Consider the following 115,343-nt stretch of genomic DNA (forward strand, 5'->3'; position numbering starts at 1 on the left):
AAGGGCTTAGAGCGCAGTCGCTAGATGGACTTGTGGTCTCCACCTTGTCGCGTGATGAAGACCGCTTGCACAGGTTGCAGAGCGCATACGCTAAGATATTGCTGAGCGGCGCTTTAAAGAATTTCTCGCAATCTTTCCCTGTGGCTGGCCGCTGTGTTGACTTGCCAAATTATCCTTGGCAGCGCGATCGTTTTTGGCACCCAGTAACCAGTGAGTCAATGGGGTTGCTCTATCGACATTACGAGCATCCACTTTTGGGCTATCGTCTAAAGCATCATCCCATGTCTTGGGAGTCCGAATTGGATACCCAGCGTCAGCCTTGGCTGGCAGACCATAAGGTTGGTGATGGTGTGCTCTTTCCTGGTGCTGGTTTTGTTGATCTGGCGTTGGCAGCGGCCTTGTCCGCTCAGGCGCGTGATGTGCTCGAAGTTGAGGAATTAGAGATTTTGTCACCGCTGCTGTTGAGTGAGCAGCACAGTAAAATGGTGCGTTTGCATCTACTGTCAGATTCGGGTCAGTTGCGGGTTGAATCGCGTGAGCGTGGCTCAGATGAAGATTGGAACGCACACCTACGCGGGCGAGTGATCTCTCAATCACGTGGTTTATCATTGGCGATTGCACCGCCTGTGCTGCCTTCGCGCGTGCCTGATTTCACGCGAGAAGCCCACCTCCAAGCCGCCAGTTCAATTGGCCTTGATTACGGTCCGGCCTTTCAGGCGGTGCAGTCCGGTTGGGTCGATCAGGATCAGGTGATTGGTCGCTTTGAGCTTTCGCCAGAGGTCAAGGCCAGTTTGCCTGACTTTGTATTGCATCCAGGCGTGCTCGACAGTGCGTTTCAGCTCTTTATTCCATTGCTTAAACAGCATGCTCAGGATTACGATGGCTTGGCCTTTGTGCCGACGCAAGTGGGTCGCATTCAGGTCGCTGTTGAGCATCAAGGCAGCTGCCCGGCGCTGACGCGTGTTCGTTTATTAAAGCGCTCGCCCCACTCGTTATTGGCCAGTGTCGAAATCTTCAACGAGCAGGGCAAAGCTTTAGCTGTCTTGCAAGATGTGCGTTTTAAAGCCGTCCCTTTACGTAAAAGCCAGCAGCAGGCCGTTAGTTGGTTAAATTATTACCTTACGCCAGCCCCCTTGCCGCACATGCGTCAACCTTTGTCATTATTGACCGAAGATGTGTTGAATCAATTCAAACAGGGGTGTGAAAAAGCCTTTAGTAAGGATGTTTATGCCACCGATATTGAACCGCTTCTTGATAGCATGGCCGATGCCATTCTGTGTCAGATTTTTGAGAGCTACGCGGATGAAAACGGGCAGATTAACGACTGGCCAGATACGCCTTTAGCCCTGCGTCTGCGTCAACTGGCAGAAAAACAAATGTTGCTGGAGGTCAATGAGCATGGCTGGGAGTTGGTCGCCCCACCTGAAGTTGGCGCAGATGAGATCTGGAATGCGCTGGTGCAAGAGTACCCAGCCTATTTCTCGATGACGCACTTAATGGGGCGTTTGAGTTTAGGGTTAAATGCTTACCTATCAGGTGAGGCCGACAGCGCCGAACTGGAATTGACACAAGAACGTTACTCCGAGCTGCTCAAGCAAATGCCAGGCTCAGACGCCGTTGATTTGCTGACCACAGAAATTTCGAACTGGTTGGCGGCGCAAACGCCCAGCCTTCCTGAAGGTGAGCGCTTATCCATCATAGAGATGAGCTCAGGATCGCCGTTGTTTGGTGAAAAAATATCTAAAATTCTCGACTTTAACGTTGCAGACTATGTATTTGCATCCTTTGAATCGGATGCCATCAATCAAGCAAACCTTATTCTCGAATCCTATCCGCTCACAGATGTTGTGCAGCTACAAGATGGTCAGTCTCGTTTAAGCCTATCGCAGGGACCGCAGCTTGCCATAGTGCATTTGGACTCCATGAGTCTTCATGAAGGTCAAGCGCAGCTCAAACTCTTAAGTGAGTCCTTGATGCCCGGCGCTGAACTGTTGGTCATACATCATCATCCAGCCTTGTGGTTAGACTTTATTTATGGGCTGCAAGATCAATGGTGGATCGACAGTCATCAATCGCAACAAGCCAGTGCTGAACAGTGGTCTAGCATCTTAGCGGAAATGGGCTGGGTTGTAGACGGTCGTGTTGACCTTCAACCTATGTCAAGCGGCTGGCTGATGACTCTGTGTCGTTTGTCTGTGGTGCATCCACAGGGTCAGCTTGAAGTGATTGAGTCGAGTCTATCTGATGATGCAGAGACGAAGCGCCAGTGGTTCTTTATCGAAGACGCCTGTACCGAAGAGCACACAGCGCTCGGTTCGGCCTTGGTTGGAGTAATGGAAGCGCACCAGCAATCAGCCGAGTCATTTACCGATATCGAGTGCCTTACCCAGCGTGTCACTGAATGTTCTGGAGAGGGCGTGTTACACTGGGTTCTCATTGCCGAACCGCACCAGCATGCAGTTAACTGCAGCGTAGCGCGTTGCAGTCAGCTGCTGGATTTATTGCGTTTGTCAGAATCCTTAAGCCTGCCTGTATCGATATGGGTAGTGACCAGTGGAGTGGGCGCGACGCTCCCAGTGGATCAGCCGCTCAGCAAGCAAGCTTTTGCCGCATCCGATACCTCGTTGGCAAGCGCTATGGTGTGGGGTTTTGTCCGTACCTTAATGAACGAAGTGGGTCAAACACAGCTCCGACTCATCGATGTGCCCAGTATTTCACCCAGTCGTCATATTTTAACGGCCTTGGTCGAATCCTTACTTTATCCAGATGCCGAAAATGAAATTGTCATCAGTCCCTCGGGCGCGCGCTTGGCCCCACGCCTGCGTATTGAGCCTCAGACATATGGCTTAACGTCTGCTCAGTCCAACACGCGAGAGCTTGGCGAAGCCTTGACGCTGGGCTTTAAACTGCCAGGGCAGTTGCGAAATCTGGCGTGGCAAACCAAACCCTTAAAGGCGATGGGGCCTAGAGACTTGACTGTTAAAGTTAAGGCAACAGGGCTTAACTTCCGTGACGTGATGTATGCTTTGGGGCTCTTGTCAGACGAAGCAATCGAAAATGGCTTCTCAGGTCCAAGTCTGGGTCTTGAGTTTTCGGGCTACGTGCTGGATGTGGGCGATGAGGTCACAGAGTTTTCTAGGGGTGACCGTGTGGTTGGTTTTGGGCCATCCAGCTTTAGCACCAGCATTGTCACATCGGCCGACACACTTTCCCTCATGCCAGAAGGCTTGGGCTACGAAGCGGCAGCCACCATTCCAACCACTTTCTTCACGGTTTACTATGCTCTCAAGCACTTAGCTCGAATGGAGCCGGGTGAGCGCATTCTAATACATGGGGCTGCGGGTGGTGTCGGCGTGGCGGCCATTCAAATTGCACAATGGTTAGGAGCCGAGATTTATGCCACCGTTGGCTCGCAAGAAAAACGTGATTTCTTAACGCTGATGGGCGTCGATAAAATCTATGATTCGCGTTCACTGACCTTTGCTGAAGAAATTCTTGCCGATACCCCAGATGGGAAAGGCGTTGATGTTGTGTTGAACTCGTTGGCAGGGGAAGCCATTAATCAAAACCTGCGTGTGCTCAAGCCCTTTGGGCGCTTTATGGAGTTGGGTAAGCGTGATTTTTATGAGAATACGGCCATAGGGTTGCGTCCCTTCCGCAACAATATTAGCTATTTCGGTATTGATTCCGATCAGCTCATGAAAGAAAAACCCGCACTCACGCAGCGCCTGTTCAGAGAAATGATGGCGCTGTTTGAAGAGGGGCAATTTTTTGCCTTGCCTTACAGCCTTTTTAGTGCGGATCAGGTTGTCGAAGCCTTCCGCTACATGCAGCAAGCCAAACAGATAGGAAAAGTTGTCATTAACTATCCTCAGCAGCCCAAGAGCAGCAAACAAGCGCCCAGTCAGACCCTGTCGCCACTGCGTTTAAATGCAGATGCGACGTATCTCGTCACGGGTGGTTTAGGTGGCTTTGGCTTGCGAACTGCGCAATGGCTGGTTGAAAAGGGCGCTCGCCATCTTGTGCTCGTCAATCGCTCCGGTATCGCTCAAGAAGATGCCTGTGCAAGGCTAAAGGAACTAGAAGCGCAGGGCGTGCAAGTGGTGCGTCGTGCCTGCGATGTTACCCAAAAATCTGCCATCGAAACTCTCTTGTCAGAAATCGAGGCACATCTGCCGCCGCTTAGAGGGGTGGTGCATGCTGCAACGGTGTTTGAAGATGGCCTGGCGCTCAATCTGACCGAAGCTCAAATACGTCACGTCTTTGAGCCGAAGATGCAAGGTGCACTTTATTTGCACGAATTGACACATGCATTAGATCTGGATTTGTTTGTATTGTTTTCATCCGCCACAACCTTGTTCGGTAATCCAGGACAAAGCAATTATGTTGCAGCCAATCTAGGTCTAGAAGCCTTAGCTAGCCTTCGTGAACAGCAGGGCCTTGCTGCCACCTGCGTGCGTTGGGGAGCTATAGACGATGTGGGTTTCTTAGCCCGAAATGAAAAAATCAAAGAATCCTTGCAAAGTCGCATGGGTGGAGATGCACTGAAGTCAGATGTGGCGCTATCGATTCTAGAAGTACAGTTGCAGCGCAAGATCACCTTGTTAGGTGTTATGGAGCTGGATTGGAGTGCTTTAAATCGCTTTTTGCCAACGGCAGACTCGCCCAAGTTTAAAGAGGTGGCCGCATTTGCAGGGGATCTTGATCAGGATGCGGAAGGGCGTGCGTATATAGAACATTTAATGCACACTCTGCCGCCAGAGGAATTTAAAAGGACCCTTATGGATATGTTAAAAACGGAGTTGAGTAAAATTTTGTTAATCTCGGAAGATAAAATCGACACGGAACGTTCGGTATATGATATGGGATTTGATTCCCTCATGGGCGTAGAACTCATGACCGCAATTGACAATCGATTCGGATTGCAATTGCCCGTCATGGCCTTAAGCGAAGCCTCTTCACTCTCGAAGCTAAGCCAAATGTTGATCGATAAGTTGCAGGCGACGGACGAAGGAAGCGACGATGTCACTGTCGAGCAAATGGCACGTAGCCACGGAGTCAGTATTGAAGGGGCCTTGTCTGAATGAAACGCAAGAACTTATCCGAACAGCTTAAACAAAAGTTGATCGAAAGGTCGGTGCAGCGCAAGTTAGAAAGTGCTCAGGATGAAAGCCAAGGATTGCTTGAAAAGTTGACACTCTCGGGAAGTCAGCGACGCTCTCGATTTGTCGACTTTACGCGTCATCCTGCGCATCAGCAAATCTCGATTATGCGAGAAGGCGCTCAGCGCTTAGGCGTGAAAGACCCCTTTTTTCGCGTGCATGAAGGTTGCGCAGGTGCCACAACACGCATTGACGGACGAGAGTGCATTAATTTTGCAAGTTACAACTATCTAGGCTTATCGGGCGATCCACGTGTCAATCAAGCGGCGATTGAAGCAGTGGAGCGCTATGGAACCTCGGTCTCTGCCAGCCGTATGGTGGCAGGCGAACGTCCTATTCATCAAGCCTTAGAGAGAGAAATAGCGGACACCTATGGCGTCGATGATGCTGTTGCCTTTGTCAGTGGTCATGCGACCAACGTATCCAGCATTGGCTTTTTAATGGGTCCTAAAGACCTTATTGTGCATGATGAGTACATTCACAACAGCAGCGTGGTGGGTGCCCAGCTTGCCGGATCAAAGCGTATTGCCTTTAGGCACAATGATATGCGCTCACTTGCAGACATCCTAGAAGCGCAGCGTCCGCACTTCGAGCGAGTGTTAATCATCGTTGAAGGTCTGTACAGCATGGATGGGGATTTCCCAGATCTGCCGGAGTTGGTGAGTTTAAAGAATCGCTATGATGCTTGGCTCATGGTGGATGAAGCTCACTCGTTTGGTGTGATGGGCTCTACTGGAATGGGACTGCGAGAGCATTTTGGTTTACCAGGGCATGTAGTGGATATCTGGATGGGAACGTTTAGCAAAAGCCTTTCAGGTTGTGGTGGCTATATTGCCGGTTGCCAAGCCTTGATTGATATGCTGAAAACTTTATCACCTGGTTTTTTATACAGTGTTGGTTTGCCGGCTCAAGTAGCGGCTCCCGTCTTGACCAGTTTGCAAATCCTTCGGCAAGAGCCGGAGCGAATTGTTAAGCTGAAGCTAGTGTCGGACTATTTTTTAGACAAAGCCAAGTCTAAGGGGTTTGATACGGGTCATAGCTTGGGATGGGCCGTGGTGCCGATTTTGACGGGCAGCTCGTTAAAAGCAGGGCAGCTCTCGGTTGAGTTGTTTGATCGCGGTATCAATGTGCAGCCTATTTTGTATCCGGCCGTCCCTGAAAAGAGCGCACGTTTACGTTTCTTTTTAAGTTCACAGCATAGCTACGAACAAATTGACTATACATTAAACAATTTATCTAAGATTTGGCAGTAATTAAACGATTGACTCAATTTTTACTAGCCGCAAAGTCTGAATAGGGTTACCATTTCGTTGCAGTTTTGCTGAGAGAGAATAAGAAAAGTCTTATTTAGCGAAGGTAACCCCTAAGGAATCTACGGGAGACAAGGTCATAATGGTTTCAATCTCTTCAGCTCATACCAAGGCATTGGTCTTGGGCTCACTCATCCTTTTATTGGGTGCATGCGCTCAGTTCCCGCAAAACCCCCAACACGACTCTAATCAAAGAGCCAGCACGGTTTTGTCGCCCTCTGCTTACCCGCCTTTGCCCGCTGATATCAGCCAGTATTTTTCAGACAGCCTTCAGGCATCGTTGATCGCTTTGCCCACGTCACCTTGGGGAAACAACGTCGAAATAGAACTGCAAGATGCTTATTTTTCAGCGAATGGTCGCTTATGTCGTGCCTTCTTCGTTCGAGATATATCAGGTCAAGCATCAGAGCATTTGGCCTGCCAAACATCGGCTCAACAGTGGCAAGAAGTACGGCCTGTTACTCGAATATTAAATACGTCAAGCCATGGATAACCTATAGCCATCGTGCCTAGAGAAACGGATTATGTTGCGTAAAACTTTACATCGTGTTGTTCTGATCAGTAGTGTATTCATGAGTGCTTGGGCCGGAGCCCAAAGCTTAACCGACTCCGGCATTTTACCTACGGGTGACCGTGCCATCGCCGTGCCCGAGCGGGTAGAGGAACAAACGCGTAGCCAGTGGAGTACTGGCACCTATGGCCCAGTTCCTGCGGCAGCCATCACTGGCGACATTCGCCCCTTTGGCTCGCATTTGTTTACGGGCGGCTTTAGTGGGTTGCGTTCCGATGGCTTAAATGATGACTACATGATTGCACCGGGCGATCAAGTCACGTTGCGTGTATGGGGTGCTATCGAACTAGAGCGTGTATTGCCCGTTGATGCACAAGGCAATATTTTTATCCCATCCATTGGTCCCATTAGTGTTAAGGGGCTTAGCAACAGCCAGTTAAACGGACGGGTTAAGTCGGCTATCCTGAGTGTTTACCCCGAGAATGTTAATGTCTACACGAACTTGCAGGGCGTACAGCCTGTCGCGGTGTTTGTTGCAGGTTATGTAACTCACCCCGGGCGTTATGCGGGCACTCCAAATGACTCCCTGCTGTATTTCTTAGATCAAGCCGGTGGAATTGACGATCAATTGGGCAGTTACCGACGTGTGAAGGTGCTGCGCCAGAATAAAGTCATCGCTGAAGCGGATCTGTACGACTTTTTAATTGAAGGCAAGCTGGTCCGGCCACAGTTTAAAGATGGCGATACCATCTTGATTGAGGAACGTGGCCCGAGCGTGACTGTGACTGGCGATGTCCAGCGTGAATACCATTATGAACTAACTCCCTCCGATTTATCCGGTGAAGCCTTGTTGCGCCTTGCACGCCTTAAATCAGGCGTGTCGCATGTACTGCTAAGAGGTGGGCGTACACAAGGGCCCATCTCGGTGTACTACGATATTGGCGAATTTCCGCAGCAGAGTTTACAAAGTGGGGATGAGCTACTCTTTAGTGCAGACCAGCGTGACGAAACGATTGTGGTACAGCTAGAAGGCAGCTTTTACGGCCCTTCACGTTATGCCTTGCCAAAAGACGCACGCTTGCATGAACTGCTGAGCGCCGTCGCCGTGCCACAAACCCTAACCGATGTGAACAGCGTTTCGTTGCGTCGTGTGAGTGTGGCAGAGCGGCAAAAACAATCCTTGCTTGATAGCCTCAACCGCTTAGAAGCCACCTATTTAGGTGCCTCTTCATCGACAGCACAAGAGGCGCAGATTCGGGTCACTGAGTCAGAGTTGATATCACGTTTTGTGCAAAAAGCATCGCAGGTTGAGCCCACAGGGCGCTTAGTCGTCGCGCGCAATGATCAAATCAGCGATATACGCCTGCAAGATGGCGACATCATCACACTGCCAGAATACAGCGATGCTGTCTTAATCAGCGGCGAAGTGCGCGTGCCTCAATCTGTTGTATTTACACCTGGTTTAACCGCCTATGAGTACATTGATGGTGCGGGTGGCTTTACTCAACACGCAGATATTAATCAGGTGTTGGTGATCCGCCAAAATGGCGAAGTCGTGGAAGCTCGGAACATTGTTTTGCGTGCAGGCGACGAGATTCTTGTACTGCCAAAAGTGCCTGTTAAGAATCTGCAGTTGGCCTCAGTTATCAGCCAAATTGTGTTTAATATGGCTGCGGTTGCAAAAGTGGTGTTGGACCTGTAAACCCATCGGAATTTGAAGGCGTCAGTGCTGGCTGACGTCTTCGTAGTAAAAGGGAGCCAGTTGTGAAGAAACGTACGCCTTGGCAAGTGACGAGAGCGGTTTGGTACGCAATGTTTATGCGCGAGGCTGTTGCGCGGACCATGGCTGACCGTATGGCGTGGTTTTGGATGTTGGCTGAGCCGATTATGTTTGTAACAGCTATGATTTTTGTTCGAACAGTCATCCTAGGCCGGACTCGTATGCTTTATAACGCTGACTTTGTGCCTTGGCTAATTGTCGGTCTTCTTGGATTCTTTCTGTTCCGAGAAAATATGATGCGTTCTTTAGGAGCGGTTGAAGCAAATAGTGGTCTATTCGCGTATCGTCAAGTTAAGCCTGTGGATTCGGTGCTGGTGCGTTGCTTTTTAGAGGGGATTCTAAAAAGCTTCATTCTGGTGCTGTTTATCTTGGGTGGTTATCTCTTAGATTTAAAGCTCATTCCCGATCTAGCCTTAGAGGCCATGTTTGCTTGGGTTTCCTTATGGTTGCTGGGGCTCGGCATAGGTTTAGTGGTGTCTGCTCTTGCAGGCCTTGTTGCTGAAGTTGGAATTGTCGTTAAACTATTGTCTTTCCCTCTTATGATTTTATCGGGGGTTATACTACCCGTGACAATGCTTCCGTATTTTCTTCAGCCGTATGTGTTAATGAATCCAATTGCTCATGGTATAGAACTTCTTCGTCTTGGTTTTTTTGAGCATTACGTTACCTTGCCAGGAATTAACCTTTTGTATCTATGGTACTGGATAATTGGCACTGTCACACTGGGTTTAATGCTGCACATTCGTTTTGAAATGAGGTTGAAAGCGCAATGATTAAGATCCATAAAATGTGGAAGCGCTACCACCATCATATTGCTAATGATTGGATTCTTAAAGATATAAACCTCATCATTCCTCCTAAAGTTAGCGTTGGCCTTATTGGTCATAATGGTGCAGGTAAATCCACCTTGCTTCGACTTATTGCGGGTATGGACTCACCAACGCGCGGGAATATTTGGCGTAAATGCAGTGTGTCTTGGCCTATAGGATTATCCGGTGGTTTTAAGCCATCTATGACAGGCCGTCAGAATGTCAAATTTGTAGCAAGAGTCATGGGTGGTGGTGATGAAGAAATTCAACGTGTTATTGCCTTCGTGCAAGATTTTGCGGAGATAGGAAAATCCTTTGATGAGCCAGTTCAAACCTATTCGTCGGGTATGCAAGCGCGCTTACGCTTTGGTTTATCATTGGCGTTTGACTTTGACGTGTATCTATCTGACGAAGCAACCGCAGTGGGCGATAAAGCTTTTAAAGCTAAAGCAACTAAAGCCTTTAAAAAACGGGTGGGTAAGTCCAGCTTGATCATCGTCTCGCACAGTGAAGGCATTATCAAAGATTTGTGTAAAGCGGGCGTTTGGGTGCACGATGGTAAAGCACGTTGGTATGAAGACGTCAACGAGGCACTAAGTGATTACACCGATAGTTTAAAAAATCGAACAATTAAGGTTCCAACATCATCATGAGTGATTCATCAGTTTACAAGGGCGGTCGACTGGCAAGCCAACAGCATGGAAAGATCAACCCGGTTACGTTGCAGGTTATAAAACGCTACCCACATTGGTTTCTAGCCATCGTCTTTTCAATTATAGCGGGTCTGTATTGGAACCTGATTGCAACCAATCGATTTGTGTCTGAGGCCAATGTTGTTCTGGAAAGCCCGCAGATTGCTGCGCCTACACTAACTTTTCAATCCCTGATTAGTGGCGGCGGTGCTCAAGGGCGTGGTGATATGCTCCTCCTTAGAGATCATTTACTCTCAGTGGATATGTTAAATAAGTTACAAGCACAGTTGGATGTTCGGGCTCATTATTCAGGCCAAAGCGGGCATTCGATTGATTGGTTAAGTCGCATGAGCCGACCCGATCTACCCATGGAAGACTTTCATAAGTACTTTAAAAAGCGAGTTTCAGTTGAATTAGACGATTACGCGCAGGTTTTGCGTGTTAGGGTTGAGGCTTTTGATGCGGAAACAGCACAATCAATCGCTCAACTCTTGTTAGTCGAAGGCGAGCAGCACATGAATAATATGGGCCAACGCCTTGCTCAAGAGCAAATTCGGTTTTTAGAAATACAAGTTAACGAGTTGAGTGAACGGTTCGATGAGGCCTTAGGTATCTTAATCGAATATCAAAACCAAAGTGGTTTAGTGTCTCCACAGGGAACTGTTGAAAGCATTAATGCTGTGGTAGCAGGGCTAGAGTCTCAGTTAGCAAACCTACAAGCGCGTCGCAGCGCTCTCTTGAGCTTTCAAAGTGCAAGGTCACCAGAAGTGGTCCGGGTGGACAGTGAAATACAAGCACTTAACCAGCAAATCAATCAAGAGCGTGCACGTATGGCGCAGGCTTCTGGTGGGGCGCTCAATACAATTTCTTCTGAATACCAACTGCTGGAGCTAAAAACACAGTTCGCAAAAGAGAGCTATTCTGGGGCATTAGCGGCGTTAGAAAACACCCGTATAGATGCAGCACGAAAGCTTAAGCAAATCTCAGTATTGCAAAGTCCAAGCTTAGCCGAGTATGCGGTAGAGCCAAGACGTGTGTATAACACAGCTGTCTTTGTAATTATTGCGTTGTTCTTAGCCATTATTACGCAAATGCTAGTGTTGATCATTAAAGATCATTTGGATTAACCCGTTTAACCTTGGCTGTCTGTCGCAGCCTGTTTGACATCGACAGATCCTTTCCCGAGGTTGTTACTGACGTGTCAGTACCGCGACCGGGCGGTAGCGTACCAAATCGATACAGAACTTTTGTCAAAGTGCTCAAAATGGAAATCCTATGCAAAATATAAAACTAGATCAGTCAATAAAAACGGTTGTTCATCTAGGAGCAGGGTACTGCTCTGAGCTTGCCTTTTATCAGGATTCAAAAATTGAGCGAATCATTTTGGTTGAAGGGGATGCTGAGATTGCTCAAGAGTTAAGAGAAAGCTATCAAACTAACCCATCCGTTCAAGTGGTAGAAGCTGTTGTTGATGTAGAAGCTAATACAAAACCTTTCTTTGTCTTTTCATTAAGTGAGTTGAACAGCGTAAGGAGAGCGACAAGCCTTACTGAGTTTTTTCCAAGTGTACGACAGCTCAGCAGCGTGGAAAAAAACGTTCAGGACATTAATACTTTAGTTCAAAACCTTAAAATAAGTGAAGGTGCTTTGTTAGTTGTCGATTTGCCTGGTATTAGTTTAGACGTTCTTACACATCTTGAGGTACACGATCAATTATCCGTCTTTACTCAAGTTTGTGTACATGCGAATAGATCCGCTCTGTATGAGAGTGAGTCTACGGCTGATGAGGTCAAGAGTTGGATGGAAGAGCAAGGGTTTGTTATTGAGGCTAAGGATGAAAACACAGATTTTGATCGACCTGTGTTTGTTTTTCAACGTAGCGCTTTGTTTATTAAGAATAAAGAGTTGCAGGAAGTAAATACTAATTTGATAAAGAAAGTCGCTGAGCAGTCTGATCTTCTATGTACTGAACACCAAGAAAAAGTAGATTTGTCTAATAAGCTTAATGAAGAACAAGAAAAATTTTCTACGTTACTTGCAGATCATTCAGCGTTGTCAAAGCGGAAAGAAAGTTTGGATGATGCCGTTAGTCAGCTTACAGGACAGCTAAGTCAACTGAAAAGTGAGTTAGATGCGACGATACTTAAGAAGAATGAAGACATTGATCAATTAAAGAAAAAGATCGTAGATTTAGAGTCTATTCATTCGTCAGTCTCATCTGCACTCGATGATTTAAAAGTAGAACATGGTGCTCAGGCTGATCTTTTGTCTACTGAGCGCGAACAAAAAGCAGACTTGGCTAATCTACTTAAGGAGGAGCAATCTAAGCTCGCTGCGTTACTCGCAGATAATTCTGTTTTATCAAAACAGAACGAAAGTTTAGATGATGCTGTTAGTCAGCTTACAGAACAGCTCAGCCAAGTAAAAAATGAGTTAGAAAAGTCTGCACTTAAAAATAATGAAGACGTAAAACAATTAAAAATCCAGATTGAAAATAATCAAACTCAAAACAATACTGAAGTTGAAGGGTTGAAAAAACAGATATCAGAGCTACTTGTTGACCTAGATACAAAAAAAATAGCTATAGTTGGGCTTGAAAAAAATATTAGTGATCAAGTCCTAGTGTTACAAAGTGAAAAAAAATCGAAAGTCGAATTACAAGAAACCTTAAAGAAAATACAAGCTGACTCTGAAAAAAAACTATCAGATCAAGAAGAAGCTTATACTAAAATTAAAGATGAGTTGGATAAGACAAAAGCAAAGCTTGATGAAACGCACCAGTACTTTATTAATCGTCGAAAACAGGCCGAAGAAGGGGAAGTTAAAATTAAAGAGCTTTCTGTTATAAATGCATCTCTACAGAAAGAGCTTGATCATGCAAAGACCTTAATAGAGAACGAAGCCACCGCGAAAAAACACTTGGATTTGTTGGAGTCTAAACTTGTAGATCTGCTAACCAAGCAAAGTGAGCAAATTAATCAAAATACCAATGCGCTTGGACAACATGTCACCCGAATGGTCACGAATTCATCAAAGCAGATTGAGTCATTTGTGGGTTTGCAGAGTTACTTTGCAAATGATGGTCAGCCTTTAGTACTTCAAAATACAGGGCTGTCCTCGGATTTGGCTTTGTATCTAACTGAAAAAATACATTCAACGAATTCTGATTGTATTTTGCAATTTGGTACAGGTGCAACCACCCTGTTACTTGCCAAGGCGCTTCGTAAACAGCAATTCCAAAAAACTGAAAATCATAAGCTAGTTGTTCACGATCAGTTAGATATGGAAAAGTTAGATACTTTGCCAAGGCATATCATCTGTTTTGAACATGATAAAAAACAGACATCACAGCTTCAGACTGATCTAAATAACAGCTCATTTCATAATCTAGTAGACCTTAATTTTAGTCCACTGGTTGATTATAGACATAAAGGTGAAGATTTCTTGTTTTACGATTGTAAAGCAAAGTTGCAACATCTTGCCCATGTTTTTAGCCAGCGAACTGCAAAGTTTCTTGTGTTAGTTGAAGGGCCAAACACGCTTGATGGCTGTCTATCACGCTACCCCGTTTTAACGCACTTACTCAAATACCTGTCTGCCCATCAGTTGCAAATACTAATTGTTGATAAAGACAATAGTTTCAATGCAGAAACTGAAAAGCGTTGGGACGAGTTGCTGGAAAAAAGAGAGTTGGTGTTTAGTAAAAAGAGGCTAGCGCTTACTACGAATACTCTCTTACTAAATATAAATGTTTAATATGGAAAAAATCATGGGGACTTTGATTAAATTAGCAGTTGAGAACTTCAAACAAGGAAACTATCAACAGGCAAAAGAGTATTACCAAAAAGCCAGTGATGCCTATGGTGAAGAGCTCTTTAAAGAAAATATTACTATATGCGAGCGCTATTTATCATTAGATACGCCTTCTGCTTTATCTACCGATCAAGAATCTGTCACACTTTCTGAAAAAACACAGTTAATTCAGACACAAGCATTACTCGAGTACTATTATACGCAGTCTCAGGAACTTCAACACAAACTTATGGATGTTAAGTGAAATGCAAACGCCTAAAAAAATACTGACTGTTTTTGGTACACGACCAGAAGCGATTAAAATGGCCCCCTTAGCTTTGCAATTAGCGGCTGATGAGCGTTTTGATGCCAAAGTCTGTGTAACTGCACAGCATAGAGAAATGCTGGATCAGGTTTTAGAACTGTTTGAATTAACACCTGATTTTGATCTTAATTTAATGAAGCCCGGTCAGGATTTAACGGATATTACAACGGGTATTCTACAAGGGCTTAAACAGGTTTTTTTAGATTTTAAACCTGATGTTGTTCTTGTTCATGGTGACACTGCCACGACCTTCGCCACCACTTTAGCAGCTTACTATCAGCAAATTACAGTTGGTCACGTGGAAGCGGGGTTAAGAACTGGCAATATTTATTCGCCCTGGCCTGAAGAAGGTAATCGCAAACTAACGGGTGCACTTGCTAATATTCATTTTGCTCCTACGTCAACGTCAAAGCAAAACTTGCTCAATGAAGGTGTCAGTCTCGAGTGTGTTCACGTAACCGGCAATACGGTGATTGATGCGCTTTTCGAAGTTATTGAAAAGCTTAAGAGCAATCAGACCCTTTCCAGTCAGTTCAATACTCAATTTGAATTTTTAGACTCTTCAAAAAAATTGATATTGGTTACAGGCCATCGTCGAGAAAGTTTCGGAGGTGGATTTGAGCGGATCTGTCAGGCACTTGCTAACACGGCGTTAAGTCATCCTGATGTTGAAATCGTTTACCCAGTTCACTTAAATCCAAATGTACAAGAGCCCGTCAATCGTTTATTGGCAGGTATTGATAACATTCATTTGATCGACCCTTTAGATTATTTACCCTTTGTGTATTTAATGAACCAAGCTCACATCATTCTCACTGACTCAGGTGGAATTCAGGAAGAGGCGCCGTCTTTAGGAAAGCCTGTGTTGGTCATGCGAGATACCACTGAAAGGCCTGAGGCGGTTGAAGCGGGCACTGTTAAATTGGTGGGAACAGATTCTAATGTGATTACTCAGGAACTGACTCGTCTTTTACGTGATCAAGATGCATACAATACCATGAGTTTTGCTCACAATCCGTATGGTGATGGTCAAGCATGTCTTCGTATACGCGATTATCTTGCAAGTCTTTAATATTTTACTTTACAAAAGGAATTCTAAATGAGTTTTAAAACAATTTCAGTTGTGGGTCTTGGATATATCGGTTTACCTACAGCGGCTGTGTTTGCATCTAGAAAACAACCTGTTATAGGGGTCGATGTTAATCAACATGCTGTTGACACAATCAACAAAGGTGAAATACACATCGTTGAACCTGAGTTGGATATAGTTGTCCGTGCAGCTGTATCACAAGGATTTTTAAAAGCTGTTACAAAACCTGAACCTGCTGATGCTTTTATGTTGGCAGTGCCTACACCTTTTATTCACGACACTGAAGGTGATAGCCATAAAGCCGATTTGAGTTATATCGAAGCCGCAAGTAAGGCGATCGCACCCGTATTAAAATCAGGCGATCTTGTTGTTTTAGAGTCAACCAGTCCCGTTGGTGCAACGGAGCAAATGGCCGCATGGCTAGCGGAGGCTCGTCCTGATCTAACTTTTCCACAAACACATGGTGAGTCATCGGATATCCGAATTGCGCATTGTCCAGAGCGTGTTTTGCCGGGACATGTGATACGTGAACTCGTTGAAAATGATCGAGTGATCGGTGGCTTGACGTCCAAGTGTTCACAGCGCGCAGTTGAACTGTATAAAATTATCGTTGAAGGTGAATGTGTCGTTACTAACGCTCGCACTGCTGAAATGGCAAAGTTAACGGAAAATAGTTTCCGAGATGTCAATATTGCATTTGCGAATGAGCTTTCAACTATCTGTCATGAACTTAATATTAATGTTTGGGAGCTTATCGCTCTCGCTAATCGTCATCCTCGTGTGAGTATTCTGCAGCCGGGTGCAGGTGTTGGTGGGCACTGTATAGCCGTAGATCCATGGTTCATTGTTGACTCATGCCCAGAGCATGCTCGTCTGATTAAGACTGCCAGAATAGTCAACGATGATAAGCCTAAGTGGGTACTAGAGCAGATTAAACAGCAACTCGATCAAATACATCAAAATAAACCCAATGTATCGAGAGCCTCAATCAAGGTTGCCTGTTTGGGCATTGCGTTTAAGCCGGATATCGACGACCTGCGTGAGAGCCCTGCTATGGGCATTGCAGAGCAAGTGTCCGCCTTAGGCTGCCAGCTGATGATCGTTGAGCCGAACATACATCAATTACCTAAAACACTCGCTCAATCAGCTTCTTTAGTTTCCCTTGATGAAGCGCTAGTCCAAGCTGATGTTGTTGCCGTTCTTGTTAAACATAAACTCTTTATTGAAAACACGGCAAAACTGATCAATTTAGCTCATATAATTGATGCTGTTGGTTTACTTAACATAAAATAAATAATGATCCGCAGGCATCGGTTAGATGCCTGCACTAAGGAATACCCTGAGGTCTTTTGTAATATGGATGCGCTTCTTCAGCTTGCTCAGCAGTGTGCTCAGCAGTCAGCAGTAAATTTTCTTCCAATTCACAACCGTATTGCATACGTTGTCAGTCACGGTCAAAGCTACGCAAGCAATGGCTATGCAATCAGAACTCAAGCCTTGGCTAAGGCCCTTAACGAACATGGGTTTGAGGTGCTATGTTTTGTTAAGCCTGGTCGCCCGTGGGAGTTGAATAAAGATATTACAAAAGACATCGCACCAGAAGTGATAGTTGATGGTGTGCGCTACATCCACAGTCGCTTGTGGGAAAAAGCACATAATGCACAAAAACAGTTTGAAAAGAGTGTTGAAAAGTTCATTGAACTTTTTCAAGTGTATCGTCCTAGCGTTGTCTTAGCGGCTTCAAATTGGATAGTAGGACTGCCTGCTTGGGTTGCAGCAAAGCGTCTTGGTATTCCATTTCACAACGAGGTGCGTGGTTTTTGGGAACTTTCGCGTGATGCACGTGAGCCCGGATATGCAGATACAGAAGAGTATCTAATTGAAAAGGAGCGAGATACGTTTGTTTCGATGCAGGCAGAATCTGTGTTTACGCTCAATAATGCTATGAAGCATGAACTTATTGGTCGTGGAGTGGATGCTGAAAAAATTCATTTAGTGCCAAATGGCGTGAGTGAGTTACCTGAGATTAAGAGTATAGATCAGGCACTGATAAAACAGTTAGGGATAGAAGAGCACGAAAAGGTTGTTGGCTATATCGGAAGTTTTAGTACTTACGAAGGTCTTGAGACATTACTGGATGCATGTGCTAAATTGATTGAACAGGGAGAGAAACTCAAACTTTTACTTGTCGGCGATGATCAACCCTTAACTGTCAAGTTGGCAGATACCGGCAAACCAAAAACACTATCTGATCAGCCTTGGGTGATTCAAGTGGGGCGCGTGCCTCATGAACAAGTGGGTGATTACTACGCTTTAGTTGATGCGATAGTCATACCACGTAAGAAGTTAAAAGTGTGTAATATTGTCCCTCCGATGAAAGTCGTTGAGGTCCTTACATATGGAAAGCCTTTACTTGTATCTGATGTTGAAGCGCTGATGGAATATGCTGATAAATATCATCATATTCATTCATTTAAGGTTGAAAACAGTGAAAGCTTATCAATAGAGCTTAAAAAACTATTGAATATGGCTGCGCCAAAACCTGTATCTTTACGGATGTCATCTAATCTAGAAACTCTCATTGCTAAGTTAGCAGGGAAAACGCTGTTGGGTGCAACTACCAATCAACGACTTGGAAAATCCGCCACGATCGATCTAAACACGGCCACCTACAAAACTGCAACTGAACTCTTCTACAAACAGGGTAACCTAAACGAAACTCTTGAGATCCTCGATCATCTTGTTGCCAATAAAGTGAAGCTGGATAAGACGCAGCGTGACTTTCATGAATTTGTGAAAGGCTTGGCAAGACTTCAGCAGGGGTGGAAATTACCTCCAAGACAACCTAATGCGGGTCTAATGACACGACGTAAGCATTTGCTTTATTGTTTACATCAATCTGTACCTCATGCAACTAACGGTTATTCAACGCGGTCTCATGGTATTGCTGTCGGGTTAAAAGAATCGGGTTGGAAAGTCAACGCAACAACTCGTACAGGCTTTCCTTGGGATGCGAATATCAACGTTGCAGGCAAAGGCTACCACCTTGAAGAGGTTGATGGCATTACCTATACCGCCTGTGCGGGGTGGAGCCTCGCTAAAACACCATTGGACCGTTATTTAGCAGAAACTGCAGACCACTTCTTGAGGGAAGCGCAAACCTCGGGTGCAGAGGTAATAGTCGCTGCATCGAACCATATTACTGCACTTCCTGCACTTATGGCTGCTAGGCGTTTAGGGCTCCCGTTTGTTTATGAAGTCAGAGGCCTTTGGGAGGTTACTCAAGCCTCGACACAACCAGAGTGGATGGATTCAGATCGCTATCATTTGATGAAATCATTGGAATCACTGGCATCACGTGAAGCTGATTTAGTCATTACGCTTACAGAAGAGTTAGCCGATGAACTGGTTGCTCGTGGAACATCAAGGGATCGTATCCAAGTCGTCCCTAATGCCGTAGATGCAGATAGATTTAAACCCAAAGCGGCTGATCCTAAATTACTTAAGCAGCTAAATATAAAACCAAATATTCCTGTTATAGGTTACGCAGGTAGTGCCGTAGCTTACGAGGGTTTAGAATTACTGCTAGAAGCCTTAGCAGAGCTTAAGAAAGCGGAGATTGAGTTCCGTTTTGTGTTAGTAGGTGATGGCAAAGTTATCGATCTTGTTAAGGCTAAGGCAAAAGCGCTTAAAATCGAAAATGAATGCCGCTTTACGGGCAGAATCCCATTTGATCAAGTGCCTAACTATTTGGCGTGCATGGATATTATGCCTATTCCTAGACTCTCGTCTGCGGTCACTGAAATGGTATCCCCACTTAAGCCCCTAGAAGCCATGGCGATGGCGAAGGCAGTGGTGCTTTCAAATGTATCGCCGCATAAAGTATTTGCAGGCAACAATGAACGCGGTCGGTTGTTCCAGAAAGATAGCGTTGCATCCTTAACTGAAACCTTAAAAGAGTTAATCGCAAATCCGAATGAGCGTGAGCGGTTAGGTCAAGCCGCCCGTCAATGGATAGAAAAAGAGCGTACCTGGAATCAAGTCACTAGTCATTACAGCTCTTTCATTAATAGGTTGTTGCATCAACAAGCTAAGTCAAGATCACAACGAAAAACTCAATGTAAAACCCTAGATCAGATCACCATAGGTTTGATTGCAGATCAATTCACGACTGATACTTTAGCCAGTGCCGTTAAAGTGGTTAGACTATCACCAGATAACTGGCAACAAGAGCTTTCACAGCAACCGATTGATGCCATGTTCGTTGAATCTGCATGGAAGGGTAATGATTGGGAATGGCATAAAAAAGTTGGATACTACAGCGATGAAGAGTTTGCACCTCTAGCAGCTTTGTTAACCTATTGTCGCAAGCAAGGTATCCCTTCACTGTTTTGGAACAAAGAAGACCCAGTTCATTTCGATCGTTTCCGTAAAGCTGCTAGTATGTGTGATCATGTATTTACCACGGATAGCCGTCGTATTATTCCTTATTTGGGGACACCGAATGCCATCACGCAAACAGCAAGCAGCTGTCCTTTCTATGCATCACCGAAAATTCATAACTTGCTACCATCTACAAGGCCATGGCAGCAAACGGCCGCATATGGTGGCACTTACTACGGTAAACGCTACCCAGAGCGCACCGAGTACATGGATAAAATCATGAGTGCGGCAGCGCCTCTAGGATTGACAATTTATGATCGACAACATGATGATCCTGAATCTCCTTACAAATATCCGGGCGGCTTAGGGGGGTATGTTGCTGGAAGCTTATCTTATGAAGAGATGATTCAAGCCTATAAATCGCATCCTGTTCAAATTAATGTTAACTCGGTACTTGATTCACCAACCATGTTCTCGCGCAGAGTGGTGGAAACAGCAGCCTGTGGTTCACCTATGATCTCAGGCCCAGCATTGGGCATGAATCGTTATTTAGAAAATGCAGGCCATGTTATACAAACTGAAAGCGAAGCAGCTCAGGCATTAGAGAACCTAATGCAGCACCCTGCCTATCGTTGGCGTGTTGCACTGAAAGGTGCTAGGGCTATTATGCGTGCGCACACCACTGAGCTTCGTTTGACACAGATGCTTAGAACAGCGGGTATGGTGATTGATGCACCGCAACCTCCAAATGTAAACCTAGTATCTGATGAAATAACACAAACGGCTGTCAAGTGCATATTACAACAAACGCTACGACCATTTGCTGTGTTTGCACATCAATGGTTAGATGGCACAAAAGTTGAGTTACAAGCAGCGGGTATTCAATGTGGCGATATAAGCGATACCTCGACTCCCCCTAACAGTCTTTGGCTTTACGCAAATCCTAAAGCCTTAGAAGACTTAGAAGAAGAGGATTTAGAAGATCTCGCATGGCCAACAACCTACACCCAACATGCTCGTTTAGGATTTATAAGAGACACAAGCCTTAAAGATCAACAATGGCCTGGTGTTGCCTTAGAAGAAAACGAGATAGATAGAGGCTTACAGTTATTGCAACTGCAATCATCTGTTGAGCTGGAAAACATAGCCGCTTGGGCAGAAAAACAATCAACCCTAGCCATTAGAAAACCAACACGCTTGCATGAAACTGCACCTAATGTAACACCCAAGAAAACGGTTGTGATTGCAGGTCATGACCTTAAATTTATCAAACCCTTCTATCCTCATTTTACAAATGCAGGTTTTAGGGTGTTGTTAGATTTCTGGACAGGTCATAACCAACATAATGAAGACGCGAGTAAACGACTCATCAAACAAGCAGATACCGTCTTTTGCGAATGGACTTTAGGTAATGCTATTTGGTATGGCAAACATAAGTTGCCGGGGCAGAAGTTAGTCGGTCGATTGCATGCACAAGAGTTGCGCAGCGCACTCTTTGAAAATGTGCCATTTGAAAGGTTTGAAAGGGTTATCTTTGTTGGACCACACATGTTAAGACATGCCCAAAAGCGCAATCCTGTTCTTAAAAAAAATGGTGTTGTTATATACAACGGTGTGGATGTAGATGCACTTCAGTCAGTACCAAGAAAGCTGACCAATACGAAAGTACTTGGGTTTGTCGGCATTGTTCCTCAAAGTAAACGCCTAGATTTGGCGTTAGATATATTGCGTGAACTTCGTCAAGATGATGAAGAATACATTATTAGAATAAAAGGTAAACGACCCGAAGAGTTCGCTTGGATGGCAAATCGCCCAGATGAATTGGCGTGGTATGAAGCTCAATATCAAAGACTTGAAAATGATCCTCTTCTTAAAGGTGCGGTGATCTTTGATCCCCATGGAAATGATATGCCAGAGTGGTACGCTGGAATTGATTTTGTTCTATCGACAAGTGACTTTGAAAGTTTCCATTTCACCATTGCTGATGGGGCTGCAGCAGGCTGCACACCAATCATTCTGCCGTGGGAAGGAGCAGATGAGATTTACCCAAAGAAGTGGGTGTACACGGATGTTAAGGCTGCGGCTGATGGCATAAAAGCAAGCTCGGGAGATCAGGCCAGATTTAAGAGTATTGCAAAAGCAAATTTCAGCATTATCTCAATTTCACATGAGATAATTAAGTTGTTAAATTAAAATACATATTAGGTTTTTTATGGGTTTGCCAATAAAAGTTTATATCTTAGGCAGTTGTGTTTCTAGAGATCCGTTTGAGATGGCGGATAAAAATGATTTTGAGGTTGTCGGTTACTATGCACGTTCAAGCTTTGCATCTCTGGGTGCTACTCCCTTTGTCGATGAAAAGATCTTGTCGGATATAGAGTCTAATTGGCAGCGGAAAATGGTGCATGCCGATATGAGCAAAGCTATATTTTCATCTCTGCAAGACAGTAACGCTGACATATTTCTTATTGATCTTGTAGATGAAAGATTTAGTGTTTCTATTAATGGGAAATCTATTCATACAGTATCATCAGAGTACAAAAAAGCTCTTTATAGACCAAATGAATATAAGTTGATAAAGCCTTTTGATAGCCAGAGGCGTTCTCTATGGCTTAAAGGCCTTGAAAAATTAAGTCAGTACCTTATTGACAGTGGTCTAGGACATAAAGTTGTCATAAATCAAGTTTACTGGACACTTGATTGCGATGATAAAAGCAGCATGCAACACAGCTTATACAGCGAAGAGTATGTTAATAATTCCAACATAGAGTTAGATTTTATGTACTCTGAAATAAGTAAGTATCTACCTAATGCGAGATTCATTAGGTACACAGAAAATATGCTGAATATTGACAAAAGTCATAAGTGGGGTTTTGAGCCCTTTCATTTCAGTAAAAACGTACAGTTTGAGCAGTTGCGGCAGCTGAAGAAAATTTTTCTTGATATGGAACTTGACCAGTATGGACTTGATTATATCAAGGACTATCAAGGACGCCGAATGTATTATAGATATAAACCAGCAAAAGATGAAAACCACAAGCCGTTATTAGTGATTTTACATGGTCATACTTATAATTCTAAACCGTCAATGTATGAAAATGGAAAAGTTAATATATTAGTGCCAATAGATAATTATGGGGTTAATAATTGTGGCTCTTGGTGGTTAGGTGAAAATGGTGACTTTTTTGTGAAAGATCTATTACAAAAATTAATTCGCCTAAAGTTAAATAAAACCAATGGAAGCTTGTTCATGTGGGGGTCTTCTATGGGGGGGTATGGGGCACTTCATCATGGCATTAGTCTTGGTGCTAAGGCTGTATATGCTAATATACCGCAAATTAGATTGTTAGGGTCAACTTACTCAGATAAAGGAATGAAAAAGTTTTTTGAACCTATATTCGGTCAGTGTATAAGAGAAGATTATAATGATATAGGTTTGTACATTGATGAAACCAAGAAAAATAATGGAGACAATAATTTTCCAATGTTTTTCATAGCTCAGTCTAGATTTGATTATGAAAAGTATTTGGAAGAACAATCTCTTTATTTTTTTAATAAATGTCTTGAGAATGAGTTGAATATAAGTTATGAGGTTTTCCCAAAAAAGGGTCATTCTCTGATGATGCCAGTCAATGTGTCTGTGGATAAAATGCTTGGATACTTTGAAGATGAAGCTGCAACAGTTAAACTGGAAAAGAATAGAATAGATACTGTTATATATGGGTTGATGAACTTTTCAGTGCTTTATGCGTCAACTAAAGCATATAAGTCAGCTCGAAAGGAATATGAAGAATATAAGCAGTGCATTCTTGATTTAGGAAGACTAAAGATAAGAGAGAAAATTCTTTTTGACTATACACTACCTATTTTTTTAGAGAAGCATAATGAGCTGATTAAAAAAAATATCCTTCTCAAGTTAAATATAGCAATTTCAGATCAACTTCCAGTAAATTTATTGTCAAGATTTGACAGTTTGGTAGAGGAAAATAAAGAAGCTTTTAACATAATAAAAGTATGTGAAACGAAGCCCCATGACTGGCAAGAAATCCTAGAGGGTGAGTTGGCCTTAATTAACAAGAATTACGTCTTTGATGATGAAATTCTATTTTGTAATTTCAGGCTTGACGATGATGATGTTTTATCACCAGCTTTTTATGATAACATCCCAAGTTATGTTTCAGATATATATGAAGGTTTTTATTTGACATTTCCTAAAGGTTTTGTTGGGACTTATGGTGATAGTTATGATAGTTTTTATTCTATAAATAAACCATATTTAGCAATTGGTTTATCAAAAATTTGTCGATATAGCTTTACTAAATCAAGAATAATTACTGATTCACCCATAGTAAGTAGTGTAGCTCATACATTAATTGTAAATCATTCAAAAACACTGTTGGACTCAACGTTTCCAGCATATATTTGGACAATGCATAATTACTCAGATACAAGGAGTAATGATGTAAATGAAAAGCAATCGGCTAAAAAAATAAAATCTTTCATTGAGGATAATAATCTTTCGCTTGCTTTAAAAAATGAAGTAGGAGAGTTTTTTGGATTTATTGAATCTTGATTGGTAGAGTTTCTAAGATTGGAAAGTAGAGCATTCTCTTTCTGGTATTTTATTACTGACCGATTGCTAGTACTTAAGACTTGGAAGAAATCGCAGATTTGACGAAGCTCATCTTATTAGCTGAAGTGCTACTGATATTTCGAGAATGAGGTTCCGAGTCTCAATAGAATTGCCCGTGTCAAAGCTAGATTTAATCCAAGTCAGATGCAAACGTGTTTTTCGAAATTGATGAAAAGCTGTCATATCTTAACGGAATGCACCATTAAAGCGATTGATGTAAAGACGCTCCGTAGCTATAACGACAGGTTGTCGGCGCTATGCAATCCATATAATTACTGCATTTTGTGTTCAATATAGTGTGGCGATTGGGCAGCTCAAAGCAGAGGAAAAAAGCAATTAGATAACGGCAATTCCAGAGTTGTTAAAATTGTTAGAAATCCGTGGATGCCTTGTGACACTTAATGCGATGGTCAGCGTGCAATTGCTAAGGCAATCATTGATAAAGAAGCCGATTACTTGTTGGCTGTAAAAGGCTATTAACCTCATCTGGAAAAAGCGTTCAAAGAGCACTTTCCGATGAGTCGTTTACTCCAGTATGAAAGTGATTGTGTTAGTACAACTGAATCGAGTTATAGTCGCAAAGAAACCCGATTATATGCTGTCAGTGATGTGTTTGATGAGTTCGTAAACTTGTCATCTGATTGGCCAAGAATGAAGGGTGTCGGAGTGGCTATTTCATTCCGACAAGAAGGTGACACCATCCCTGATCATGTGCAAGTTCGCTATTATATTTCGTCTGAAATTTTAACCGCGGAGCGATTTTCACAAGCTGTTCGCCAGCACTTGTTTATTGAGAATAAATTGCATTGGTCATTTGATGTTGCTTTTAAAGAAGATGCTTGTCGGATACGTCGTTAAGATGCCGCGGAGAGCCTCGCAGGAATTCGGCATATAGTGATGAACTTCTTGAAAAGTGAAAAAACCTTTCAAGCAGGCATTCAAAAGAAGCGAAAGAAGGCTGCGATGAGTCGAGAGTATTTTTTGCAAGTCCTAGAGACATACGGAGCTCCATGATTTTTCCTTGAGTTGAGACCTGATCCAACACAAAAATACTTTTAACATGAACACATTAAATATGCGGCTTAAGTATATATAAATTAAATAAAAGTTATTAATAAGGTGAACTATTTGCTTACAAAAAAAGAGTTAGGATCAATCTCCCTGAAGTGCGGTGCATCCCTTTTGCTTAAGTTTTGCGTCCAGGAAAAGCTTCTGCTGCTCTCAACTAATTCGAGTAACAAGTTACTTGGTGAGAAACTATTTTCTAAAAACTGTCTTGAGCTGGCTCCTTTCAAGTCAGTCCAGTTTTTTGAGTGGGGTGATTGGGAGCAGAATCCTCTAAAAAACCGCAGCTGGCAGTGGCGGCTGAATTGGCTGTCGTTTCTACCTTATCTTATAGCCTACCATCGAGCATCTGGTGATGAGGCGGTACTGGATTCGGCACTGGAAGCGATTCAGTCTTGGCTTAAAACCTACTTGGAAACAGATAATAGCTATCCTTTCGAGTTTATCTGGCACGACCATGCTACAGCCTTACGTGCTGAGCAACTGGTTTTCTTTACTTATTACTGCCATGAGTTTGCACCCGCTTGGGCGAAAAAGCACTCTGACTTCCTGACCTATCTTGAGCAGGCATTGATGGTCCATGGCCAGTGGTTGGCTGAGGATAGTTTTTACTCTCACCATACCAATCATGGGCTTGAGCAGGCGCGGGTACTTCTTTTGCTCGGCACTGTATTTGAAGGTGAGCAGAGTCAGAAGTGGCTGCAGATAGCCATTAAAAGGATTAGTAGCGAATTGGAATTTGCGTTTACCGAAGAAGGTGTCCACGTTGAGAACAGTCCTGCCTATCATATATTCGTGTTTAAGGTATTTCTTGGAATAATTAAAGATTATCCTGAAGAAGTCTTAGGTGACCTTGCTCAACAGTTTAATCAGTTTTCAGCGAAAGCACTGAGTTTTGTAACCAATATACTGCGTCCAGATGGAAGGCTTCCACCAATAGGTGATACAGAACAGCTACCAACATCTGATGGATATAAAGAGATGTTTGGGCATCGTTTAGAGTATCAGTATTTTCTTTATTCACATACACAAGGCAAACAAGGCGTTAAACCGCCAATACTGAACAAAGTTTATCCAAAGTCTGGTTACGCGATCTTTCGTAATGAATGGCCTGCTAAAGAGCACTATCAAAAAGCCTTTCATCTAATTGTGAAAGTCGGTTGTTCAAGCCGTTATCATCATCAGCAAGATGAAGGTCACATTAGTTTGTATGCCGGTGGTGAAGATTGGTTGATCGACTCGGGTTTATATAACTACATTAATAACGATCCAGTTCGTAAGTATATGCGTGGTCGTCCTGGTCATAATGTTCCAATCATATCTCATGCAAGCTATTCGAAGGAGTTTGAGCATCGTTTATCTGCTTGGAAGGTGTCTGAGTTTTCGGAGTCAGATACCAAACCACATATAAAAATGCAGCTTGATGTGCTCGCACCTGTTTCTCATGAACGAACTGTTACCTTTGATTCACAAACAAAAATTGTTGAAGTTCAAGACAAAATTTCAGCTGACGATAAGCAATCTAGGAACATCACTCTGCAATGGCATTTCCCAAAAGACAAAACTTTGTCGATTAATAACAATCAAGTACTAGTTACCAGCGATTCAGGTAATCAGTTAGCTATCGAGTTTGAAGGTGATACACCGGATGACCTTTCTGTAGTGTCCGGCCGTAAGGAAGATCGTGTATTTAGCTGTATCTCTTATAAAGCCAATCAAGTTGAACCTAGTCAACTCCTTAGAGTGGTTTTTAGGGTGCGAAATCAGCTAAATGTAACTACACGTTTCCAGTTCAAGAAAATATCATGAAAGCCCTTACTATCAGTGGCTTTAATCGAAATACGTAGACAAAAGATTAGCTTAAAACCAATAAGATGGTCTGATGCAAAGATTCTATTCTCATCAGGTATCTTCATGAACCCACAAGAGCTGCTAAGCCATTTCTCAATCCTTAAAGACTATCGCCAAGATTGGAAGGTAAAACATTCGCTTTCTGACATTTTATTACTGACCGTTTGCGGTTTGATTGCAGGAGCTGAAGGTGAGAAGAAATTGCAGTTTTTGGTGAAGAGCATCTTGACTTGTTGGAGTGCTTCGGCGATTTTGAAAATGGAACATCCGAGTCAGACGTAAAAGTGTTTTTCTGAGTGAATGAAAAGCTGGTGTACATTAACAGAAAGCAGCATTTTTCCGTGGTACATATTATTGACATCAATAGATTCAAAGAATCAACATGGTATTTTGACATGCCTGCAAAATTGTGGGATTAACGTGCTTCAGCTCGACAGGAAAAAGTATAATGCCTTATTTTGTGCCATTGGCCATCATCGACTATGAGTGCGCAACCGCCCTTGGCTTGACTTTGCAGGATACTTGGCAGGCCGCCAGTACAGGAAAGTCGGGTATTGTGCCCTTAACACGTTATGACCCTGATCTGTCATTGCTTCCTAGTGCTGATTCAGTCCGGTTTGCCGGACAAATACCAGCTAGCTTCGAAACTTTAGCTGGGTCCAGTGCAGTTTTAGAACGTACTCCGGATCCGACTGCTCAAGTTTTAAGAAGTGTATGCCATCGTTTATTGCAGCGAATTAATCCTTTAGGTTCAGTATTAAATCCTACTCGTGTTGCAGTGATTGGTGGAACAGCCTTGACATCGACTATAACGCATGAAGCAATGTGTGGTCGTCAGCAACCCTTAATGACTGGGCTTCTCTCCCGTTGCCAGAATGTACCTTTGGCTATGGTGGCAGCTGATTGGGGTTTTACAGGTCCTCAGTTCAACGTGGGAGGTGCCTGTGCCTCTAGTGGTCAGGCGCTACTTATCGCAGGACAGCTTTTGCAAGCAGGGATTATTGATGCAGCACTGGTATGTGGTTTTGAGCTCCCTTTGCAGGCATCAAATGCTGCTGGCTTTGCTTGGCTAAAAGCAGCAGCAGTGCCACCGCAAAAAGCGGAGGCTATTGATCCTGCTACCTTGTCCCGGCCGTTGTCAGCTGATCGCTGTGGTCTGGTTATGGCGGAAGGGGTAAGTGCGCTTTGGTTAACCACGGCAGCACTAGCAAAAAACAATGCTTGGACGATTAAGGGCTGGTTGCAGGGTGGAGCGATGAATTCCAGTGCGAGGAGTCAGACTGCTCTAGATGAAATGCAGGTTGCAGCTTGTATGCGTGATGCACTGATTCATTCCAGCTACAGTACTCATGATATAGGTATTATCAGTACACATGCGACTGGAACTTGGCAGGGTGATCAGGTGGAAATTAAAGCGCTTGAGACAGTTTTCGGTGAGCACCTTAAATCATCCCCAATCACTGCAAATAAGTCACAGCTAGGCCACTCAATGGGGGCCGCAGCGCTGATTAGCACGATTTTGGCACTAGAAGGAATGCGACATAGCCTCGTACTGCCAACACTTAATTTTAATCAAGATAAGGCGTTACCCATTATATTGGCTAGTCAACAGCCCCTGAATTACGTGCATAATACTGTGCTTGTGAATGCGTTTGGTTTTGGAGGTACTCACGTTAGCCTCGTTGTTAGCAGAGGTGAGTAATCAAATGAGTGTATCGGATGGGGCTTTGCATGCCCTAGGAGTGTAGTGCATGAGTACACAAATGAAAGTGCTAAATACCCTGATTTTATTATTGGAGCAGAAAGCTGTATTAGGTACAGATCGCACCAGGGCGGATATCATCGGGAATCCATGTTTTATGCTCAGTGATATTCTGGATAGCGTAGATAAGGTTGAGTTTTTTCTGCTTCTAGAGAATGCTTTTAATATTAATGTACCGGATCAAGATCAAGATTTATTAGAGACTTTTGCTCAAGTGGTAGAATACGTGGATAAAGTATTATGTCCATAGTGTTTCAGCTTGAGGACGCATACCTTCGCGCTAATCTGAACGATGCTGAGGTCTTATGGCAAAATTTTGCGTCAACTTCCTGTTCTCAGGATACTCAGTTAGTTGTCAACATAATACGGCAACGCTTGATCGCTCAGGATTACATCGGTGCTTTGCATGCAGCTCGCCAAGCTACCCTGTACTGGGCTGAAGACCAGAGTCTGTACCTTCGTTATAAAGAATTGGATTATCTGTACGGGTCTGATTTAGAGCAGCAGGTTGTGCCAGTCACCGATCAGATGCTAATGGCAGGGGATGCCTGTACAGAGGCTTTGCTGCTGGATTTAAAGTTATATTCTCATCATATTACCAATACAGAAGTTGTTAAACTTTTGAAAGTATTTGTAAAGCGTTGGCCAGAGCATCGTCCTGGAATACGCTTGCTGCTTAATAAACTTCAACTTGAGGGTGAATTTGAAGACATTGTAATTCTCTGTCGACAGCGTTACATCAAACGACGTAAGCATGAAAGTTTTATGCTACAGGTTTGGGTGCATGCATTGGTTGAGCTCCAGTGCCTGAATGAGGCGTTAAGATTGGCGTTTGAGGCACACAACCAAGGTGAATTGAACAAAGAAATTGTCGAGTTTTTGTTAGTACACAGTATTGGGCTGGGTATAGCAAGTGATCAAGGTTTAAAATCCTCTCTCGATACCCTGTGTCAAGCGTGTAAACTGGAGGGATTGGAGGAGGCAATAAGGTTTGAGCTTGCACTTAAGGCCCCTTTGAGACCGCTGACCCCTGTTTTTTCTCCGACACAGGCGCTAACCAGTTCCCCGCGAGCATCAGCAGATTGTCTAGTTGTTATTTTTTCTGGAGTGGCACGCCGTTTTGCGGTGTCTTTAACCCTGCTGGATCGGTTCTTTGCTGGTTATGGTGTAGCAGTTGTGCATTTGGTTGATAAAGAAGACTCTTATTATCTCAATGGTATTTCAGGACAGGGAGGTAGTTTTGAATCCTCGGTTGAAAAGCTCAGAGAGATTGCAAAAGGCTACGGTGCAAAACGAATTATTACGTTTGGTCACTCGGCAGGGGGAACTGCTGCATTGCACTATGGTATAGCTCTTGATGCTAGCAATATATTGGCTTATACCCCTGTAGGAAATCTAAGCATCGATTTTTTTGATCGCCATGCAGATTACCGTAATCGTCCACAGATTCGTAAAGTCAATCAGGTCGTTTCTGCTAATCGGCTTGATATTAAACCGCACCTTGAGCGTAGCAACTTTAAAGGTCAGATTGATCTTTACGCTGGTGAATACTGTGTCAAAGATTTAGTCCACGTGGATTACCTCTCGGGCATGTCTCAAGTCGCTATCCATTCTGTTAAGGATGTTGCTATTCATGCGGTCATAGCCCCCGCCGTACTAAATGGCAGTTTCTTGCAGACATTGCTGGGAATTGTAAGTAATGACAGTACAGAGTGTTCATGTTCATAAGTGTGAACGACTGTGTTAAAGCTAGTGCTTTTTAGTTGGAGTTATTATGGAGTGCTTTTTGTGGACGGATGCGTCCAAGGCAAGAAACCAGCTTAGTGAGAAATATGAGCCTTTGCAGCCTTTTCTTTTTTTGAGCTTTTTGGAGTTTTCTGGCGCTGAGATTGTACTTGATGTAGGGGCTAACGTGGGTCTTTACAGCCTAGTTGCTACACTGGCTGTTAAAGTGAGCAGTGTCTACTCCTTTGAACCTGATGAAGCAGCCTACCAAGAGCTTAATCAAAACTTGACGCTCAACTGTGTTGAAAAGCTCTGTAAACCTTTCCAGTTAGCTATTTCAGATAGTACCGGTAGTGTGCATTTTGGCAGACACTCCCCTATGTCGGGCGTTAATGGAGTTGTTAATACCTCGATTCACGATGCGTCTATTTTCTCAGAGACCTATGATGTTGAAGCTGTAACTCTGGATCAGCTGGACGACATGCAGGGAAAAGTGCTAGGCATCAAAATTGATGTGGAGGGGCATGAACTTCAGGTAATTGATGGCGCATCCAAACTTCTAAGTCAAAGTCCAGCCTTTATTCAAATTGAGCATTATACGGGTAGTGGAATTGATGAAAAGCTCAAAAATCTTGGCTATTTTTGTTTTTTTACAGCAGGGCACGATCACTATTTTACTAATGTTTCCAATTTTAGAAACCCGCTGTTTGTCAAGCGCGCAATTGAGCATGCATCTACATGGTTCATTGAAACACATGCTGGACGATGGCCTGATGTCAATACGATCAAGAACAGTTTATCGGTGACGTATGATCTTTCTGCAGATAAGGCTAATATCGAGTGTGTGTTGAGAGATGGTTTTTTCTCAGAACCAGAGTATGCTTTTTATCTGATGGTGAATAATGAGAAGCTCCATCAACAATGGTACCAGATAGAGCCAAAAGCCACCTTTATACTTCCAGAAATAGCAGACTCTATCGAAATTAAATGCTTCGTTCGTGAAAAGCAATTCCCTGAGAAAAAGGTGATGGAATCTTGCTTCATCAAGCACAAAACTTCAGGATACCGTGCAGAGTCAGCAGTAGGTGAGTCAATTGGTATGCCGAGCCAATATGCAGTTGTTAGTCGACTGTTTGGCAGACCTTGTGTTGATGATTTTGACATTAATCTTTCGCCATTGTTACACGCCATTAACATACAGAATATTGAAAATATTATCCAGTTGGGTGCTGGTATAACTGCACTGGCTCTTGCCCGTAAATTTAAACAGATGAATGCTGGCTGTTTGAGTGTTCTCTGTACTGAGGAAGGGGCATTGGCTCTCAAACAGGGTCATTACTTTAAAGACGAAGTTTTTAATGACTACTCACAACGGATAAGTCTACACAGAGTTTCTAATGTCCATAATTTTGAAAAAACGCTAGCATCGTTGGTTCAGCGCATAGACTCAGTATCCCACGTGATACTTAGGGGACAGTTTCTTGCAGATATTGGCATAAGTGTAGTGGAGCTTATGCGGTTGTTAGCTCATTTTCCCAAGGGTTGCAAACTTTACACAGAAGGTCTTGTCAACGCATCATATCGACGTGAACTAACTGATCTTGCAGCGAAGCATGATATTACCGTTGAATGGCTTTATCCCCGTTCAACGATAATACCAATTGAAGAGCTAAGTTTAGAGGATTGTCAATACGCTACCAATAACATTTCAGTAGTTAAAGATATGTCACATGCGACAGTTGTCGACCTTTCTTTTTCTGTTCCCAATAGCCCCTCATTTGAACGCGCTTTAGGTCTAGATTTTTCTTTATTTGAAGATAGGGGTTGAGAAAGTTGCAGGAGTTTGGCTATTCATGCCGCAAACAGTTATTAAAAGTAAACAAAATGCATCTACATTTTTTGCGAGTTAAAGAAATATTTGAAGTTTGATAATTTTCTAGTGCAAATCACTGCACACTCTATTTTTTCATTAAAACCCTATTTCTTAAAGGAAGAACCATGCAGTATTTTGGCACCGACGGTATCCGTGGCTTTGTAGGCCAATTCCCCATGACACCTGACTTTATCATGAAACTTGGATGGGCTGCGGGCAAAGTTTTAGGGGCAGAGGGTACACAAGAAATTCTAATTGGCAAAGATACGCGCGCCAGTGGCTATATGATCGAATCTGCTTTGGAGTCGGGTTTGTCTGCTGCTGGGGTGAATATCGCTCTAGCAGGCCCTTTACCCACACCAGCAGTGGCCTATTTGACGTCAACCTTCCGTGCAGATGCTGGTGTGGTAATTAGTGCGTCACACAATCCTTATTACGACAACGGTATAAAGTTTTTCTCTAACGAGGGTTCAAAGTTATCGGATGCTCAGCAACAAGCTATTGAGAAGATGCTGCAGCATGCGCTTGAGCATGGCATAGAGTGTGTGGCCTCGGAACACCTAGGCAAAGCACGCCGTATTGAGGATGCCGCTGGACGATATATCGAATACTGTAAGCGCAGCTTTCCGAGTCATTTACAACTGACGGGCTTAAAAATCGTTGTCGATAGTGCCAACGGAGCTGCTTATAAGATTGCAGCTAAGGTCTACCGTGAACTGGGTGCCGAGGTCATCAGTATTCATGATCAACCAAACGGTATCAATATCAATGCGCAGTGCGGCGCAACCTCATTATCAAGTCTTGTTGAGGCGGTGAAGCATCATCAAGCGGATATCGGCCTTGCTGTTGACGGTGATGCAGACCGTATTATGCTAATCGACCATACTGGAGCTGTTGTGGACGGTGATGAGATTCTCTGGATACTGGCTCGGGATGCCCAAAGAAAGGGGTATGAGGGGGGAGTTGTGGGCACACTGATGGCAAATTTTGGTTTAGAGTTGGCATTGCAATCACTTAAAATTCCGTTTGTGCGTGCCAATGTAGGTGATCGTTACGTGATGGAGCAGCTAAGTAAAACAGGCTGGCGTATCGGAGGCGAGGGGTCTGGTCATATTCTTTTGCTAGATTATGCTCAAACAGGTGATGCAATAGTGGCATCGCTGCGTGTATTGGCATTAATGGTTGAGCAACAAGCCTCTTTAGCGGTTTTGAAGCAAGGTATGCAAAAACTTCCTCAAGTATTAATTAACGTAAAATACCAAGACACCGGTATTAATCCTCTCGACACACACCCTATGCGTGAACGGTTAGTGAGTATTGAGAATCGTTTAGGTCAAAATGGGCGAGTGCTATTAAGAAAGTCAGGTACAGAGCCTCTGATTCGAGTAATGGTCGAGGCAACCTGCAGAGAAACAGCACAAGACTGCGCTGAAGCGTTGGTTGAAATGTTAGTGTAATGTAAAGCTGTTTAATTTTTATACTTGATGTGTTTTCTAAAGGAATTTAAACATGTGTGGAATTGTTGCGGCCAATGCATCGGTCGACAGTATTGATTTTTTAATCAGTGGATTGAAACAACTAGAGTATCGTGGATATGACTCAGCGGGTTTAGCGGTACTAGGTGAAAGAGAACCTCAGCGGTTTAGAGCGCTGGGGCGTGTTGCAGAATTAGAAGCATTAACCCAAGCACAAAAAGCTCAGGGGGCTTTAGGTATAGCCCATACGCGCTGGGCAACTCACGGCGTACCTGCTGAACGAAATGCTCATCCGCATGTGTCTGGAAAACTCGCTTTAGTCCATAACGGCATCATTGAAAACTATGCTCAGCTAAAAACTCAATTACAAGCCTTGGGTTATGTTTTTACCTCCGATACCGATACCGAAACTGTTGCACATTTAATTCAGCATCAACTCAAATCATCTTCTGATCTCTTGATGGCCGTGCAAGTGGCGTTGACTCAGGTGAAGGGTGCTTATGCCTTGGCCATTATTCATCAAGATTTTCCCGATCAGCTTATTGTGGCACGTGAGGGTTCACCCTTAATGCTCGGAATTGCCGATAATGGTATCTATGCCGCGTCGGATGCGTCTGCTTTGATCAGTGTGACACGTCGTTTAGTCTATCTGGAGAATGGTGACATTGTACGTATTCAGCAAAACAAGCTAGAGATCTATGATGCGCAGGGCAAAACCGTAGAGCGCCCAGAAACCTTGTCACAGCTTTCGGCCAGTGCTGTGGAGTTGGGGCCATATCAACACTTTATGCAAAAAGAGATGTTCGAGCAGCCACAAGCGTTAGGCAATACCTTAGAAATGCTAAGTGGTATGGCGCAACTAGATCCGGGTTTGTTTGGCGCTCAGGCGGCTGATATGTTTGTCCAGGTTGATTCTGTGTTAATTATTGCCTGTGGAACATCAAGCTATGCAGGTATGACTGCTAAATACTGGATTGAGGACTTAGTCGGCATTCCTTGTAGTGTTGAAATTGCCAGCGAGTACCGTTACCGAAAGACCGTAGCGAATCCTAATCAGTTAGTGGTTGTGATCTCACAGTCCGGTGAAACGGCTGATACGTTAGCAGCTTTACAAGAGGCTAAAGCGCTTGGTCATAAATTTACCTTAGCAATCTGTAACGTTCCTGAATCTGCTATTGTGCGTGAAACGGCGTTACGCTTCATCACCCGAGCGGGTCCAGAAATAGGCGTTGCTTCTACTAAAGCTTTTACTACACAATTGGCGACGCTGTTTGTATTAACCTTAGTTTTAGCAAAGCAACATGGGCGTTTGTGCGCTGACTCAGAACAACAATACTTACAAGAGTTGCTACACTTGCCTCTAGCCGTTGAAAAAGTATTGGCATTAGAGCCAGAAATTAGAAACTGGTCCGGGCATTTTGCCGATAAGCAGCACGCATTATTTTTAGGACGTGGGTATCACTATCCGATTGCATTAGAAGGAGCATTAAAGCTAAAAGAAATTTCATACATTCATGCTGAGGCCTATCCAGCAGGTGAGTTGAAACATGGGCCTTTAGCACTTGTAGATGCCAATATGCCTGTTGTAATCGTTGCACCAAACGATAGTTTGCTTGATAAACTGAAAGCCAACATGCAAGAGGTGAGTGCCCGTGGCGGTGTTCTCTATGTGTTTGCAGATGCAGATACGGCAATAGACTCCAGTGAAGGGATAGAGGTTTTAAAAATGCCAGAGCACTATGGGCTTTTGTCGCCTGTATTGCATGTTGTGGCTCTTCAGCTCTTGGCTTATCATGTCGCTTTGGTAAAAGGAACAGATGTCGACAAACCTCGTAATTTAGCTAAAAGCGTCACAGTCGAGTGAGTCAAAGCCTTCAGGGAATTTAATATGTCATTAGAAGTGATTATTTTAGCGGCGGGTAAAGGCAGTCGTATGCAATCAGTCTTGCCGAAAGTGCTTCATCCTCTCAAGAGTAAACCTTTAATTCAGTGGGTAGTCGATACCGCCCAGCAACTCGCTCCGAGTCGAGTTCATCTTGTTGTTGGCTATGGTGCTGATCAAGTACAAGCCTCAGTGAAAGGTGAAGGCTTGTTCTTTGCATTACAGTCTGAGCAACTCGGAACTGGTCATGCTGTTGCTCAGGCCATGCCACAAGTTGATGATGAGAGTCAGGTTTTAGTACTGTATGGAGATGTCCCACTAATCACGGAAAGTACACTTACGCAATTACTTGCCTGTGCTGTTGTGCCAAGTGTAGGATTATTAACCGTCATTTTGGAGAATCCGAAAGGGTACGGTCGTATAGTACGAAATAGCAAAGGAGATGTGGTTGCAATTGTGGAGGAAAAGGATGCCAATGACGAACAGAAATTGATTCGAGAAGTGAATACAGGAATTATGACGCTGCCTGCGAATTTACTCATGTCATGGTTACCGATGCTTTCAGCAAATAATGCACAGGGTGAATATTACTTAACAGATATCATCGCAATTGCAAAGGAACAGGGAATTGCAATTCATGCTCAGCAGGCTTCTTCCGCGGAAGAGGTTGAAGGAGTAAATACGCTTGAGCAACTGACAAATCTTGAGCAGCGATTTGTTGAATAACCATTAAGTTGTTTGCAGTACCTTGTAATTAAATAAATTTAGAGTTTAAAATGACAAAATGTAGCTTTTCTGAAGGGAATTTATATTATAGACAGGGTGAGTTTAGTAAAGCACTGAACTGCTACTCACAATCCGTCATTGAGCTTCCTTCTTTCAAGTACTCATATACCAATTTCTTACTTTCAGCTATGAAGTGTGATCTTCGTGCAGAAGATATTCATCTGTATTTACGGAGAATCTATCCTTTTCCAAAAGAGCTCGAAAGTGACTACGATCTTGTTAAAAAATCAAAGCTAGTGAATGGAAAGTGGTATAAAGAGGAGTACAGTGCCTTCTTACCAAAAGGGATTGATCCCGTCTTACATTACATGGCTATTGGTTGGCGGCTTGGGTTTAACCCGTGTAAACGTTTTGATTCGGATTTTTATTCAGAAAGTTATAAGTTAAGCTTAAATGAGAATCCATTGGTTCATTACCTAAAAGAAGGTAAACGGAAAGGGAATAAAATTAAGGGTTCAGTATCAAATACTACCAATAACTTGTCTGTTCAACTATGGAATGGACATTCCATTTCTGCCTTAAAAGAACTTGAAGTAGTATATAACGATGTTGCTACAAAAGAAGAATCACGATGGTGGGCTATGTGGCACACTGCTCGCTGGTTATATTTTTGCGGTGAAATTGAAAAAGCACTGGAGTTTTCGCATAAAATGCGAGAGCTCGTTGCAGCCACAAAATCTCGCAAAGAAACGGTATATCTTAGCTTCTTTTGCCTCATGACTTTAGAGCGTCGTCAAGAAGCTTATCAAGTACTTAAGTCATTTGTAGATCAGCACCCGAAAGATGCTGATGCTCATTTTGCATTGTCAAATGCCTTAGATAACGATGCTGCACGAATTGAAATGATTAATCATGCATTTTCTATTCATGGTTTTAGTAAAATACGTATTAAGGACACAGCTAAGCCACTATCTATTGCAAATGTTGAAGGTGAGCCGCTTCCTAAAGTTAAAGGAAGTAAAAAAGTCTCGATAATTATGCCTATATATAGTGCGGGTGAACAAGTTCGCATTGCGATTGAGTCTTTACTTGAGCAGTCGTATGAGAATATTGAAATTATTGCAGTTGATGATTGCTCCCCGGATAATACTTTTGAAATTTTAAAGTCTTTAGAGAAAGAAGATCCACGCATTAAAGCGATTCAACCGCCGGTGAATGGTGGAGCGTACGCTGCGCGTAATTTTGGTCTAACTTTTGCTACGGGTGAATTACTAACGACTCATGATAGTGACGATTGGTCGCATCCTCAAAAAATAGCAACACAAGTGGCTTTTCTTGAAAAGCATCCTGAAGTTAAAGGTTGCTCTGCGCATTGGATACGTGCTCTGCAAAACCTTTCTTTTACTCAAAATTGGCGCCCTAATAACTGTTTAACGCATTGGAGCCAGTCTTCATTTATGTTTCATAGAGAAGTACTAGACACAATCGGTGAGTGGGATCATGTCCGTATAGGTGGTGATACTGAATATATTTGGAGAATGCAAGCTCACTACGGTAAAAAAGCCTTCGCTAAAATCTTTGCTGACACTCCTCTTGCGTTTGCACTAGATGAAGAGTCCTCTTTAACACGCACTAAAGCCACACATGTTAGGACTGTATATTTTGGACTTAGGCATATTTATCGCGAAATATGTGCTTGGTGGCATGCATCACAGGAAAAGTTGAATATTAGTGATGCTAAAACTAATCGAGTATTTCCAGCTCCACGCAGTATGTTTGAGAGATCAGATGAGCCATTAAAATTTGATATTGTGATTGCAGGTGACTTCTCACGTATAGCTGATTGTAAAAAAATAGCTACGTATATTGCCAATAATCCTAAACAAAAAGTTGCTCTTTTCCACTGGCCAAGCTTTCATAAAGCTCCAGAGTCATTGTGTACACTTTATTTTGAGCAACTTGAGCAGGGTAAAATAGAGCCTATTGTAATGGGGCAGACTATTGAAACTAACGAATATAAAACTACAGACAAAGCATTGATTGATTATCCACTTGATGGGTATCCTGAATTCATTGGATTCAAAATGTGGGGTGTTATTTGAGCAAAAATCGGATTGATGAGCTTTTATCCGCACTAGCACGAGCTGATGAAAAGCTAAAGATTGAGAAAGAAAAGAAAAACATCATATCGAATCAAATTGCTACTGCTGTTCAGCATCTATCTAGTGATGTACGTAGGTCTGTATTACAAGAAATGGTTGCTTTACTAAGTATTGATGAGCTAACTGAGAAAAATACAAGGCTATTAAGTCAAAATAAAATTCCCTTAAAAAATGCATCGTCATTTCAACAACTACTTGTCCAAGCAACTCGCAGAAGACAATTATTTGACTTTCAGCCAGAATGGAAGCTGAATAATAAGCGATATGCTTATGATTTTATTGACAAGCTAGGAGTGAAAAGACCAAAGACTTATGCATACAATCAACCGATCAATAAAATAGTACCAATTAATGGCTCAGTTTTAAAACCAGAAAATGGCTCATCTAGTCATGGAGTTTTTATTTTTGATGAATTAGGTGGTGTTTTTGAAGTGAGAACAGGAGAAGTTTTTTCTTCGGCTCAGAATGCTTTAGATAAAGCTACTGATTTAATGAAAAGTGGTATTATTAAAAAAGATTCTTGGTTGTTAGAAGAGTTCATTGGTGATTTTGATGAAGGCGTATTAGTACCACCTGTGGATTTGAAATTTTACTGTTTTTACGGTGAAGTGGGGTTCGTTCTAGAAGTTGAAAGGGCTAATGAAACTCGATATTGCGAGTGGATGCCGGATGGTAGCTTAGCGAGCACAGGTCGTTATAAAGATAGATCTTTTATTGGTGGTGGTTTTAGTACCAGGCATTTAGAAACGGCGAGGCATATCAGTAAAGAAATTCTGACACCATTTATGCGAATTGATTTTATAAAGAGTAGAAAAGATTTTGCTTTTGGTGAATTTACTCCAAGACCTGGTCAGTTTTCATCTTTTAATCAGGAATTTGATAGATACTTAGGAGAGTGTTACTTGTCTGCTGAAGCAAGACTTTTTTCACACTTCTATAAAAACAGTAAAGTTAAGAGCTGAAAATGGAAAACGACAGTTTTGTGCTGATAGAAGAAGAGCTTTCTAAAATCCGAAACTCTTTTAAGGATATTGATTCTCATATAAAAAAAATGGCCAAGTCAGGTGATTATGATAGCCTTAATAGCCTTAGGAAAAGGATTGAAACGCTAAGCATAGTACCTCCGGTTTCACATTCGTTTACTGTTGTATTGAATGATTTGTTCTCTAAGTCTTTTAAATTCCAAAGAATAGTTAATAGTAGTCTTATGGCCTCAATGGTCAGTAGTAGAAATAGAATTAATAGCAAAGCTGGTGGTAAAGAATTCTGTGCTGAGCTGGGGTGCCGCTTACCAAAAACATATCTTACAAATGCTTCATACAGTGACGTCAAAAAAATTGATTTTTCTGTCATTAAGAATGGTTTTGTACTTAAGCCAGTTTTTGGAGCACAATCAAAAAATGTGCATGGCCTTTTGCAAAATAAAAATGGCGTCGTTAAAGATGTTTTTTCGGGAAAGACTTTTAACTCAATTGATCATGCATTGACTAGTATTTCTCAAAGTTCACCTTCTGGTCTTAAGTGGGAAGTTGAAGAGCTGATTTTAAATAGCGAAGGCGACTGTTCTTATGATGTTAAGTTTTATACTTTTTATGGGAAAGTTGTTTTGGTGCTCCAAGTAAATCGTTGGGGAAAAAGAAGAGAGGACGTGTTCTTCGATAGAAGTGGCAATTTGGTGCAGGCTAAAATATCTCGTTATTATAGACCAGATGGGAAAATAGTTAATCCACTTTTCAATGAGAGAGATATAGAACTAGTTGAAAAACTAAGTACAGAGATTCCATTTCCTTTTTGTAGGATTGATTTTTTAGCAGGTAGAGAAGGTCTTTATTTTGGTGAGCTTACCTTCAATGCAGGGGGGGCAGGTGGTTTTTACGATGAGTGGGATAAAGTCTTAGGTGAAGAGTTTGTGTTAGCTAAAAATAGATTGATTTTAGATTTACTAAATAACAAAGAATTTAAGACCTACAAAAAAATTTCTAAGTAAGGCTCGGAGATGCTGGATGTGAATATTCTTTTTATTGGTGGTAGTAATCTAGTTATACGAGATGGCTTGTCAGAAATGATACCCAAGTCTTTAATGTCATCTGGTGTTGATGTTAAGAATGTATATAACATCGCTGTTGGCGCTACTACTTGTCTATTTGGTCTTGAGAATACACATCTCTTTGGGAAAAAGAATATCGATGTCATCTTTATAGAGTATGGTATTAATGATCTTCCTCTTTTTTCTAATGATAAAAAATTATGGGAGTACTCATTTTCCGCGTTGCTAGAATGTGTACGCAATAAATACCCAAAGGCTCTGGTTGTAACAATTTTGCTTGGTCGTCGCAAAGAACGATTCTGGAAGAACCAATCGCTTATGCATGATAAAATGAAGTTTTTAACGTCAAAGTATGGTGGTTTATCTGTCGATGTTGATAGCATGCTTAAAAGTAAGGCTGGTGTTGTAGCCGAGTTCGATCATTTTTATCTGGATGATAGTCATTATAGTAGTCCATCTGTTACTAGCTATATATCACAACAAGTAGTATCTGAAATGTTGTTGGCACAATCAGTGAACTTTTTTTCAGATTCAAATAATGTTCCTATTGTTCCACTTCCACGTCTTGATATCAGTAGTATTTCTGGGGAGATTAAATGCTTCGAAAACACAAGGTTTATGCAGAAAACCTCAATTCTAAATAAGAATGATAGTACAGTTGTGCGTGTTAGAGGTATACCAGTAGGAATTTCCTTCATTTCTGAGTATGAGTCTTGCTCGCTTTTAATAGAGGTTGAGGGCTATAAGAAAATAATAAATACTAAAAGAAAAAAATCCTCTTTGGGCCGCTTTAGTTTTATTCTTAAACACACACCTCTGTATGATTTTTTATCAAAAGATCTTGAAATTAATCAATGCTATGAAGTCAAGCTGTCAGCTGTTGATATAAATAGCCCTGATTGGGATGATTCAATAATACAAAGCACTTATGGTATGGAGCCTGCTGACCATTCCACAAGTGGAAAGCTTTTCTTATCACATATTATTTCATGCTCTGGTGCTAGGATTAATAAATGAATTGGGTAATAAAGAGTATTAAAGATGAGAGATCATTTCAAAAATGGGGTGTTCCATCTGAGTTTTCTTCATTAAATAGTTTCGAAGATACTGGCTGTATTACAACGGGTGTCTATTCTATATATGAGCGTGGAGCATTAATTGACATTAATCTTGATGTTCAGAGTGAAAAGCCATTGTTGGTGTTTTTCAATGGCGCCCAAAAAAGAGATGTTGGTTTAAAGCTTCCTATCTTTTCAGGTTTAGGTGTTGCACCAAAGGGGTTAGTTACAAGGCTTTCAATTAATGATCCTTGCTTATATATGTCTGATGATATGAATATGGCTTGGTATGTAGGAAGTAAACATTATTCATTACAAAATGATATAATTCCACGTATCATTGATAAAATTATCACAGTTACTAATGCATCTAGTGTGATTTTTGTAGGCGGATCCGCTGGAGGTGCAGCAAGTCTTTTTTACGCGAGGGCTTATCCAAATTCTTTTTGTATAACATCAAATCCGCAAACAAATATTCTTGACTATCATCGACCACACGTTAATAGGTTCTTAAAGAACTGTTTTGGTGTGGATAACGTTTCTATGGTTAAAAATAACCCCCGATTGATTGGTAGTCATGTTCTAAATATTAGAAAACATTACGGTGGTAGTGTCGTAAATCCTACTATTTACCTTCAGAATCTTCTCGATGAGCATCATGTAGAAAGGCACTTTAAGCCATTCATGAAATCTCTTAAAGTAAATATTCCTGATTCAGTTGGCACTTATCAATTAAATAATAATCTTTTAGTCCATGTCGGTGACTGGGGTAAAGGACACAAAAGTGCTCCCCGTGATTTCTGGGCTGATATGATCCTGAAGGTAGTTGAGAATCAGGGTGAATGGTTTGATATGTTTAAAAGCGGTCGGGCACCTGAATTTTTATAGATTTTTTGTTTGGAATTTTTATTTGCTCATTTATTGAGTTGGTTTTAAGAAGATTATTTCTCAATAATTGATTTTGCTTTTTTGTTTTATATTTTAAAGTAATTAAGAAATGAATAATATTAATATTGCCATTGCTGGCACTGGTTATGTAGGTTTATCAAATGCAATGTTGCTTTCACAACATAATAATGTTGTAGCAATTGATATAATCCCTGAAAAGGTTGAAATGCTGAATAACAAGATTTCTCCCATTGAAGATACAGAGATCTCTGACTTTTTTGCAAATCGCCCTTTAAATTTTATAGCTACTCTTGATAAAGAGTTGGCGTATAAAAATGCCAATTATGTTATAATTGCAACCCCAACAGATTATGACGCTGAAACTAATTATTTTAATACAAAAAGCGTTGAATCTGTCATTCAAGACGTGATGATAATTAATCCAAATGCCGTAATGGTTATCAAATCGACTGTTCCGGTTGGTTATACTGTACACGCGCGTGAAAAATTTAATTGTCCAAATTTGATATTTTCTCCTGAGTTTCTGCGGGAAGGGAAAGCGCTTTACGATAACCTATATCCATCACGTATTATTGTCGGTGAGCAGTCAGAGCGTGCGAATGTTTTTGCTAGCCTACTTCAAGAGGGCGCTGTTAAGAAAGATGCACCAGTTTTGTTTACCGACAGTACTGAAGCTGAGGCCATCAAGCTATTCTCCAATACCTATTTGGCAATGCGTGTATCCTACTTTAATGAGCTTGACACTTATGCAGCTGAACACGGCTTGGACTCGCGTCAAATTATTGAAGGCGTTGGTTTAGATCCAAGGATAGGTGGACACTACAACAATCCAAGCTTTGGTTATGGTGGTTACTGTCTACCTAAGGATACTAAGCAACTGCTAGCTAACTATAAAGATGTGCCTAATAACTTGATAGAGGCGATCGTTGAGGCTAACCGTACCCGTAAAGATTATATCGCTACTTCAGTATTGAAGCGCAGTCCAAGGGTTGTCGGTATTTATCGTTTAGTCATGAAGTCTGGATCAGACAATTTTCGTGCTTCTGCCATTCAAGGCATTATGAAGCGAATCAAGGCTAAAGGTGTTGAAGTAGTGATTTATGAACCAGAGCTTAGAGAGGATGATTTCTTCCATTCAAAAGTAGTTCGTGATTTAGCCGCCTTTAAGAAAATGTCTGATGTAATTATTGCTAATCGTATGTCAGAAACTTTGTCTGATGTGATCGATAAAGTTTACACTCGCGATTTGTTTGGTAGCGATTAATTTCGTTTCTTTGCCATGTCGTCCCTAGTACAATCAGTATGATACACTGTGTGCTTGTTCGGAGTGCTAGGGATACCTCCAGCATAAGTCGACAATAAAGGAATAATAGGATAGCGTTGATGAAGACCTTTTTAGTAACAGGTGGAGCTGGATTTATTGGTTCGGCGGTGGTTCGTGAATTAATAAAAAACACTGATTTTCAGGTTGTTAATGTTGATAAGCTTACATATGCAGGCAATCTTGAGTCCTTGGCTGAGGTGTCAAGTCATGACCGCTACACCTTTGTACATTCAGATATAGTCGACGCGGCTGCCATGACTGAGGTGTTCGATACTTACCAACCAGACGTCGTTATGCATCTCGCGGCTGAGAGTCATGTAGATCGTTCAATTGATGGGCCTGCTGTGTTTATTCAAACCAATATTGTTGGTACTTACACACTGCTAGAAGCTGCACGAACTTATTGGATGGGTTTAAGTCTATCTAAACCTGAAAAAGCGACAGCCTTCAGATTTCATCATATTTCAACCGATGAAGTGTTCGGTGATTTGCATGGGACCGATGACCTTTTTATCGAAACTACACCTTATGCACCTAGCTCTCCTTATTCAGCAAGCAAAGCAAGTTCCGATCATTTAGTGCGTGCTTGGCAACGAACCTTTGGTTTGCCGACAATAGTGACTAACTGCTCGAATAACTATGGTCCATACCATTTTCCTGAAAAACTCATTCCTTTAATGATTTTAAATGCGTTGGCTGGCAAACCTTTGCCAGTGTATGGCGATGGCAAGCAAATCCGTGATTGGCTATATGTTGAAGACCATGCGAGGGCTTTAATTAGAGTCGCTCAAGTGGGCGAAGTAGGCGAGACCTACAATATTGGTGGTCATAACGAAAAGCAAAACATTGAAGTGGTTAACTTACTGTGTGAACTGTTGGATGAGTTGCGCCCCAAGAGCCAACCTTACGCCAAACAAATTACCTTTGTACAGGATCGGCCCGGTCATGATGTGCGCTATGCGATAGATGCGAGTAAAATAGCACGTGAACTTGGATGGACTCCAAAGGAAACGTTTGAAACGGGCTTACGTAAAACAGTTGAGTGGTATCTCAACAACACTGTGTGGTGGCAACGTGTACTTGATGGGCGTTATCAAGGAGAGCGTTTGGGTATTTCAGGGCATTAATCATGGCGACCAATCGTATTTTAGTGTTAGGCGGATCAGGTCAAGTAGGTTTTGAGTTGATTCGTGTGTTTTCATTGCAAGGCAACGTTCAAGCGCCCTTGCGTAAAGAATTAGATTTAACGTCTGAGTCTGCTGTTACAAGTTATTTAGACGAATTTCAACCAAGTTTAATTCTGAATGCGGCAGCCTATACAGCTGTTGATAAGGCCGAATCAGAACCAGTACTTGCCGATAGACTTAACCATTTATTGCCCGCTCAGCTTTCAGTTTGGGCCGCAAGGCATTCAGCGATGTTGGTGCACTACTCGTCGGACTATGTGTACCCAGGTAATGGAACTCTATCTTGGATGGAAACGGACCCAGCAGGACCTTGTAATGAGTATGGGCGAAGCAAGCTAAAAGGCGATCAAGCAATACAATCCTCTGGTTGTCAGTATCATATATTCAGAACCAGTTGGGTGTATTCGGCCCGTGGTCATAATTTCATGAAAACGATGCTCGCTTTGGGTAAAGATCGAAGCGCCCTCAAGGTGGTCAGTGATCAAGTGGGCGCACCCACACCTGCACGTTTAATTGCGTTGGTGACGCTACAAGCCTTTTTAAAATTAGTTCCATCAGGCATTTATCACTTGGCCCCACGAGGCGAAGTGAGTTGGCATGGTTTTGCCCAAGCAATCTTTACATTTGCCGCAGCCAAGGGCATGAAATTAACAATTGTTCCTGAGGCCGTCGAGGCTATCCCGTCGTCTGATTATCCAACACCGGCTCAACGCCCTCAGAATTCGCGTTTAAATATTACCCAGCTAGAATTAACCATGAACTGCGAATTGCCCAGTTGGGAGTCACAGTTGCAACTAACAATCGAGGAGTATTTATCATGACTCAACAGCACAAAACAAAAGGTATTGTGCTTGCCGGTGGGTCGGGTACTCGATTACATCCGATCACTCTAGGTATATCCAAGCAGTTATTGCCTATTTACGATAAGCCAATGATTTACTATCCGATATCCGTTTTAATGCTATCGGGTATTCGAGAGATATTGATTATATCAACGCCGGATGATCTGCCCCAGTATCAAAAGCTATTGGGGTCGGGTGAGCAGTTCGGAGTTCACTTTGAGTATGCTGTTCAGCCAAGCCCAGATGGTTTAGCACAGGCATTTATTATCGGGGAAGAGTTTATTGGATCTGATTCAGTGTGCTTGGTGTTAGGAGATAATATTTTTCATGGTCAGCGGTTTTCCGAGCAACTCAAGCGCGCTGTTTCCAGTGAATCGGGGGCAACGGTGTTTGGTTATTTGGTGCAAGATCCTGAACGTTTTGGGGTGGTTGCCTTTGATGAAGAGGGCAACGCTTTGTCGATTGAAGAAAAACCCGCGCAGCCAAAATCAAATTATGCCGTTACAGGCCTATATTTTTACGATAATGATGTGGTTGAAATTGCTAAAGCTGTTAAGCCTTCGGATCGCGGTGAGGTTGAAATAACCAGCGTCAATAATGCTTACTTAGAGCGTGGCGATCTACGTGTTGAGCGTTTGGGCCGTGGCTTTGCTTGGTTAGATACCGGAACGCACGATAGCCTGATCGAAGCGAGTACTTATGTTCAAACTATAGAACATCGTCAAGGTTTGAAGATTGCCTGCTTGCAAGAAATTGGTTGGAATCAAGGCTGGATCAGTGATGATCAGTTAAAAGTTCAAGGACAATCACTGAATAAAACACAGTACGGGCAGTATTTGTTAAACTTGCTTAAAACTGCCGTTTGATTTGTATATTTTAAAGAATAAAAGACACTGCTGGAGTTGTGTATGCCGGAGTTGGTAGGTTCCATGTCGTTTGGGCAGTCCAAAGTCACCACAGAATTGCTAAAAATGATAGGCTGCAAAAATGATGGGGAGAGCGTTTCAGATTCATTTGTCGAAAAAGTGACTAAGTGTCAATCGACAGTAATTCTGTTATACCGTCCACTAAGCGCAAGTTTACAATTTGCTTTGAATCAGTCAAAAGATCTTGAATCCGAACTGACGGCTTGGACGGATCAAGCTCTATGCATTTTAAAGCTTGCAAAGTCGTATCGAAAGCACGTTTTGTTGTTTCAGGAAAAGTTGGTTTCTGAGAATCCCAAAGCATTCATCAGCCAATGCCAAGCAAAGGGTATTATAGATCAGCCGTTTGATTTCGAGTCTAGCTCTACCTCATTGAAAGTGTCGTATGTCTACGACTTGGTTGCAGCTGAAATTAAGCGCCGTCATCCGAGTATTTCTCGACTGGAAAGTCAATTAGAAGCTCTATCTATACCGCTTACCGAAGATGTTGATCAAAGTGCTTATAATCCGTTAGATGTGTTGGCTGAGCATAAGCAGCTGAGGTCTAGACGTGACCAGTTGAAGAGAGAACTTGTTCAAACCCATGAAAAGATAAGTTCATTATCGGATAAGAACTCGTTATTGAGTAATAAACTTAAGCAAGCAGAGCTTAGTGCCCAAAATGCTAAATCTGATCTATTGGCCTCAAGTTCACTCGTCGAAATGAATAATAATTTGATTTCTCAATTGAATAATAGAGTTGGGATCTTGGAGAGTGAGGTTTCAAATGGAAATAGTGAAAACGCAGCACTTCTTAACCAGTTGCACATTGTTCAAGAGACACTAGAAGCGAAAATAATAGCGCTCAATGACAGCCTAGAGAAGAGTAAAGAGCTATTAGTTTCTTTGAACAAGTCAGAAGCCGATTTAAAGACAAAGCAGAAGCGTATTGAGGAGTTAAATAAAAAACTAAAAGTATCTGAGCTTGGTTTGTCCGACTTGCAAGAGAAAAATAAAACGATCTTGAAGCAGTTAAGTGCTGCGATAAATGAAGTTAAATCTATCTCTGGTAAAAATCAACTCTTACAAAACGAGCTGGAAGAGGTGAACCAATACAGTAAACGCCTTTCTGATCAAAAAAACAGACTGACGAAAGCATTAAACTCCGTTGAACAAAAATTAACAGAAGTGACCGAAGCATGGTCTGTAAGCGATCTAGAGTCAGCTCGACTGTCGGAGTCATTGCTAGCTATCCAGAATGAAAAAAATGCACTTTTTGCTGAGAAAGCCTTGCTACTTATTGAAAATCACTCATTTAAGAAAAAGCAAGATGAACAGCTTAATCTTCATGCGAAGCTTGAAGAGCAAAAACTCAAACTTACAGTATTTGAATCTGAAAGACAGAGTTTACTTGAAAAGTTGAGGGCCGCAGAGACTGTCTTAAAAGAAAAGCAAAAAAGAGTTGAAGACTTAGAAATCTCTTTGGAAATTGAAAAAAAATCAACCAAGGAGCTTAAATCTTCAACACGATCTTTAGTTGCTGAAAATGTGGTTTCTAAAGAGGTTACTGGTGTTGACCAAGTGGGTAAACAGTTATTAAGTTTAAAAGAGGAAAATTCCTACTTGTTAGAGCAGTTGCATTGTGTACAAGAAGAACTAAGAGCTTACTTCATTAAATATAATGATAGTGAAGAACAAAAAAATCGTTTTTCTTCTTGTTTGCCATCTTTGTTAGCTTTGTTACGTAAGTATCCTTACACTCAATTGTCCAAAAAAAATCAGATGGAAGTTGCAAAGACTTTATTTGATTCTAAATGGTATTTAAGTACGTACCTCGATGTTGCACAAAATCCAACGAGTGCGAAAGACCCTTTCTCGCACTTTTTACATCATGGTTTTTTTGAGGGACGAAATCCAAACGCCGATTTAAATACACTAGCTTTTATTCAAGCATATCCTGAAGTCTTATCCAGTGATCGACATCCTTTGTTGCTATGCGTTGAACGGCTAAGCCAAAACTAATTGGTGTAATTAAACAGATTTTAAGAGTCAAGTTATGTCTAAAAATATAGCGAATAATCTCTCAGCTAAGACCATCTCTAAAGTTGGAAAAGTAGCTGAAGTGAATCAGCACCTAGTGCAGGTCAGTGCTTTAAACAAAATTATTGCTTCTAAAGACCAGCAGCTAAAAACAGCCAATGAGCGCCTGACATCCTTAGAATTGTCTTTAAGAGATAGTCAGTCTTATATTGAACAACTGCAGGAACAGCTAGAGCAGCAGTTGGGTCAACTCCAAGCTGCGAATAAAACACAAAAAGAAACAGCTCAGCAGCTACAAGATCGTTTTGATGAAGTGGCCAGCTTAACTGCTTTAATTAAGCAGCAAGAAGCGCAGCTCGCTCAGTTGAAAAAGGATCAAACATCGCTCAAGAAAAAGGCTGAGATACAGGCTCAAGAAATTAACACGCTGACAGAAACGAGCAGGAAACAGAAGGCTGCATTTGAGTCTCAGTTGAGTCAGGCTCACGCGGCTTTAGAGCAAGCCAAAAAGTCAGCGTTGACCGCTAATAAAGGTAATGAAACCGAAATTAAGGCATATAAAAAACGCATTGCTGAGCTTGAGTCATCCGCGGCAAAACAAGATAAAACCTTGGCTCAAGCTGCTGCCAATTTGCTTGCTGAGCAAAAGCGGGTACAAAAATTGGAGCGTCAGTTATACATTCAGAAAATCACCTATCAAAACCCGGCAGAAGATTATTCCAAGCTGGAGTCTTTGTTGGTGAATCACCGCGCTTTGATGGCGAAAATGCATAAAACGTCTGGTGAGCTAGAGTTAATCGAGGCTCACCGGGGAGTGATTGCCAGCAGTGATTTGTTTGATGCTAAGTGGTACTTGGCTACCTATCAGGATCTTGCTAAAAATCCTAAAGCGGCTAAAGATCCTGCAGGTCACTTTTTATTGCACGGTGGTTTGGAAGGCCGTAATCCGAGCCCAAAATTTGATTCTGAGTTTTATTTGGCTCAGTACCCTGATGTGTTTGAGTCTGGCATGAATCCGTTACTTCATTATTTAGGGATAGGACAGTTCGAGAATCGATATGCCAGTAAGCCCTAATCAGTTGCCGAAAGAGCTGCTTGATGTGCTGGTGTCAGAACAATTATTTGATGCGCAAGACTATCTAAAACGCTACCCCGATGTGCTCAAATCCGGAATTGAGCCGTTGGAGCATTTTGTAGACTACGGTTGGTATTTGAACCGTCGGCCAAGTGCTGCGTTTGATCCTAAAGTGTACTTAGATCTTCATCCAGACGTTAAAGCAGCGGGTGTAAACCCTCTTTTTCATTATTTAAAAAATGGAATTAACGAAAAACGAGCGACCAGTCGAGTATCACCCGTGACCTGTGATTTTTATTTGTGGCGAGGGCTGGATACGCTGTATGTACCGGTTTTACAAGAGTTGATTGAAGCGTCCTATATTCCTGATGAAGTCAGATCTGCTTATGCAGTGGTGCTTTGTCGCTGGTGGGCGTATCAGCAAAATTGGACAGAATTATCGGCTGTGTTGCAGCAAGCGTTACAACTGAACACGAGTGTAAATAGCCATTTATGTATTCTGTTTTATGCGCAACTCTGCTTAGCAGAGCCTAAGTACTGGCAGGCCAAAACTCTAAAGACTTGGTTAAGTAAGTCGCAGTTTGTTCAGTCTGAAGCGTTTGATGTCAATTTGGCTCGTTCCAATCTTCTGGCGTTAGATGAATCGTTAAGTTTAAAAGCCCAAACGGAACAACGTTTAACACTCATTAATCAGTGTTATTCTCAAAGTGGGCTGGCATTGATTGCATCAAAAGCGCCAGTATTAAACTTGTCCGTCCTTGCGGCAAAAGTGCCCAAACCCTTAAACACTGGACTGCCAAGAGTCTCTGTGATTGTACCGGTGTTTAATTCGGCAGCCTATCTTGAAGTCGCTGTGCGGAGTCTTGTTGGGCAAACTTGGCCTAATCTTGAGATCATATTGATTGACGATGCCAGTACGGATGACAGTTTGGCTATTTGCCATAGACTTCAGGCGCAACACACTTCACCAGAGTTAATTATTAAAGTGGAGGTGAATGTAACAAATCTTGGCGCGTATTCATCAAGAAACAAAGGGTTGGCATTGAGCACAGGCGATTACATTACTGTGCATGATGCGGATGACTGGTCGCATCCTCAAAAAATTGAGCGTCAAGTCATGGCTTTGCTTGAAAATGCATCGGCAAAAGCGAGTTTTTCGCATTGGGTCAGGTGCAACGATGATTTGATTTTTTCGCATTGGCGAACGGATCACGGTTGGACTTACCGCAATACCTCGTCCTTGTTGATACCTAGAAGTGTGTTTGAAGCGCTTGGTTACTGGGATAGGGTGACAGTGAATGCAGATACTGAATACTTGAATCGAATTATAAAAGCGTTTGGTGCTAAAGCTGTAGTGGAAGTATTATCGGGTGTACCCCTAGCATTTGGTCGTACTGAGCATGCTTCTTTGACTCAAAATGTGCGTACACACCTCATTACTCAATTTAATGGACTCAGAAAGCTCTACCAAGATGCAGCCGCGCGCTGGCATGAACGTGCATCTACACCCCGTGATCTATATTTGCCACAAAATCCGGTTAAGCGTCCATTCTTGGCGCCTAAAGACATGGTGTTGGATCAGACACTCCAAGCTGTTGAAACCTACCGAGCTGACGATGTACTGCAACAATCGGGCTGGTTTGACCCTGTATGGTATTTGTATCGTTATCCTGAGATTAGGGTACGTCCACAAGATCCCTTCACACACTTTTGGAAGCAGGGGATCAATAAGGGCTATGATCCAGGGCCTTTATTTAGCCTGAGTGGTTATCAGTTTATTCAAAGAAATACGCCTGATAAGCACCTCCCTTGGGAAAGCGAAACCTTCATGGATGAAAACCAACGGATGACTTTGCCTTTGTATAGCAGAACTCGGGATTTAGTCGTAAACCAAACGACACTCGTGTTAATTTGCAGGACATTAAACCCCAATCAAGAGAGGTTAAAAGGCTGGATAACAGTGCTTAAGCGCCAGCGTTGCCAGTTGGTGCTCTGTGTGCCAGACGGGCAGGATGAACAGTGGCTTGAGTCTGTTTTATCAAGCGTTGATCTACTGGTGTTTCTTCCAGCGTTAATCAAGACAGATAGGAAGCAACAGGTGTCTTTATCGGCTCTATTTAGGATTGTTCAGGCGAATGGTGGGCGCATAGATCATGTCGGCTTGTTCGAGGCCGTGCTTCCGCTTGATTTGTCTGAAATATTGGGTGTGTGTGATAAACTTTATTTACTAACGGAGCAGGTGCCGACCAATTTTGTTGCATCCGCAGATGTGGTGGATCACCAAGCGTTATTGTCTTGGTCTCGTGAGTTGAGTGTCACCTTTGTGACCTCTAGTGACACCCGTGCGAGTTGGGCTTATTTTGGTCAGGTGATTTCCTCGGAAATGTTTTTGTCAAATTTAGATGCATGTGAGAGTTGAGGTAGTTATGCAAAATACGGACGTACCGCGCGAGGAGTATTTCAGGGTTAAAGCAGAGGCTGAAGAGTTGATGCAGCGTTTAATCCAAGCACATGCAAAGATCGAGGCTTTACAAAGCCAAGGTCTAACGAACACTCCAAAAATGCCTGTTTCTTCACAGGCCGACACAGCCAATAATAAGCGGATGGAAGAACAACAGCGTTTATTCTTAGACACTTCGCCCTTGTTGGCTGGAGTGAGAAAAACGCAGGCTGAATTAACGCATCGAATTCAGCAGCTAGAGTTTCAGTTGAAGCAGGAGCAGGTTCAAGTGAGTTGGTACCGGACTCTGGCACTTAAAACGTTGCGCGAGGTTTATCGTAAAAGCTGGAAATACAAGCGCGAGCTTAAGGATCAGATTAAGCAGTTGCGTGCTTCTGACTACTTTGATGGCAAGTGGTATTTAGAGAACTATTCTGATGTGGCGTCGTCTCGCCTAGACCCCGTTATTCATTATTTAAAGTTTGGGGCATTGGAAGGGCGTAACCCCAGTGCGCATTTCGATACACTCTATTACATTCAGCAAAACCCCGATGTGGCCAATGCAGGCCTTAATCCTTTATTGCACTTTATTGTGTATGGGATTCATGAAGGACGCCGACCCGCTGCCAATCAAAAATTGCTGCCAATCTCAAATGCCACGGCCTAATGGAGTAGTAGAAGATGCGTTACGAGCCGCTTAAGCTAAAAGATGTCGTGTTGATGACGCCAGCCGTTTTTGGTGATGAAAGGGGCTTCTTTATGGAAACCTTTCGTCATACCGAGTTTGTTAAGCACTGCGGCCAATACGAGTTTGTGCAAGATAACCACAGTAAGTCTAAAAAGGGCATATTGCGTGGTTTGCATTATCAGCACCAGAACCCGCAGGGTAAGTTAGTTCGGGTAACACGGGGTGAGGTGTATGATGTGGCGGTTGATTTGCGCAAGTCATCGCCGACGTTTGGGCAATGGGTTGGTGTGTTATTAAGTGAAGAAAATAAACAGATGCTCTGGGTACCACCTGGTTTTGCACATGGTTTTTATGTGACCAGTGATGAGGCAGAGTTTCAGTATAAATGTTCAGATTATTATGCGCCGGGTGATGAGTATTCCTTGGCGTGGAATGACGAAAGCTTGGCGATTGACTGGCCACTAGATGGCGAGCCAAGTTTGTCTGCAAAAGACGCACAAGGGCTGGTATTTAGTGAATGCCCTTTATTTGATTAGTGAGCTCAGTAGGAGCGCAAGAGATGATTCATTTAGATTGCACACCTAGAGATGGTGGTTATTACAATGCATGGAATTTTTCGCAAGAGGTTATAGAAGACTATCTTGAGTCCATGCTTGCAGTGGGCGTTAATACGGTTGAGTTGGGTTTAAGATCCTTAATTAACAAAGGATTCAAAGGCCCCAATGCCTATACAACAGATGCCTATTTACGTTCTTTAAAAGTGCCTAATGGCCTTACATTGGCTGTGATGATTAATGCCGCTGAATTGGTCGGTGTTGATGACCTTGCGTCAACCTTGCGGCGTTTATTTCCTGAAGGGGCTTCAACATCACCTGTCAAACTGGTTAGGGTCGCTTGCCATATACATGAGTTTCCAGCTGCCTTACCTGCGGCTAATTGGTTAAAAGAGCAAGGTTTTATTGTCGGCTTTAATTTAATGCAGATTGCGGATCGTACTGAAGCCGAAGTAATCGAGTTGGCAAAAATTGCGTCTGCCTATCCATTGGATGTGCTGTATTTTGCTGACAGTATGGGTAGCATGAAGCCTGCTGAGGTGGGCCGTATTATTGGCTGGCTTAAAACGCACTGGAAGGGTGCGCTGGGTATTCATACACATGATAACCTTGGCTTGGCTTTGTCCAATACCTTGCAAGCGATTGATGATGGCGTAACTTGGGTTGATAGCACCATCACTGGAATGGGGCGTGGGCCTGGCAATGCGCTGACAGAGCAGTTGTGTATTGAGTTGGCTGAACGCTCAGGTAAGAAAATCAATCTAACGCCGTTGATGAGCCTAATCGCGCGTGTGTTTAAGCCCATGCAAGCAGAGTGTGGGTGGGGAACCAATCCCTATTATTACCTAGCGGGTAAATACGGAATCCATCCGACCTACATTCAAGAAATGTTGCAAGATAGCCGTTACTGCGAGGTGGATATTTTATCTGTAATAGATCACCTTCGTGTTGAAGGCGGCAAAAAGTTCAGCCTGAATACCCTAGATGCGGCCCGTCACTTTTATCAAGGTGAACCCCGTGGTCAGTGGCACCCCAGTGAGTTATTTAAAGGCCGAGAGGTACTGTTGTTAGGGAGCGGGCCGGGTGTTGCGGCTCATAAAGCGGCCTTAGAGGCGTATATTCAGCGTGAAAAGCCCATTGTTTTAGCCTTGAATACCCAATCGAGCCTGGATCAAGAGTTAATTGATGTTCGTGTTGCGTGTCACCCAACGCGTTTATTGGCGGATTGTGAGGCACACCAATCCTTACCACAACCCTTGATTGCGCCAGCTTCTATGTTACCCGATGACGTGAAGACAGCGTTAAGCCATAAGTCTTTATTGGATTTTGGCATGGGGGTACAAGAGGCTAAGTTCGAGTTCAATGCGAATTACTGCGTCATTCCGTCGTCTATAGTTGTGGTGTACGCTTTGGCCGTGTTGACCAGTGGTGGTGCTAAGCGAGTTCTGATGGCGGGATTTGATGGCTACAGTGCAGATGACCCGCGCAGTAAAGAGATGGATCGTTTGTTAAATGCCTATTTAGCGGAGCCTTCGGCTGTAGACTTGGTGGCGATTACACCGACGCGCTATCCATTGCCGAGTATTTCAGTGTATGCCCTTTAAGGGCATCCATTAACTGTTTAGAGTCGAGAGATATTTCGTGAATCAAGCGATTAGTATTTACCTGCCACTGCGCAGTGGCAGTACGCGTGTTATCCATAAAAATACACGTCCTTTCACACCGGATGGCCGTAGTCTCCTGCAGTTTAAGCTAGATGAGTTGGTGAAAATTCTCGACCATGTTGGAGAGTTGGTGATATCCACGAATGATCCATTGGTACTGGGGCAGGTTGAGCCTTATACGAGTGATGCACGCATTAAAATTGATCATCGTCCTGATCATTTATGCACTTCAACCACCAAAGTTCAAGATTTGATTAACTATGTTCCCAGCGTTGTTTCGGGGCAGCATGTTTTCTGGTTGCACGTAACGGCACCCTTTTTTACAGCCCAGGATTATCTAACTGCTTTAGATGAGTACCAAACGCAGGTGATTGACGGTGATTACGATTCCATTATGTCGGTGAATAAACTTCAGCAGTTTATTTGGGACGATAACCAGAAGAAAATCATCAACTGTGATCGTAGTGTTAATCCTTGGCCTAATACCCAAGATCTAGCGCCGTTGTATGAGATTAATCACGCTTTTTATATTAATAGTGTCGATAATTATAAAGCCTATCAAGATCGCATTGGCCGTAACCCTTGTTTGTTTATCACAGAGGGTGAAAAGTGTATTGATATTGATTGGGAAGCGGATTTCAAGTTGGCCCAGAATATGCTTGTTAGTTTGATGATGCAAACACAATAAGGCTATTTAAATGTATCAATCCTATGTGTTCGATTGCGATGGCGTGGTGCTCGACTCAAATAAAGTCAAAACCGATGCTTTTTACAAAACCGCCATCCCTTTTGGGGAAGAGGCGGCTAAGGCGTTGGTTGATTACCATGTCGCCAACGGTGGCATTTCGCGCTATGTCAAATTTGCTAAATTCATTGATGAAATGCTGCCGTCGACATCGGCAAAGCCCAACTTAGATGATCTGTTGACGACCTATGCAAATGAAGTGATTGCCGGCTTGTTAAGTTGCAAGGTGGTGGAGGGGCTGCATGAATTGCGTGCCCTGAGTCCGGACAGTCGTTGGTTGATCGTATCGGGCGGGGATCAAGCCGAGTTGCGAAAGGTCTTTGCAGAGCGTGGCTTGGCTGAGCTTCTTAACGGTGGCATCTTTGGTAGCCCCGACACCAAAGACGAAATTCTTAAGCGCGAGTTGTTGTCGGGTAATATTCAGCAGCCTGCATTGTTTCTTGGCGACAGTCGTTATGACCATGTGGCCTCGTCAGCGGCGGGCTTGGATTTTGTCTTTATTACGCAATGGACTGAGTTTCATGAATGGCCTTCGTATTGTGCGGAGCATCAGTTAAAAACCGTTGAAAGCTTAACAGAGCTGACACAGAAAATTTTTTAGGCTATTCGATAAGTGGTTGGAAATCGATCCTCTGACATTCAGGACAGATTTTCAGCCATTGGTTGATGTGGCTTTGACAGTTATAGGGGGGCAGGTTTTCGAGAACAGTTCTTGAAACTATATTTTCAACCGACTACCCTTTCCATGAGTTTCGATAAACGGAGATACCTATGCGTCCTTCGATTGCTCTTAACCAAAAACGCAGTGCCGTCCTTGAAGCAATAAACAGCTTCCACACGACAAACCCGCGTATTTTTGGCTCAGTGCTTCATGGCACAGATCAGGATGGTAGCGACCTCGATCTTCTGGTCGATGCGTTGCCAGGTGTTACGTTGTTCGATCTGGGTGGCTTGCAAGTAGAACTGGAGTCTTTGCTAGGTATCCATGTTGATTTGTTAACGCCAAGTGATTTGCCCGTCAAATTCCGTTCCCAAGTGCTTGCTGAGGCACGGCCTATATGAATGTAAATCGACTGGACGACTACTTGGAGCACATGCAGCAAGCTGCGTCAGATGCCTGTACTTTTATTGAGGGTTTGGAAAAAGATGATTTTCATGAGGATAAGCGTACCCAACAAGCCGTTATCATGAGCCTCATCATTCTTGGTGAAGCGGCGACGAAAATAATGGATACCTATCCTGAATTCTCACTGGCGCATCCCGAAATTCCGTGGCGCAACATGCGCGGGATGCGAAATCGTATCGCGCATGGCTATTTTGACATTAACCTCGATGTGGTTTGGGATACTGTTCAGATGGCATTACCGACATTACGAATACAACTCGCAACCCTTCAAGACCAAGCGAATACCTAAGGCAGCTCATGCCAATAGATTATGCATGGGTTTTATGCAAACTTATTAAGTTCGAGTTAATCATCTTTTTCTTACAACCAGATATTTGTTTAGCTTTTGTTTTGTCAGATTCTACCAGATAATTCTGGGACTTATTTTTTAAACCTTTATACACGACAGTCACTAGGGTGTGTTTTTAATGGATACGAATACAGGCGCCTCGGCTTTTGCGCGCGGTAATGATTACTTAGCACAAAAAGACTTTGTGCGGGCTATTCGACACTACATGGAGTCGTTACGTGAGACCCCAGTGATGCAAGAAGAGGCGATTTTTAGCCTCCGTTATGCGATAAAGCAACTGAAACGCGCTCCAGATCAGGCGATGATGAGCCAAGCGGTTTGGGTGTCTAAGGGCTCAGAGTTTGCAGGCATTGCCGAGGATTTACATCGTCATTTAAACACGCTTGCCAGCACGGATATTTGGGTTGATGCCAGTGGCGATCTAGACACTCTCTTTCCTAAGCTTACAGTCACCGATCTAGAACGCTTGGTGTCTCATGTGTTGAGTCATCCATGTGCGCTTGTTGTGATGCTGGATGCCTCGCGTGATGCCTGTGTGATGGCTGGGCTTTATCAAGTGATCTGGGGCACACGTATTGTTGCAGATGTGCGTTTACAGCCTGTGTTGTCGAATCCTGCTATCAGTGCAGCGTTGTTGGCAGGAGAGGGCAATGTCTCGCTTGCATCCTGTGTTGATCATTGGGTGAGTTTCAATTTTTATCAGCATATTCGGTCTGCGGCGGAGTATCTCCCTTTAGCGCCAGCACCTAGTGTTAATGAGAGTACGCAAAGCCGTTTATTAAACTACCGTCAACTCGCACTTCACGGACAGTCGTCTATGATGCGCGAGGCTCAATCCTTGTTATTTAATAACCTGTTGTCCATATTACAGACGGCTAGATCACCTGAGTCAGAGGTTTTACAGGCCTTACAAAGTGATCTTTTACAGACCAGTCAAGCCTGTAGCTCAGATGAGTCCGCTAAAAAAGTCGCGGTGTTGGTGCATTATTACTATGAAGATATCTGGCTGGAGATTGCCAGGTATTTGGATCAGATAACCTCACCCTTTGATCTGTTTATTACAACGACCTCCAATGTGGGGGCAAAGGTTGTTGCGGATATTGCTAAGCGTTACCCAAGTGCGCGTGTGTTTGTGTCGCCCAACAAAGGCATGGACATAGTGCCCTTCTTGAATTTGATTCCCTTAATGGTGAATGAGGGCTATGTTGCGGTTTTAAAACTACAAACCAAGAAGGGTGACAGTCATCTTGCCACTATTTGGCGCGATGTGATGCTTAAGTCTTTAATTGGAAAAACCGCGCAGTTTGATCATGTCGTCGCCGCATTTAAACACGACCCTGATTTGGTCTGTGCAGGTCCGGCAACTTTGTTTCAATCGGCTCCTCGTATCATGTACGACAATTTGGCCAATATTCAACGCTTGACGGAGCAGGTGTATGGGTGTGCCTATCCTGAAGGGGATTGGGGTTTTTTTGCGGGAACGATGTTTTGGGCAAGGCCCGAGTCCTTACTTGCGTTAAGCCAAATTGCGAATTTTACCAATCCAGAGTTGACCGACGACTATAAAGTTGATGGCAAGCTTGAACATGCGATTGAGCGTTTTTTTGGTTTAGTGCCTGTGTTAACCGAGTCTAAAATTGGTTTGTTGCAGCCGACGGCGACGGCGCTGGATGAAGTCGATTTGGTGTGTGTTGCACCGGGTCAGGCGGTCGGGCAGGCCGATATTGGTGCATTGATGCGTCAGTATGAGCGTTTGCAGGCCGATTATGCATTGGTTCGGTCTTATGAGTTGTTTAATGCTCAACACTATTACGTGCAATGCCCTGAGCTAAAAGCGTCGCGAACGGATTTGATTGTGCATTATTTGTTAAGTGGCACCTACAAGGGGCTTTCACCGGATCAGGCCTTTTCACCTTCTCAATATCGTGCGCTGAATCAAGATGTCGTCAAAGCCTATGTAGAGCCCTATGTGCACTATTTGAAATCGGGTGCTCGCGAAAAGCGCGCGTTATACAAAGAGCCTGCTGCACTGGAGGCCAATGCGGCACATTTACGTTATGCCGTGCTGAATCAGCAGCTGATTTCGTGGCCGGGTTTGGTGAGTAAAGAGTACGACAAGGATCTTGTCTCAATTGTGATTCCTGTGTACAGCCAGCCTGAGTTAACCGAAGACTGTATAAAGTCTTTGATTCAGTGCAAAAACAAGCGCAGAAGTGAAGTGATTTTAGTGGATAACGGCAGTGATGCGGTCACAGCCGAGATCTTGCAACGTTATGCCCAAGAGTACGAGTGGATACATTGCGTCAGCAATGGCGAGAATATGAACTTTGCCTTGGGTTGTAACCTTGGCTTCAATGCCGCGAAAGGCGGGCAGGTCATTTTTTTAAATAATGATACAACCTTAACCGACGCTTGGGTTGATCAGTTGGTTGCCCCCTTAAGCGATGAGTCGGTGGCGGCGGTTCAGCCCAAGTTGTTGTTCCCAGATAACACGATTCAATGTGCGGGTGTTGTCTTTAATGCCTGGAGCAGTTTGGGGTGTCCCTTATACGCAGGCTTTGAGCCAGAGGGTAAAGAAGCTAACACACCGCGTCAGCTTCAGGCGATTACAGCGGCTTGTATTGCATTAAGATCGCGAGATTTTGCCAAGCTAAAAGGCTTTGATCCTATTTTTGTCAATGGTCAAGAAGACGTGGATTTATGTTTACGCCTGACCCATGGCACAGGGAAGCATTGTTATTATCAGCCTGAGTCGTTGGTGTACCACCACGAGGGTAAAAGCCAGGGGCGTGGCAAGTATGTGTTGCGCAACCGCCAAGTGTTTTTACGCCGTTGGGAAAGTCGTATTCGTGCCGATGATTTAGCCATTTATGCAGCGGATGGTTGGCAGGTGCAGGGCTGGACACTCGATCTTCCTGAGAAAACTCAGCAAGGTCTTTCTATTTATCGTCCTGTGCTAGGAAATCAACCCGTTGAACCTGTGTTTGCAGAGCCGTTTGTCGACTTTACAACGCAAGATGAGGCAAGGCAAAAAGGGGCGAAGCTAGATACAGCCTTTAGTGGTCAGCGCGAAGTGAACCCAGATGCGCCGAGTGTGCTGGTGTGTGCGCATGCAGCGGGTGTGCATTTGTTCGGTGGCGAGCGTAGTTTTTTAGATATGCTGGATGCACTGAATGCGATGCAGCTGAATGTTGTCGTGTCGGTTCCGGGTGTTCAGAATTTTGACTATCTGGCCGCGATTCAGGAGCGTGCCTGTGCCGTGTATTGTTTGCATTACCCGCATTGGAAAGAGTCGTTAGTCCCGGATCGCCGCTCGATTAATAAGTTTAAATCGATTATTCAGCATCACCGTATTGAGTTTGTGCATTGCAATACCATTATGCTGCGTGAGCCGATGCTGGCGGCGAGAGAGTTGTCTGTGACAACCTTTATGCATATTCGCGAGTTAATCAGCCAAGACACCGCCATTGCCAAGCACATTGGCCTATCAACGGATGCCATCATCGATAAGATGTATGAGCGCACGGATTACTTTATTGCAAACTCCAAGACCACGGCGCAGGATTTTACGCGCGGGCGCAATACCTTTATTGCACCGAATATTGTTCAGGTGGATACGCTGGATATTGCCAACCCCATCCAGCCTGATCGCATTGTCTTTGGTTTGATTAGCAGTAACCTCCCGAAAAAAGGCATTTATGAGTTTGCGGAGCTGGCTAAGCGTTGTGCGAAGTCTGCGCCCAATGCTCGCTTTGCATTTGTTGGCCCTAAGTCGGGGCCGGAGTGGACAAAGGATATTCAGGCATTAGAAGCGGCCGTTAAACGGGGTGAGCTACCCAATAACATTATTTTTACCGGTTACAAAGCAACCCCTCTAGACGCCTTGCAAGAGGTGAATGTGGTGGTGAATCTGTCGTTGTTTGCGGAGTCCTTTGGGCGTTCGGTTGCGGAGGCGTTGGCAGCCAGACGGCCGGTGATTGTGTATGACAAGGGCGCTTTAGCTGAGTTGGTGCAAGAGGGTGTGTCGGGTTATGTTGTGCCCTTTAAAGATCTGGATGCATTTGAAGCTAAAATCCTGTTGATGTGCCAACAGCCCGAGCGCTTAGCCGCGATGGGAGACGCTGGGCGTCGCTTTATTGTCGAGCAGTACTCACCAAGAACCCTAATGCAGCGCTTCAATGCCGCGTATTTGAGTGGTTACTGTCAGCGTATTGACCTGCGCCTCGCTCGGCACAGTGGTGGAATTAACGCGGCGTTGCTAGAGCGAGCAGCGGGCTATAGGCCTTTCAGCTTGAAGACGTTTGTTGAGCCAACCACCATCATCATTCCTGTGTATAATGCGGTCAAAGAGACGGAGTCGTGTATTCACAGTGTGCTAAGGCATACAGACTTAGATGCAACTCAAATCTTAATTATCAATGATGGTAGCCCCGATGCGGCGGTGCGCCCTATGTTGGAGCAGTTTGAAGGGCTGCCAAAAGTTCAGATTGTTCACAATGAACAGAACATGGGGTACACGCGCACCATTAATAAAGCGATTCAGCTGGCAGGCCGAGACGATGTGTTGCTGTTAAATAGCGATGCTTTTGTCACACCGGGTTGGTTTACGGGGATGAGAATGGCCGCCGCCAGTGAAGATAAGGTGGGCACGGTAACGGCCATGGGAAATCATTCCGGTGCGTTTTCGTTTCCGGTGCAGGGCGTTGAAAACTTGCCGCCTGAGGGCTGCAGTTACGATGAGTTTGCCAGCACGATCACTTTGAGTAACGCTGCGCTTAAGCCTTTGGCCCTGCCGACGGGTAATGGTTTTTGCATGCTGATTAAACGGTCTTTATTGGATGAGATTGGCTTGTTCGATGAAGAGGCATTCCCAAGAGGGTATGGTGAGGAAAATGATTTTTGTATGAATGGATTCAAGTTAGGGTATAGCAATTTATTGTCTCCTTGGTCTTATGTGTTCCATGTGCGCAGTGCATCCTTTAAAGGAGAAAAGGCACAGTTGTTGGAGGCTGGTGCATTGGCATTAGAAAAGAAGCATCCTGACTATCCAGATTTAGTGGCCGCAGCGTTTTCGAGTGCCTCTATGCGAGCACTGAGACAGCATATTCATCAAACAGTAGGGACCATCAACTCGAAGTGGGTTGGTCGTAAAAGTGTTCAGCAATGAAGTGGTTTAAAAAATACAAGCTGCATAAAGCACGCAAAACGATAGAAGCCTCGGGACTGTTTGATCCGCAATGGTATTTGCAAGAATACCCAGATGTGTCGACGTCTGGTATGCATCCTTTGGTTCATTATATTAAGTTTGGTGTGAAAGAGGGGCGCTCGCCGGGTGTGTTTTTTAATGAAGCATTTTGTGATGCGCATTCGACACCTAGCTCAAGGCTTTATCCGGTGTATTGTTATTTTAAGTATGGATTGGATAAGCCGGATGCGTCGGTGTCATCACTGGTTACCCCTCAGTTGGAAGCACTTAAAGCTCCGACGTCAGTTGTGCCAGCGGGGCCATCCAAAGCGCCGGTATTGACTAGGCAGCCTTCTCATACCGCCTATTGTCTTTTATTGGGTAGGGCGGATGTGGCGGATCATGAGTTAGCGTCATTGTCCCAGTGGGCAGGTGAAGAGCGCGTATTTGTTTTCGCTCCACTCGCTTTAGCACAAGAAAGGGTGGATCGCTTGTGCCAGGCCTTACCTAAGGCTCGTTTTGTGTTTTCGGCATCGGATAGCGTAAAGAGTTTTGCTGATTTTATACCGATCTTGATGAATGAAGGGATTGGTTGGTGTGCTCTAGCGGGGGGTGGTTCATTTCAGGAAATGAAACCGCTTGCCAAGAGTGAGGTGTTGAAGCGAGCGTTTGCATCAGACATGGAAGGGGTTGGGTTTCAGTTAAATAAATCGAGTGCTGCTTCACAGCCGCTAGGCTCGCTAAGTGCTCATCAGATGATACAAAAAGGAGTTATGTTTGTTGCCCTACATCCCACTTTAGGGAATTGGGTGCAGAATAGTGTGTGTGTTCGACGGGTCGACTCTGCAGGTAAAGAGGTTTTGTTTTCAGCAGAGAGGGTTAGTTTTATTTGGTATTCTGTCAAGCGTTAGTTCGACCTTGTCTTTTTATTAAGGTTTATATATGTCCACTAAGTTAAGTCAAGAGTCAGTCAGCCAGGCATTTTCGGCGTTTAAGACATTTTTAGGTATCCAGCCTGCTGTTGCTTCCTCTGAGTTCGATTTTGAAAAGAAAGAGTATCCATTGCTTGCGGAGCAGTGGTGCGAGTCTGCTGAGTTAATTGAGTATGAGAGTTTAAATGCATTTTTAGAAAGTGATTCTGTACCACAAGTGACGCAAGATAGCCTTGCAGAGTTTGTGTCGAATTTTAAAAGTGAAGAGTTTGTTTCTAATTCAGTTGCGTCTGCTGTTGAGCATAATCAAATTCAATGTACGTTATCGCATTTAGATGCCGCGGCTATTTGCAATACTAGCTTCCATTCATCGGTGGTCAATCTACTGAAGTTTGATTACCCAGGTGGTCATTTTTTTGTTTTTCAGTATGTCAGTTCGTATGACGCCATCTACTTTCCTGAGTTTAAATTGTTTTTGTTGACTGGGCATGGCAGTAAGGTGTTGTTCTTCACTGAACTGGTAAAGGCTTTTTTCTTTCAGTTGAATGCGGGTGATCTCGATAAACCGAAGACATTTGGTGGGGTGTTGACTGCGCATGGTCGCCCATCGCATACCTTTTATGATTGTTTGCCAGCGATGTTTCATTTGCATCGTAAAAAGCTCTTGAAGAAAATACCGGCCTTCGTTCAACTTGAGGGTTACGACTATGTTCAATTGCCAGCTGTTTTTTCTGAAATCAGTTCTGTTCGGTCGGTCACATTAAAGCCTGCTGAGTTTTCAAAGCGCATGGCGGCTGAAGGCAGTTTTTATTTTCATGTCGGTTTGTTATTTAAGCAGCGCCTGCATTTAAAGCTGGTGAATGCGTTTGATAAGCATGTGGTGAAGTCAGCATTGAATCAACCGTTTGATGCCGTTAAGTTTAAAGGGATTGATGATACGCTGTTGATTTGGTTTGGTGTGACGTCTCAAAAACGCTCTTGGATTGAGCAGGTGGATGCCTGTGCTGCGTTTGTAAATCATTTAGCGGCTCAGTATTCTGATGTAGCACTGGTGGTGGATGGTTGGACAAATCCGCATTCGCCGCGTGCGTTGGATATAGAGGAGTCTGCATCGGATCGTAAGTTAATTGAGCAGATTCAGTCTAAGTTGGCAAAGAACATCCCTGTCTATTCGGTCATCGGTGAGACTCCTTTTACTAAGCTGCAAGTGGCGAAGCGTGTTGCCTTTTTTATAGCAAATCAGATGACGGGTTCGATGTTGGTGTCTCGTTTTTGCGAGCGTCCGGGCATTACACATATGAGTCAGGCATTTTTTAAAGATTCGGCGGCTCAGAGTGTGAACAAGCATGCGATTGCCTATCCGATAGAGAAGGTGAAGGATGCGGTTGAAGATCTTGATAAGCGCATGGATCAGGTGAGTTACTCCATTGCAGTGCCGGATTTTGTTGAGTTTGCAGAGGGTGTATTCAAGAAGCAGTTTTCTTCGATTCAGGCGTATCTGTCTAAGCAGGATTTAGTTTCTTCTACCAAGACGGCGTTTGATTTGTTGACTAAGTTGGAACCTAAGAAGGATTTGGTACCGGATCAAGAGGCGGCGTATTGGCGTTCTACGGGTGATGATCCTATATTTATGGTTAATCCGACGTTGTTGCCTTTGATCAAGCCTGATACGTATGATTTTAATGTTGCGTTGGATTTTAAGTCTTTGGCACCTAAAAAGAAGGGTAGGGTGTTTTCAAAGGTGTATATCGATTACGGGCAGGGGTATTCTGAGCAGCAGGCGTTGATTGTTGAGTTAAAAGAGGGGGTAGGGTCTGCTAAGTTTGAGGTAAATGGAAATGTGATTGGGGTTCGGTTTGATCCGACAGATTGTGAGGCGGTGTTTAAGATGAATCGTTTGCAGATTGTTCGGTGTTGATTGTTGTTTGTTTTGGTGTGGGTTTGTTCCTTGGTTGTGGGGGCTAGGCTACGTTTGCTCCATTTGCGACACACGTTTAGCTGTATATTCCTTGGTTGTGGTGGCTAGGCACTCCACCCATTCCTTCCAGAGAGACGCCGTGAATATGTCCCTATAGGCTTGAATGCCGCATCCATGCGGCATGCACTCTCTGAAAGAAATAGGTGAAGTGCCTTGCTGAGGCTTGCGGTGTTTTAGAGCAGCTGAGTTCTGGGAGGGTATAAAATGAAAAACTTAGTCCGTTATTCTGTGATACGTTTCATGCCTTTTGCTGAGACGCAGGAGTTTGCTAACGTAGGTATAGTCATTCATGCACCTCATATAGGAAGTGTATTGTTTAAGCTGGCCAATAAACGATTTAGTCGAGTCACACAATTTTTTGATGACTTAGATGGGCAGTTGTATGCTAATGCAATCGAAATGTTTTGGCATGAGCTTCAAAGAGTTCAAGACTTTGCTAAAAACATGAGAGGTAAAGAGTTAGCTGCTTTTATGGACGAAGTGACCAGGCAGAGAGAAGGTTTTTTAACATTTAGTGAAACAGCGGTTCTTTTAACCAGCGAATCACTTGAAACAGTTTTAGAAATGCTTTTTCAGCAGTATGTAGGGCGAAGTTTTAATACTAAAGAGCATCGTGAAACCTTGAGAGTTTTGATTTAGTGCATTGATAATAAAGTCAATATGTTGCCCCTAATCTAGAAAAAGTGCTGTTGAATTTGTAAGAGCGGCAGTTTTAGTAAAAAATTATGAAACTAGTTTGCATCCTTGCCGAGAATGCCGATTGAGCGAGTGACAGTGATAGACTTTAGTAATACTAATTTTTTCAACGAAGGAAACTAAATCTAAATGGCAGATGCAGAGATACGCTGGATGCAGCGCTTTGATAATTTTAAGAGAGCTCACTTACAGTTTAAAAATGCGCTGCAATTGATGCGAGAACGATCTCTCAGTGATTTGGAGAAGCAGGGGTTGATACAAGCCTTTGAGTTTACATATGAGCTGGCATGGAATCTTCTGCGTGACTATATAGTATGGCAAGGTGATGCGAATCTTGCTGGTTCAAGAGATACCTTTAGAGAAGCATTTAAACGTGATCTTATTAAAGATGGCCATGCTTGGATGGCTATGCTGCAGGATAGAAATCGTACGGTTCATACGTATAACGAATCCACAGCGAATGAGATAATTTCACAGATTGAGCTAATCTATGCCGGACTCTTTAGTGAGCTAGAGCTTACTTTTAATCGTTTAAATATTTCTGATTGAAGGTAGATAGATGCATTTTGGACTCAACCAAGCTGATATTGATAAGCTATGCCATGTTTTTAGCAAGTATCCAAGCATAGATAAAGTGATTGTTTATGGCTCGCGAGCTAAGGGTACCTTCCGCGATAACTCAGATATTGATTTAACAATAGTCGGTGATTTGGACTGGCTTACCTTTAATGAGTTAGAAACTGAACTGGATGATTTACTACTTCCTTATACTCTTGATCTTTCTCTCTACGAGCAAATAGAGAATAAGGACTTGCTATACCATATCGATCACGTTGGACAAATATTTTTTGATCGGCAGGTATGATTCGTATGCTATGAAATTGACAACACGGGCAGCTCTGCTAATTTAAGTTCATAACTTGGCGATGAAGTGCATTGGAGGCTGTATGAAAGCGTTTCAATTAAGTGGGTGGAATATAAAAAAAATTCTACGATGTTCACTTTCGGTTGCGATTTTAATGTCTTTTAGCTCGGTGTCGGCGTACGCAACTGTGGCAGAGCCTGATACCAGTTTGGCGGGGGCGGGTTGGGTAAGGATTGAGTATGTTTCTCCAACCTTTGGTGATGGGCAGCCAAATAACCAAAATAACAATGTGTATTCAGCCAAGGTGAACCCAGACAACTCTTTTTCGGTGCTGGGCACTACGTCTGTGCGAACGCAGCAGTGCAGTTCGCCTGATTGGTGTTGGACGGTAGAGCAGGTTGTTGCCAGTATTGCCAATATTCGCGAGAACGGGACGTTGAATAATGTCGTGACAACGGATGCACAGTTTATTGTTCATGGGGCCTTCACACCGTATGGTAATAAGGTGTTGTTACTCGCGAATACCGTTCCTGGGGTGACAGGCACGATTAAGCGCTACAATCTTGATGGAACGATTGATACTGGGTTTGCTGACCAAGGGGTGTTTAGAGACCCTAATAGTCTTTTATCCACGTTTTATCCAGGCCTCTGGCAAGACAGTGAAGGGCGGATTTTGGTTGCCTCTTTTCCGAATGGATTAGCCCGACTGTTGCCCAGTGGCGTGTTAGATAGCACGTTTGGTAGTGATGGGGCGACAGGTTCAGTGGGAGGGAATATTTCGTCTGTGGTTGAAGCCAAAGATGGTGCGTACTACGTGATGATATCAGGTAATACTTCACCGGGTGCTCGTTTACATCGCTATACGGAAGCTGGCATGCTGGATACTGAATTTGGCACTGAAGGTGAGTTGGCCTTGCCTACGAATACTTCAGCCGCTCAGATGTTGGCAATGCCGGATGGTGGGGTGTTGCTGCTAACAGGCTCTTTACAGACAAATCAGTCGTATAACGCAAGGCTTACCCACTTTAATAGTCAAGGCGATATTGTGGCACAGACTGAGCCATTATCGGAGCCTTCCGTTCGTTACAGCAATTTTTTAGGGTTGGAGAGAGGCGCTTCGCTAACGCGTATGCCTGATGGAAAAATTTTATTAAGCATTAATCGTCAAGGGGCTGTTCCTGTAACTTGGAGCATTGCGTCCATGCGTCTTTTCGGTTTATTTAATCCTGATCTAACACCGGATATAGGGTTTGATGGGGATAATGGTTTATACCTTGCTGAAGAGGAAGGAAAAACCATCTGGGCTTTTGATAATACACTTCCATTAAAAGTAACCCAGACTGTTGATCCAAAGCGACGAATTGTTTTGGTGGGAGCTAGCATTAATGAAACGGGTCATAACAAATGGACGGTTGCGCGTTTGATGGGTGATTTTAATGGCATGACTCCGCCACCACCGCCACCCAATCAGTCAACACGTCAACGTGGAACGGGAATGCCCGCTTGGTTGTTTTTGAAACAGGATTAAAGCGCTTTAGTGTTTGAACATAATGCCTTGTTTGTCATTTTCAAATACTGATTTCGGTATTGGGTAGCTTGGTTTGTAAGGCCTTTTTCAAAGCGCTTTTAGCCGCTAACTCACCGTGAACGAGGTGAATTCGTTTAGGTGGAAAGCGCATGCGCGTGACAAATTGAACCAGTTCAGCTTGGTCGGCATGCGCCGAGTAGCCCGAAAGGGTTTCCACCTTGGCGCGAATGTCGATCCGGTCGTCATCTAGAATGACATAGCCGTCACCTCTTGGACCATAGGTTTGTATGATGCGTCCGGGTGTGCCTTGGGCTTGATACCCGACAAAGACCACCGCGTGACGTGGATCGGGCAGCAGGTGTTTCAAGTAGTTCACTATACGGCCTGCGGTGCACATACCGCTGCCTGCAATCACAATGGCGGGGCGTCCTGATTGCGCTAAATGGTGCACCATACGAAGATGTTCGTCATGACCTTGAACAGTAATAAGTTGTTCAAATGCGAGGGGATTGCGTCCTTGACGCAGGGTTGCGTGTGCTTCGGTATCCCACCACCTATTAAGCTTTTTATATATTTCGGTAAAGTTGCTGGCCAGAGGGGAATCGACGATAACGGGCAGTGCTGTCCAGGGTAAGTCTGCTCGAATGACGCGATCTTTTTCAAGATGAATAATGGATTCTAATTCGTACAAGAGTTCTTGCGTGCGTCCAATACTAAACGCAGGAATCATGACTGTGCCTTTGTTTTGCAAGGCTTGGTGCACGACTTGCTGCAGTGCCCGGCGTCGATGCCGACGGTGTTGATGCAGGCGATCGCCGTAGGTGCTTTCTAGCACCACGACATCGGCTCGCCAAGGTGAGCGAGGGGCGGGTAATAAGGGTGTGTAGGAGGCACCGAGATCGCCGGAAAAAACGACAATTTGTTTTTGTTTAGACGGAAGTTGAGTGATTTCAATTTCAAAATAGCAAGAACCTAAAATATGTCCAGCACGCTGTAGGCGCAAGCGAACACGATGAGTGTCAGTTTCATACAGCGAAAACCACGTTTTATAGGCCAACGGCTTGACCTGTTGCATGACCTGTTTAATAAAGGCACCACGATCACGTGTATTGCGGCTGATGCTGAGTGTAAAAGAGTCCTCTAGCACTAAAGGCAGCATTTCAGCGGAGGGGGGCGAACATAAAATAGGCCCTGTAAAACCTGCCGCTAATAGCCAGGGAAGTCGGCCAACATGGTCGGCATGTACGTGTGTGATCAATAAGGCACGTAGAGTGGAGATGTCGAAGTTTATGGTGTGAGGGTTGGGGTTGTCGGCGGCTTCTTCAGAGCCTTGAAAAAGACCACAATCGATCAGTAGGCTGTGTTCAGGGTGAGTAAAGAGCTGATGACAGGAGCCTGTGACGCCTTGGCCTGAACCATGGTGAATAATGTGCATGCGATAAGTCCTTTTCGCGGTGGTGTCGAGTATCGTAAAATTATAACATAGCTTTTGAAGAGAGCGACGCTATAGATTTTGCCAGCACTGTGCAAATGTGATTTTAATAGGGAAAAAACAAAAAAGGCGAGGTTTTAAACCCTCGCCTTTTTTATTAGCTAAAGAATAGCTTATGGCAATAATTGAACGCGTTTTGCAACACACCAGCCATTGTGAGTCTGTTCATCAGTAAAGGTGATGCGCACGCGTTTGTTTAAGGCGAATGCCATTTGCACAAGGCTGAACATTTCGTATGCCTTGTTCTCGTCATTAAATTGTGCATCACAATCAAAGGTTATCCAGTTATCAGCACAGCCGGGTAAAACCGATTTTGGATTGTGTGCAGGGAAATGCGCAACACAAGCGCCGTATAGATCGTTGTCAAACATAATACGGTCGACAGGCGCGGTGATTGTGCCAGTCGCCGCCATAGCTGAATTAAAAGCGATTGCGGCAGTGGTGGCGATGGCAAAAGCGCTCAGCTTTTTAAAGAGTGATAAGTGTTTCATAACAAGTGCCCCTGTTAAATGTTGTGATTTAAGTCTAAGTGAGTTTTAAGTATTTACAAATTTCAGTAAGGCGAAGATCGCGTATTTTCGACGAACTTAAATGGTTTTTAGATTTTGCCCAAAATTTTCATTATTTTATTGATCCTGATCAATAGTTGAATCCTACCTCAAATTAAATCCCTCTATGCTTAATAACATAAAGGCGTATTACGTGAGTACTATGCTTTAATTCTCATGAGGGCAAGGTTATGAAGAGTTTAAAGGGTATTCTTTGTTTGGCCGCCATCGTTGGTTTTTTTCCTGCGTTTGGTGAGGCCACCTTTAGAAATGACACCCAGACACAGTTTATCGAGGGTGCTCCCATGCAAGTTGCACGGATGGGGCATCATATTGTTCAACAACCTACGGGAGAGGTTAAAGTATTTGGAGGGCATGGTAGTGGGTTTAGGTCTTTAGATACTGCAGAATCCATATCATTTGAGTCAAATGAATTTTCTTTACAGTCGATGCTGTATAAGCATGATGATCCAGCATTTGCGAGGTTGGCAAATGGCAACTATCTGATGATGGGGGGTAGCCGGGACTGGGGTATTCCAAGTTACAGTCATGCTCAAATTTACAATCCGTTTACAGATACATACACACCAGCTGGATCAATGGTTCGCTTTAGGGCAGGGGCAGGAAGCACTTTGTTGAACAATGGCCAAGTATTGGTCGTAGGGGCTTGGTGGACACATAATACTGCCCATACCTATGGTGAGATTTACAATCCTGAGACTAACGCTTTTTCGGAGACAAATGCATTTTCCGTAAGACGTTCGCATCCAATTGTATTGCCGTTGGTTGACGGTCGCGGTGTTATTTTTGGTGGAATTACTGAGTCAGGGCAGCAGGTAGATATGCCCGTTGAAATTTATGATCCGGTAAGTGGCTTAAATTCTGTGTACCAACAGTTCATGTTCCCTGATGAGCCAGGCTGGAATGTGATGCAAGATAAACGTTTACATGCCAACCAAAAGTTGACCGATACGGAGTATCTGTTTTATGCGTGGAAACGCGAAGGCAGTGTCTATCATTATCGGCTGTTCACTTTCGATACCGAAACTTTAGCATTTGAATGGATTTCAACAGAAGTTGAGTTGCCTTCTTCAGCTGCGATGTCGTTTAGCTCCCAGCCCGTGTTGAGTCAAAATAAGCAGGCGGCGCATGTGTTAGTAACGTTGACTGAAGGCGACAATGCCGGCTCTGTTGCTTTGTTAAGTGTCGATTTGCATTCAGGACATGTGTACTTATCAGAGAGTAGCATTGCGCTTGGCTATTCTTTAGGTGGAGTCGGTGTGTTGGGCTTGCAGGATAATAGGATTTTTGTAACGGGCGGAACGCTCGATGGCTCTAACTTCAATCCGGTCAATAAAACATTTTTTATTGAGCCTATGTCGATAGAGGCTGATCTTGATGGTGTGATCAGAAATGATGCTCAAACTCAGTTCCTAGAGGGAGTGCCTATGCAGGTTGCACGAATGGGGCACAATATCGTTCAGACTCCTTCTGGAGCAGTGAAAGTATTTGGTGGACATGGCAGTGGCTTTAGAGCATTGAATACAGCAGAGTCATTTTCGCTAGGAGGCAACGAGTTTTCATTGCAAAGCATGCTTCACAAACATGATGAGCCAGCTTTCGCTAAGTTGGCGAATGGCAACTATTTACTGATGGGTGGAAGCAGTGATTTGGGTGCTCCTAACTTCAGTCATACTCAAATATACAATCCGATAACCGACACTTATAGTGTTGGAGGCTCCATGGTTCGTTTTAGGGCTGGGGCTGGAAGTGCTTTGCTGAATAATGGTCAGGTTCTAGTCGTAGGGGCTTGGTGGACTCATAACACTGCGCATACTTATGGTGAAATCTACAATCCTGATACGAATACATTTTCAGAAACAAATGCGTTTTCTGTAAGGCGTTCGCATCCGATTGTGCTGCCATTGGTTGATGGTCGGGCTGTTATTTTTGGTGGTATTACAGAGTCAGGGCAGCATGTGGATATGCCTGTTGAAATTTATGATCCAGTGAGTGGATTAAACTCGGTATATCAACAGTTAATGTTCCCAAGTGAGCCTGGCTGGAATGTGATGCAAGATAAACGTTTGCATGAAACACAAAAAGTTACTGACACTAAATACGTATTTCATGCTTGGAAGCGCGAAGGTGGTGTTTACTACTACCGGCTGTTCACATTTGATACTGCAACCTTAGCATTTGAGTGGGTTCCTACAGAGGTGGAGTTGCCGAGTTCATCTGCCATGTGGTTTGGTTCTCAGCCTGTATTGAGTCAAAATAAACAAGCAGCCCATGTGCTTGTGACCTTGAATGAAGGGGAGGATGCAGGTTCTGTTGCTTTATTAAGTGTTGGTTTGCGCTCGGGCCATGTGTACTTATCAGAAAATCGTTTTAGACACGGTTTTATAGTCAGTGGTACTGGTGTATTGGGTTTGCAGGATGGGCGGATCTTAGTAACAGGGGGGAGTGCAGATGGATCAAACTTTAATCCAGTTAACAAAACCTTCTGGATTGAGCCTATGTTGTTTACTTCAGACCCAGAGGAGCCAGAAGAGCCCCATAAATCAAAACGTCGTTCTAAACCTATCTGGTTGTACATCATCAATAATTAATGCGTCATTCTATGATTCACTCTCGTCCAGTTGGGCGAGGGTGAATTTTTTTGTCAATCCTGATGTGCCGCTGAAACCTGAAGGCTGATTGTGCGGAAAGTTTTCTAAGATGTGGAAATCTGACTCTGACCCTAAAAGGCTATCAGTAAAATGAGTTGACACATTTTAAACAAGGACGATAATCTTTTCATTTTTATGCATTTACTTATGTCGGTAAAGTACCCAAAGTTCGTTGGCGTCAGTGCGGGTAGCTCGATTGTGGTAAGCTTTTGTTAATGTATGACCGAAAACACGAGAATTCTGGGAATAAGCGCCATTGAAATTAGGATGAGACTATGAAAAATAAGATGATAAAGCCGCTTGTGATAGCTGTAGGATTGGCCTCTTCGGTTGGCTATGTGTTTGCCAATCAATTGATGAATGTCGACAGTCCGACCGACAACTTGCCAAATCTTACGTCTGTAGGAGGGGAGTTCGAGGGGGTTTCGTTTAATACTTGGTCAGAGCGTTTATCGGGACATTATGTTTCGCGTTGCCAGCAGGTGACGGATGTGCGCTATCAAGGGCGTCCAACCTATGAAAAAGTCTATGAGTTTTTTGAGCCATCTCGTGAGGATACCGAGATTGATTTATCCGCTGTCTTTTATTATTACACGGATACCGATACGGCGTGCTCTGGTGAGCCGTTGGTCGCCTTAACCTTTGAGGGCGTGCGTGTTGAGCTCGATTCTGAGTTTATGCAGGTTCATCCCGAGTATGGAATTTTTATGCCCGTTAGTCGTGTAACGTATCATGTAAATAATAGTGGATCTTTTTCATCTGAGCCGACTCGCTTAGCTTCGGGTGACTATGTGGTCGGTGACTTTACGTTCAGCCAAGATCATGCTGAAGGGGGTGAGTTTAAAGCTCTGTTAAGCGCTGATACGATTTTACACAGAACCTTTGCCGATGATGATGTGGAATTAGATATCAACGGATTCCCGGAATTAATGGACTTTTCCAATAGGTTTGATCAATTACTGAGGTATGGTTTCTTACAGCGCCCCTTTGGTGAAGACTTTGTTTCAATAGGCGAGTTTAGTGCCGATTTATCTTCATTAAACGGTGTCTTTGCCAGTGCGTGTGAGTTAGATGACAATGTGCAGATGCAAAATATCTGGGGGCCTTTTGCGCGTGTTCGTGAGATAGTGACGCTCAATGCCGTAAGTGATAGTCAGGTGATAGGTACCTTACAGAAGCATATTTATGACCATCATAATACCCTGTGTCTGGGAGAGCCAATACTGTCATTAGAACAGGAGGGGCTGGTGTTTGATGTGGTGTCTGAATCATCCCGATTGGAGCCCGAGTTTGGGTTGGATTTAACGGCTTTACGTGTCGATATTTCTGGGCCTACTGCCACGGGTCATGAATGGGTCCCAGAGGGCGATTATATCTTTAGAGATGATTTGGTGCTCTCTTATGAGATGATTGGAGGTTTTGAAACCAAAGCAATTATGAACACGGATGCCTTTGGATTAATTGCAGGTTTTGATGAAGAGTCCGGTCTTGATCCAGATGGGTATGTGAATGTTTTTGATACCTACTTTTATCGAGTCGCGCTAAGTGAAGACGATGGAGTCGACATGCCAACCTCCAGAAGACGTGGAGGGTTGCCCGTCTGGTTACCTGCAATTATTCAGAAATGATTTTCTTTTAAAAAAGCGAGGGGAATGCCTCGCTTTTTTGTGCGCGATGTTTAGGGCAGTAATTGAACGCGTTTTGCAACGCACCAGCCGTTATGGGTTTGTTCATCAGTAAAGGTGATACGGACACGTTTCTCTAGGGCAAATGCCATTTGCACCAAGCTGAACATTTCGTAAGCTTTGTTTTCATCATTGAATTGAGCATCGCAGTCGAAAGTTATCCAGTTATCCGCGCAGCCCGGTAAAACCGATTTAGGGTTGTGCGCTGGAAAATGAGCAACACAAGCACCATAGAGGTCGTTATCAAACATGATGCGGTCGACAGGTGCAGTAATGGTTCCTGTTGCAGCAACAGCGGAATTGAACGCAACAGCTGCTGTGGTGATAACGGCGAAAGTGCTTAACTTTTTCAAAGTTGATGTTTTGTTCATAACAAAGGGTCCCTGTCAAATTATGTTTTACCTAGTCTAAATTAATTCTTGGCTTTTTCAAGTCGACAAAGTGGTAAATTTCGGCTAATTTCATATCAAGTTTTGTAAGAGCGATTATCTAGGAATTTATTAAAGATGACGCCATCAATCACTCTGCTTCCTAAGGTTTTTTAATGTTGCCTTTCCGACCCCACTTACGTGGATTTTATTTGTCTTCAATACTCACGGGAGTATTTTTTTCCATACAACCTTTAGCTGCCATTGATTTTAAGGGTGATTTTTTTGATGTGTCAGATCGAGAGCAAGTTCGGCAGTTTTACAATACTGCCTATCGCTCTTCCGATGGCGTGGCTGCACATTGGACTGGGGATGTTGATAGCTGTCATGCGGGGCAGGTTTCGGATGTGTATGAGGCTGCGACGCTTCGACGTATTAACTGGTATAGGGCCTTCGCAGGTGTCCCTTCAAATATCGTATTAGATGAAACCTATTCAAGTAAAGCGCGAGAAACCGCATTACTTCTCTCGGCAAATAAAACGTTAACTCACTTTCCTACGTCAGATATGCGTTGTTACTCCGCTGCAGGTGATGAGGGGGCGCAAAAGTCGAACTTAACTTACGGACAGGCAGGGGCAGGATCTGTAAAAAACCAATTTGAGGATCATGGCAATTCAAATAAAAGTGTAGGTCATCGGCGATGGCTTCTTTATCCATTTACCCAAAAGATGGGCGTTGGTAATGTCCTGCCAGACTCAACCTACCCTCGAATCGGAACTGTTTGGGTTCTTGATCCGCCAAATTTAGCATCTTGGGGTGCCCCACGACCTGAGACTCGTGAAGCCTTTGTTGCTTGGCCCCCACCTGGTTTTATTCCTTACCCTCTTGTCTATCCCCGTTGGTCATTTACCTATCCAAATGCGGATTTTTCCAATGCGCAAGTGACGTTGCTTCGAAATGGTGAGGCGCATCCATTGATGTTGGAGCCCTACGAAGTCGGCGCAGGTGAAAATACGTTGGTTTGGATTCCGTCACCTTATAAAGACGGCGATCGTTGGCAATCCGTGGTAGAGGATGAGCAGTATGAGGTCATCATTGACGGGGTTCGCATTACTGGAGCGCTTCAGACGTTTAACTATTCGGTGACTATTTTTGATCCTTTGTATTCTGCACAGGGGGAGTTTAGTGAATTAATGTTGCCGCAAGGTTCTGAACAACTCTACAGGGACGATGAGATCGCATTTAGCGTTTCGGGATTAAGCTTTGCAGATGGCTACGAATGGAGTGTACACAATATTCTCGAATCCGATGTGCGTTACGATGCGGAGGTGGATGATGATTTAGAGGCTCTGCGTTCCGAGGGTTACAGCGGATACGTATTGGGTATTGAGGCATTAGAGGGAGAACGTTCATACCATTTGGCTCATCCAGTTCCAAGGGAGCAATTATTGGTGTTTCCGCAAACATTTTTGGTGAATTCAGATTCTCATATCGCTTTTCAAAGCTATTTAGGATGGGCGAGCAATGGACAGGTCGCCTCATTCGAGGTAAGTAATAACGGGGGATTAAGCTGGATACCCTTGTGGGAGCAAGCGGGAATCGGCAGTCCTCAGGGGCAAGTGGTTAGACAGGTTCGTCTGCCTTTAAGCGAGTATGAAAACCAAACGCTACAAATGCGTTTTCGTTACCGTTTTGACGGGGGGAGCTACTATCCGCAAGTTTCTGCCTCTGTGGGGTGGCGCTTAGACAGTATTGAGCTCGATAAACTAGACCAGTTAGACTTACTGATTAATCTTCAAACGAATGATTCAGTTCTTAGCAATTTAGATTTACAATCGTCTGGAATTTTTTGGTTACAGGTACGTTCGCAAGTCTTTAAAGATCACTTTACAGAGTGGGGACCAGGCAAACGTTTTGAATTGCTTGCAGACTATAGGGAAGCCCCTGTTGATGATGAGCAAGTTTCAAGAAAGAAGCGTAAGGGTTTACCCGTTTGGTTATTTCATATTACACCCTGATAAGCGTGTTTATATGTGGATATAGCCTTGTATTAATCGTTTAAATTATGGATGAATTATGATTAGAGTAAAGCAAGTTCAAGCAGCATTTAAACTGGGGGTTCTAAGTGCACTCGTACTGTCCGCTCCTTATGTTTATTCGGATACAGTTAATGACAACTCCCGCGTTCAACGTGATGCAAAGCCCAAAAGGGAAGCGCCTCAATTAAGGCAGTTGTTGGTTGATACATCACAGTCGACTTCAATTGCAAGTTTTCAGTCGCGCTCAAAAGGGTCTCCTTATGCAGCCTTACTTGAAGAAGTGCGTGAGAAGGGGACTATTCGGCTTCGAGTAGGCATAGCCGTTCCCTTTGCCGAGGAAGGAAAGTTGTCGGCAGCGCAGGTGCGAACTCAACGAGCCGAAATACAAACGGTACAGGCACGCTTATCTGAGCGCTTACAAACGGCTCGTGTCAAAACATTTAACTCGATTCCTTTTGTTACGCTTGAGGTTAACGAACAGGAGTTAGAGGCTTTATTGACCTCGCCTGAGGTGTTAACCATTGAACGAATCCAGAAATACCAACCAATGCTACCCGAGAGCGGTCGCGTAATTGGTGCGGATGTGGCATTTCAGCGTGATTTAACCGGTACCGGATGGAATGTGGCGGTTTTAGACACAGGGGTGGATAAAAACCATAGTTTTTTGCAGGGAAGGGTTGTTGCTGAGGCCTGCTTTTCTGGTGAGGGTGGTTTTGATCTAGACACTTCGCTTTGCCCTAATGGTAATGCGGTGCAAATTGGCAATAACGCGGGGTTGGCCTGTAGTATGAGCATTGATCCTGGCTGTGATCATGGAACGCATGTTGCAGGTATAGTAGCAGGGAATGTTCGAGGTGATGGATTACAAGGGGTGGCACCTGCGTCAGGGATTATAGCGGTTCAGGTGTTTAGTGGATTAGATGATTGCAACCCACTTGAGGAAAGCTGTATTGGCGCTTATGACGACGATATCATTTCGGCACTTGAGTATATTTATGATACAGCTCGTTTTGAACACTCAATCTCGGCGGTCAACATGAGTTTGGGCAGTGGGCAATATTATTCCCATTGCGATATCTGGACGATGGCCATGACCAGCGCTATCAATAATTTACGTTCAGTCGGGATTCCAACCATTATTGCCACAGGGAATGATGGTTATTCAAATGCTATTGCGACGCCTGCGTGTATCTCTTCGGCAATCAGTGTTGGATCGACATGGGACAGCAATTTCTCGAACCAGCAAGATTATTGTCCGTCCCCTTGGAGTGATCCCACAGGCAGTGTAGATCGGGTTACCTGTTACAGTAACTTGTCTTCAAGCTTTGATACCTTGTTAGCGCCGGGCTCTTTGATTCGCTCAGCTGTATTTAACAATCAGTTTGATGCGTGGCATGGTACCTCAATGGCGGCACCTCAAGTAGCAGGTTGTTGGTCATTGCTGAAGCAAGCCAGCCCTGAGGCCGGTGTCGATGAGATTTTTTCTGTTTTGAAAGCAACAGGCACTCAGGTTCAGGATTGGCGTAACCCCGCAAACGTCTTCCCCAGAATTAATTGCTATGATGCAGTAACCGCTTTGTTAGCGTTCGAGGACTGGTCTTGTGAAGGTACTTGCGGAGTTGCTGGTACAGACGGTGTTGTTACGCGCCCACCAGTCGATGAGCCAGTGCGTTGGGTGAGTACGTTTGGATCACAAGAGATCAACGTAGCGTTACAAGGGGTGGGCGGTTTAGGCGACCCGACTAACGGCTCTCGATCTTTATCGCCTCCATTCTTTGGAAGCGAGGGTGAGATATTGGAGTTTTATTTTAACTATGTAACATCGGATGGTGCCGATTACGTCGATTATGCGTGGGCGCGTCTCTTGGACACCGAGATGAACCAAGAGTCATTACTGTTTACTGCACGTACTACGGAAAATGGCAATACGGTTCCTGGTTTGGATATGCCTGCACCAACGGCGGTGATTACTCCTGCCGTAAACCGGATTATACCGGGTGGCCCTGAGTGGTCAGCTTTAGGCTACGACAGTGGTGATTGCTATTACGTAGGGTGCGGATATAGCGGCTGGATTAAAGCCACATATACATTGCCAAAATCGGGCTATTTCCATCTAGAGGTCGGGGTTGTCAATTGGGATGATCAGCTTTATGCCTCTGGTATGGCATTTACCATGCCTTACGTGGGTAAAGCACCACGCGAGCGTAAGCGTCAGGGTATGCCACCTTGGTTGCCGGCGGTTATTTTGCAGAAATGATAGGGGCTGTGCCTGAAGATTTAGCCACAAGAGTGGTTAACAGCTGGACGCTTGGCGAGCGCTTGCTCGCCAAGCGTCTGATTACCTCCTCAGATATACATAGAGCGCTTCAAGCTCAATCTGAAATGGGCGGTCTTTTTGGTCAGGTGTTGGTTCAGTTAGGTTTAGTTGATGAAGCGGTGATTCTAGAAACACTGTCTGAGCAGTTGGCTTTGCCTTATATAAAGTCACATGACTTTCCCGACGGTATACTTGATCTGCCAGCAATCAATATTGAATTTCTTGTGGCTAACCGTGTTGTACCTGTCAAATGTGTGGAGGAGTATATTATTTTTGCCGCCTCCATTCCTCAAGATCCTTTCTTACAGAAAGCCTTATCTTTGGTTTTTCAGAAAAAAGTAGCGCTTGCGTTTGCGCGCGAGGTCGATATTGATCGAGAGCTGAGTCGTTATCAACAACCCAGTGTTGATGATGACGTGTTGTTAAACACCAGTCATTATGCGAGCGATGACGAGTTTGTTGAGCATCTAAAAGACCTTGCCACTGAAGGGCCCGTGATTAAAATCGTAAATGATTTTTTTAATCAGGCTTTAGAGCTAGGTGCCTCAGATATTCATATCGAGCCTTTTTCTGATCGGCTAATTGTTCGCTATCGTGTTGATGGTGTGATTCAGGAGTCACTATCGGCGCCGGATTTGTCCTTGGCGCCAGCGATTATTTCACGTGTAAAACTGCTGGCAAATTTAAATATTGCTGAACGTCGTTTACCGCAAGACGGTCGAATCATGCTGCGCATAAAAGGGCATGAACTCGATTTAAGGGTCTCATCCGTGCCAACGGTGCATGGTGAAAGCTTAGTGATGAGGGTTCTTGATCGGCAGAGTATTCGTTTAAGCTTGACGGATATGGGGTTTTCCAAACGTCATCTTCAGCTTTTTCAGAGCCTGCTAGAAAGACCGCATGGAATAATGTTAGTGACAGGTCCCACTGGGTCGGGTAAAACCACCACTTTGTATGCAGCGTTAAATAGCCTTGACTGTCAATCCACCAAGGTGTTGACGGTTGAAGATCCGGTTGAGTATCAATTGCCAGGGGTTAATCAGATTCAGGTCCAGCCTCAAATCGATTTAACCTTTGCAAGCGCTTTGCGTTCCATTTTGCGACAAGATCCCGATATTATCATGATTGGTGAGATGCGGGATTCTGAAACAGCAAAGATTGCTGTGCAATCAGCGTTAACCGGTCATATGGTTTTATCAACGCTTCATACCAATACGGCGGCGGGCGCAATTGTCAGGTTGGTTGATATGGGTGTTGAGCCTTATTTAATCACATCATCGTTGAATGCCATTTTATCTCAACGTTTGGTGCGCTGTTTGTGTCCGCATTGTCGTGCTCCGGTGTCGTCGCCTGATGCTCAGCTTGCTCAAGTTGCTGAGTTGCGCGTCACACAATTCAAAAGTACGGGGTGTGAGCAGTGCCAGGGCACGGGGTATAAAGGGCGCACAGCCATTCATGAGCTTTTAGTGCTTGATGGTAAATTAATTGAGGCGGTTTTAGCTGGACGAGATGCGTCTTTTATCCATGAAGTGGCTATAGAGCAGGGGATGCAAACACTCTATGAAGATGGCCTTCGTAAAGTCGCAACAGGTGTAACCAGCCTCGAAGAGGTGTTACGAGTGACTCAAGATCAAATGATGGATGCGCTGATTTAATGGAGTATGTGTACAAGGCAATGACTCACCAAGGCGCTGTGTTAGAGGGAAAAGATTCGGCAGAGTCGCCAGAAATAGTCGTTGGGCGATTAAAGTCCAGGGGGTTAACTGTCCTCCAGATTGAAGCGCTTTCGAGTCAAGATGTGGTAGTGAGTGTCTCCAAAAGTGCATTTCCTTTGGTTGAGTTGTGTCGTTTTACCCGAGACTTATCTGTTCTGATGCGCTCGGGTTTGCCCATAGAGCGAGCCTTAAAACTACTGAGTGAAACCGCATCGAATGCCGCGATGGGTCGTTTTATTACGGATGTTCGCCAGCAGGTCAAACAAGGAAAACCGCTGAGTCAAGCCTTGGCTCCCTACGAAAAGTCGTTAGGTACCTTTTACTTGAGTATGGTCAAAGCAGGAGAGGCCAGTGGTCGTATGGTTGAAGTGCTTGGCACCTTGGCTGAGTATCTCGACCAGCTTCGTCTTCTTCGCTCTAACGTTATTTCAGCCATGATCTATCCCGCTATTCTGCTGGCATTTGCAGTCATCTCAATTTGGGTCATGTTAGGTTTTGTGGTTCCCCAGTTCGATACACTGTTTTCTGATATGGGCGATGCTTTGCCACTGCCAACACGTACCTTAATGTTCGTTGGTGATTTTTTTAGTCGTTATGCCGTGTATTTGTTGGTAGGGGTTGTGCTTCTGGGAACCTTTTTATGGAAATGGCTAAAAACGGCTCAGGGGCATGCTTCTCTTCAAGCATTTTTGACTCGCTTGCCGCTTATTGGCTCACTACTGATTACCCTTGAAATCGCTCGATTTACTCGAACCCTTGGGACGCTTTTGGCAAAGGGAGTGCCGATGGTCAAAGCCTTGGATATTGCGTTAGACACCTTGTCCTTGGTTAAAATGAAACATGCTTTTGCTCAGTTAATTCCTGCGGTTAAGAGCGGCAGAGCCATTTCAGACACGTTAAAAGAGTTTAAAAGTTTTGTAACACCGACGTTGATTCAAATGGTTCGAGTTGGAGAAGAGACCGGGCGTTTGGATGCTATACTCCTTGATTTGTCGGCGCTGTATGAGGCGGAGGTGGCGGTTAAAATCAAGCGCTTGTTGACTTTGTTAGAGCCTGCGTTGATTTTAACGTTAGGGGTGGTGATCGCGTTCATGGTTGTGGCGATTTTACTGGGTATTTTGTCAGTAAATGATTTTATCTTTTAATTTTATGGGTTCGTTAGAAGGGTGTTTCATGTATAGAAATCGTGCGGTTAGAGGGTTTACACTCATTGAGTTACTGGTTGTTCTTGCTGTGTTGGCATTACTAGCAGGCTTGGTGGGACCTCGTGTTTTAAATCAGTTAGGGGGTGCAAAGAGCAATACGGCGCTGGTGCAAATTCGTGATTTGGAGCAGGCGGTTGAGTTGTTTATGTTGGACGTGGGGCGTTTTCCTTCAAGTGAGGAGGGTTTAAATGCATTGGTGGTGAATCCTGGTGCCACTGGTTGGAAGGGACCCTATTTAAGACGCAATCAAGTACCGAAAGACCCTTGGAATCGAGAGTATGTGTACCGTTCGCCAGGTGAGTATGGCCCTTATGATATTTTTTCGTACGGGGCAGATGGACGCTTAGGTGGTGAAGGTGAAAATGCAGTGGTTGGGAACTGGAATTAAGCGCCATGTCACTGACACAGCCTAAGCAAATGCTAGGTTTTACATTGCTTGAGTTGTTGGTGGTGCTGGTGATTTTGACGGGTGTCGTCGGCTTATCGTCGCCCTACATGGTTCGTTTATACGAGACGGTTCGCTTTAAAAGTTTTGTCAAAGACATGCAGCAGTCCTTATTGCAGGTTCGGCAAACTGCGATGATGTCGGGTGAGGTGCATCGTTTCTATTTTTCATATGAGTCACAACGTTTTGGTCACTCAGATGCATTGACACAACAGATACCTAAATCCTTTAAGGTCGACATGATTGCAGCAGCTGAGATTCAAGAGGGGTCAGTTGGCGTGATCGATTTTTATCCCGGTGGTGGCTCTTCTGGGGGAAGTTTAGAGATTCGACAGGATGAGCGTTTTGCACGTATTCGAGTGGATTGGCTTTTAGGTCGTGTGACACTGGAGCCGCAGCTGAATGAGTAAAGATCAACACGTCTTCATTTCATCCTTTAAAAATTCGGCTTTTCGGCATTCGGGTTTTTCGTTGCTGGAAATGTTAGTGGCGTTGGTCATTCTCAGTGTTTCCTTGGCGGCCTTGTATCAGAGTGCGGGGCTGTCTTCTCGGATTGTTGTGGCAGAGGAGCGTCGGGTAAAAGGCTTGTTGATCGCAGAGTCTTTATTGGATGGTTTTCAGGTAGAGGAAGAAAGTCAGCTGCGCTCGGGTGTTATCGATGATTTCTCGTGGAATATTCGATTGTATGCTTTACCGGAACATCCCTTGCAGCAAACAATTCCGATGGCACTAATTGAGGTCGATGTGTCCTGGCCATCATTGTTCCGCCATAGTTCTGTGCAACTTCACAGTATTGTATTGGTTGGACGGGAGTAGCCGGATGCATCAGCCATGGCGACGCTCTAAGGCAGGCTTTACTCTATTAGAGGTGCTGGTTTCGCTGGTTCTTTTATCACTGATAATGTCGGTAAGTCTTAGTGCCTTGTTTACACTTAATCAATCATCAAAACGAATCAACCAAACCTCCTCTTCGCTTGACGAAATGCGCTTGGTATCGGCGTTTATTCGTGAAAAATTAACACTGGCACATTTTCCAAGAGGCAATGCTTCGTTTTTTCAGTCGTCCTTACCCTTGGCGGGAGAGAGCGATTCTCTTGTTTTGTTGAGTGTGATGCGTGCGCACCAAGACCAGGGTGGATTGCATGTGATGCGTTTTCGAATGACACAAGACGAAGGCTTAGTGTTTGAATGGTTACCCTATGTGCCTCAGCGCGTAGAGGTCGACTGGGTGTATGCAAATTCATTAAGTCTGTTGCCTGAAATAGACGGCTTCCAGATTTTTTACGAAGATGAAGATGGACAGGTTTCATCGCAATGGCGTCATTTGGAAAAATTACCGACCTATATTACTGTTTTGATTGAGCAATCCAAACGAGATTGGCCCGCAATTCGCGTTCGAGTTTTGGGGGCATATGGCTAGTTTCCAATTGATACAGGCAGCGCGCTTGAGCAAAGGTGTTGTGTTGCCCATGATGCTATGGTTGATTTTGGCCTTATCACTTATGGTCGCAGGTATTGCAACTGTAGCAAAAATGGATGCGCGTGTTGTGAGTCATCACGTTGCCAGTGCTCAGGCGTTTCAGCTGGCGAAGGGAGCCGTGCATTTGGCCATGCGTGATCTGCAGCTTGCCCGAGAAACGGGTGAATATCAGGGGCGTATACCCTTTCTGGTGCAGTATCAATTTAACCAATCCCAGTTGAGTGTGACGGTTATGCCGATAACCGGTTTGATGAATGCGAACCGCGCATCAGAAGCACTGTTATCCTTGGTCTTTCGACAGTCTTTGCAAATGGAGACAGATGCCGCTGATGCATTAGCGGCTCGATGGGTTGCCTGGCGTGCTCCTTCAGAAGACAATATGAGCGATGAACAAGATTTAGGGGGACGCCGCTTTGAGGTGATAGAGGATATACGTCAAGTGGCGGGTGTTCATTTTGATGTGTATGAGCGTCTTAAAGAACTTGTGAGTGTTTTACCCTCTAACCATTCTGGTATTGATCCTGTCGCGGCTCCAGATACGCTGTTATTTGCATTATTAGATGGTGATGAAGCTGCATTTAATCGCTTGATAACACTTCGCGAAAATGATGAGGTTGATCATCAATCCTTTGATTCAATCTCGTCTCAATTCTTAACCTCAGCCAGTTCGCGCGGCTATCGTGTTGATGTTAGGATAGAAACAAAAACAGTGTTCATGCATCGCTTTTGGGTGATGCTAGACAGCTATGATGAAAAACAGCCCTGGCGAATCGTATCTTTTTAATAGGATGAAAACTCTAAGTGCTTAAACTTGAACCCAAGTTATTTGGTCTTGATTTATCACATACAGGACGCTGGCTGCGTCATTTGAATGCACGGGTGTGGTGGCAGCAAGACGCATGGATGCGCGCCTATTTGGATGTGCCTGTGTTATTGCAAGATCCAGAACATCAGACGCACTATTGGGTTATTAAAGGGAAGGCAATTCCCGTTCCCTCGCTGATTCCCAAAAAGCGTGTGGAAGGTATTTTACTCCCTGAAGAGGTGTACTTGGTGAAGCGCATGCACTATCCCCTCCATTTGCGAGGAGAGGTAGATTCAATCATTGCGAATGAGCTGAAATACTCAAGTCCTTTTCTCGAAGGGGATACCTGCTGGACCTATAGTACAACACAAACGGACAAGACTTTTATCTTGACGCTTGTGATGGCATCGATTCAGCAAATAAAACAGTTTTGTTTAGATCGCTCAGTTTCAACAGCATCTAATCACGAAGTTTGGTGTCAGGTTGACGGCAATTTTTTATGTTTTTCTCATTTCAAACACCCTGAGCGAGAGAGTGAATATCAAAAGCGTGTGAGCACGTTTAAAGCGTGTGGTGTTTATATTTTAGTGATGTTGTTGTTACTTCCACTCCTGCCTTTGGGGGTCAAGCACAAGCAGTTGCAACGAATTGAAGGCCAAGCACAGTTATTTCAAGTTCAGGCGCAAGGCAGTATTGCAGCGCGTAACCAGATGCTAGCCTATCAAGCAGGTATAGAAGAAGTGAGAGCCGTGGATCTGACGCTTCCTACACCCTTATTTCATTTGAGTGAACTTTCACGTTTATTGGACGACAGTGTCTGGCTGACCCATATAGAATTTACGGCATCGGGTATTCGCTTAGAAGGACGAGCGCCCGATGCTTCGAGAGTCATGGCGTTGTTATCTGCCAGTGAAACCTATGCGCAGGTGAGGGCACCGTCTCCAATTGTTCGTGATAATGCTGGGTATGAGCGATTTTTACTGGATGTTGTTCCAAGGAGTGGCCTTTGAACTGGAATCTATCGAATAAACAACGGCTTGGTCTATTGAGCACGATTACGATACTGTTCGTGCTTGTCTATACAGTGTATGTGTCGGGTGTTTTTGCGACCTATAAAGCATATGAAGATCAAATACATACAGTCTCTGAACGTGTTGCCCGTTTACAAGGCTTCGTTGAAGCTGGACCATTAATTGAAGCGCAGACGCATGAGGCTGAGCGCTTTATGCATGGTCTTGTTTACCCTCGCACAGTCGATGATTTGAATATTGCCGCACAGTTACAGCAAAAAGTACGCGCTGCTTTTCAAGCGGTTGAAGGGGATATTTTAGGTGTCCAGATTATGCCGACACAGTTGTTGGGTGGTTTTGAGCAGGTTCGCGTGCATATTCGTGCTGAACTTGATATAGAAGGGTTGGAGACCTTACTAAAGCGTTTAGAAGAAGAGTCGCCAAAAATTTGGATTGAGTCCTTGGCTGTTCAACCTATGGGAGCCAATCGTTTAGGCAATCGGTTGACTGTGCAAATACGTTTTGTGTCCTTACGGTGGGTACCATGAGTCATCCTCTACTAAAAGTTACCTTTGCTGTGTGCATTGCACTGACGCTAGGTTTGGTTGTATTGGCAGGCTTTCAATGGCGGACATTACATAAAATGACTTTACCTGAGGCACACCTACCTAGTTTTCCTAAGGCAGTTGATTTGGGCCTTCAAATAACAACTCTGCCGTCAAATAATTTAACGATACGTCCTTTGTTTTGGCCTCATTCTGAATCTGTCACAGTCGAGATCGAAGAAGTAGCTGTTTTTCTGCCGGAGCCTGAGCCCTTGCTGACAGCCGACTTTTTAAATGGATTCATCCTTAGAGGCGTTTTTCAGAATGCAGAGGATTCTGGTGTGATTTATGAGTATGAGAAAACATCTGGTCGTCTTAGGGTTAGCGAGCGCATAGAGGATTGGGAGTTATTGCATGTTGATGAGAAGGGGGCAATGTTTAGTTTAATCCTCTCCCCGTCAGACTTCTCCGATCCACCATTGAATCATTTTATCGAGCTGCCTTATTTTATAGGTGAGGGCCGCCTTCCGGCCGCAAATGTTGACCCAAATCAGCAAATACTTAAATGACTCCTCCGCTATTTGCTGTATTCACTATTCAGTCATAAGCTTAAATCGAACCATTAGATGATTTTAATTTAGTGACGTCTGGTGCAGATGCGTAAATGACTTTGCGTATAAGAACAATAAAAAGATGTCACAAAATCATATAAGAAAAGGGAGATTTAGGTCTTCCTAAGGAGTCGTTATGAATAGCGTGACAGCTTTTTATCGCTTCATCTGCAGCAAAATGCATCAGTCTGTGCTGAGTCTACTGCTGATCATTTTGGTGTTGATGAGCGCCCCAGTTAATGCACAGTTTTCAGGTGGAGATGGAACTGCAGCCAATCCTTATATAGTTGCCACGGCATCTGATCTTAATCAGGTAAGATATCATTTGAGTGCGCATTTTCTCCAGATGAGTGATATCAATCTTGCAGGACAGTCTTGGTCTGCCATTGGGAGTTCCCATGTCAATGAGCGTTTTAGCGGTGTATATGACGGTGGTGGTAATCGTATTCTTGGATTAACCCTGCAACGACCAAATGAACACTATCAAGGTTTGTTTGGTTATATTAGCGGCGGCAGCATTAAGAATTTACATTTACAGAATGTATCGATTCAAGCCAGAAGTTATGCTGGGGCGTTAGTTGGTTATGGTACTCAATGTTTTATGGAGAATGTGTCTGTATCGGCCACAAATGTAAGTGGTTATATGTATGTAGGTGGCTTGGCAGGTTGGCTAAATGCGTGCCAAGTTCGTTCAGCAGACGCTGAGGGTGTGGTGTCTGGTTATCAAACTGTGGGTGGCTTAGTGGGTATTGCTCAGGGGACTACCCTGCGTTATGGCAGCTCAAAAGGACAAGTATCTGGCAGTTCTTATGTGGGAGGCTTGTTAGGACAGCAACAATCAGGCAGTACATTTGACAGTTTTAGTCATGCACAGGTCAGTGGGGGCAATGTTGTCGGTGGGCTACTCGCCATAGTTCATGGCGGCGGTGCTTCAATTGTCCGCTCGTACAGTGTTGGCGCTATTGATTCAGAGGGTGACACCATTGGTGGGTTAATTGGTACAAGCGTAGGCTTTTATGGTATGCCCTCTGTAGTTGATTCTTTCTGGGATGAAGAGGCATCTGGACTGATGCTTAGCAGCGGTGGTGTTGCAAAAACCACACTGCAAATGCAGCAGCCTGACACTTTTATCAATTTTAATTTTCGTACAGTGTGGACAATGCAAGGCGCTGCTTACCCCAGTTTTCAGAGTTTAAGTCACTACTCACAGCCTGAGTCTGTTCTTTTAGAAGCACTGGCAGGTCAAGGAACACCGGAGTCACCTTATTTGATTTACACCGCTGGTGAATTAAATGCCATGCGCATGGATTTGAGTGCTCACTATCAATTAATGAACGATATCAATTTGATTGACAGTGTCGTGTGGAATTACGGTGCGGGTTGGTTGCCAGTGGGCTCGTCAGATGCACCTTTTGTAGGTGTTTTGGATGGAGCAGGCTATGCCATTCGTAATCTTGTGATTAATCGTCCAACGTCTCATGTTCAGGGCCTTTTAGGTCAGACTGCGGCTGGTGCAGTGGTAAGTAATCTGAAAGTGTTGGATGCAAATGTGTATGGTGGCGATGAAGTGGGTATTTTAGTAGGGCGCGCGGCAGGAGTTGATATTGACACCGCTTTTGTCAGCGGCGAAGTCTCTGGACGTAGCCAAGTGGGTGGCATTTCCGGTCGGATTTATTCAAGCAGTCGCCTCTTATATGTCGGCAGTCATGTGTCGGCTAAAGGTTTTAATCATGTTGGTGGTTTAGCGGGAGTGACTCAGAATGTCTCGCTCATTTACACCTATAGCTATGGTTTGGTTCAAGGGGATCAAAATGTCGGTGGTTTATTGGGGCAATTGCAAGGTGGTTTGACTGCAGATAGTTTTAGTTCCGCAGATGTTAAAGGCCTGCAACTGGTCGGTGGGTTAATGGGGTCCACATACGGAGGCGGTTCACTTGTGTTTAGAACCTACAGTAATGGTTCTGTTGTTGGTGACCCAGCCCATACCGAGACAACCGGTGGATTGATTGGTACACGTATTGCGCTGTATGGGTTTGGTTCAGTTGAAGATAGCTACTGGGATGTTGAAAAGTCAGGTCAAGCTGAAAGCAGCATGGGAGTTGGGCGTTCATCGGCTGAAATGTCCATGGCAGATACATTCCAGCGTTTTAATTTTAATTTAGTTTGGATGCTTCCAAATCAGATGGATGCGTCTCCCGTTTTTCAGGATTTATCGGTGTATTCTAATCCTGAGGAACGTGCACTTTCTGATTTAAGCGGAGCGGGTACTCTCCTTGATCCATATTTGATTTACGATGGCAATGAGCTCAACGCAATTCGTTTAGATTTAAATGCACACTATCGTTTAATGGCGAATATCGATCTCTCTGATTCGGTTGTGTGGAATATGGGGGAAGGGTGGTTGTCTGTTGGGACTCAGGAGCAGATGTTTGTCGGTACCTTTGATGGAAATGGCTTTGCGATAGAGAATTTGGTGATTAACCGCCCTGGAAAAAATCATCAAGGACTCTTTGGTCGTACCAACGAGGGATTTGAAGTCAGCCGCTTATCTTTGAAATCTGTCAATGTGTATGGCTCTACCTATACAGGAGCCCTTGTTGGTCGGGCAACCGCTCCTGTTATTCGTCATATTCGAGCCGAGGGTGATATTTCTGGACATCATTCTGTTGGTGGTGTGGCCGGTGAAATTACTCAAAAGGGCAATGTGGTTCATGCCAGTTCACAGGTGAGGGCGCATGGCTACAATTACATTGGCGGCCTAATAGGCAACAGTGGCAGCACTCATGTTCGTATGGCTTCTTCAACTGGCCAACTGTCGGGAGCGGCTTATGTGGGTGGGATTCAGGGAATGCAAAGTGGTGGTCTAACTGAAGACAGCTACAGTCATGCTCGTGTCTACGGGGCAGGCTACATTGGAGGACTTTTAGGGTCTATTAATGCAGGTTCTGCTGAATTAAGACGCTCTTATAGTGCTGGACAAGTCATGGCACAGAATGAAGAGTCTGAGCAGGTCGGCGGCTTGGTGGGCGCATCTGGATGCCATTATGGCTGCCCAGTCGTTAGTGCCAGTTATTGGGATACCGAGTCATCGAATGTGTCAGTCAGTGCGGGTGGTACTGGCTATACAACAGCTGAAATGACCTGGCCTTATGCTCAGGGTCTGTATCAGGGATGGGACTTTAGCAAAACCTGGCGCAATGATGTAAAACAGGCTTTTCAAGGGTATCCGTATTTGCGCGATCCTAATCAACAGCGTTCAAGACGAGGTGGATTACCCGTGTGGTTGTTCATTCAGTAGTGCTTGATTTCAATTTGTACGCCTCTTCTATCGATTCTTTCGGATAGAAGGGGCGTTTCTATTCATGTTTTTTCGGTGAACACACTCTTGAACACTTTTATTGAATCTGAAGTCTCGGATTCAGGCTAAAGCTAGTTTACAACTGAATTGAGTAAGCATTAAGATTGCTACAATCACAGATAACTATTAATTATATAGCCTTAGATCTTAAGCATAAACTCTAAAGTTAAGTTAAGGTTGAAGCTATATCAAAGGCGGTCATGTTGGAGCTAAGTAATAAAGTGACTCAGAGTGAGCCTACCTTTAACGGTTATGTGATTGCCCTTGGTGCATCAGCTGGTGGCCTGGAAGCCTTAGAGAATTTCTTTCGTAACTGTCCTGTAGATATCGGTGCCGCGTTTGTGGTCATTCAGCATCTGTCGTCTGATCATAAGAGCATTATGAAAGACTTGTTGTCACGCCATACGCAAATGAGTATAACGGTGGTTGAGCAGGGCATGTTATTGAAAGAAAATCATATATTCCTGATTCCACCGGGTAAAGTAATGTCCATGGAAGGGGATCGTTTTCTCTTAACCTCTAAAAGCCCACATGTGTTAACCCTGCCGATTGATATTTTCTTTAACTCTATGTCTCAGCGCTTCGAAAACCGTTGTGTTGCGGTGATTTTATCGGGTACAGGTTCGGATGGCTCAAGAGGCGCGGTTGCTGTTAATGCAGCCGGTGGGTTTGTGGTGGCACAGGAGCCTACCGAAGCAAAGTTTGATGGCATGCCCAAAAGCGTCTTGGCAACGGAGGTGGTCGATGAAGTGTTACCAGTCGATCAACTGGCACAGCGTATTGTTGAGCATATTGCCAATCCAGCAGCGCAAAAGACACATGTCTCACCCGGTCAGTTAGGTACACCTGAAGATGAAGAAGAAGCCATGGAAGGCATTATGACTTTGTTGTTCCAATCCGGCGGCATCGACTTTCGGGATTATAAAAGTGCAACGTTTTTGCGCCGAGTCGAACGACGTGTTCAGGTGCGTCAAGTCAGCTCTTTCAGTGATTATTTCATGCTGTTGCAAGAAGATCACACAGAACTGGCCACCTTACGACGTGAGCTATTGATTTCAGTGACCAGTTTTTTTAGAGATGAAGAGGCATTTGATGCGCTGGCGACGACAGTAATTCCCGAACTGGTCGCTAATGCTGATGCTCACTCGATGATTCGTGTATGGTCAGCGGCGACCTCCACGGGTGAGGAAGCCTATTCTCTGGCCATGCTGTTTATTGAAGAATTTGACCGTGCACGCCGTTGGCCGCAACTAAAAATATTCGCCACAGATGTCAATCAGCATGTTATAGAATTAGCGGCGGCTGGACAGTACACACAAGCCGTTGCAGCTGAGCTGTCTGTGCAACGTCTTGAACGTTTTTTTTATAAAACGGGTAATAGTTTTACCGTTAAACCTGAACTGCGGCAATGTATTGTATTTGCCAAACATAACTTACTTTCTGATCCACCCTTTACGCGTATGGATTTGGTCACCTGCAGAAACGCCTTAATTTACTTTAAACCTGAGGCGCAACTGCGGGCTATGCATCGTTTGCAGTACGCCATTCGACCAGGTGGTGTGCTGTTTTTAGGTTCAAGTGAATCGATTAATTGCGTTGCTAAAGGGTTTGAAGAGATTAACCCGAAGTTAAAGTTATTTCGCCGTAACGATAAAGCCCTGCCCTTCGTGATCGAAGGGAATTCACTGCATGCAACGCGCCTCTCTTCTGAAGGTGGATATCGTGGCAATCCTGCTGTACGCTCAGTGATGGGTGCCAGTCGAGAATTGTCAGTGTTGGATAAATCCACTTCGGTGTTATTAGATCTGTATGCCCCCCCGTCTATTTTGGTCAATGACAACCATCAAGCGGTGCATTTCTTTGGTGACCTACAGCCGTTTTTTAAAGTGCGATCGGGTGCAGTCTCTACTCAAATTAACAGAATATTGCCCGAGTCGTTGGTGCCGGTTGCACAAGCGCTGTTGTACAAAGCATCTAAGGATTGGAAAACATTGCAATCCGATTGTATTCATTTCGCCTGTGCCCATGAAGGCCCTTACAGGCAAGTTCGTTTAACGGTTAAGCCGGTCATGATCGATGCAAATGAGCGTCTGCTGCTGTTGTGTTTTGAAAGTCCGGTAGTCCATCAAACGTCAACACTGGAACTATCCGGTTCGATCGATGTAGGTGCAGAAACAACGGCTCGGATTGACGCCTTGCAGAATGAGTTAGGTGCAACGCGAGAAAGTTTGCAAGCGACCATTGAAGAGCTGGAAACATCGAATGAAGAGCTGCAAGCCACCAACGAAGAACTGATGGCCTCCAATGAAGAGTTGCAGAGCTCCAATGAAGAACTGCAATCTGTGAATGAAGAGCTAAATACAGTTAATGCAGAGTATCAAGAAAAAGTTATGCTGCTTAATCGCTTAAACGTAGACTTAGATACCATGGCAAAAGCGGTCGGTGTAGCCACGGTATTTGTCGATGAGCACTTGATTATCACGCGGTTCAGTCCTGCTGCTGTTTCAATATTTAAACTCCGAGAGGGTGATGTCGGTCGACCTCTAGAAGAGATTTCGCATCGCTTAAAACATCCGGACATTATGGCTGACTTCGCACTAACACTGGCCAGTGAACAAACCCTGGAAAAAGAAGTGTTATCCGAAGAGGGGAGCGCCTATTTGATGCGCGTCATGTTTTACAAAGTACCCTCAAGTGCTGCGCGTGGTGTTGTTGCGACCTTTGTGGATATTTCAGCGTTTCAGGATGCTGAACGACTACAATCAATCATGGATGCATTACCCGAACATATTGCTGTCTTAGAGCAAGATGGAACCATTGCGATGGTCAATGCTTCATGGAAGCGCTTTGCGAACGCTAACAGCGAACCCACTTTATTGACAACTAGCACGGGGTCGAATTACTTAAATGTTTGCCGGAAGTTACAACAGAACAGTAAAGATAAAACAGTGGCACGCGCCTATCAGGGAGTAAAAGGGGTTTTAGAAGGCTCGATACCGATGTTTCAGATGATTTATCAATGCCATTCACCCAATGAAAAGCGTTGGTTTGTTATGAATGTTGGGTTGATTAAAGGTAATCTTGAACTGGGTGCGGTGGTGAGTCATACCAATATTAGTGAACTGCATCAAAATGACTAAGGCAGTCAGAGAAACGTATGAATAAAGCGTTGGATGATTTAAGAAAAAAAGCTGAAAAAGCCTTAGCAGAGAGTGATGGTACATCATGGCCCTTAGATGGAGAAAATGACGAATCGCTAGACCCATCCAGTGGTCCGAGGATCTTAGAAGAGCTGAGAGTGTATCAGGCTGAGCTCGAAATACAGAACCTTCAATTGCGTGAATCCGAGTTTTATGCTCAACATGACAGACAGCGGTATTTAACACTTTTTGATAGTATGCCTGTTGGGGCATTGGTGGTTGATCGCTCAGCCGTGGTGCAAGAAGCAAATATCTATGTCGCCTCGTTGTTTGATTTCGCGGGCCCACAAAGACTTATAAAACATTCACTGTTTCGTCTGTTTAATTCAGAATCATCACTATGGCTCGCTGATCAACTTAACCGTTTTGCCCATGGGCATAACCATATTGCGCAGAATAAGCTTAATCTTAAAAAATCTTTTGGATCTATTTCAGTCGATTGCAGTGTCGTTAAGCTTCCTGCACCTTATGGATTAGACGATCATTATTTGATTATGCTCCGAGATACACGTTCAGAAGATCAGTTAAATCATTATCACCAACTTGTGCAAACACTGCTCGATAACAGTGATACCTTGATCTATGCCTTTGATCGAGACGAAAAGTGTTTACTGGCAAACAATAAAACCGCGCAATTATTAAATTGTCGCGTGGATGAAATGATTGGACGTAACCGTGCTGATTTAATCAATGCGGTTTATGCTGGACGGCACCAAGAACATGATCGACATGTTTTATCTACTGGTGAAAATCTGATCACTGAAGATCGCTATGAAAATAACCTAGGTCAGCATTACACATTCTTGAGTCACAAGTTTCCGTTACCTGATGAACATGGGCAGCCCTTTGCCGTTGCCTGTATTTCCAACGACATCACTGAGCGTAAGCAGGTCGAGAGAGCGTTGCGCCTTGCGGCCAATGTATTTACACATGCGCGCGAAGGTATTGTTATCACCGATCGGGATGCCAACATCCTAGACGTTAACGCCACCTTCACTGACATTACCGGCTATAGCCGGGAAGAAGTTATAGGTAAAAAACCGAGTATCCTTAATTCTGGAAAGCAGGACACTAGCTTCTATGAGGCTATGTGGCATGAACTTCATACCAATGGCCACTGGTATGGCGAAATATGGAATCGGCGCAAGGATGGTGGTGTGATTGTAGAGATGAAGGCAATCACCGCTGTGCGTGACGAGCATGGTGATATTCAGAATTATATCGCACTCTCTTCTGACATCACGATTATCAAGGAACATCAAGCCCAGCTCGAATACATCGCCCATTATGACGCGCTCACTGGGATGCCTAATAGGCTTTTACTGGGCGATCGCCTGCGCCAAGCTATGAGCCAGGCTCCAAGGCGCGGGCAGCGCTTGGCGGTTGCCTATCTTGACCTGGATGGATTCAAGGAGGTCAACGACACCCATGGCCATGCAGTGGGTGATCAGTTGCTTGTAACCCTTGCCAAGCGCATGACACAGGTATTGCGGGATGGTGATACGCTTGGGCGCATCGGTGGTGATGAGTTTGTCGCCGTGTTGGTTGACCTGCCCAGTGTCGAGACCAGCGTCCAGATTGTGACACGGTTGCTAGAGGTAGCAGCGCAGCCGTTTCTGATCGGTGATATCGTGCTTAATGTCTCCGCTAGTCTAGGTGTTACCTTTTATCCGCAGAACGAAGTGGTTGATGCTGATCAACTGCTGCGCCAGGCCGATCTGGCTATGTATCAAGCTAAGCAGGCTGGCAAAAACCGCTATTACATCTTCGATGACGAGCATCACCGCAACGTGCGGGGTCATTACGAAAACCTTGAAAACATCCGGCAAGCACTAGCTGAGCGCCAGTTCGTATTGTACTACCAGCCTAAGGTCAATATGCGTACTGGCGACTTAATCGGTGTGGAAGCTCTGATACGGTGGCAGCATCCGCTGCACGGGCTCTTGCCACCGGCGGCATTTCTGCCAGTCATTGAAAATCATCCGCTTGCCATCGATTTAGGTGAATGGGTGATCGACAGTGCGTTAACCCAGATTGAAACTTGGCGTTCGAATGGACTATCCATTCCGATTAGCGTGAATGTCGGTGCTCTGCAGTTGCAGCATCCTGATTTCGTTTCATGTTTACAAGCGCTGTTGTCCCGGCATCCTGGGGTCAATCCCGGCGAGTTGGAGCTGGAAATTCTTGAAACTAGCGCTCTTGAGAGTTATAACAAAGTGTCGCAAGTGATGGCATCTTGTCAGGCACTGGGCGTGAGTTTTGCTCTAGATGACTTCGGTACGGGTTATTCAGCACTGACTTACCTAAAACAGTTGCCCGCTGATCTGCTTAAGATCGATCAGAGTTTCGTCCGTGGCATGCTTGATGATCCGGATGATCTGGCTATTCTGGAAGGTGTACTGGGTCTAGCGACCGCATTTCGCCGCCAGATTATCGCAGAAGGCGTTGAAACAATTGCCCATGGTGAGATGCTCTTACGCCTTGGCTACGAATGGGCTCAGGGCTACGCCATCGCGCGGCCGATGCCAGCACAGGATTTGCAAGGATGGTTCTGTACATGGAATGTACCGCCCTCATGGAAAGCGATTAAACCAATCAGCAAGGAACGCTTGCCGATGCTTTCTGCTGTTGTAGAACATCGAGCTTGGATTTCAGAAATGGCTGATTATCTGTTTGGAAAAAGTGACACACCACCCGAAATGAATGCTCAACAATGCCGATTCGGCCATTGGTTGGATCATAGCGGCCGTGCTTTGATTTTGGGCGAATGCACCAACCATCCTGTGGAGGTACTGCATCTAGAGATCCACCGCTTGGCCGCTGAGCTGATAGCATTGAAGAGCGATGCTCACTTCGATGACTTAAATAGCCGCATCAGTGAGCTTCATAGTCTGTGTGACGAGTTACTCGAACACCTAAAAGAGTTTTACTAGGCCGCACTTATTTGCTGGTAAAGCTCTCTCTAACTGTCAGTACTAATTCAGGCTCCGGATTTGGCCGATTTTAAGTTTTTCAGTAGGTTGTTAACTTTTATGATTCCGATGACCGCTGCTTTGTTTTCGTCACTGAACTACCACGACTAAGGGCAAAGTAGTAAAGTAGTATAGTAATGGCTGTTCATTAAGCATTTCGATACACTCTTGCTGTTGATGCTTTAGGGTTTAAGCGGCTCAATGCACATTCGGGCAAATATTCAGGATAATAGTGAAATTAATGGCTAGGAATACGTCTATTTGGGTCCCTATTCTTGGGAGTTTTTTGTTAAGTGCTTGCCAATCACCAACACTTAAACCAGTTTCTGATCCCATGCCTTTAGCAAGTACAGAACCTGTGTTGATGTCACAGAGTCAAGTCGGTCTTTATTCCGCCAGTCCGGAAATTGAGTCTGAATCAATTGCGCCAACTCTTCCACAACTCTACAAAGGCAACGACCAAGTCGTTCGCGCGCCGTCATCATCTGAGCCTGTGCGGTTTTTTGGCGAAGATGTCAGCCTTAGTTTCGAAGAAGCCCCTATTACCCAAGTTGTGCATATTATATTGGGTGAAATTCTCAAGCTCGATTATGTGATAGAGCATCCGCTGTCTGGCAATATCACGATAAGAACGCGTTCCCCGATTCCTCAAGATCAGTTGTTATCGACACTGGAGTCCTTATTGCAGGCCAATGGCGCTGTTATGATTCGGGACAATAATGGCCGATATTTTGTGGGTGCGGGTGCTTCCATGTCGAGCTTAATGCCAGGCATCGCATCCGCGAATGACCGCAATGCAGGCTATTCAAATGTGGTTATTCCTTTGCGTTTTATTGGCGCACAGGAAATGGCCGATATTTTAGGGCCTGTTGCGAGTGACTCTGCATTTGTGCGTGTTGATCCCCGCCGTAATCTTTTGATTTTGGCCGGCACACGCCAACAGCTTGATGGTTGGCTGGAGATTATTTCGACCTTCGATATTGATCTACTAAAAGGTATGTCGGTCGGCGTGTTTCCGCTCCAATATGCGCCAGTTCAAGAAGCGTTCACCATGCTGCAGGCGCTGATGGGCGAGGAAGTGCTGGGAGATGGGAATATTTCGAGCTTGGTTCGCGTTATTCCAGTAGAGCGTTTAAATAGTTTGTTGGTGGTTACCCCCAGATCACATTATCTGGAGCAGGTGAAGGTGTGGATGGAGCGCTTAGATCAGCCCCCAGATCATTTGTTTGAGCAGCAACTGTTTGTGTACCCGGTGCAAAATGGGTCGGCTGGGTATCTAGCATCACTAATGAGTAAGCTTTTTTCACAGTCACCGAGCAGTGGCGAGACGGCTGACTCTGGCGTGGCCCCTAATCTCACAGCGTCACGTATTTCTTCAGGAGCCGCAACACCACCCTCATCAAACCCGATATCTAGCGGTAGTACGATAGGTAGCTCGAACGCGAGTGCACAAACGGCATTGCCTGCGTCTACTGGGCCGACCTCAACCAACTACGATTTAGCACAAAATGTGCGAATTGTTGCGGATGAACAGAGCAATGCTTTATTGATTTATGCCAATCGACGAGAGTTTCGAAAAATAGAAGCAGCTTTGAAAAAGTTAGACATTGCGCCGTCTCAAGTGTTGATTGAGGCAAGCATCATTGAAGTTTCTCTAAACGATGAGCTGCGCTATGGTTTAGAGTGGTTTTTGCAAGAAAGTTTGGGCAGTGGTTGGCGAGGCAATGCACTGTTAAATTTGTCGGATGATCCTATTGGACCGAGAGTCCCTGGGTTTTCATTCACAGTTACAAATCCTGCAGGTGCGATTCGTGCGGTGATTAATGCTTTGGCAGAGAAATCTTTAGTTAACGTGATATCGACACCATCGGTCTTGGTACTGGACAACCATACGGCAACAATTCAAGTAGGTAATCAGCAGCCAATACGTTCAGCTCAGACGGTGACAGATGGCGGAACCATTACCTCCTCCATTCAGTATAAAGATACAGGTGTCATGCTGTCGGTGACGCCGTCTGTGAATGCAGGTGGTATGGTCAATATGGAAATCAAGCAGTCGGTCACAGACGTAGGTCAACAAGACACTGCGACGGGACAGCGCAGTTTCTTAGAGCGCAACATTAACAGCCGAGTGGCGATTCGCTCGGGTGAGACGGTTGTTCTAGGTGGTTTGATTCGTGATAACACGTCAAGAACACGTTCAGGTTTGCCTATTCTGCACGATATCCCAGTAATGGGGAATTTGTTTGGCGCAACTGGAAATACGACTAACCGAACCGAGCTGTTGGTCATGATTACCCCTCGTGTATTATCCAATGAGCAGGATCTACGTGATGTGAGCCGAGAAATGCGCTCGCGGATGTCGGGTTTGGTGTTTGAGTAAGCTCTATAAATGGAGGAAAAGCGATGAGTGTGCTGAAATACTCAATGGTTGTCTTAGTTGTCTTAGCGACGGGAGGTGTCGCTTGGCTTTTTAGTCCTGAGGATATCGCCGTCAGTCGAGACGATTCTTCTCTTGTGGTCGACAGTAAAAAAAATGATCTATACTCAAATCGATTAACGGATTCTGAGAGGGTATCAGGAGGGTTAATAAGTGGCTCTGAAGAGACTCCACGTTTAGAAACCCTGACCCCCCTGTCTCATGCGCGAGTCGAAAGGGTCGACCCAGATGTTCAGTTGGCAGAGTTGGAGCATCATCGCGTTATCCAGCCAAGTGATTCTGCAGGGCAAGGTGAGTTTATTGACCCTGATGATGAGTCGTTTCAATACAACCTGATGCGTTCTGAGGCGATTGGTACTTGGATCGATCCGGACGATGAAACGCTGCAACGCACCATTACAGTACCTGGCCGTGTGGGTGAGTTTATTGATCCTGATGACCTTAGCGTCGAGCGAGAGATTACAAATCCAGGACACTTAGGGGAGAGAGTGGCGATCGAGTAGCCTCCACTTCTCATTGTTTTTTATTCTGACCTTCTGCTGTACAAACTCGCTTTACCCAATTAATCATGGGTAAAGTGAGATCTAATCTGATTCTTAGTTGATTGTGTCTGTAACATTACATACCATTTGATCTTATTGAATTTATTAAAACTTTAATACAAATAAAAATCATTACGACAGGTTGTTTCATTGATGATGCAGCACACAGTGTGTGACGATTCGGTCCTTCTTAAGCAAGGTTGGATTGCAATAAAAGGGCGTTTACCCGTATTGAGAAATATGGGAGTGGTTAATTTTACAGCGCAGTCGCGCTATCAGACCCTAAGTTTTACTTTACATCTTTCAAAAACAGGCAGCTTTTTTGAGTTGGTATATTTACCAGCGGATATGACCCTACTTAATCTGGATATATCACAAGACTCTGTGGAGCAGGATGCTATCGTGGTTAAGTTGCGTCGTGTTCTTTGGCCTGAACGTTTGTATTTAATGTCAAAGCGTGTTTGGCCTGCTTTTAAAAATATTCATCGCTTTCGGCGTTATCGGGCCGGGCTCTATTGGTACACGCCCTTGTTGTCGATCACTAAGGCCTACCAGATTACTTCCTGGTTTAGAAATCATTCGCCAAACATAGATTATGACGAGTGGTTAGGTGACTTCGATGAAGTAACGCCAGAAGAGGCCAGAAGTATCATTGCGTATTCTGCTCAGCTTCGAAGTAAAGCGCCCAAGGTAATTGTGCTTGTAGACGCACGTGAGTATGGTGTTTTTCAATTAGAAGATGCGCTTAAGTCACTGACTCGACAGCTCTATAGACAGTTTGAAACCTTGGTGCTGATTGCGGATGAAAATCAAAAGGATCAATTTTCTAAACGCTTGACGGGGGACAGGTTCATTACGGAAGAGGGATTGCTTACGGAGCTTAAGCAGCAACCCAGTTCTGCGTTGGTTTTGTGGTTAGGGAAAGGCGCCTATTTGAGTCAGCATGCGCTGACTTGGTTTATTGACTCAGCGATCCGTCAGATTGACTTTAGCATGGTGTACAGCGACCACGATGTATTGAATGAACAAGGTGAAAGAGTTAATCCGCAATTTAAGCCGGATTGGTCATCAATGTTTGCTAAAGTATCGGCGTATCCGGGTAATGTTTTATTGTTTCCGCTTGTGCAGGTCACTGACTACCTTCAAGGTGAACAATATACGCGTTTATCATCCTATGGGTTAATGCTGAGCGCGGGATGTCTTTCGAAAACGCCAAGCGTTGTGCATATCCCCTCGGTGTTGTGGAGCCATAATGAGGCGTATTTGACGTTCTTTGACGCTCATGTTGAAAAGCCAGTGTTAGAGAAAACTTTATTGCTTGAAAAGATTGATGCGCGCGTTTCGATTATGGAATCTGGCTTTTTTCGGCTTCATTATGAGTTAGTGCAATCGGATGTGCAGGTCAGCATTATTATCCCTACCCGTAATATGTTACATCTGCTTAAGCCCTGCGTTGAATCGGTTTTAGCCAAAACAGAGCGTGTTTCTTACGAAATAATTATTGTTGACAATAATTCGGATGAAGCAGACGTTTTGGCGTTTATGAGTAACTGTCAACAACGTTACGAAAATGTGAAGGTTGTACATTACGCTCATGCGTTTAATTTTTCAGCGATTAACAATTTTGCAGCCTCTTTTGCGCAGGGAGAGTATCTGTGTTTATTGAATAACGACACAGAGGTAATTACGCCTGGCTGGTTATTCGAGATGCTGTCGATTATGCAAGCTGAACCGGACGTAGGTGCAGTGGGGGCAAGGCTGTTGTATAGCGATAATCATCTGCAGCACGCGGGTGATTTAATCGGTGGAGGTGGGTGTGCTGATCACTTACACGGTGCAATTGCGTACGACGACCCAGGTTATATGCATCGTGCTGTTTTACCTCAGGATTTATCAGCGGTGACCGCCGCCTGTGTGTTAACGCCAAAGAGCGTCTTCGAGACTCTAAAAGGGTTAGATGCTGATAATTTATGCGTCGCATTTAATGATGTGGATTATTGCTTACGAGTTCGTGAGGCTGGTTTACGTGTTTTGTTTACCCCTTATGCAGAACTCTATCATCATGAATCTGTGTCCAGAGGTATTGATAAAAGTCTTAAGCAGAGAAGACGCGGTAAGCGAGAAGCCAACTACATGCGAAAACGTTGGAAGGACATCATTGGCAATGATCCCTTTTACAATCCGAATTTGAATTATGTGCGTTCGGACTTTTCACTCAATGCCAATCCTAGAGTTAAGCGACCATGGGAGTGACAGATAGTAGGGTTGACGCTGTATGCAATATTAAGCATGGACGTTATATTGTTGTTGAAGAAGGCTCAAACCCTTCTTCAGATTTTTTTGTTAAACCCTTACTAAAGCGGCTTGCTGTTGACTTCACCTGTTATCAGCAGAGTGATGCACCGAACATCTCTGATATTGAGAATTCAATCCTGGTATTTGTTCGTTATATTCCGTCAAAATGGAAGATGTTTGTTGATAGCTATCGCCATCGGTTGGCAGGATTGGTTATATTTATTGATGATGATCTGTTTGATATTAAGGTGTTGGCATCTTTATCTTGGGGTTATTGCTCTAAGTGGTATCGATTTGCCTATCGACATCAGTCTTGGCTTAAACAGAAAAAGGCCGATTTATGGGTCTCGACACCTTATCTCTTTGACAAGTACAGAGATTGGTGTGCGGCTGGATGTCATTTAACCTTGATCGATCCAGTATCGCCATACGGGGAGGATGATGCAGATCTTTCTCTGTCGTTGCCGATCATTTTTTATCATGGTTCGCCGTCGCATAGAGCTGAAATTGATTGGTTACTGCCCGTGTTTGAATCAGTTCTGCAAACGCATCCGCAGGTGACAATTGAGTTGATAGGGGATGATAAGTTAAGACGGCGGTGCCTTAAATTCCCTCAAATTCGTGTTTTACATCCTATGTCTTGGTTGTCTTATCAACGTATGTTGAAAGAATCGAAGCGTCTGATAGGGCTGGCTCCCTTGTTAGATACTAAGGTCAATGCGGCTAGAGCACCGACGAAGTACTTTGACATTACGGCAGCAGGGGCTGTTGGTGTGTATTCAGATAGTCACGTTTATCGTCAATTAGTGACGCATAAGGTCAATGGCCTACTCGTTGAGATGGATCAAGAAGCTTGGGTGGCGGCGATTACGTCTTTAATAGATGATGCTCAGCAAAGAAGAGCGCTGCTTGCTGAAGTAGAGCGTAGTTAGGCAACTAAAGCCATGGCACGAGAAACTGATTGAGTAATAGATGCCTTTAAGCCATCAAGTAAGTTAACCTCGTCTGATCGTTTCAGGTAATCGAGAATTCCATCGGCGATATTGTCGATAATAGATTCTGCACCTCTGAGCCTAAAGCTTTTGGATGTTGCCAAGTCAATCAAGAGATTTTTTGTGATTTCCTTGCTGCGCTAAACTTTTTAAGTCGAAGAATACTATGCAAAATAGAGTGCCTCTGACACCTAAGCAACAAGAAATCATAGCCACTACACTACGCCAATACTTTGGTAGAGAAAGTCGCATTTTGTTGTTTGGTTCTCGTGTTGAGGTTGATGCGCGTGGTGGTGATATTGACATCTACATGCGAAACCAATACGCACATGATTATCCAGAAGAACCTGAAATACAGGTCAGCTTTTTGAATAAAGCTTTTGGTTTGGGTGAACGCATTTTAGTAATTTTAAAGTCTGTAAGTGTGTTTGCTGAGCGGTTACTTAAAGTAAGCTGCAAGAGAGCGAAGGGGTATCCTGTATATCTATTGACTACACCACAAAATCACTTAAACTGTGTATTAAATAGATATACAGGATGGTGTTATGGCTACAAAAACAGCTCCAATCAACATGCGGGTACTGCCATCGGTAAGAGATATTATCGATGCTGCAGCAAGCTTGAAAAAAGTGGATAGAACTGTGTTCATTCAACAAGCGGCACTCAATGAAGCACATAATGTACTCGCCGAACAGCGGGATTTTGTTCTTGAAGCAAAAGCCTTTGAGGCATTCGATCTCGAACTTCGTGCAGAACCTCAGACTCTTGAAGGTATGACAGATCTCTTTAATAGGAAAGCACCTTGGGAATAAGTGCACCAACACTACTGACTGATGAGCATCAGCTCGATCCGTTTCAATGTGGAATTGAAGAGCTAGATACCTGGTTAAGCAAGCAAGCCTTGAAGAGTCAAAGGCGGGGAACCGCGAGGGTATACGTGGTCAATGATACGACGACTGGCCAAGTCATTGGTTACTATGCAATTGCCATGGGCTCAGTATCAAGAGAGCAAGCATTCAGCTCGCTAATAAGAAATAGCCCTGACCCCATCCCAATGGTTATATTGGCTAGACTTGGAGTTGATAGCGCATATCACGGTCGAGGCATTGCTGCGGGTCTTTTAAAAGATTGCATATTGCGCTCTGTACAAGCAATGAACGCAGTAGGAGGTGCTGGTATTTTGGTTCATGCTATCGATCACAGTGCGCAGATGTTCTACAAAAAATTTGGCTTCAAAGAATCAGCATTTGATCCTCTTGTATTGATGGCACGGATTTGCGATATCGAGAAAACATTATAGCTTGCTGACTTTTGCGGCACACTTTTAAGGCTGGGGAGGATGATCATGAGTTTATTATTGTTCGCTGTAGGTGTTTTCTGTACTGACTAAGCCCACTTTGCTGTCATAGCAAGGTTTTGCTAAAGTGATCGCCAAACTATTAATCAGGCTATGTATTTTGACGCCCTTTGATTTTTCACAGCCAGTTACCCTCGTCGGCTTTTCTCGTTGGAAACGAGGTTTTCTTCCTAATTTCTTCGACGCAGGTCTTCAGTTACGGTTTATCGATCGCCTGGAGTTGAATTTGGTGAACGCAGGTGATCAGTTTGTCATCTGGTCGAATCGAGTGACACCCGAGTTAGAGCAAGCCTTGCATCTGCGCGGTGCAAGGTTATGGCGAATGGAAGATGGTTTTGTACGCTCTGTCGGCTTGGGTGTTGATTTGGTTGAGCCTTTATCCTTGGTGCTAGACTCCAAAGGGATTTACTATGATTCAACTCAGAGTTCGGATTTAGAATGCCTTTTGAATGAGGCTCAGATGGATTCTGCATTGCTAACAAAGGCTGCCCAAGTATCTGAGCGATTGATCAGCTTAGGCATTTCAAAATACAATGTGGGTCTTCCAAAGGCATTAGATCTTCCTAAAAACAGGAGGGTTATTTTAGTGCCTGGGCAGGTTGAGACGGATGCTTCAATTCGATTGGGCAGTCCACAGGTTAAAACAAACCTTGAGTTGCTGCAGCGCGTAAGGTCACACTGCCCCGAGGCGTTTATTATTTATAAGCCTCATCCAGATGTTGTTGGGGGTGGGCGCGTAGGTGAAGTGAACGACGTTGATGCCAGTGCGTTTTGTGATTTGCAGGTCACGGATATTGGGATGCCAGCCCTTTTGTCCCAAGTCGATGAGGTACACACCATCACTTCATTAACGGGCTTTGAAGCCTTAATTCGCCAGATCCCAGTGGTGACCTATGGGTTGCCTTTTTATGCGGGATGGGGGTTAACGCAGGATCATTTTGTTTCCGAACGAAGAACAGCTCGACGTTCATTGCATGAATTAATAGCCGCAACGCTAATTTTATACCCCATCTATGTTTTACAGGGTAAAAAGGGCAGAGTTGAGGTTGAGTGTGCGCTAGAGGAGCTGGCTCGACAGAAGATGCAAAGCTTGCGTCCAACATTAAAAACACGTCTTTATCGATTGATTAGAAAAAGAATTTAGTGCCCATTGTGTGGCAAACTAACAGGGGAATGTATGATTAGAATTACCGAGAGTATTGGCGTTGATAATGCTCAATCATTTGTATTGTTTGGTGGCGTGAACGTATTAGAGTCACGCGATTTAGCATTGCGCGCCTGTGAAGCCTACGTCAAAGTAACGACTGACTTAGGCATTCCATACGTTTTTAAAGCCAGCTTTGATAAGGCTAATCGCTCCTCGATTCATTCGTATCGTGGGCCTGGGATGGAGGAAGGTTTACGGATTTTTGAAGAGGTGAAAACGGCGTTTAATGTGCCTATCATCACTGATGTACATGAGATATATCAGGCCGCACCTGTAGCCGAAGTGGTAGATGTCATTCAATTGCCCGCATTTTTGGCGCGCCAGACGGATTTAGTCGTAGCAATGGCTAAAACTGGGAAGCCCGTCAATATTAAAAAGCCACAATTTTTAAGCCCAGCACAAATGTTAAATATTGTCGAAAAATTCAAAGAAGCGGGTAACGATCAGCTGATTTTGTGTGATCGTGGTACGTGTTTTGGTTACGATAATTTAGTGGTCGATATGCTGGGCTTTGGTGTGATGAAAAAAGTATCGGGCAATTTGCCGATTATTTTTGATGTAACACACGCTCTTCAGCAGCGTGATCCAACGGGGGCTGCTTCGGGTGGTCGTCGTGAGCAGGTCGTTGATTTAGCAAGAGCGGGTATGGCTGTTGGTCTGGCGGGCTTGTTTTTAGAAGCACACCCAGAACCCTCTAAAGCTAAATGCGACGGACCCAGCGCGTTACCTTTGGATCAGCTTGCACCTTTCCTCAAGCAGATAAAGGCGATCGATGATCTGGTGAAGAGTTTTCCTGCTTTGAATATTGAGTGATAAAAAAGAGAGAGGTTAACCCAGCATCCTTGCTTGTTTTCCTCTCATAACCGACTTCCTTTTCGGTGAGCGCTCATACCTAGGACGTTAGGAGAAGGCGAGCACTACTTGTTTTTCTGATTTGCTTCGGGCACTTTAGCGTCTATTTTGCTCGAACGCGCATAGTATACTTAGCTTTTATGTTGATGTAAATAAATTCAAATGAACGTTTGATTTAATGACTTGTTTTTACCCTTGCCCGTCCTATCCGACAGATAAGGATATGGTTGTTAAGAAGACTTGATAGTCGTTTAATTGAAGTCCACAACGGAAAAATAATAATGATTCAAGCCCTTCAGAATTTTTTCTCATCGCCAAAGTTAATCCGTGCGGCACCTTGGGTGTTTGTTGTGTTGTGGAGCACAGGCTTTATTGGAGCAAAATACGGATTGCCCTACAGTGAACCCTTTTCTTTTCTTGCTTGGCGCATGCTGTTTAATCTTTTGTGTTTTTTGCTATTGCTGAAAATGTTTTCGATTCAATTACCACGAAGTCTGAGTCTGTGGCGACAACAACTGTTGGCAGGTGCATTGATTCATGGTGCTTACTTAGGCGGTGTTTTTTCAGCAATAGAGTTGGGCATGCCTGCGGGTTTAACAGCGCTTTTGGTTGGCTTGCAACCTTTGTTGACCGGCGTTCTTGTGTTCGTAATTTGGAAGCAGCAACTGAGCTTTCGCCAGTGGCTAGGCCTATTTTTGGGGCTTATCGGTGTAGTGTTGGTATTGCAGCAGACTTCCGGTATGGACTTGGAGCAAATCAGCATTACTTGGGTTGGACTTTTGTGGGTCTTACTGGCTTTAGTGGGGATTACACTAGGGACGCTTTATCAGAAGAAGGTATGCGAACCTCAACCTCTTTTAGCGGCTTCTTTTATTCAATATGCGGGATGTTTTGGACTCATGCTTCTGGGTGTATGGATTAAGGGAGAAGGGGCTGTTGAGTGGCATCGAGATTTTATTTTAGCGCTTGCGTGGTCCGTGTTGGTCTTATCAGTTGGTGCGATCTTACTGTTATTGCTGATGATTCGAGCAGGTGAGTCGACGCGAACAGCCAGTTATTTTTATCTTGTGCCGCCATTGACCGCCTTAGAGGCATGGGTATTGTTTGATGAGCGGATGACGCTATTGGCCTTGGTGGGTATGGTGATGACGGTGTTTGGTGTCTACTGGGCGAATAGAGTGCGTTAGGACTTGACTGGGGTGACGATGAAAATGACAAAATCCAATCTTAATCCTTGGTGGGTAGTGTTTGCCGGGGGCTTGGTTCTGGCCTACAGCATGGGAGTACGCTTATCCTTAGGGCTTCTGGTGCCAGACATTAGCCTTAACTTAGGTATCTCTGTTTCGGACTTGTCGTTTAGCTTTGCAATGCAGAATCTGCTTTGGGGCGCTGTATCTCCCGTTGCAGGTGCTTTAGCGGAGCGCTATGGAACGGCTAAAATTCTACTGGCTGGCGCACTGCTGTATGCCGCTGGCTTAGTGGTGGCCGCATTAGCGGCCAGTAGTACGATGTTCTTTGTCGGCAATGCTATGTTGATTGGCATTGGTACGGGAGCCACGACTTTCCCGATCGTTCTCGCCGCCGTCGGTAAACGTTTTCCGGCACATAAACGAACTTTGGCCTTGGGCATCGCCAGTGCAGGCGGTTCGTTAGGGCAGTTTTTATATGCTATTTTTTTGGGCTATCTTGCGCCTTCACAAGGTTGGGTCAGTACCTTTTTAGTCTTCGCTGCAACCACGCTGTTGATCTTAGGGTTGATCGGCTTATTGCGTGATGGCGTGCGTCCTGCTCGGCAGGCCCATGACGCACCACTGCGAATATTTGATTGGCAGGCAATTGCGCAAGCAATGAAGTCACGTGAATATCAACTGCTCAGTCTTGGTTTTTTTGTTTGCGGCTTTCATATTGCCTTTATTACCGTGCACATGTCGGGCTTGGTTGCCTATTGCGGGTTATTGCCGAGCGTCGCATCCGACTCCCTGGCCATAATCGGTTTGATGAATATTGTGGGTGTGATTTTAATTGGATGGGCGGGGGATCGTTGGCATAAGCCAGGTCTGTTGTTCGTGATTTACGCGCTACGAGGCTGCTTAATTTTAATGCTGTTAACCCAGCCGATTACCGATCAGCTTTTGTATCTTTTCTCAGGAATTATGGGGATGTTGTGGTTATCGACTGTTCCTTTAACCAGCGGCGCGGTGGCGCATCTATTTGGGACTAAGAACTTGGCATCACTATTTGGTATTGTGATGTTTAGTCATCAAATTGGCGCGTTTTTTGGCAGTTGGTGGGCGGGCCTGACATTTGAGTGGTATGGTTCGTACGACGTTGCTCTGATCGCAAGCGCGTTGTTAGCTTTTCTTGCTGCGGCTGTTCATTTGCCGATGACCCCCAAGCGCATGCAGCAATTATCTTACAGAGAAGCCTAATCCCGTATTCTGTTGGGTGTGATTATCTGGGCTAGAAATGTTTGATTAGCTGACAAACATAAGAAAAAAGACTAAAATGCTTTACAATATCGAATTAAATTATTTATTTGTAAAGTATTTTGGTCATTTTATGGATTATTTGGAGCTTGGCCAGCAGATTGCTCGCTTAAGAAAGAATAAAAAGCTGACCCAGCAGGCACTTGCCGATTATGCTGGAATTTCACGAGCGACTCTCAATGCGCTTGAAAATGGCCGGGTGGGGGATGTAGGTACGCGTAAGCTACTTAAAATTATCGATTTGTTGGGGTATGAAATTCGCCTTCGAGAAAAGTCTTCGTTTCCAACATTTGAGGAGTTAAGGGATGGATGACGGTTTGAAGGTGTGTGTTTCCAGTCGAATGACAGGGCGTTTAGTCCGAGAGCATAAACAATTCATCTTTAATTACAATGCGAATGCTCAAGCAGATGATGCTGTATCCCTGACGATGCCTGTTCGTCACGCGAGCTATACACATCACCAACTCCATCCTATCTTTGAGATGCACCTGCCCGAGGGTTACTTAAGATCCGTTATTCAAAAACACTTTAGCAAGCTGACCGAAACCGATGATTTTGGTTTACTCAAGCTTTTAGCGATGAATATCCATGGCCGATTAAACTACAGGGAGAATGTTGCTTTTCAGGCGGATGGCGATCAGCCACTGACATTAGATCAGCTTCTTCATCCCGAAGATGGCCAGCTGTTTAATGAGCTTGTCAGTCGCTTTGCACTTAGATCGCCTTTAAGTGGTGTACAGCCTAAAGTGTTGGCTCAGATTCAAAATAAAGCCACTCTATCTGTAGATGATTACATCGTAAAAGCGTGGGGTGCTGAGTATCCGCAACTTGCCCTTAATGAGTATTATTGTATGCAAGCGGTACAGCTTTCTGGGATACCGGTACCGGAGTTTTATCTGTCGGATGATGATGCGTTGTTCATTATGAAGCGTTTCGATTTGAACGCAGACGGACCGCATCCTGGTTTTGAGGATATGTGCGTTTTGCAGGCAAAACATCGAGACGATAAGTACAGTGGTAGTTATGAGCAAGTTGTAAAAACGATTAAGCTTTTTACATCGCCTGCTTTCAAGCAGGCTTCTCTTGTACAATTTTATAAAATGATCGTGTTGAACACGCGCCTTCAAAATGGAGATGCTCATCTTAAAAACTTTGGCCTGATGTATGATTCTGTTGATACTGTCCGTTTAGCTCCCGCGTACGACGTTGTCAGTACCACCTGTTATATCAAACACGACATTGCAGCACTTACCTTAATGGGGAGTAAAAAGTGGTGGGGGCGCAAGCATCTAGTTGAATTTGGTATCAATGCGTGTGAGTTGACGCTCAGACAAGCAGAAAAGCATTATGACGAATGTTTGGCTGCGCTCAATCAGACGGCGCTCATGATTCAAGAAAGGCTTGATCAGGAGCTCCATGATGATAAAAAGCAGGTGCTTAGTCATTTACTGACCAGAATGACAGAGTGTTGAGTTGACGACGTTGCTCTGATTGCAAGCGCGTTATTAGCTTTTCTTGCCGCGGCCGTTCATTTGCCGATGACCCCCAAGCGCATGCAGCAATTATCTTACAGAGAAGCCTAATGTTGGCGGTGCACCTAGTGCACTTGAGGTTAGTTTTTGATTGCGTGCCCATCTCTCTATTCCTAGACTTACGCCGTTACTTACAAAAGCGTGCGATTAAAATAATCATAAGACACATGGCTTAAACATCGATTGAGGTTGTCACCGGACTGGGTGGAAGGTGGTTCAGTTGTATGTGCAAGACATGGGTCATAGCATAAATGATGTGCCTCTAATTTTAGTATCTGTATACCTAAGCTATCTAAAATGGATACGGGTATCAGGATAATCGGCATGTCAAAAAAACAATAGGATAATAAAATGACTATGCGTAAATCATTTAGGAGAGTGGCGCTTGCCGCCACACTCATGGGTGCTATTTTTTCACAAACCTCTCTCGCTCAGCAGCTTCGATTAGCATCTGGGCTGCCGCCGATGCAACCTGCTCATAATCCGCTGTATACCGAATTCCAGAAAATGCTACCTGAAATGTCTGATGGGCGTTTAAAAGGGCAGTTGGTGGGAATGGAGGTGGTTAATTTAGCCAATATGCGTACCGCCATTAGCAGTGGGCTGGTACAGGTTGGACTTTTTCTTCCAGCCTATTTCCCAGCTGATTTACCCAACTTTAACCTAGTGGGTGATTTATCCTTGATGGGAGGCAATCCACACGCAACGGCCGCTGCCATTACTGAATATATTGTGACTTGCGCAGATTGCCAAGCAGAGCTCAAAGCACTCGGAATCGTGTATACAGGCTCACATGCCAATCCCTACAATTTACTGACAACGAAACCAGTAACAGCCGAATCAGACTTGCGTGGTATGCGTATTCGTGTGGCGACACCTCAGCATGCCCGTTGGGTCGAGGCGATGGGAGCGACTCCTGTGAGCATGGCGACAGGTGAGGCCTTTGAAGCACTGTCACAAGGAATTATTGAAGGTACAGTGACGTCTTTATCCGATCTCATTTCCTTTAATCTCCAAGATGTGATTAAGCATGCAACGCTCATTGAAATGGGGACGTTTCATTCCTTAATCGATCATGCCGTACGTCGAGATACTTGGGGCTCGATGTCTCTGGATAATCGATCTGCCATTATTAAAGCATCCAATACAACCAGCATGCTCACGACGAGCCGCTGGGTTGAAATGGCGGAGCAATCAAAGCAGATCGCAACTCAAAAAAGCATCGACCTGCTTGAACCTGCAGAATCCTTTATTCAAGCAACGGCTGACTTTGTCATCGCCGATGTGGACACCGCTGTGTCCTTAGCAGAGACGCGCTTCGGGGTCACGGGAGCCAAAGCTAAAATTGAGCATTTTCAAGCGCTTGTTGCAAAGTGGGAGACGATTGCAGAATCATTGGAGCATGATCCAATCTTAATGCAAGACGCTATTCAACGCGAAGTATGGGATTCACAAGATTTGTCTCAATACGGGCTGTAGCGTCATTGTCTCTAAATGGAGCGTGATGCCATAAGCAGTGGCATCACGCTGCGTCACTTTGTATCTAGGGTCGTGGGTATGTCTTTATTAGCAAAGCTGGTTGAAAAACTAACCTTCAGTTTAATGGTGATTGGTATTATTGCCGTTGTGGCAATGATGTTACACATTACGCTGGATGTCGTATTAAGAACGACATTCAACATTTCTGTTCCCGCAACTGAGCGTATTGTCACTCGATATTATATGGTCGCGCTGGCCTTATTACCGCTTGGCTGGGTGGAGTGGTCTAAAAATATGATAGCGGTCGAAGCCTTCACGCAATTATATGGAAAATTAGGTTTTCTTATCCTGAGTGTTTTAACCAGCCTATTATCGACGGCTATTTATTATCTACTTGGCGTCGCAACCTGGGTACAGGCCGTTGAACAGTATAATCTGGGGTCATACATAATGTCGTTGAACCTAGTGATTCCGATTTGGCCTGCTTACTTTTTCGTGCCTGCTGCTCTGTTTGTTGCCATGATCGTTTGCGTAGCACGCATCCCCTTAATGTTAACAAATCGATATTAATTTTTTGTTTTGTAGAGGTTGGTACATGAGTATAGAAACAGGAGTATATGGGCTTGTCGCTTTGCTCATATTACTGGGATTGCGGGTTCCCGTTGCTATTTCATTGATCACTGTATCCTTAGTTGGGCTGACATCCATGCTAGGTTGGGATACAGCTATTCAGATGTTAGCGTCTCGTCCTTATGATTTCCTAGCACGTTGGACATTAAGTGCCATTCCCATGTTTTTGTTAATGGGGTTTGTCGCCTACCACTCAGGTTTGACTGCGGGGCTGTTTAATGCCGCTAAAGTGGTTTTTCGTTGGTTGCCTGGTGGTCTAGCGATTTCAAGTATTTTTGCAAGCTCTGGGTTTGCAGCCGTTTCGGGGTCAAGTGTTGCGTGTGCCGCTTCTATGGGGCGTATTGCCATCCCTGAAATGGTGAAAAGTGGTTACAAGCCCAGTTTTGCCTGTGGCACAATTGCGGCTGGCGGAACCATCGGCGCGTTAATCCCTCCGAGCATTCTCATGATCATCTATGGAGTATTTGCGCAGGTCTCGATTACGGAGGTATTTTTAGGCGGTATCACCATCGGTCTATTAACGGCCTTAGGCTATTGCATCACCATTTTAATGGTGAGTTGGTTGCGTCCTGACATTGTTCCACGCAAATGCCAAGGAGGGGAGGGTTATACGGTTGCGCAAGCACTTAAAGAAGTATGGCCAGTGGTGGCATTAGGCATCCTTATCTTTGGAGGAATGTTTTCGGGTGTCTTTACGGCAACTGAGGCGGGGGCTGTTGGAGCCTTAGGTGCTTTGGTTATTGCGCTCATAATTGGTAAATTGGATTGGTCTGTTTTAAAACACTCAATGATTGATACGCTGACGACCACGTCTTCGTTGTTAATCATTGGTGTCGGGGCCAGCATGTTTACGGTCTTTCTGAGCATGAGTGGTCTTTCGGGGTATATTTTAAGCGTTTTAACGGGGTGGGAACCCAGTTATTTACAACTAATGTTAATGATGGTCATCATCTATTTGTTTCTCGGGCTTTTTATGGAACCCTTTGGGGCAATGTTAGTGACGCTTCCCATTTTCTTACCTATTTTACAGAGCATGGATATTAGCCTTATTTGGTTTGGCGTGTTCTTGGTTAAATTGCTTGAAATAGGCATGGTAACACCACCTGTCGGAATGAATATTTTCGTGATTAAAGGTGTGGCTTCCCAGTACGCAAGCTTAGTGGATATTTTTAAAGGCGTTTCTATTTTTCTGATCGCCGATTTGTTAATTGTCGCGTTTATGATTTTTGTGCCGGGTGCTGTGTTCTTATTTATGTGAAGTGAGTATAGCAGGGGGATCCTATTGCCCTGCATTCTTACATACCAGATAAAACGGACACTTTTTAGTTTAAGTCTCAGATTAAGGGTAATAATACAATGCAATCATTTGATGAAGCCAGCAGCAGTCATTTTGTAGATATTGTGGAAGGCGATCTGTCACTGCGCATTCACTATAACGAGGTTGGGCAAGGCGATAAGGTTGTTGTGACTCTGCACGGTTCAGGTCCCGGTGCGACCAGTTGGGCTAATTTTAGTAAAAATATAGCGCCACTCGTTGCTGCAGGATACCGAGTGGTGTTGATGGACAGCCCGGGGTGGGGTAAAAGTGATCCGGTTATTTGTGAAGGATCGCGCTCACATTTGAATGCAAGAGCCTTGAAAGGACTTGTCGATGCTTTACACCTAGACAAGGTCAGTTTAATTGGAAACTCTATGGGGGCGCATTCAGCAACCGCTTTTACACTGATGTATCCTGAGCGAGTTGAAAAATTAATTTTAATGGGCGGAGGCACAGGGGGTGCGAGTCCTTATGCGCCTATGCCAACCGAAGGAATCAAAAGGCTTCAGCAGTTGTATCGTGAACCTACGATCGACAATCTAAAAGCCATGATGGATATCTTTGTTTACGATACATCCGACTTGACTGAGGATTTGTTTCA

The 115,343-nt window shown here is 44.2% G+C and carries 85 protein-coding genes and 1 pseudogene (2 of these 86 cut by a window edge); 82 read left to right on the forward strand and 4 right to left on the reverse strand.

Translation table 11 applies throughout. The annotated features are described in order from the left end of the window. The 49 genes and pseudogenes from DN062_RS02535 to DN062_RS02775 all read left to right on the forward strand — a co-directional run. Positions 1 to 5,087: the 3' portion of a type I polyketide synthase gene (locus tag DN062_RS02535; protein ID WP_112157266.1), read on the forward strand. The gene continues 2,434 nt to the left of window position 1, outside the view; 5,087 of the gene's 7,521 nt are visible here — the last part of the coding sequence; its start codon lies off the left edge, out of view; it ends in the stop codon at positions 5,085 to 5,087. Continuing rightward, on the forward strand, positions 5,084 to 6,415 hold the full coding sequence (locus DN062_RS02540; RefSeq protein ID WP_112157268.1) for an aminotransferase class I/II-fold pyridoxal phosphate-dependent enzyme: 1,332 nt from the start codon (positions 5,084 to 5,086) through the stop codon (positions 6,413 to 6,415). Before DN062_RS02535 ends, DN062_RS02540 begins: the two co-directional genes overlap by 4 nt. 139 nt (positions 6,416 to 6,554) lie before the next feature. Further along, positions 6,555 to 6,965 (forward strand): DVU3141 family protein, encoded by a 411-nt coding sequence (locus tag DN062_RS02545; RefSeq protein WP_112157270.1) that lies wholly within the window; start codon positions 6,555 to 6,557, stop codon positions 6,963 to 6,965. 31 nt (positions 6,966 to 6,996) lie between these two features. After that, positions 6,997 to 8,685 carry a polysaccharide biosynthesis/export family protein gene (locus tag DN062_RS02550; protein ID WP_164498067.1) on the forward strand — a complete coding sequence of 563 codons (1,689 nt, stop codon included), beginning with the start codon at positions 6,997 to 6,999 and terminating at the stop codon, positions 8,683 to 8,685. 62 nt (positions 8,686 to 8,747) lie between these two features. Continuing rightward, positions 8,748 to 9,536 carry an ABC transporter permease gene (locus tag DN062_RS02555; RefSeq protein ID WP_239995670.1) on the forward strand — a complete coding sequence of 263 codons (789 nt, stop codon included), beginning with the start codon at positions 8,748 to 8,750 and terminating at the stop codon, positions 9,534 to 9,536. After that, positions 9,533 to 10,225, forward strand: coding sequence for an ABC transporter ATP-binding protein (locus DN062_RS02560; protein WP_112157272.1), 693 nt, complete (start codon positions 9,533 to 9,535; stop codon positions 10,223 to 10,225). Before DN062_RS02555 ends, DN062_RS02560 begins: the two co-directional genes overlap by 4 nt. Next, the gene (locus tag DN062_RS02565) at positions 10,222 to 11,391 is read left to right on the forward strand and encodes a KpsE/RkpR family capsule polysaccharide export protein (RefSeq protein ID WP_112157274.1); all 1,170 of its coding nucleotides are present in this window, start codon (positions 10,222 to 10,224) and stop codon (positions 11,389 to 11,391) included. The genes DN062_RS02560 and DN062_RS02565 overlap by 4 nt, the downstream gene beginning before the upstream one ends. Before the next feature lie 148 nt (positions 11,392 to 11,539). After that, complete coding sequence (locus DN062_RS02570; protein ID WP_112157275.1) at positions 11,540 to 14,020, forward strand: coiled-coil domain-containing protein; 2,481 nt, start codon at positions 11,540 to 11,542, stop codon at positions 14,018 to 14,020. A gap of 1 nt (position 14,021) precedes the next feature. Then, positions 14,022 to 14,321 carry a hypothetical protein gene (locus DN062_RS02575; RefSeq protein ID WP_112157277.1) on the forward strand — a complete coding sequence of 100 codons (300 nt, stop codon included), beginning with the start codon at positions 14,022 to 14,024 and terminating at the stop codon, positions 14,319 to 14,321. A gap of 1 nt (position 14,322) precedes the next feature. Further along, positions 14,323 to 15,453 carry a non-hydrolyzing UDP-N-acetylglucosamine 2-epimerase gene (wecB, locus tag DN062_RS02580; protein WP_112157858.1) on the forward strand — a complete coding sequence of 377 codons (1,131 nt, stop codon included), beginning with the start codon at positions 14,323 to 14,325 and terminating at the stop codon, positions 15,451 to 15,453. Between the two features lie 27 nt (positions 15,454 to 15,480). Beyond that, positions 15,481 to 16,764, forward strand: coding sequence for a UDP-N-acetyl-D-mannosamine dehydrogenase (gene wecC / locus DN062_RS02585; RefSeq protein ID WP_112157279.1), 1,284 nt, complete (start codon positions 15,481 to 15,483; stop codon positions 16,762 to 16,764). 63 nt (positions 16,765 to 16,827) lie between these two features. Beyond that, on the forward strand, positions 16,828 to 22,047 hold the full coding sequence (locus DN062_RS02590) for a glycosyltransferase (protein ID WP_112157280.1): 5,220 nt from the start codon (positions 16,828 to 16,830) through the stop codon (positions 22,045 to 22,047). Positions 22,048 to 22,066: 19 nt separating this feature from the next. Further along, entirely contained in the window at positions 22,067 to 24,427 is a 2,361-nt protein-coding gene (locus DN062_RS02595) for a DUF6270 domain-containing protein (protein ID WP_112157282.1), read from the forward strand. Positions 24,428 to 24,973: 546 nt separating this feature from the next. Beyond that, a complete protein-coding gene (locus DN062_RS02600; protein WP_275668098.1) occupies positions 24,974 to 25,345 on the forward strand; it encodes an ISAs1 family transposase in 372 nt (123 codons plus the stop codon). Between the two features lie 270 nt (positions 25,346 to 25,615). Then, complete coding sequence (locus DN062_RS02605; RefSeq protein ID WP_133256736.1) at positions 25,616 to 27,361, forward strand: heparinase II/III family protein; 1,746 nt, start codon at positions 25,616 to 25,618, stop codon at positions 27,359 to 27,361. Positions 27,362 to 27,466: 105 nt separating this feature from the next. Beyond that, positions 27,467 to 27,681, forward strand: a pseudogene (locus tag DN062_RS02610) (transposase family protein); the annotation flags it as partial. 170 nt (positions 27,682 to 27,851) lie between these two features. Further along, on the forward strand, positions 27,852 to 29,105 hold the full coding sequence (locus DN062_RS02615) for a beta-ketoacyl synthase N-terminal-like domain-containing protein (RefSeq protein WP_112157289.1): 1,254 nt from the start codon (positions 27,852 to 27,854) through the stop codon (positions 29,103 to 29,105). 49 nt (positions 29,106 to 29,154) lie between these two features. Beyond that, positions 29,155 to 29,415, forward strand: coding sequence for an acyl carrier protein (locus DN062_RS02620; protein WP_112157291.1), 261 nt, complete (start codon positions 29,155 to 29,157; stop codon positions 29,413 to 29,415). Beyond that, positions 29,406 to 30,893 (forward strand): alpha/beta hydrolase, encoded by a 1,488-nt coding sequence (locus DN062_RS02625; protein ID WP_112157293.1) that lies wholly within the window; start codon positions 29,406 to 29,408, stop codon positions 30,891 to 30,893. Before DN062_RS02620 ends, DN062_RS02625 begins: the two co-directional genes overlap by 10 nt. A gap of 46 nt (positions 30,894 to 30,939) precedes the next feature. Next, positions 30,940 to 32,718, forward strand: coding sequence for an FkbM family methyltransferase (locus DN062_RS02630; RefSeq protein ID WP_112157294.1), 1,779 nt, complete (start codon positions 30,940 to 30,942; stop codon positions 32,716 to 32,718). A 170-nt stretch (positions 32,719 to 32,888) separates the two neighbouring features. Next, on the forward strand, positions 32,889 to 34,220 hold the full coding sequence (glmM, locus tag DN062_RS02635) for a phosphoglucosamine mutase (protein ID WP_112157297.1): 1,332 nt from the start codon (positions 32,889 to 32,891) through the stop codon (positions 34,218 to 34,220). 52 nt (positions 34,221 to 34,272) lie between these two features. Beyond that, positions 34,273 to 36,102 (forward strand): glutamine--fructose-6-phosphate transaminase (isomerizing), encoded by a 1,830-nt coding sequence (gene glmS / locus DN062_RS02640; protein WP_112157298.1) that lies wholly within the window; start codon positions 34,273 to 34,275, stop codon positions 36,100 to 36,102. Between the two features lie 24 nt (positions 36,103 to 36,126). Continuing rightward, complete coding sequence (locus DN062_RS02645; protein WP_112157301.1) at positions 36,127 to 36,846, forward strand: sugar phosphate nucleotidyltransferase; 720 nt, start codon at positions 36,127 to 36,129, stop codon at positions 36,844 to 36,846. A 50-nt stretch (positions 36,847 to 36,896) separates the two neighbouring features. After that, positions 36,897 to 38,948 carry a glycosyltransferase family 2 protein gene (locus DN062_RS02650; RefSeq protein ID WP_112157303.1) on the forward strand — a complete coding sequence of 684 codons (2,052 nt, stop codon included), beginning with the start codon at positions 36,897 to 36,899 and terminating at the stop codon, positions 38,946 to 38,948. Then, on the forward strand, positions 38,945 to 39,970 hold the full coding sequence (locus DN062_RS02655; protein ID WP_133256737.1) for an ATP-grasp fold amidoligase family protein: 1,026 nt from the start codon (positions 38,945 to 38,947) through the stop codon (positions 39,968 to 39,970). The genes DN062_RS02650 and DN062_RS02655 overlap by 4 nt, the downstream gene beginning before the upstream one ends. 2 nt (positions 39,971 to 39,972) lie before the next feature. Then, on the forward strand, positions 39,973 to 40,995 hold the full coding sequence (locus DN062_RS02660) for an ATP-grasp fold amidoligase family protein (RefSeq protein WP_112157307.1): 1,023 nt from the start codon (positions 39,973 to 39,975) through the stop codon (positions 40,993 to 40,995). A 9-nt stretch (positions 40,996 to 41,004) separates the two neighbouring features. Further along, positions 41,005 to 42,072, forward strand: coding sequence for an SGNH/GDSL hydrolase family protein (locus DN062_RS02665; RefSeq protein ID WP_112157308.1), 1,068 nt, complete (start codon positions 41,005 to 41,007; stop codon positions 42,070 to 42,072). After that, positions 42,069 to 43,001 carry a hypothetical protein gene (locus DN062_RS02670; protein WP_112157310.1) on the forward strand — a complete coding sequence of 311 codons (933 nt, stop codon included), beginning with the start codon at positions 42,069 to 42,071 and terminating at the stop codon, positions 42,999 to 43,001. The genes DN062_RS02665 and DN062_RS02670 overlap by 4 nt, the downstream gene beginning before the upstream one ends. Before the next feature lie 118 nt (positions 43,002 to 43,119). Beyond that, the gene (locus tag DN062_RS02675) at positions 43,120 to 44,286 is read left to right on the forward strand and encodes a nucleotide sugar dehydrogenase (protein WP_112157860.1); all 1,167 of its coding nucleotides are present in this window, start codon (positions 43,120 to 43,122) and stop codon (positions 44,284 to 44,286) included. 119 nt (positions 44,287 to 44,405) lie between these two features. Continuing rightward, positions 44,406 to 45,473 (forward strand): dTDP-glucose 4,6-dehydratase, encoded by a 1,068-nt coding sequence (gene rfbB / locus DN062_RS02680; RefSeq protein WP_112157312.1) that lies wholly within the window; start codon positions 44,406 to 44,408, stop codon positions 45,471 to 45,473. Between the two features lie 2 nt (positions 45,474 to 45,475). After that, positions 45,476 to 46,354, forward strand: coding sequence for a dTDP-4-dehydrorhamnose reductase (rfbD, locus tag DN062_RS02685; RefSeq protein ID WP_112157314.1), 879 nt, complete (start codon positions 45,476 to 45,478; stop codon positions 46,352 to 46,354). Next, a complete protein-coding gene (gene rfbA, locus DN062_RS02690; protein WP_112157316.1) occupies positions 46,351 to 47,241 on the forward strand; it encodes a glucose-1-phosphate thymidylyltransferase RfbA in 891 nt (296 codons plus the stop codon). Before rfbD ends, rfbA begins: the two co-directional genes overlap by 4 nt. Positions 47,242 to 47,283: 42 nt before the next feature. After that, on the forward strand, positions 47,284 to 49,302 hold the full coding sequence (locus tag DN062_RS02695) for a coiled-coil domain-containing protein (RefSeq protein WP_112157318.1): 2,019 nt from the start codon (positions 47,284 to 47,286) through the stop codon (positions 49,300 to 49,302). Positions 49,303 to 49,336: 34 nt separating this feature from the next. Then, positions 49,337 to 50,395 (forward strand): coiled-coil domain-containing protein, encoded by a 1,059-nt coding sequence (locus DN062_RS02700; RefSeq protein ID WP_112157319.1) that lies wholly within the window; start codon positions 49,337 to 49,339, stop codon positions 50,393 to 50,395. Then, positions 50,379 to 52,814: a glycosyltransferase family 2 protein gene (locus DN062_RS02705; RefSeq protein WP_112157321.1), complete on the forward strand. Its 2,436-nt coding sequence runs from the start codon at positions 50,379 to 50,381 to the stop codon at positions 52,812 to 52,814. Before DN062_RS02700 ends, DN062_RS02705 begins: the two co-directional genes overlap by 17 nt. A gap of 7 nt (positions 52,815 to 52,821) precedes the next feature. Beyond that, the gene (locus DN062_RS02710) at positions 52,822 to 53,502 is read left to right on the forward strand and encodes a hypothetical protein (protein WP_133256738.1); all 681 of its coding nucleotides are present in this window, start codon (positions 52,822 to 52,824) and stop codon (positions 53,500 to 53,502) included. 14 nt (positions 53,503 to 53,516) lie between these two features. Further along, positions 53,517 to 54,059, forward strand: coding sequence for a dTDP-4-dehydrorhamnose 3,5-epimerase (gene rfbC / locus DN062_RS02715; RefSeq protein WP_112157325.1), 543 nt, complete (start codon positions 53,517 to 53,519; stop codon positions 54,057 to 54,059). A gap of 23 nt (positions 54,060 to 54,082) precedes the next feature. Further along, positions 54,083 to 55,681 carry an aldolase catalytic domain-containing protein gene (locus tag DN062_RS02720; RefSeq protein ID WP_112157327.1) on the forward strand — a complete coding sequence of 533 codons (1,599 nt, stop codon included), beginning with the start codon at positions 54,083 to 54,085 and terminating at the stop codon, positions 55,679 to 55,681. A gap of 37 nt (positions 55,682 to 55,718) precedes the next feature. Then, on the forward strand, positions 55,719 to 56,429 hold the full coding sequence (locus DN062_RS02725; protein ID WP_112157328.1) for an acylneuraminate cytidylyltransferase family protein: 711 nt from the start codon (positions 55,719 to 55,721) through the stop codon (positions 56,427 to 56,429). Positions 56,430 to 56,439: 10 nt separating this feature from the next. Further along, positions 56,440 to 57,087, forward strand: coding sequence for an HAD family hydrolase (locus DN062_RS02730; protein WP_112157330.1), 648 nt, complete (start codon positions 56,440 to 56,442; stop codon positions 57,085 to 57,087). Positions 57,088 to 57,257: 170 nt separating this feature from the next. Continuing rightward, a complete protein-coding gene (locus DN062_RS02735) occupies positions 57,258 to 57,548 on the forward strand; it encodes a nucleotidyltransferase family protein (RefSeq protein ID WP_112157332.1) in 291 nt (96 codons plus the stop codon). Next, positions 57,545 to 57,901, forward strand: a complete 357-nt coding sequence (locus DN062_RS02740) for a HepT-like ribonuclease domain-containing protein (RefSeq protein WP_112157334.1) — start codon at positions 57,545 to 57,547, stop codon at positions 57,899 to 57,901. Before DN062_RS02735 ends, DN062_RS02740 begins: the two co-directional genes overlap by 4 nt. Before the next feature lie 178 nt (positions 57,902 to 58,079). After that, positions 58,080 to 63,128, forward strand: a complete 5,049-nt coding sequence (locus DN062_RS02745; RefSeq protein WP_112157336.1) for a glycosyltransferase — start codon at positions 58,080 to 58,082, stop codon at positions 63,126 to 63,128. Then, complete coding sequence (locus tag DN062_RS02750; RefSeq protein WP_112157338.1) at positions 63,125 to 64,057, forward strand: hypothetical protein; 933 nt, start codon at positions 63,125 to 63,127, stop codon at positions 64,055 to 64,057. Before DN062_RS02745 ends, DN062_RS02750 begins: the two co-directional genes overlap by 4 nt. Before the next feature lie 31 nt (positions 64,058 to 64,088). Continuing rightward, entirely contained in the window at positions 64,089 to 65,996 is a 1,908-nt protein-coding gene (locus tag DN062_RS02755; protein WP_112157340.1) for a hypothetical protein, read from the forward strand. A 264-nt stretch (positions 65,997 to 66,260) separates the two neighbouring features. After that, positions 66,261 to 66,695 carry a DUF3037 domain-containing protein gene (locus tag DN062_RS02760; protein ID WP_112157342.1) on the forward strand — a complete coding sequence of 145 codons (435 nt, stop codon included), beginning with the start codon at positions 66,261 to 66,263 and terminating at the stop codon, positions 66,693 to 66,695. Between the two features lie 186 nt (positions 66,696 to 66,881). Continuing rightward, positions 66,882 to 67,301 (forward strand): nucleotidyltransferase substrate binding protein, encoded by a 420-nt coding sequence (locus DN062_RS02765; RefSeq protein ID WP_112157344.1) that lies wholly within the window; start codon positions 66,882 to 66,884, stop codon positions 67,299 to 67,301. A 10-nt stretch (positions 67,302 to 67,311) separates the two neighbouring features. Beyond that, positions 67,312 to 67,617: a nucleotidyltransferase domain-containing protein gene (locus DN062_RS02770; RefSeq protein ID WP_112157345.1), complete on the forward strand. Its 306-nt coding sequence runs from the start codon at positions 67,312 to 67,314 to the stop codon at positions 67,615 to 67,617. A gap of 82 nt (positions 67,618 to 67,699) precedes the next feature. Then, complete coding sequence (locus DN062_RS02775; RefSeq protein WP_162301237.1) at positions 67,700 to 69,145, forward strand: hypothetical protein; 1,446 nt, start codon at positions 67,700 to 67,702, stop codon at positions 69,143 to 69,145. A gap of 40 nt (positions 69,146 to 69,185) precedes the next feature. On the opposite strand, the gene DN062_RS02780 is transcribed toward DN062_RS02775, so the two are convergent. Beyond that, positions 69,186 to 70,580: an MBL fold metallo-hydrolase RNA specificity domain-containing protein gene (locus DN062_RS02780; RefSeq protein WP_112157348.1), complete on the reverse strand. Its 1,395-nt coding sequence runs from the start codon at positions 70,578 to 70,580 to the stop codon at positions 69,186 to 69,188. Between the two features lie 170 nt (positions 70,581 to 70,750). Next, entirely contained in the window at positions 70,751 to 71,128 is a 378-nt protein-coding gene (locus DN062_RS02785; RefSeq protein WP_112157350.1) for a hypothetical protein, read from the reverse strand. 248 nt (positions 71,129 to 71,376) lie between these two features. Between DN062_RS02785 and DN062_RS02790 the strand changes: the two genes are divergently transcribed. Continuing rightward, positions 71,377 to 73,797, forward strand: a complete 2,421-nt coding sequence (locus DN062_RS02790; protein ID WP_112157351.1) for a Kelch repeat-containing protein — start codon at positions 71,377 to 71,379, stop codon at positions 73,795 to 73,797. A gap of 335 nt (positions 73,798 to 74,132) precedes the next feature. Continuing rightward, the gene (locus tag DN062_RS02795; protein ID WP_112157352.1) at positions 74,133 to 75,485 is read left to right on the forward strand and encodes a hypothetical protein; all 1,353 of its coding nucleotides are present in this window, start codon (positions 74,133 to 74,135) and stop codon (positions 75,483 to 75,485) included. A gap of 50 nt (positions 75,486 to 75,535) precedes the next feature. Here the strand turns inward: DN062_RS02795 and DN062_RS02800 are convergent, their stop codons facing one another. Then, positions 75,536 to 75,913: a hypothetical protein gene (locus DN062_RS02800; protein ID WP_112157354.1), complete on the reverse strand. Its 378-nt coding sequence runs from the start codon at positions 75,911 to 75,913 to the stop codon at positions 75,536 to 75,538. A gap of 173 nt (positions 75,914 to 76,086) precedes the next feature. Between DN062_RS02800 and DN062_RS02805 the strand changes: the two genes are divergently transcribed. The 19 genes from DN062_RS02805 (at position 76,087) to DN062_RS02895 (ending at position 103,821) form a co-directional block, all read left to right on the forward strand. Beyond that, positions 76,087 to 77,928, forward strand: coding sequence for a CAP domain-containing protein (locus DN062_RS02805; protein WP_112157356.1), 1,842 nt, complete (start codon positions 76,087 to 76,089; stop codon positions 77,926 to 77,928). 58 nt (positions 77,929 to 77,986) lie between these two features. Then, a complete protein-coding gene (locus DN062_RS02810) occupies positions 77,987 to 80,206 on the forward strand; it encodes an NF038132 family protein (RefSeq protein WP_112157357.1) in 2,220 nt (739 codons plus the stop codon). Next, the gene (locus DN062_RS02815) at positions 80,176 to 81,921 is read left to right on the forward strand and encodes a GspE/PulE family protein (RefSeq protein ID WP_205126632.1); all 1,746 of its coding nucleotides are present in this window, start codon (positions 80,176 to 80,178) and stop codon (positions 81,919 to 81,921) included. The genes DN062_RS02810 and DN062_RS02815 overlap by 31 nt, the downstream gene beginning before the upstream one ends. After that, positions 81,921 to 83,126, forward strand: a complete 1,206-nt coding sequence (locus tag DN062_RS02820) for a type II secretion system F family protein (RefSeq protein ID WP_112157358.1) — start codon at positions 81,921 to 81,923, stop codon at positions 83,124 to 83,126. Before DN062_RS02815 ends, DN062_RS02820 begins: the two co-directional genes overlap by 1 nt. Positions 83,127 to 83,154: 28 nt before the next feature. After that, complete coding sequence (gspG, locus tag DN062_RS02825) at positions 83,155 to 83,574, forward strand: type II secretion system major pseudopilin GspG (RefSeq protein ID WP_112157864.1); 420 nt, start codon at positions 83,155 to 83,157, stop codon at positions 83,572 to 83,574. A gap of 5 nt (positions 83,575 to 83,579) precedes the next feature. Next, a complete protein-coding gene (locus DN062_RS02830; protein ID WP_112157360.1) occupies positions 83,580 to 84,041 on the forward strand; it encodes a prepilin-type N-terminal cleavage/methylation domain-containing protein in 462 nt (153 codons plus the stop codon). Further along, positions 84,034 to 84,447: a type IV pilus modification PilV family protein gene (locus DN062_RS02835; RefSeq protein WP_112157362.1), complete on the forward strand. Its 414-nt coding sequence runs from the start codon at positions 84,034 to 84,036 to the stop codon at positions 84,445 to 84,447. The genes DN062_RS02830 and DN062_RS02835 overlap by 8 nt, the downstream gene beginning before the upstream one ends. Before the next feature lie 4 nt (positions 84,448 to 84,451). Further along, a complete protein-coding gene (locus DN062_RS02840) occupies positions 84,452 to 85,051 on the forward strand; it encodes a prepilin-type N-terminal cleavage/methylation domain-containing protein (RefSeq protein ID WP_162301238.1) in 600 nt (199 codons plus the stop codon). Then, positions 85,044 to 85,895, forward strand: coding sequence for a type II secretion system protein GspK (locus DN062_RS02845; protein ID WP_112157365.1), 852 nt, complete (start codon positions 85,044 to 85,046; stop codon positions 85,893 to 85,895). The genes DN062_RS02840 and DN062_RS02845 overlap by 8 nt, the downstream gene beginning before the upstream one ends. 17 nt (positions 85,896 to 85,912) lie before the next feature. Continuing rightward, the gene (locus DN062_RS02850; RefSeq protein ID WP_112157367.1) at positions 85,913 to 86,926 is read left to right on the forward strand and encodes a PilN domain-containing protein; all 1,014 of its coding nucleotides are present in this window, start codon (positions 85,913 to 85,915) and stop codon (positions 86,924 to 86,926) included. Further along, positions 86,923 to 87,474, forward strand: a complete 552-nt coding sequence (gene gspM, locus DN062_RS02855; protein WP_112157369.1) for a type II secretion system protein GspM — start codon at positions 86,923 to 86,925, stop codon at positions 87,472 to 87,474. Before DN062_RS02850 ends, gspM begins: the two co-directional genes overlap by 4 nt. Continuing rightward, positions 87,471 to 88,040 (forward strand): hypothetical protein, encoded by a 570-nt coding sequence (locus tag DN062_RS02860; protein WP_112157370.1) that lies wholly within the window; start codon positions 87,471 to 87,473, stop codon positions 88,038 to 88,040. Before gspM ends, DN062_RS02860 begins: the two co-directional genes overlap by 4 nt. 178 nt (positions 88,041 to 88,218) lie before the next feature. Next, positions 88,219 to 91,380, forward strand: coding sequence for a M26 family metallopeptidase (locus DN062_RS02865; protein WP_112157372.1), 3,162 nt, complete (start codon positions 88,219 to 88,221; stop codon positions 91,378 to 91,380). Positions 91,381 to 91,643: 263 nt separating this feature from the next. Further along, positions 91,644 to 94,580, forward strand: coding sequence for a CheR family methyltransferase (locus tag DN062_RS02870; protein ID WP_205126633.1), 2,937 nt, complete (start codon positions 91,644 to 91,646; stop codon positions 94,578 to 94,580). Positions 94,581 to 94,597: 17 nt separating this feature from the next. Further along, a complete protein-coding gene (locus DN062_RS02875) occupies positions 94,598 to 97,573 on the forward strand; it encodes an EAL domain-containing protein (RefSeq protein ID WP_112157376.1) in 2,976 nt (991 codons plus the stop codon). A gap of 280 nt (positions 97,574 to 97,853) precedes the next feature. Continuing rightward, entirely contained in the window at positions 97,854 to 99,995 is a 2,142-nt protein-coding gene (gene gspD, locus DN062_RS02880) for a type II secretion system secretin GspD (RefSeq protein ID WP_112157378.1), read from the forward strand. 23 nt (positions 99,996 to 100,018) lie between these two features. Continuing rightward, positions 100,019 to 100,555 (forward strand): hypothetical protein, encoded by a 537-nt coding sequence (locus DN062_RS02885; RefSeq protein ID WP_112157380.1) that lies wholly within the window; start codon positions 100,019 to 100,021, stop codon positions 100,553 to 100,555. A gap of 192 nt (positions 100,556 to 100,747) precedes the next feature. Further along, complete coding sequence (locus tag DN062_RS02890; RefSeq protein ID WP_112157382.1) at positions 100,748 to 102,847, forward strand: glycosyltransferase family 2 protein; 2,100 nt, start codon at positions 100,748 to 100,750, stop codon at positions 102,845 to 102,847. Beyond that, complete coding sequence (locus DN062_RS02895) at positions 102,838 to 103,821, forward strand: glycosyltransferase (protein WP_112157384.1); 984 nt, start codon at positions 102,838 to 102,840, stop codon at positions 103,819 to 103,821. The genes DN062_RS02890 and DN062_RS02895 overlap by 10 nt, the downstream gene beginning before the upstream one ends. Here DN062_RS02895 and DN062_RS18505 read toward each other — a convergent pair. Next, on the reverse strand, positions 103,818 to 103,985 hold the full coding sequence (locus DN062_RS18505; protein ID WP_156460550.1) for a hypothetical protein: 168 nt from the start codon (positions 103,983 to 103,985) through the stop codon (positions 103,818 to 103,820). The two genes, DN062_RS02895 and DN062_RS18505, sit on opposite strands and share 4 nt — an antisense overlap. A gap of 441 nt (positions 103,986 to 104,426) precedes the next feature. Between DN062_RS18505 and DN062_RS02900 the strand changes: the two genes are divergently transcribed. The 12 genes from DN062_RS02900 to DN062_RS02955 form a co-directional block, all read left to right on the forward strand. After that, entirely contained in the window at positions 104,427 to 104,693 is a 267-nt protein-coding gene (locus tag DN062_RS02900; RefSeq protein WP_112157386.1) for a type II toxin-antitoxin system TacA family antitoxin, read from the forward strand. Further along, on the forward strand, positions 104,684 to 105,181 hold the full coding sequence (locus DN062_RS02905) for a GNAT family N-acetyltransferase (RefSeq protein WP_112157388.1): 498 nt from the start codon (positions 104,684 to 104,686) through the stop codon (positions 105,179 to 105,181). Before DN062_RS02900 ends, DN062_RS02905 begins: the two co-directional genes overlap by 10 nt. 157 nt (positions 105,182 to 105,338) lie before the next feature. Further along, a complete protein-coding gene (locus tag DN062_RS02910) occupies positions 105,339 to 106,382 on the forward strand; it encodes a capsular polysaccharide export protein, LipB/KpsS family (protein WP_239995671.1) in 1,044 nt (347 codons plus the stop codon). 33 nt (positions 106,383 to 106,415) lie between these two features. Continuing rightward, positions 106,416 to 107,258 carry a 3-deoxy-8-phosphooctulonate synthase gene (kdsA, locus tag DN062_RS02915; protein ID WP_112157390.1) on the forward strand — a complete coding sequence of 281 codons (843 nt, stop codon included), beginning with the start codon at positions 106,416 to 106,418 and terminating at the stop codon, positions 107,256 to 107,258. Between the two features lie 320 nt (positions 107,259 to 107,578). Further along, entirely contained in the window at positions 107,579 to 108,484 is a 906-nt protein-coding gene (locus DN062_RS02920) for a DMT family transporter (RefSeq protein WP_112157392.1), read from the forward strand. 24 nt (positions 108,485 to 108,508) lie between these two features. Further along, positions 108,509 to 109,726, forward strand: a complete 1,218-nt coding sequence (locus DN062_RS02925) for an MFS transporter (protein WP_162301239.1) — start codon at positions 108,509 to 108,511, stop codon at positions 109,724 to 109,726. A gap of 76 nt (positions 109,727 to 109,802) precedes the next feature. Next, the gene (locus tag DN062_RS02930) at positions 109,803 to 110,096 is read left to right on the forward strand and encodes a helix-turn-helix domain-containing protein (RefSeq protein WP_205126634.1); all 294 of its coding nucleotides are present in this window, start codon (positions 109,803 to 109,805) and stop codon (positions 110,094 to 110,096) included. Then, positions 110,089 to 111,255 (forward strand): type II toxin-antitoxin system HipA family toxin, encoded by a 1,167-nt coding sequence (locus DN062_RS02935; RefSeq protein WP_112157395.1) that lies wholly within the window; start codon positions 110,089 to 110,091, stop codon positions 111,253 to 111,255. Before DN062_RS02930 ends, DN062_RS02935 begins: the two co-directional genes overlap by 8 nt. A gap of 411 nt (positions 111,256 to 111,666) precedes the next feature. Further along, the gene (locus DN062_RS02940) at positions 111,667 to 112,794 is read left to right on the forward strand and encodes a C4-dicarboxylate TRAP transporter substrate-binding protein (RefSeq protein ID WP_239995672.1); all 1,128 of its coding nucleotides are present in this window, start codon (positions 111,667 to 111,669) and stop codon (positions 112,792 to 112,794) included. A gap of 78 nt (positions 112,795 to 112,872) precedes the next feature. Further along, positions 112,873 to 113,364 carry a TRAP transporter small permease gene (locus DN062_RS02945; protein WP_112157397.1) on the forward strand — a complete coding sequence of 164 codons (492 nt, stop codon included), beginning with the start codon at positions 112,873 to 112,875 and terminating at the stop codon, positions 113,362 to 113,364. A 25-nt stretch (positions 113,365 to 113,389) separates the two neighbouring features. Then, positions 113,390 to 114,682, forward strand: a complete 1,293-nt coding sequence (locus DN062_RS02950; RefSeq protein WP_112157398.1) for a TRAP transporter large permease — start codon at positions 113,390 to 113,392, stop codon at positions 114,680 to 114,682. A gap of 98 nt (positions 114,683 to 114,780) precedes the next feature. Beyond that, positions 114,781 to 115,343, forward strand: the 5' portion of a protein-coding gene (locus DN062_RS02955) for an alpha/beta fold hydrolase (RefSeq protein WP_112157400.1). It continues 295 nt past the right edge of the window; 563 of the gene's 858 nt are visible here — the first part of the coding sequence; the start codon lies at positions 114,781 to 114,783; the stop codon falls past the right edge of the window.

Source organism: Nitrincola tibetensis, from assembly GCF_003284585.1.
GTDB classification, from domain to species: domain Bacteria; phylum Pseudomonadota; class Gammaproteobacteria; order Pseudomonadales; family Balneatricaceae; genus Nitrincola; species Nitrincola tibetensis.

What these genes read in the sequence shown, in the direction of transcription:
- DN062_RS02800 (WP_112157354.1), bottom strand. Translation starts at nt 75,913, where the DNA reads ATGAACAAAACATCAACTTTGAAAAAGTTAAGCACTTTCGCCGTTATC.
- rfbD (WP_112157314.1), top strand. Translation starts at nt 45,476, where the DNA reads ATGGCGACCAATCGTATTTTAGTGTTAGGCGGATCAGGTCAAGTAGGT.
- DN062_RS02700 (WP_112157319.1), top strand. Translation starts at nt 49,337, where the DNA reads ATGTCTAAAAATATAGCGAATAATCTCTCAGCTAAGACCATCTCTAAA.
- DN062_RS02845 (WP_112157365.1), top strand. Translation starts at nt 85,044, where the DNA reads ATGGCTAGTTTCCAATTGATACAGGCAGCGCGCTTGAGCAAAGGTGTT.
- DN062_RS02895 (WP_112157384.1), top strand. Translation starts at nt 102,838, where the DNA reads ATGGGAGTGACAGATAGTAGGGTTGACGCTGTATGCAATATTAAGCAT.
- DN062_RS02665 (WP_112157308.1), top strand. Translation starts at nt 41,005, where the DNA reads ATGCTGGATGTGAATATTCTTTTTATTGGTGGTAGTAATCTAGTTATA.
- DN062_RS02590 (WP_112157280.1), top strand. Translation starts at nt 16,828, where the DNA reads ATGGATGCGCTTCTTCAGCTTGCTCAGCAGTGTGCTCAGCAGTCAGCA.
- DN062_RS02625 (WP_112157293.1), top strand. Translation starts at nt 29,406, where the DNA reads ATGTCCATAGTGTTTCAGCTTGAGGACGCATACCTTCGCGCTAATCTG.
- DN062_RS02705 (WP_112157321.1), top strand. Translation starts at nt 50,379, where the DNA reads ATGCCAGTAAGCCCTAATCAGTTGCCGAAAGAGCTGCTTGATGTGCTG.
- rfbC (WP_112157325.1), top strand. Translation starts at nt 53,517, where the DNA reads ATGCGTTACGAGCCGCTTAAGCTAAAAGATGTCGTGTTGATGACGCCA.
- DN062_RS02645 (WP_112157301.1), top strand. Translation starts at nt 36,127, where the DNA reads ATGTCATTAGAAGTGATTATTTTAGCGGCGGGTAAAGGCAGTCGTATG.
- DN062_RS02765 (WP_112157344.1), top strand. Translation starts at nt 66,882, where the DNA reads ATGGCAGATGCAGAGATACGCTGGATGCAGCGCTTTGATAATTTTAAG.
- DN062_RS02750 (WP_112157338.1), top strand. Translation starts at nt 63,125, where the DNA reads ATGAAGTGGTTTAAAAAATACAAGCTGCATAAAGCACGCAAAACGATA.
- DN062_RS02650 (WP_112157303.1), top strand. Translation starts at nt 36,897, where the DNA reads ATGACAAAATGTAGCTTTTCTGAAGGGAATTTATATTATAGACAGGGT.
- gspD (WP_112157378.1), top strand. Translation starts at nt 97,854, where the DNA reads ATGGCTAGGAATACGTCTATTTGGGTCCCTATTCTTGGGAGTTTTTTG.
- DN062_RS02545 (WP_112157270.1), top strand. Translation starts at nt 6,555, where the DNA reads ATGGTTTCAATCTCTTCAGCTCATACCAAGGCATTGGTCTTGGGCTCA.
- DN062_RS02745 (WP_112157336.1), top strand. Translation starts at nt 58,080, where the DNA reads ATGGATACGAATACAGGCGCCTCGGCTTTTGCGCGCGGTAATGATTAC.
- DN062_RS02840 (WP_162301238.1), top strand. Translation starts at nt 84,452, where the DNA reads ATGCATCAGCCATGGCGACGCTCTAAGGCAGGCTTTACTCTATTAGAG.
- DN062_RS02950 (WP_112157398.1), top strand. Translation starts at nt 113,390, where the DNA reads ATGAGTATAGAAACAGGAGTATATGGGCTTGTCGCTTTGCTCATATTA.
- DN062_RS02720 (WP_112157327.1), top strand. Translation starts at nt 54,083, where the DNA reads ATGATTCATTTAGATTGCACACCTAGAGATGGTGGTTATTACAATGCA.
- wecB (WP_112157858.1), top strand. Translation starts at nt 14,323, where the DNA reads ATGCAAACGCCTAAAAAAATACTGACTGTTTTTGGTACACGACCAGAA.
- DN062_RS02875 (WP_112157376.1), top strand. Translation starts at nt 94,598, where the DNA reads ATGAATAAAGCGTTGGATGATTTAAGAAAAAAAGCTGAAAAAGCCTTA.
- DN062_RS02550 (WP_164498067.1), top strand. Translation starts at nt 6,997, where the DNA reads ATGTTGCGTAAAACTTTACATCGTGTTGTTCTGATCAGTAGTGTATTC.
- DN062_RS02775 (WP_162301237.1), top strand. Translation starts at nt 67,700, where the DNA reads ATGAAAGCGTTTCAATTAAGTGGGTGGAATATAAAAAAAATTCTACGA.
- DN062_RS02780 (WP_112157348.1), bottom strand. Translation starts at nt 70,580, where the DNA reads ATGCACATTATTCACCATGGTTCAGGCCAAGGCGTCACAGGCTCCTGT.
- DN062_RS02575 (WP_112157277.1), top strand. Translation starts at nt 14,022, where the DNA reads ATGGAAAAAATCATGGGGACTTTGATTAAATTAGCAGTTGAGAACTTC.
- DN062_RS02560 (WP_112157272.1), top strand. Translation starts at nt 9,533, where the DNA reads ATGATTAAGATCCATAAAATGTGGAAGCGCTACCACCATCATATTGCT.
- DN062_RS02900 (WP_112157386.1), top strand. Translation starts at nt 104,427, where the DNA reads ATGGCTACAAAAACAGCTCCAATCAACATGCGGGTACTGCCATCGGTA.
- gspG (WP_112157864.1), top strand. Translation starts at nt 83,155, where the DNA reads ATGTATAGAAATCGTGCGGTTAGAGGGTTTACACTCATTGAGTTACTG.
- DN062_RS02835 (WP_112157362.1), top strand. Translation starts at nt 84,034, where the DNA reads ATGAGTAAAGATCAACACGTCTTCATTTCATCCTTTAAAAATTCGGCT.
- DN062_RS02695 (WP_112157318.1), top strand. Translation starts at nt 47,284, where the DNA reads ATGCCGGAGTTGGTAGGTTCCATGTCGTTTGGGCAGTCCAAAGTCACC.
- DN062_RS02860 (WP_112157370.1), top strand. Translation starts at nt 87,471, where the DNA reads ATGAGTCATCCTCTACTAAAAGTTACCTTTGCTGTGTGCATTGCACTG.
- DN062_RS02670 (WP_112157310.1), top strand. Translation starts at nt 42,069, where the DNA reads ATGAATTGGGTAATAAAGAGTATTAAAGATGAGAGATCATTTCAAAAA.
- DN062_RS02945 (WP_112157397.1), top strand. Translation starts at nt 112,873, where the DNA reads ATGTCTTTATTAGCAAAGCTGGTTGAAAAACTAACCTTCAGTTTAATG.
- DN062_RS02620 (WP_112157291.1), top strand. Translation starts at nt 29,155, where the DNA reads ATGAGTACACAAATGAAAGTGCTAAATACCCTGATTTTATTATTGGAG.
- DN062_RS02920 (WP_112157392.1), top strand. Translation starts at nt 107,579, where the DNA reads ATGATTCAAGCCCTTCAGAATTTTTTCTCATCGCCAAAGTTAATCCGT.
- rfbB (WP_112157312.1), top strand. Translation starts at nt 44,406, where the DNA reads ATGAAGACCTTTTTAGTAACAGGTGGAGCTGGATTTATTGGTTCGGCG.
- DN062_RS02770 (WP_112157345.1), top strand. Translation starts at nt 67,312, where the DNA reads ATGCATTTTGGACTCAACCAAGCTGATATTGATAAGCTATGCCATGTT.
- DN062_RS02740 (WP_112157334.1), top strand. Translation starts at nt 57,545, where the DNA reads ATGAATGTAAATCGACTGGACGACTACTTGGAGCACATGCAGCAAGCT.
- DN062_RS02805 (WP_112157356.1), top strand. Translation starts at nt 76,087, where the DNA reads ATGTTGCCTTTCCGACCCCACTTACGTGGATTTTATTTGTCTTCAATA.
- DN062_RS02925 (WP_162301239.1), top strand. Translation starts at nt 108,509, where the DNA reads ATGACAAAATCCAATCTTAATCCTTGGTGGGTAGTGTTTGCCGGGGGC.
- DN062_RS02790 (WP_112157351.1), top strand. Translation starts at nt 71,377, where the DNA reads ATGAAGAGTTTAAAGGGTATTCTTTGTTTGGCCGCCATCGTTGGTTTT.
- DN062_RS02755 (WP_112157340.1), top strand. Translation starts at nt 64,089, where the DNA reads ATGTCCACTAAGTTAAGTCAAGAGTCAGTCAGCCAGGCATTTTCGGCG.
- glmM (WP_112157297.1), top strand. Translation starts at nt 32,889, where the DNA reads ATGCAGTATTTTGGCACCGACGGTATCCGTGGCTTTGTAGGCCAATTC.
- DN062_RS02565 (WP_112157274.1), top strand. Translation starts at nt 10,222, where the DNA reads ATGAGTGATTCATCAGTTTACAAGGGCGGTCGACTGGCAAGCCAACAG.
- DN062_RS02940 (WP_239995672.1), top strand. Translation starts at nt 111,667, where the DNA reads ATGACTATGCGTAAATCATTTAGGAGAGTGGCGCTTGCCGCCACACTC.
- DN062_RS02730 (WP_112157330.1), top strand. Translation starts at nt 56,440, where the DNA reads ATGTATCAATCCTATGTGTTCGATTGCGATGGCGTGGTGCTCGACTCA.
- DN062_RS02570 (WP_112157275.1), top strand. Translation starts at nt 11,540, where the DNA reads ATGCAAAATATAAAACTAGATCAGTCAATAAAAACGGTTGTTCATCTA.
- kdsA (WP_112157390.1), top strand. Translation starts at nt 106,416, where the DNA reads ATGATTAGAATTACCGAGAGTATTGGCGTTGATAATGCTCAATCATTT.
- glmS (WP_112157298.1), top strand. Translation starts at nt 34,273, where the DNA reads ATGTGTGGAATTGTTGCGGCCAATGCATCGGTCGACAGTATTGATTTT.
- DN062_RS02785 (WP_112157350.1), bottom strand. Translation starts at nt 71,128, where the DNA reads ATGAAACACTTATCACTCTTTAAAAAGCTGAGCGCTTTTGCCATCGCC.
- DN062_RS02795 (WP_112157352.1), top strand. Translation starts at nt 74,133, where the DNA reads ATGAAAAATAAGATGATAAAGCCGCTTGTGATAGCTGTAGGATTGGCC.
- DN062_RS02540 (WP_112157268.1), top strand. Translation starts at nt 5,084, where the DNA reads ATGAAACGCAAGAACTTATCCGAACAGCTTAAACAAAAGTTGATCGAA.
- DN062_RS02615 (WP_112157289.1), top strand. Translation starts at nt 27,852, where the DNA reads ATGCCTTATTTTGTGCCATTGGCCATCATCGACTATGAGTGCGCAACC.
- DN062_RS02760 (WP_112157342.1), top strand. Translation starts at nt 66,261, where the DNA reads ATGAAAAACTTAGTCCGTTATTCTGTGATACGTTTCATGCCTTTTGCT.
- DN062_RS02595 (WP_112157282.1), top strand. Translation starts at nt 22,067, where the DNA reads ATGGGTTTGCCAATAAAAGTTTATATCTTAGGCAGTTGTGTTTCTAGA.
- DN062_RS02630 (WP_112157294.1), top strand. Translation starts at nt 30,940, where the DNA reads ATGGAGTGCTTTTTGTGGACGGATGCGTCCAAGGCAAGAAACCAGCTT.
- DN062_RS02820 (WP_112157358.1), top strand. Translation starts at nt 81,921, where the DNA reads ATGGAGTATGTGTACAAGGCAATGACTCACCAAGGCGCTGTGTTAGAG.
- DN062_RS02885 (WP_112157380.1), top strand. Translation starts at nt 100,019, where the DNA reads ATGAGTGTGCTGAAATACTCAATGGTTGTCTTAGTTGTCTTAGCGACG.
- rfbA (WP_112157316.1), top strand. Translation starts at nt 46,351, where the DNA reads ATGACTCAACAGCACAAAACAAAAGGTATTGTGCTTGCCGGTGGGTCG.
- DN062_RS02710 (WP_133256738.1), top strand. Translation starts at nt 52,822, where the DNA reads ATGCAAAATACGGACGTACCGCGCGAGGAGTATTTCAGGGTTAAAGCA.
- DN062_RS02930 (WP_205126634.1), top strand. Translation starts at nt 109,803, where the DNA reads ATGCTTTACAATATCGAATTAAATTATTTATTTGTAAAGTATTTTGGT.
- DN062_RS02935 (WP_112157395.1), top strand. Translation starts at nt 110,089, where the DNA reads ATGGATGACGGTTTGAAGGTGTGTGTTTCCAGTCGAATGACAGGGCGT.
- DN062_RS02865 (WP_112157372.1), top strand. Translation starts at nt 88,219, where the DNA reads ATGAATAGCGTGACAGCTTTTTATCGCTTCATCTGCAGCAAAATGCAT.
- DN062_RS02660 (WP_112157307.1), top strand. Translation starts at nt 39,973, where the DNA reads ATGGAAAACGACAGTTTTGTGCTGATAGAAGAAGAGCTTTCTAAAATC.
- DN062_RS02830 (WP_112157360.1), top strand. Translation starts at nt 83,580, where the DNA reads ATGTCACTGACACAGCCTAAGCAAATGCTAGGTTTTACATTGCTTGAG.
- wecC (WP_112157279.1), top strand. Translation starts at nt 15,481, where the DNA reads ATGAGTTTTAAAACAATTTCAGTTGTGGGTCTTGGATATATCGGTTTA.
- DN062_RS02890 (WP_112157382.1), top strand. Translation starts at nt 100,748, where the DNA reads ATGATGCAGCACACAGTGTGTGACGATTCGGTCCTTCTTAAGCAAGGT.
- DN062_RS02810 (WP_112157357.1), top strand. Translation starts at nt 77,987, where the DNA reads ATGATTAGAGTAAAGCAAGTTCAAGCAGCATTTAAACTGGGGGTTCTA.
- DN062_RS02735 (WP_112157332.1), top strand. Translation starts at nt 57,258, where the DNA reads ATGCGTCCTTCGATTGCTCTTAACCAAAAACGCAGTGCCGTCCTTGAA.